This window comes from Legionella taurinensis, assembly GCF_900452865.1.
In the GTDB taxonomy this organism is placed as follows: domain Bacteria; phylum Pseudomonadota; class Gammaproteobacteria; order Legionellales; family Legionellaceae; genus Legionella_C; species Legionella_C taurinensis.
In genome coordinates this window covers 2,586,737-2,702,079 of the sequence record NZ_UGOZ01000001.1, presented here as the reverse complement: position 1 = coordinate 2,702,079, position 115,343 = coordinate 2,586,737, and the positions used below count along the sequence as shown (strand labels likewise).

Here is a 115,343-nt window from a genome sequence, read left to right as displayed (position 1 = left end):
GGCATGGCCTTTTGCTCAAACAGCCGAAGCAGGCGCCAGATTCCGGCACGGCTGCCGTATTCAAACAGGGATTCCATGCTCAGGTGGCGAAGGCCCTGGGGACGGGGCGCCATCGGAAATTCGCCGCCATAGGTTTCTGCCTGCGTATCGCCGTTCACCGGGGTTAATTCAGCCCCCTCTTCGTAATTAATGACAAAATTAACGGCTACTCGCGCGCCCTGCGGCCAGGAGTGGATGGGAGAGTGGGCCGCATAACCGACTAAGTTCCTGGTCATCATTAACCCAATTCAAAGGTGGTAATGCCATAAATATGCTCAGTGGGCAGTTTCGGTTCGCCTTTTAAGTACATTCTCGCCGTGGCAAAGCATTTTTGCATGGCGTGGCGATTGACTAATGCCAGGGCGTGCGGGTTATTTTCAGGGACATCAATGTAAACCGTTTCCCCGCGGGCGTGACTGACCAAGCTGTCAAACAGACCAAAGGCAATGTGGGAATTGTCGGCGAACAAGGGACCGATTTTAAATCCCTGCTGACAGGCGCGAAGAACACCATAACCCTTTATCTGCCCATCCATAATCCAGGCCAGGGCTGCGCCTTCAGGTTGCTTAATCCAGTGCTTTAAAAAGTGTTCACGCGGGGCTGGGAAATGCCTTCTATCATAGGCAAACAAGGCCTCATGGTGTTCTGGTCCAAGCGGCACGATGGCCTGGTTGAACTCCTTGAGGATGGATAATCCCTGTCCCTGGTAACGGGCATTCCGATGGGCTATTTGATACCCCAGGCGTTCATATTTGTTGAGCATGCTGAGAACACCGTCAATTCCGGCATTGCGATTGCCGACGTAATCGAGGCGGTGTCGGGTTAATTCCAACCCATAGCCTTGGCCGCGGTATTCCGGGGCCACCATGTAAAAACCGCAGAAGGCAAACTGATCGTCGTACACCACGGCCGATCCCATGGCAATGATTTTGCCATCCAGTTTCCCGACGAAAAAACCCTGGGTGTCGGCTTCAAAAAAACATTCCGCGTCGTGTAAACCCGGGTTCCAGCCTTCATTGGTTGCCCATTGAATGGCCAGGGGCATTTCCTCTCGAGTCATACGGCTAACGGCATAATTCGCTGACATGACGTTTTCCTTGCCTGATGTAGGAATCTGACATTCTGTTTCTTACTTTAACTATAGCAGCAAGGCATTCATCGCAGCTTTACAAAAAAGTAAAATAACGCCTGTAAACTGTAAAGGAGGGGGCGGTTCGCTCTTGAATGTCATGCAGGTCTGCTTTATGGTATCCGTGATGATGGATAAAGGAAGAAAACGTGATTCATTGCATTGAAATTGATTACATGGATGAGGACACCCTCTGTCGGGGGTATCTTGCGGTCAGGGACGGGGAAACTGAACCCAAACCGGTGGTGATGATTGCGCCTGACTGGCGGGGGCGGGGGGCGGCTCCCTGCGAAAAAGCAAGGCAACTGGCAGGCATGGGTTATGTGGGGTTTGCCCTGGACATGTACGGGGAGGCTCGTCTGGGTCTTGATAACGACCAACGGCGGGCCCTAATGACGCCCCTGGTCCAACATCGTGAGCATCTGGCACAGCGTATTCTTGCTGCGTATAGCACCGTGTGCAATTTACCCCAGGCGGACGCCAGCCGCATTGCCGCCATCGGGTATTGCTTTGGAGGACTTTGCGTGCTCGATTTGGCAAGAACGGGTGTCGAGCTTCGCGGGGTAGTCAGTTTTCATGGTTTGCTCTCAGAACCCCCAGGCAGCGAGGCAGCGATATCCGCCAAAGTGCTGGTTCTGCATGGTTACGATGATCCTCTGGTGCCGCCAGAACAGGTCAGGCAATTTGCGGATGAAATGACGCGCAAGCGTGTGGATTGGCAAGTGCACATGTACGGGCTGACGGCGCACTCCTTCAGTAATCCAGACGCGCATGAAAAAGAATCCGGATTGATTTACAACGCGTCGGCTGATCGGCGTTCCTGGCAAACGACCGCCTTATTCCTGGAAGAGATTTTTAAGGATTAAGCGGCTGCCTGATGGCTGCCCCTTTCTCATAGTGCCTTGATCAGGAGGAAGGGGCATTCGGTAACTGCTGTTGACATTCAGCAGGTCAGCGGCCGAGTGGGTACTAAATACGGCTGTTGCTCAAAAGCCGCAGTATAGGAATTGAATGTTTAGAAAAATTAAATAATACCCAATAAATGCAAGGGGTTCGTTTTTCGTAATTCCGTCTGGCGGGAAGCAGGGAGGGCTAATTCATGAAACAGGGTGTTGGTGTACTCATGCCAGGTGTGGATATCGATTTGACTGCTTTGTCCCAAATCGGAGCTGTAAATGATCCGCGGCAGGGTTTGTACGACATCGGCAAAATCTTCCTTATCCTGATAATACAACAAGTAGGTTAACAAGGTCTGCTCTATCCAGAGCCATTGCAGGTCGGATAAGCTGGCAAGCTCCGGTGCCTGCAGATGCGTTAAGGGATTGGCCGGTTGATTGAGCAGCAGCGCCGGTACATCGTGCTGCACACAGGCATCGATTAACGCGTACACTTCGTCTTTTGACGCATGGCCCGTGGATAAAACAATCGGATAATCCTTAGCCATTTTGAGAATGTCAATCACCTCAGGACGCAACTGCAAGGCATCGTTGAAAAGGGTCTCTCCTTGCAGGGTCTCCGCATGAAGCCGAGGTTTACTTAACTGCCTTGCCAAGCGAGAACGGTAATGTCGCCCGGTAATGGTAGGAAAATGGACAATCATCTTTCCGGGGAAAGTCGGCTGATACTGAGCCAATGCCTGCAACACCGCCCGGTAATGAATGCCGCCGCTGATGTGATTGAGGATGAGGGATGGAAAAACAGGCAAGCCTTGCTTTTGCGCAAGCGTGGCTTCCACGCTGGTGGCGCCCAGATGGCTGGTTAAAACGACGGCGCCCCGCAAGGATTGGTAAATGCGGCCGGCGGTCAAGGCATCCACTTTCCGTTCGTACAGATCGGGATTGGCATGGTAATGAATATCAATGAAATCCAGTTCAGCAGGAAGCATTGGCTTATCCTTTGTCCGTGGGATTTAACCAGGGCTGATCATAACGATAGTCCGCCCTGGCCTGGTCAAGACGCTGCCCTTTTTTGACCGCATCGATGATTTTATTTTCAGTTTCACAGATGGCCTGCGCTTTGGTCAGAACCTCGCCCAATAACTCAGCCGGAATCGCTAACACGCCGTTGTCATCACCAAATAGAATATCGCCGGGATGGATGGTGACGCCGTTGATGCTGACAGGGCATTGCTCACCGGACTTCTGCACGCGGTTTTTGCCTGAACGCATGAAACGCTCGACAGAGAATAGCGGGTAATCGCTTTGAAGGATTTTGGCCACATCCCGCACAGCCCCGTTGACAACGGTACCGGCTATTCCTTTGACCAATGCTGCCTGGGTGAGAATGTCGCCCCAGACGGTGCAATCAATCCGCCCCTGATTATCGATGACAATGACCGCATTGGCCGGTACGTTATCAATGTAATTCGCGGCTTGTTTGAATCCCTGTCCAACGCGTTGATAGGGACTGTATTGAACGGTATAAGCCGGGCCAGCCAGTTTGATGCCGCTGGCTAAGGGTTTAATGTGCAGCAGCGCCCCGTCTACACCGCAGGCATCCAGGGCATCCGCAATTTCAGCGGTGCTGTACTGCTTGAGCTGTTGAAGTTGCAAGTCCAGCGTCAACTGGTTTGCGTCAACCCCCTGTTTTAAAAAAAGCGGTGTTGGCAAGTCAGGGTGGATGACCTGTTCAATAATCACCTGCGCCATTTCTTCTGTGGTGCTTTTGCCGCCTAAATCATAGGTCAGGTAACGCCCATCCTTAATGACTGCGGCGATGGCTCGGGTGATGCGTTCAGCTTCACTGCTGTAACCAAAATGCGTTAACAATAAACCAATGGTCAGAAACATGGCGCTGGGATTGGCTCGATGGCTTGCGATGCGCGGGCCGCTGCCGTGCACGGGTTCAAAATAACAGCCTTTATGACCGATGTTGGCGCTGGGGGCAAAACCAAGGCCGCCCATGACCGCGGCGCCTACGTCAGAAAGAATATCGCCAAACATGTTTTCAGCGACAATGACGCCAAATTCTTCAGGCCGTCTGACCAGCCAGAGCGCTGTGGCGTCAATGTTGGTGATGTCGGCATTGATGGCGGGATAGCGTGCGGCGATGGCTTCAAAAATATCCCGCGCAAACGCGCTGCTTTGGCGAAGAACATTCGGCTTGTCGGCAAAGGTTACGCGGGTGAATTGATTCTCTTTTGCATATTGAAAGGCAAATTCAAACAGGCGCTGCAATCCCTGCCGGCTTTGCAGGCGGAGACTGACGCTCAAATCCTGGGGAGATGTATGCTGCCAGTGTTTTTGCTGGCGTATCAGTTGACTGATGGGTTCTGGCGGGGGGTGAAAATCAAAGCCTGCATAAAGGCCTTCGGTATTTTCCCGAATGATGCAGAAACGGAATGGCCGCTCACTGTCAACCAAATTAAAACAGGGCCGTACATTGGCGAATAAATCCAGTTTTTGCCTTAATTGAATCAAAGGAGAGACGTATTCAAGGTGATTCTTTTGCAGTTTAGGGGACAGTTCGCGTAAGGCTTCACGTACCGGTTTGCTGGTGATGGCGCCAATCAAGGTGGCGTCGCAATGACGAATCAATTGCCAGGTTTTCTCTGGAAGGGGGTTGCCCTGCTCCTGCCAGCAGGCCCAGCCGATGTCGCCGCGGTGGATAGCCACCGGTAAATTCAATGCCTTAAAGATCGGCAGGGCCGCTTCGGTGACCTCGTCTCCTATGCCATCGCCAGGCAATACGGCAATTTTAATGACATCATTCAGCGTCATAATCCAGTTTCTCCAGGATTATTTTTTTGCAAAAAGGAAGATTATCCTGCAACACTCGCATGCTTGCACCCGGAACAATAATCAATTGCCCGTGTGGGGGAGCCAACACATTCCGGCGATTAACCAGATGCGATTGGCCGCCAATAAAATGCAGGTAATTTGCCTTGCTCGTTGTTATTAGTTTAGTTGAATCTGTCGTCAGTACTTTGGTTAAACCCGTCATCAGGCGATGTTCTGCTTGCGCTGCGTCCCTAATGTCCCACTCGGTCACTGGCAACGAATTGGGAAAATAAACGTCACGGTACAAGTTTTCAAGAGCCGCAATAAGTTGGTGCTGACGGCACAAATCAATAACCCGGGAGAGCTTTTCAGTCAGGGGGGTATCGGCAAACGTGGGGGTGGAGAAGAGTATCAGCTGTTTTTTGACCAGCAGAGGGAGGCATTGCTGCAGAATAACCCCGCCAAATGAAAAGCCGATAAAACCCGCGTAGTGCGGCAGGAGGCCAAGGAGTTTTTCCTGCCAATGGTGATAATAGACGTCATTGGGCAGCGTGATGTCCATTTCGGCCAAAGGATCATGCCAGTCAAGCTGGTAATGGGGCGCCAAAAAGGAGAGCGACTCCGCCATGCCGGTGATATCGGCGGATTGCGGCATGACGGGTGCCAGAATGAAAAGGCGTTTTTGAGCCATGGGTCCACCCCGGTTAAATGCGTTGTCGCGCAGTATATAAGATAAGCTTACTTAACGGAATGTTGCTTGACCTGTGCGGTTGAAAGATCGGAGATTCCGCGAATAAATTCATCCATTTCAATGGCTTCCTGACCAATGTGTAAGGCCTGACGGGTATAATTGGCTGCAGTGAGCAGATCATCGAGGTTGTATTTTTTAATGTGGTTGGCATGAAGATAAGCGGCAAAAAATTCGGTTTTGAGATTGCCTATGCCTTTCCCCATACCGGCAAGCGAAGCATCCACGTATTCAACGCCGGCGTCTATGGCGGCTAAGGTATTGGCCTGCGCCAGGCCGAGATTATCATGGGCATGATAGCCAAAAGCGACAGGGTAACGCGGGATGTACCGTTCATAAATCCGGCTGACCCGGGAAGGCATCAGACTGCCGTTGGAGTCTGCGAAATAAATCATGTCGGGGTGGTGGGTTGCTGCTTCAGCCACGACCTCATCCAGGTCGCTCTCCAGGTATTGCGAGGTATGAATGAAATTAACCGAGACGCGAAGTCCGATTTCCCTGACCAGATCCAGGGTTTCACAGGCCGCTTTGATGCCGCCGCGGATAACGCAGATCCGAATCAATTTAACGCCCAGGGCTTTCATTTCAATGAAATCATCGCGGCCGACATTCTCGGGGTGAACCATGACTGCCATGTCGGCATGTTGAATGCAGTTGCGGCATAACTGAAGGTAAGCTTTTGGGCATAATCCGGCGTCGCCAATGTCGGGAATAGGATGCAGCGAGCCATTGCGATAACCTACCTCGATGTATTCAATGCCCGAATGATCCAGAGGGGTCAGTATGGCTTTTAAATCATCCGAAGAAAAATGAAAATTGGTTCTGTGTCCCCCGTCTCGTAACGAGACGTCTAAAATTTTTAATTGGTTCATCATGATATGCCATCCCGCTCTCCGCTAGGTTAAACCAGTTGCCGGTAAAGAAAATACAAAATGGGGAGTAATATTAAACTTCTTACATAAAACGCTGTTCGATTATGTTTATATAGCACATTCAGGTAAGAAAAGGGGTGGCGGTAGATCAATGAGCGGGTAATGATTTTGGTGACCTGACGGGCTTTGCCCTTTTGCGGTGTCTCATGAATACGAACACTGGGCGCCGGATTGGCTTCAATAATGACGCCGCCGGACTCTTCAATCGGGATGGTTAAATCCACGCATTCAATGTCAAGCCCCACGACAGCCAGGTTTAAGGTGGCCGCCGCTTTTTTTAATAAACGGCGGTTTTCCCGGCACACGCGGGTTTTAATGGTTTCATACGTGCCGCCGCGGGTGGCATTGCAGGTGTAACATAAATCCACACGCTCGTTCCGTTGTGGGATGTCATTGATTGTAAGCCCCAGTTCCTTGAGCCTGATCAGGCATTCACCGTCAATCTGGATAGGCTTCAAGGTGTCGCTTACGCGCGCGCGATCGGCATTGGCAAGTTCAACCAACTCCCTGATGGTGTGTTCGCCGTCACCGATAACATGGGCAGCATAGCGGCGTACCACCCCCAGTATGCGTTGCCTGAACATCAACACACGGTAGGAATTTAAATTACCATGAAATTCTTCAATGCTTAAAAATTCATAGGCGGGAAAAATATCGTCCATGAAGGCTTTTAGTTGTTCAATGTTCTGGATATTGCACACCACGTCCCGTCCAAGACGGCCTTCTTTCGAGGGTTTAACCACCAGAGGGAATTTCAAATCGGCAATGACCTGTTCAAGAAAGCCATTATAAAAATCGTCGACATGGATGGCCGTGGCTTTAGGAACCGGGATGCCGGCCCGTTCAAGAATTTTATTGGCACAATACTTATTGCTGGCAATGTTGGCGCTGCAGCTGCTGTTAAACGGGGTTTCTCCGCCGCGAAAATAATAGGTCCTTTTGCCTAACTGAACGGCGACGCCTTCGATGTCTTCGACCAGTTCGGCAGGAAGCAGCAATTCTTTGGCGGATTGATAATAAGCCAGCGTGTTTTTATTGTAATTTAAATCGACTGATGCGTGCAAAACAGAAGCTCCCTGAGTATAAGCTTAAGCGGCCTGAGTCAGAAATAATAACACAGGCAAGCCGGTGTTGTTTTGTTGGCGGGCAATGACGCGTTGGCTATCAATGAGTTTAAGCGCCAGCTCCCGGCAAAGGCTTTCAATGTAATCCGCATGATGACAGAAACGGGCGCTTTCCTGCAATTGCCAGGGAATGGCGTCGCTGATTTCGATGCTGAAAATAAAATAACCCTCAGGCATTAAATGCTCGCGCACCGCGGAAAAAAGGGGGTGCAGATCGCCGAAATAGGGAAGGACATCCGCCGCGGTAATTAAGTCATAGCGTTGGCTGGTGCCGCTTAGAAAAACGTGGATGTCTGCGTCAATCAGTTCATCATAAATCCCTTTTTCTCGGGCAATGACGACCATTTTGGCAGCGATGTCCACGCCGGTCAGACGGCGGGTGAGAGGTCGCAGGATTTCGCCGGTGAGGCCGGTACCGCAGCCTAAATCCAGCGCGTTAGCGAAATGGTCAAGATCATATTCCCTGCACAGGGATTCGATGTGCAGGGGAAGGGTGTATTTTAATTGCTCGCGCATGTGTTTGTCATAATACAGCGCGTAGTTATTAAAAAGATTGGCTGCATAAGAAGTACAGGTGCCGGCGGTGGCTGTGTTCCCCTGCAGGGCGTTGAGCATGTGCCGGCTGGCTGCATCCTCTGGATTGGCGGCCAATGCGCGATGAAGAAGTTCAATGGCTTTGGGCTTGTCCTCGAGGCGGATAAACACCGCCGCTAAGTTATTGAGTGCGGCAAAGTGCTGAGGCTCAAGTGACAGCAGGTGTTCGAACTGATGAATGGCTTCATTCAAGTGCCCCAGCGCCATCTGCGCCACACCGGAATTGTACAGGTATTCAATGTGATCGGGCATTTGCTTCAGCAGAACGTCATAATGCATCAACGCGTTTTCAAACCGGTCATGGTGCATGAACGTCGCGGCTAGATTATTGCGCGCATCCAGGTGATTGTTGTCCAGCGTCAGGGCTTTGGTAAAAAAATCAACCGCCAATTGACCGCGGTCCCGTTTTAAGGCAATGACCCCCAGGTTGGTTAATGCCTGCACATGAGTGTTGTCGTGCATGATCACATGCTGAAACGCCTTTTCTGCCTCATCCAGCTGATTGGCTTCAAGGCTCAAGACGCCGAGGTAAAAGTACGCTTCAAGATGGTCAGGGTTTAAAGCGAGTACGTTATTGAATTGAATACGTGCAGCGTTCAATTGATTATTTCTGAGAAGAAGCAGGCCGAGATTATAGTGTGCCGCAGTGAAATCCGGTTGGGCATGAATCGCGCGGCGGTAGTATTCCAACGCGTTCCTGTAATCATTGTTCATGGCAAATACCGCAGCCAGGTTGCTGTAAGCCTGAGCATAGTCCGGCTTCAGCGCGATAGCCTGCTTATAATGATGAATGGCTAAGTCCAGTTGATGGTTTTTACGGTAGGCGTTCGCCAGATTGTTGTGCAGGCCCGGATCATCGGCGTCCAGAGCCAATGCCCGCTGCAGGTAGTGAATGGCGGTGTTGTGGTCGCCAAGCTGGATGCAGACGAAAGCCAGGCGGCATAGACTGGGTTCATGGTTTGGATTCTGCGTCAGGATTTGCTCGTAAAGCGTCATGGCCTGCGGCAGTTTTTCCTGGTCCTGCAGCCGTTGCGCTTCGGCAAACAATTCGTCAATGCGGGTCATGGGGTTTTGACCATGAAAACGTGCAGGATGCCATCCAGATCAAAGGGGGTGTCCCTGGCGACAAAACCATACTGCTCATAGAAGGTCTGCAGATAATGCTGGGCGGTAATGGCGATGTCCTGGTGAGGGTAATGTTCCTGCAGGTGATTTAATATCAAGGTCATCATATGCCTGGCAAGGCCCTGACCACGGTATGCGGGCGCCACAATCACACGGCCAAAACTCATGGTGTTTTTATCGTAGGGGAGCAGACGGGCATACGCGGCCAAGGTCTTATTATCCCGCAGTTGCACATGCAGGGCGGATTGATCCTGGTAATCTGCATCCAGGTAAACACACTGCTGCTCAATAATGAAGACCTGATTACGCAGGGCGAGAATGTCGTAAATGTCCTCAGTGGCTAATGCCTTAAAGGGTTGGATGCTGGTTGTAATCATGACGGATTAAGTTGTTGTTGCAGCCGTTGCAGCGCCTCGGCGCGATGACTGATGGTGTTTTTAATTCTAGCAGGCAATTGCGCCATTGTGCATTGCCTTTCCGGCAGATAAAACACAGGATCATAACCAAATCCTTGGTCACCGCTTAAGGTGCGGCTGATTTGTCCTTTCAGTTGACCGCAGGCAATGAGGGGCATGGGATCGTTGGCATGGCGCACCATCACGATGGCACAGTAAAAAAAAGCCTGCCGTTTAGCCTCAGGAACGTCTTTTAGCTGGTGCAGCAGCAGGTCAATGTTGTCTTTGTCCGTTGCCGACGGTCCGGCGAAGCGTGAGGAATAAATACCGGGCCGGCCATCGAGAGCCGGGACGACCAGGCCTGAATCATCTGCCAGGGCTGGTTTTCCGCTTTCGCGGCTGGCATGCCGGGCTTTGATCAGGGCATTTTCAACAAAACTTTGTCCGGTTTCCTCCGCATCGCTGATGGCTAATGAGGATTGGGGAATACAGACCGTGGGGGCAAGAATGGCTGATAATTCCGCAATTTTGCCTTGGTTGCTGGTGGCTAAGATGATTTCTTTCATGACGCAGGGCCCTAAATGAGCGTGCAGGACGGCCAGCAGCGGTTTAAGCGTTCGCTCTCTTCCTTAAAGGCGAAAGATAACTGACTCAACCCTTCTGTTTTATCCACTAACTCGCTTAATTTTTCCCCGCGGAGTTCCATTTTTTGGAATGCTTCGAGCAAGACGGCGTGGGTTTCATCCAGTTCTTTCTGGACTTTTTTAATTTTGGGATCGTGCGCTTTGTCGATGAATTGATCGGGATCTTGGGCGACATCCTGAAGGGCGCATTTATGGAAGAGCAAATTAATGGTCAGGGTGCGTTGTTGTTCCAGAGTGATTTCACTGTCGCAGGCGATGGCCCAATAATTCTCGCCCAGCTTAAATCCGTAGATTTTCATCTCGCCCAAGGTGTGGGAGTAATATTTCCCGGGCTCTAAGGCTTCGCCTATTTCCTCAAGCTTCGCCACCTGTTTTTTGATCTGGGTTGCCATCAGGGAAAGCATGATTCGGTTCGTTGGAATGTGAAGCGTGGCTTTTTCACCTTCAAAACGAGTGATGATTGCATAGCATTTCATTTCTGGGCTCTCCCTGAGTTTTTTTCTAAATTATCATAAAAGCAAATAAATTGACAAAATGTTTATCTTAAAAACCAATGTTCAGAGGAGCGGAGGGAAGGTTTCAAGCAGGTCGAGGATCATTTCCTGTTGCTGCTGGGTTTTTGATTTGACGGCAAACAAGGTCCAGCGGCCGGTTTTAAATTCCTGAACTTTTCCCTGCGAAAAGGAGACCAGCAGACCAAGGCCAGTGTAATAGGCAATGGCGTTGCCAATGTCCGTTATTATTTTTCCGAGGCCTCGACAGGTTCGTATAATGGCTGGGTGGGAATCGAGTATGTCTTTGGCGGCGTCTTGATAACTAATTAAGGCGCATTGATCGTTGCCAAGGAACTGATAGGTGAGGCTCACTAATTGAAATGCCATTTTCTGGATAACCGCTGCTTTTTTAAAGGTTTCTGCGGCCCTGTCCAGCGGCTCGCTGGCACTCAGTATGGCGTTGAAATCCTTGTAATCGATAAGCATTTTTTCATACTGAATAATGGCCTGTTCAATCACCTGTTTTTGCGCAGGCTTCAGCACTTCAAGGAGCAGTTTGGCGCCATAAAGCGACAGTTTTTTTATCTCGTCCATTAACCGGTGGCAATAAATGGTTTTTTGCAGATTCATCAGGTTTTTGTATTGCGTTAATGATCCGTGCCGCAGGATGGGCAGCTTCCCCATAATGAACGCTTCATCAAGGTGATTAGAAAAAGAGGAGTGGCAATCGAGGGTTAATGGCTTTAAGCGTTTGTTACCGACAAGGCTGGCATAGCGGGCAATGAGGGCATGGAGTACCTGGGGATTACGGCTGTGGCGAACGGCAAAATCAAATAAATAATCGTCATTGCCCTGAGCCCGGGTTTCAAGTTCCTGCTGACTGAGTTGATTAATCAGCACAATGGTTTCCCGGGGTTTATCCTGAGGGAGGAGGTGTTTGATTTGTTCCGGTAAAGTCATGCCGATTTGCTGCTTTAGGGTGATGAATGCCGAATCAAGCGACTACAGGATAACCAAGGTCTGAACGTCCTGCTCAACAGCCTGTTATTGCCGCTTTTTCATGCAAAATAAGGACAATGGGAGGACCATTATACCTTGATTTTTTTCGACTTAAAGTAAAGTTTTATTGCTGAAGCGATTGCTGTTCATAACCCATTCCGGAGTGGTTTTCCTCCTCGGAAAAATCCTCAGCAAGCGCTTGTGCCAGGTCAAGGCTCTCTTCCGCGTCCTGCCCGGCACCCAGTTCGTCTTCCTGCAGGGATTGGCCGATGGCCTCTGGTTTAACCTCCAACTGGCTTACCAGTTGACAGGGTGCGCCATTCATGGCCAGTTCTTCCAGTTTATCCAGGCTGGGATCGGATTGCGGTGATGGGGAGGGATCAGAGGTATTGCCTTTCAGCGTGACCAGACCCAGAACAAGGGAACCGATGGCCAGCAGGGCGGCAACACCGACGAGAGCCCAACCGACCGGGCCTGCTAACGCAGCGGTTGCCAGGGCGCTGCCCAAACCGCCGGCGATGCCAAGTCCGGTCAAGGCGCCGCCGATCAAACCGGCCGCGGTGAATCCGACTAAGGGCCAGGCGATGGACGCAGCGGGTTTTTCAGGGGCAGGCTGAGTGGATGTCAGCGATTGCCCGCCTGGCATCGCCTTTCTTAAGGCATGGCAAAGGAGTGCTTTATCCATGGAATTATCCACATGATCAAACATCACCAGGGCTCTGGACCATTTTTTCTCTGCAATGTACAAGGTCAGCAGTTGCCGTCTTATTTCGACATGGTCGTGTTGGGCGCGAAGGTACTCAAGCCAGCGGATTTTCTCGTCATTGGCAGAAAGCGAAGCCTCAGCGAGTAAGATGTCCTTGGCTGGAACCTCTAAGTATTTGACCTTGGCTGGCAGTTGGGCTTGGTATTCTTTATTGTTATGAAAAAACAAACCTCGGATGTTAAATTCAGCCTCCACCCAGGTTTTACTGGAGACTAAAATGGCTTCAATGTCGTCTTTGAAGGGTTCAAGCGTCCTCTCGGCCGCCCTACAGAAAGCACGGGCCTCTTCTTCCCTGATTAAATCGCGGATGGCTAAGGCCGCTTCTCCCCAATCGCTTGGGGATTCTGCATTCACCTGATTCAGCCTTATCGAAATTCTTGACCGCAATGTGTCGGGAAAATGGTCAAGCCGTTTGTTGACATAAAAGCAATAGGCTTTGGCGTTTAAGGCGTCATTCAGTGAACTGACCTCGGTAAAAAGCGCCATGTCCAGAATAGCCGCATTCAACGGCATGCCCTTTTGCTCTTCCGGCGGCAGGGCCTGGATATAATCCCTGAGCTCGACAGCGGCCTCAAGCCAGGTTTTTCCTTGATCATGCCGGTAGGCTTTATGCAATGTTGCAATAATCTGCTGGCGATGCGCTTTGGATAAAGACGTAGCCTCCGGGTTGGACAGTAACTGGTGGATGAACAGGCAGTAGGATTCAGCAGTAAAATAAGGTTGGTCTCCTTCACTCACCGATTGACGTATTTTATTGCGAAAAAGCGACGTCATGTAAGGATTTTTGCCAACAAACGCCGTGGCCTGGCCCTGGTATTGCTGCCAGACGTTCAAGGGTAATGTGACGGTTTGTTCTTCCCCCCAGGTCATGATCTTCAGTTGCACTTCCTGGGTTGTTTTGTCGTATTGAATCTGATTAATGACAAAAAAATGGCCATCAAGTTTTTGTGCCAGAGCCCCGGGCTTGCCTGCTTCTTCAGCGCTGGTTTGCCCAAGAATAATCTGGGCCAGGGTGCCGGTCCCCAGAAAAGCCACGCTGCAACCATCAGCCATCAACAATTGCAATTGCGCAAACGAGTCCTCTGTGGATAAAGACAGGGTATGAACATTGGTGTAGCCTGAGGCTTTCATCCAGCGCTTCAATTCATTGGGCATGCTGACGCCGAAAATCTGCTTGATGAATTCAGGGCCTTCGCTGCGGTAAGTGTGTAAAATATTTTGTGAGGAGCGAATGCCGTTTAAAATGATGTGGTCAGCATCCTGGATACCGTCATGGCCGGTTTCTTCCGCCTTTTCAAAAATAGCGGTTTCCGTAATTTGAACCTTGAAGTCGCCGTGCTGTTTAAACAGGGTGCTGAAATCAAATTCACCGCGGGTGACCAATTGATCCACCATTTTGACATACACCAGCGGGTTCATTAAGGCGATGTTATGGACAAAGCTGTTGACGCCGCAGACCTGGTCATTGCTCTGATTAATGTAGCGGGGTGATAAAACCCGCAGCATCAACTGCACGGCGAGTTTATGGCGATCGAAATGAGCAAACTTAAGGCCCTCCTGTTCCCGAGCCAGAAAGTTATCCCCTTCATAGGATTTCTTTTCGCGGTGAATCCGCCTCAGCAAGGCGAAAGAAAAACCCTGAGTCGCTTTATCCTTGTCCTCAAAAAAAACATCATCGACCAGTTTGTCTCCCACCAGGTAGGCAATGGCTTCAAGTTTCTTGGCGATAACGAACAGTTGCGGATTCCGGGGGTGGTTCCATTGGGCGCTGGTTCGTTCAAGTTCTTTTTTATATTCGGTTAAAATTTTAACCGCCAACTGCTTAACCAATTCGGTCGCTGATTTCTGGCTGCCTTCTTCACGGATGGCGGAAATAAAGTTTAAAACCTGTAAATATTCCTCAAAATTTTGCGGTTTTCGGCCTTTGGGGGCATCCTCAGTGACCAAAACACGCTCATTTTTACCGCCTTTAAGAAATTGCTCTAAAATAAGGGTCATTTGGATTTATTAAAAAAACACATGGTTTAATTATAGAGCAATATATTGACTCAGAGATCCGCGGTTTCAGGGAAAAGTCGAGGTAAAATCTGTTGTCCTAAAATAGAGGCAAATTGATAACCGCTGGTTGGGTAATTGGCATCAAGCCAGACTAATTCATCGATTTCCTGTCCGGGTGAGGGGATGCCCTGAATGCTAACCCGATAAACACGCATTATCAGTAAGGCGTCTTCATAAATGGCTTTGGCTTGAAAATGACCAAACAGAGTGGCAGCGAGCAGTTCCACCTGTAATTCTTCCTGCAACTCGCGTCGCAAAGCCTGCTCATCAGTCTCTCCCGTCTCGATTTTCCCCCCCGGGACTATCAATTCCATGGGTGGTTTGCCGCGCTTATGAACAGCAAGGACGCGGTGATTGGCGTCGAGAATCAAGGCGCCGGCTTTTATTATCGTGGGTTGTAACACCTTAGTCATGGCAGACCTCCCGGGTGGCTGCGGCGAGTTGTTTTAACAGCGCCAGCGCAGGATTACTGATGGCTCTTGGGGTGCTAAAGACGGTATGGCATTGGTCACAGGCATGCTCCTGATGCGGTATGACGGCCAAAAGCGCCTGATCGAAATGCGGATGATTGCACCGAGGGCAATGATAACTTTTCAAATAGCCTTGTAAAGGGGGCAGGGCCTGCTGAATCTGCAGAACCCGGACCATCTCAATGTCCAGCAACTGACCCATCACCCACACGGTGCCATAAGTGTTGTCGACAATGCGCTTACCCCGTTTGTCGTAGGCATGCACATGGATGGCGCTTTCTTCCTGCCGTTTCGCTGTCCAGAGAATGGAGGGATTAGAACCCCAAATCTGGAAGCCGCCAGGATAACTATCGGCATCAAGAATGATTTGACGCGAGGGAATGACTACCGGCCGTTTGACCTGACCATCACCCAGGTAATGCTTAAATCGCAGAATGGGATTGACGGCGCAGCGTTGTTCGCTCTGGGTAAGCTCGCCACAGTAACGGCAGTAGTGATCGAAGGATGGAATCACCGCCGACATTCCCGTGTCCAGTAATTCCCGGCCGCAGTGGTTGCAATCGAGACTAAGCATTGGGAAATTAAATATTGAACTTAAGGTAAAATGGACCGCGCTTTCTTCCGTCAAGAGTAACCGCTTATCTTCCCAGCAGACCTCCACTTCGGCAAAGGATTGGTCGATTTGTTTTTTGCCGGGATCGGTGCGGCGGGCATGCAGGTGAACACCGCGGTCGAAGCCCTGATTGTAACTGTCAAAGACAGCCGGTAAGGCTCCCCAGGCGGCCACGCCTCCGGGATACTCATCAAGATTGATTGACAACGTGGGGGTTGAAGCGGCTTTGAACATAGAGATACCTTAAGAAATCCATTTAAAGTACCCCTCGCCCTAAGGAAGGATTGTCGTTACAACTCGGGAAGGATCGAGAATAGTTGTAATCACCAGCCTCTACGGGAAGCATGATGCTAGCGAAAACCAGGCGTTCTTGTCAATTTCTATGACAAAAAGATATGGCCGCAGGGACGTGGTTTCCCTGCAGCTTCAATCGAGTCAATGCTTATCGGTTGCGTTTGTTGTTGAAATGGTCAATGATTCTGTCAACATCGGGAACCATTCTCTCGAAGCCCTCTCTGACCTGAGTGCCGAAATTGGGTTGACGGTTACCGCCAGAGACTTGATTTAAGTCCTCTTTGGACAATGTTTTAGTTTTTTTCTTGGGCGTTTTGTGCTGTTTCATGACTTACCTCGTTTGCTAATACCTGGGTAAAGTATAGACCGTGTGGTGATATATTGTTCTGTCAGGGTGTGGGTTTTACAATGAGGGCCATGATAGGCCATTTCGCTATTCAGCAAAAATCAATGGTTACCAAAGCATCGCGAAAGTCCCAGAGTCGATTCAGGATCTTCTGCTAATTTTTTAATGCGCTCGTATTCGGATTGCAATTGTTCTTTTGAATACGCACCACGATAATCCACTCCTTTTGCTGTGGCCGTTTTGGGGCACATGATTTCCTCAATGATTCGTTTCAGCGTGGCTTGTTGCATCCAAAACACAGGGTATGGCGTAAAGAAAAGCTTGATGTAATGAGAGAACGAATGGATGGATGGCAGGGACGTCACGAATTTTAATGTGCCCCTGGAGCTGCTCGCTAAATAAAAATGCGGGGCGGGAATCTTAATCCCACAGCTTTGTTCAACCCATTGCTCAAATAAAAACTGAGAAGTCATTTCCAAACCCAGTTCCGATGCCTCAATTGCCTTGATCTGGCTTTTAAACCATAGATCTTTATTGTCATCCCGGTTTGCCATGATATCCCAGATGGCATAGAGAGGTTGAACGCTCAAATCAAAAATTACTTTGCGATGATCGGGGTGGTGCGGAATCGTGTTTTTAAATTGCAGGTAATGATGGGCCAGTGCGTGAACTTCCGAAGGCAGATAAGGATGAAGCCAGGATTCTATATTCAAAAAATAGGGGTCTATTTTGTTGTCAATGAAAAAATTGGCCATGTCGTCATTTAAAAAGCGGCGGTAACCTGCAAAAATTTTATCCTGGTATTCCTGCGATCGATTGGGTGCTTCAATCTTGGGGAAAATGATTCCCAGCAGGATGAAATACTTTCCGCCCAGGTTAAAAAACATCGTCATAAGCGCGTGCAGTTTTTCGATGCAGTAATTAAAGTAGTCGGCTAAATTGTCAATGTCGCCTGTGGTTGAAGACGATTGTGACTGTTCAAGAATATAACTGCTTCGTGTCGAGCCAGCTGTAAACATCCCGGTCAGGCCTTCAGGAAAGTGATGGTGTACTTTTTTTTGAAAATCCGTGTCATCCATAGGCAAATGTCCTTAATAATTGCGCTGCAGTATAAAGTCGGCAATGCCTCTGACTTTATCAGTCTGAACAGGCATGTGATCCAGGCAGGACAAGGCTTTGCAATAAAAGGCTTTTTCTGCTTTTTTAGCCTTGTTAATGCCTGTCAGCACCGGATAGATGGGCTTGTTCCGTTTCAAATCATTGCCCTGGCATTTTCCAAGAATCGCTGTACTGGACTCAATGCCGATGATGTCATCATGAATCTGAAAGGCGATTCCGATTAACAAACCAAACTGCTGCAGTAAATGAAGAAGATCCGAATCATCGGTGCTGGCTAAGGCGCCAAAAACGACAGCAGCGCTGATAAGGCAGCCTGTTTTCATGCGGTAAATGGTTTCAAGATCGTCAACGGTCACGTGAGTATCGACTGCCTGCAGGTCGAGTACTTCACCGCCCACCATGCCGCTTGAGCCGATGGCCTGAGTTAGAATATCGATCATTTTTAACCCGTTCTCAGGTTTTAACTGTTTGTAGTTAAATGCCAGATTAGCGAGAATGTTAAATGCCAGTGTGTGCAGGGCATCCCCAGCCAAAATGGCGACCGCCTCACCGTACACTTTGTGGCAGGTTGGTTTGCCGCGGCGCAAATCATCATTGTCCAGCGCGGGCAGATCATCATGGATGAGTGAAAAAGCGTGGATTATTTCAATGACGGCGGCCAATCCATCCAATAAGGCCTCTTCTCCGTGAAACAGTTCGCCGATGGAGTATACAAACGCCGCACGAATGCGCTTTCCCCCATTTAACACAGAATAGGCCATGGCTTCGTGCAACGCGGGCGGGTAGGATTGGATGCAGGGTAAGTAGCTTTGAATGGCGAGATTGGCTCTTTCCTGGCATTCCGTGATGTAGTTTTTGATCTCCAAGATCGTTGCTCCAGGATTAGATTATAAGAGTTATAGACAATAGCAAAAAATAAAGCAAATCGATTGAAAAATAACTATTTAGTGCGCGGACTTCCCCTCTCTCGTTCTGTTGGCTACCATTAAATAAAGACGCCTCTGGCGTTATTCCATTCATAAGGAACGTTAAATGCACCATTCGCTTCCCTTGATTACTACCGTGGCTCTGGGGTTTGCCCTGGCACTCATCATGGGATTTATTGCGGTGCGGTTTAAAATCTCGGCGATTGTGGGTTATTTGTTAGCCGGCATCATCATCGGACCCTTTACTCCGGGGTTATTCGCCGATGTGAAAATTGCTCAGGAGCTTGCTGAAATCGGCATCATGCTGCTGATGTTCGGTGTGGGTCTGCATTTTTCCCTGGAGGATTTAAAACGGGTCCGCAGCATAGCCATTCCCGGGGCGGTTGTGCAGATGATTGCGGCCACGCTGCTTGGCGGAGGGCTCGCTGTCTGGTGGGGCTGGGATTATAGCAGCGCTCTGATTTTCGGCCTGTCCCTTTCGGTGGCCAGCACCGTGGTTTTGCTGCGCGCCCTCGAAGAACGAGGTGCCCTTGATTCGATTAATGGTCACATTGCCGTGGGCTGGCTCTTGGTTGAAGATTTGGCCATGGTAGTTGTGTTGGTGCTTCTGCCCTCCCTCTCTCACGGTTTGGGGGATGATGCGGCGGTGCAACAGCAGCCTTTATGGGTTGTTCTGAGTCTGACGCTGCTTAAAGTGTTAAGTTTTATTATCCTGATGTTTGTGGTAGGACGGCGGCTGTTGCCCAAACTGCTCTGGCATGTGGCCCGGACTGGTTCACGGGAACTGTTTACCCTATGCGTCATTACCGCGGCAATCAGCATTGCCTACGGCGCGGCACAATTATTTGGCGTCTCCTTTGCACTCGGGGCCTTTTTCGCCGGCATGATTCTCCGGGAATCGTCCTACAGCCATCGAGCGGCCGAAGAATCACTGCCCTTGCGGGATGCTTTTGCCGTGTTGTTTTTTGTTTCTGTGGGTATGCTGTTTAATCCAATGGTGTTGTTTGAACAGCCGTTGCAGGTCTTGTCGGTGGTGGGGATCATTATTATCGGTAAATCCATCGCTGCGTTTTTTTTAGTTCTTGCCTTTCGTTATCCTCTGCACTCGGCCTTGATTGTTTCAGCGAGTCTCGCGCAAATTGGGGAGTTTTCCTTTATTCTGGCTGAATTGGGGATACGGTTTGGCATGCTTCCGGAAGAAGGACGGCATTTCATTCTCGCGGGTGCTTTAATCTCGATTGCGTTGAATCCGTTAATTTTCAGGCTGATTAATCCCGTCCACCACTGGGTTAAATCGCATCCCAAAATGCTTGCGCTGTTTGAGCGGGAAAATGATCCGCTGGCGGAACTGCCGCAGACGACCCAGGAAGCGTTCCTGGCCGGTCAAGTGGTGCTGGTCGGCTACGGACGTGTTGGCAAACGAATTGCCAATTTGTTGACCGAACATAACATTCCTTTTGTGGTCGTGGATGAAAACCGCGAGATCATCGCTCAACTTCGCGAAACGGGTATCGCGGCGGTTTACGGTGATGCCTCGGAGCCTTCGGTGCTTATCCAGGGCCATATTGCCCGAGCCAGCATGTTGATGATTGTGGTGTCCGATACCGTGCATGTGAGAAAAATGATTGCCTGCGCGCGCGCACTCAATCCGGATATCGAAATTGTGGTTCGCAGCCATGATGAAGAGGAAGCCTTGCTGCTACAGAATGAAGTGCTCGGAAAGGTGTTTTTTGCCGAAGGCGAGATTGCCGGCAGCATGGGACAGTATGCTTTAAATCGTTATGGGAAAGGGCCGCAGCAGCATACTTGATTTTAACCCTGGGGTATTGAATCATGCCAAAAATAAATGCAGTGATTTTTGATCGGGACGGTGTTTTAACCTACTTCCTGTTTAAGAAGGGCATCGACGCGGTGGCCAGGTACGTGCCTGGATTTACCCTGGAAGAAGGGATGAGGGTATGGGGGGCGCTCGGAAAATCACACGGGTTTCCCAAAAATCCAGAAGAAGAAATTCTTTTTTTTGACCAATTCTGGCAGGCTTTGGCACAGCATTATACGCTCGACCCGGAACGACAAACCGCGCTGCAACAACTCAATTACATGGAATTCATTGAGGTCTTTCCTGATACGCTGCCCGCCCTGGCGCTTTGTAAACAAAAAAACATGAAGGTCGGCGTCTTATCGAATTTTCCTTTGGCAAGCTTACAGGAGTCGCTGCAACGGTTTAAGCTGGATGCCTACATTGATGAGGCAATCAGTGCGTCCGTCATCGGTACCAGAAAACCTGAGCCTGAGGCTTATCTGGCTTTGTGCAGAAAATTATCCGTTGATCCCGGCGAATGTGTATTTTTTGATGATGAACAACCTTGTGTAAGCGGTGCAAGCGCCGTGGGGATGACTGCCTACCAGGTCGATCGTGAGCAGGAAAAACATGATCTGGATAACCGGATCATTGCCAATCTTGAGGCCCTTGAATTGATCATTAAATAGGATGGCCAGGATTCTTGGATTAAAAAAAGCGCATTTGCACTGCGGCAAGTCCTTTCAGGTTAATTTAACCGGGCTCGATAGGTTCAGGAGTCGTTCATTTGCTTTCTTTTCGTAAGTTTACTATAACCCTATTGTTTCTCTTCCTGTTAGCGAATACCGTCGAGGCCTGTACTGACAGTGCCCGACTTGGATTGACGATGAAGGGATTTTAATTCCGGGCATGCCGCGCGTGATCCTGCCCTTGAAAATCAAAAACGTCAACAAGCAGAACTTGCCCGCCTAAACGGGAAAATTCAAGGTAATTATTCATTTTGCCCATATAAATTAAATTGTTTACATATTGGTTAATTTATCCCATAATGCGCAAATTTTGACATCCTTGAGTTTTTATGAATAAACAAATGCTGCTTTTTGCTTTAATTTCAACAGGTTCCAATCTGGGGGCGGCAACCTATGTCCCTCTGCATCAAGCCTCGCTAAACCGTTTGAATCAATTAGCAGTGAGTAGTCCGTTTACTGCAACAACAGCGCATCAAGCCAGGGACAGTCAGTTGCGGCCTGTCAGTCAGACTAAACAGCATACAATGGCTATCACACGTTATCAGCAATTTTATAAAGGCATTCCTGTTATTGGCGCTCAGGTGACAATCAGTAAGACTGCTGGCCGGATACCGGAGCAGGTTAACGGGCACTTATTCGATAACATCGATCTCGACATCACGCCCTCATTGAGTTCCAGTCAGGCTATAAAACTGGCTGAAAAAGCCTATTTTGACGAGAAAACGCCGGTAAAAACCCACGAGCCGCGGAGTGAATTGCAAATTCGGGCGGATAAAAATCATGTGCTTAAACTGGTCTATCAGGTGTCGTTCAAAAGCCTGTCGCGACCTCAGGCAGGATGGCCTTTTTTTGTTATTGATGCGCAAACGGGAGAGATCATCAATCAATGGAATAACCTAAAGACCTATACAGACACTGGCCCTGGCGGCAATGAACTGACCCATGAATACTGGTATGGACAAGAGAGCTTACCCGCTTTGAATGTCACTCAAGAGGGTGAGAATTGCATTATGGAGGATGAAACGGCCAGATTGGTTGATCTTAAATCGGCATATGATTTGGAAGGCACTCTGCGCACACCCGTCACTTACCGTTGCAACGCGAATGAAGAAGATCCTGTCAATGGGTCCTATTCAATAGGAAACGATGCTTATTCTTTTGCCCATGTTATTTCGGATTTTTATCAGGATTGGTATGGAGTTCCTGTGTTGCAGGATGAAAAGGGGAAGGCACAGAAACTGATTATGCGAGTTCATTTCGGCAAAGGGTATAATAATGCGTTCTGGGATGGAGAAACCATGTCTTTTGGTGATGGCGATACCCTGTTTTACCCTTTAGTTTCTTTGGAAGTTGCCAGCCATGAAATATCCCATGGCTTTACCCAGCAGCATTCCGATCTGGAATACCATGATGAGTCGGGCGCGTTGAATGAAGCCTTCTCCGACATGGCCGGTCAAGCCGCGCGTGCCTATCTTCTTGAAAAAAATGCACCCTTTTATAACAAAATTAATCTGACCCCGGATGAAATCACCTGGGCAATTGGTGAAACCCTCATCAAACAGCCTGCTCCCGTTTCTGCCTTGCGCAATATGGATATGCCTTCTCAGGATGGTGAGTCCGCCGATTGTCTGGATAAAGCGATAGCTAGAAAGATGCATGCCGTTTGTACCATCAGTTATCCGGAATTATTGGCTTACATCGATTCACAAAATTTGCCCGAAATGGACCGACAAATGTACATTGTTCATACCGCCAGCGGTGTGTTTAACAGAGCCTTTTACCTGATGGCGAACAAAATCGGCATCAAGACCGCCTTTCGCGTCATGCTCGTCGCCAACAGCAAATACTGGACACCTACCACCGATTTTAACGAGGGTTCTTGCGGTGTGTTGTACGCTGCCCGGGATTTGAATGTCAATGCGGATGTGATTCAAGCCTCGTTCAGGAAGGTCGGTATTGATACCCAATTTTGCCGCCCTGCTAATTAATACGAAATGAGAGAATAGTATGAAAAAACAAATGATTGCATTGAGTTTAAGTTGCACCTTAATCACGGCAAACGCGGCGTCGATACCCTTTCTGCCAAAGACTATCAGCAAGCCGGCAAAGACCCATGTTCAAGGCACCAAAAGCAACATAGAAGAATATGCTGACTTTTCGGGTGAATGGGTGGGAACCTGTGAATCTACACCCGATGAGGAACTTGCATTAAGTATTACTCAGAGTCCTGATGCCTCTTCAATCCTGTTTGATAACCGGGCGCTTGAACTGGAAACGTTATTAACTAATTTTGCGTCTAAAAATTTCGAATTTGAAGGAACGATGATGCATTTTCGTTGGAATGAGACAGGTCAGCAGCTTCTGGGTACTGTCATTGAGTATTATAAAAAAGGTCACATGTCCATGGGTAACCAAATGATCAATGTCAGTAAGGTCAAAGTTTTTCTGGAAAATGAACAATTGATTAACCTTGTGGAGAGTACTCGGTTTGAAGATGGCAATATCATCGGCAACCTGACCGATCGCTGTGTCTACAAACGTCAACCCTCTTAATCACTCGATCCATTCAGGCTGGTCGGGCTTAAGCCCGACTCAGGTTATCCGGTTGATCGTGAGCAGGAGAACCATGATCTGGATAAAGGATCAATTGAGTTGACGCGGATTAAAAAATGCGTTGGGCAAAACCAGTTCTTCAAGGGGGTATATAAATTGCCCATACTCTTGGGTGAGGCCCAATAATTTATCTTTATTCGCCTCGTAATAGACTTTAAGCCGCAGCAAATCATCCTGGCTTATGTCACGATAATGCACCCCCTGGGGTGGATTAACATAAAGATAATCATATAAAATTCGTCTCAGAACGGTTGGCGTCATTAATAAAGGGGAAACGGCCGTGGCGTAAATCCGTTCAGAACTTAAATTACCCATTAGGGGAGGGATTCCTGTTCTACCGTAGAATCGGCCATTGCAAATGAGAATATTTAATTCACCCAAGGCTTTATCATCATAATACAGTTCGACCATGTCTTCCCAGGTTGGGGGGCGGTGATGAATTTGGCTAAAATCATAGGCTAATTTAAACAGATAATTATAGCTATTCTGGTAATTCAGGTCGTAGTAAAGGACATGGCGTTTATTTTTCAGGGTGGATTTTGAGAACTGTTTCATCTCCTGCGCTTTCGTTTCAGGCAGAAAGCTTAAATCACCGGGAAAATACACTTTAAATTCCATTTGCTGATAGAGCGCTAACAGGGCTTCATGACGATGCAAATTGACGATGCCATTGAGCAATGATTTATGGGCGGGTTTATCTCTGAACGGTTGTACTTTGGAATAAGCGGGAGCAAAAATACGGTACACCCCCAAATGAGCCATCGATTTAAACAAGTCGGCCATGTTGATTAAAATTAAATCCAGTAACTCGGCATGATTCAATTCCGCTTCGGGTGGCTTTTCAAATTGCTGGGTAAGGTACCACCGTCGGGTACCATTTAAAAGCACCGACAAATTCAATTGCCGAGGATAGACAAGCTCAAAAACCTCGGATTCGGACATTTCCAGAAATTCGTCTCGAGTGGGTTTTGTTATCATACATGCCACGGTTCAAAATGATATTTAGTTCAAGGTATAGCATAAAATTCCGAGCTTGGTAGAAGCTCGGAATAGTTTTACATTTCAATAATGACCTTGAGTGCGCCAGTCTTCGCTGCCTGTCCAAATACGTCGTAAGCCTTCATGACGTCTGAAAATTTAAATCGGTGGCTGATGAGTCGGGAGGGATCAATTTTCTGAGATTGAACTGCTTTTAACAGCATGGGCGTGGAAACCGTATCCACCAGGCGGGTGGTGATGGTGATATTATGCGACCACAGCGTTTCGAGATGCAAATCGGCCTTGACACCATGCACGCCGATATTCGCAATAATTCCGCCAGGGGCGACCAGCGCTTCGCAAAGCTCAAAGGTTTGAGGAATGCCCACCGCTTCAATCGCCGTGTCAACGCCGATCCCTTCCGTCAGTTCCATCACTTTTTCAATGATGTTATCGCTTTGACTGTTAAGGGTGTGGGTGGCGCCTAATTGTTTAGCCACGTCAAGACGATGCTCATCCATGTCGATTAAAATGATTTCGGCTGGGGAATAAAGTTTGGCGGTCAACAGTGTGGCAAGGCCAATGGGGCCAGCACCGACGATAGCGACTGTCTGTCCTGGCTGTATTTTGCCGTTGAGTACGCCGCACTCGAAGCCCGTTGGAAAAATATCGCTCAGCATCACAAGCGCTTCTTCTGCCAAATTGGCAGGGATTTTATAAAGACTGGTGTCTGCATGGGGTATGCGCACATATTCCGCCTGGGTGCCATCGATGGTATGACCCAGTACCCAGCCGCCGGTCAGGCAATGCGAATACATGCCTTTTCGACAATTACGGCATGTGCCACAGGAGGAAATGCAGGAGATAAGCACCGCATCCCCCTTGCACAAATGGGTCACCGCAGCGCCGATTTCGTCAACTATGCCCACGCCTTCATGACCAATAATGCGACCGGGCGTGCAGGTTGGTACATCGCCTTTCAGGATGTGGAGATCAGTACCACAAATGGTGGTTTTGGTGATTTTAACGATGGCATCGCCCGGATGGGTGATAGTCGGCTTTGGCCTCTCAACCACTTTTTTTTTCCCTGGGCCCTGGTAAACGAGTGCTTTCATTGCAGTCCTTGGTATTATTGTTTTGAAGAGTATAGTGATAAAAGCGGGATTAAACCAAAGCTCACGTCATTTTATCCTGTCAATCTGTCATCTGGGCTATCCATCGCTGATAATTATCCTGTAGAGCGTGCGCTAAGCTCGACTCACGTTATCGGGTGAAATAGTTAAGGCCAATGGCGTTACGAACCTCTTCCATGGTCTGTTGAGCCACTTGTCTTGCCGCGGCTGTACCTGTGATCAGCATGTCCATCACCTCGTTTTTATTAAAGCGGCTTCGTCTTTCGCGAATGGGCTCGAGCAGGGTTTGCAGGGTGGTGTTTAACAGGGTCTTAATCGTGGAGTCGCCTAACCCGCCTTTTTGATAATGGGCTTTAAGAGCGGCCACTTCCTCTGTATCCGGGTGAAACGCGTCGAGGTAGGCAAAAACCACATTGCCTTCCACCTGACCAGGATCACTGATTTTTAAATGATTCGGATCAGTAAACATTAAAAAAACCTTGCGCTTGATTTCCTCTGGCGAGTCGGAAAGAAAAATGGTGTTGCCTAAGGATTTGCTGGCTTTGGCCTGGCCGTCTATGCCGACTAAGCGTGAGGTTTTGCTTAAAACAGCGGTGGTTTCCTTGAGGCAATCCGTTTGGTAAATGCGATTGAATTTTCTGATAATTTCATTGGTTTGCTCAATCATGGGAACCTGATCATCGCCCACAGGCACGGCTTCAGCCTTGAAGGCGGCAATGTCTGCTGCCTGGCTGACGGGATAACAGAAAAAGCCGGCGGGTATGGATGAATCAAAGCCTTTTTGCTGAATTTCAGTTTTAACCGTGGGGTTTCTTTCCAGACGGCCCAGTGTGACCAGATTTAAAAAATACTGAGTGAGTTCGGCCAGCTCAGGGATTTGCGATTGAATGAAAAGGGTGCTCTTTTGCGGTTCAATACCCACTGCCAGGTAATCTAAAGCCACTTCATGAAGGTTTTCGATAATTTTGGCCGGGTTTTCGAAATTATCCGTCAAGGCCTGCACATCGGCTATCATAACGAACTGCTCATACGATTCCTGCAATTTAACCCGGTTGGCTAGCGAGCCGATGTAATGCCCAAGATGCAAGGGGCCGGTGGGGCGATCGCCGGTGAGGATGACTTTTTTCATGGAAGCTCAACGTTATAGAAAAACAGGCAGAGACTATAGCAAAAAACGACCAGCTGACTAAATTCTTTTTTTACCAAGGCCTAAACGGCGTGTGAGGAGAGATATCCAATCTCCCCTCATCAAATGAACCTCAGGAAGGATTGTAGTGGCGTGAGTTGCTGTTGTCCGGTGCATTTTTCCCCAGCTCATCGCCCAATTTTTGTTTTAAAGTCTGATTGTGGGTTAACCCGGCCTGGGTCAGTTGCTGGGGATGCGTTTTATGATGGAAATCATCCCGGGCGTTTGTATCCTCGTCTTCTTCTGTCGCTACGGTTCTGGTCCATATGTCCTGTTCCTCGGTGGTGTTTTCTTTTGCCATCGTGCTCGCAGGCTGACTATGCGAAGGCCCAGTGCCATAAACCGGGGTTTCATTGACAGGGCGGCCATTCACCAGATTAGCGACTGCAAGGGCAGCCATGTCCACCACATAAGTCGTATCGGCATGGGCAACAAGGTCAGGCTTTTTTTTAATTTGCATATTGCAATCCCGCACAATGTGGGGCTCTCCAGAATAGAGCACTTTTGTCACCGGGATAGTGGTTGTTGCAAAGCCCTTTAACAACTCATCAACCAGGGGCGAAACCACCGTTGTATTTGAATACCCAAGATTCACATCACCCGTGAATAAGACATCTTGAATACCGTCCTTACGATTGACAAAGGTATTGATGGCTGTGGTGAAGGGTAACGTGTCCATGTTGGCGCTTTGCAGTTTGGTCCATTCGCCATTCGGCTTAATGAACTGTAATGGCATCAGTTCACGCCGGCTATGGGAAGCGGAAATAACCAGAGTATTCCCCACCATCCCATAAGCCACTCCTAATGTTCCTTTCGGATCGGATTTGATAGTATTAGGCATTTTTAAGTTCCTTTTAAAAATGAAAAAAGAGTGTCGTAAACACAGACCGGCACGCGGATAAACAGAAAACCATCGAGCGATGGTTTAGCGCAGGCTGAATCGCTGCATTCAAAGTATATTTTATTTTTGAGTATTGGTCAAAAACTAATCAATCAAGGCCGTTTTTCCGGCAGACTCCTGCTTGCGTTTTGCTAATAATTCATCCATGAAGGAGTCCACTTTGGTGAAATGATCCTGCCATGCTGGCACACGGAAAGAAGCCAGCCGTTCAAGTTGGGCCTGACGTCGGGCGCTGTGTTCCGGCGTGTAGTCTTCTATGGCCTGCATCCATCCCAGGCCATCCAGTGGATCGAGGTAATCGGGTATATTGCCCGCGATGTCGCGAAAAACCGGCAAATCGCTCGCAATCACCGGTACCCCGAAACTGAAGGCTTCAACCAGCGGTAACCCGTAGCCTTCGGCAAAGGTTGGGAATAGCAAAGCCCTGGCGTAATGGAGATAATTGGCCAGTTCGGCATCGCTGGCCTGCGCCTCCAGAATAACGTCCTTTAAGGGCCCCTTCTTATCCAGCAACGCCAGGGTGGAGGGGCATGGGGCACTGCGTTTGCCGATAATGACAAGTTTGGGGGTATGGCGGCCATGCCGTTCAAGCAATCGCTGGAAGACACGCAGCAGTAATAAATGATTTTTACGCGGTCCGATGGTACTTAAGATGATGAAATAAGGGCTGGTAACGAGAGGCTCACCCGGTGACAGGGCATTCGCAAGACCCGGGGCTAAGGGAGCACTGACTACTGGTGGGCACAAAGCGCCTTCTTTCTGGACGTGACGGTGCAACTGGTGATATGTGGCATCGGAAATGGTCACTATCCCCTGCGCATGCTCCAGCATGCGAGACAGATGGTTTTTAAATTGCAGGGTACTTGCCGGTGTGCAGAATTCCGGGTTAAGCAGAGGGATTAAATCATGAAGCACCGCAAGCATGTTGAAATGATTCCGGGTGATGGTGGCCAGATAGCGCGGGTATTTAAACCCTTTGTAATCGAGTTTAATAACAAAATAATGGCATTTTGGATCAAGCCCTGAAGGGGAAAGCGCCCCGCGCACGAGGAGGCGAATTAATTTTAAAAACGATCCCAATTCCCAGGCCAGCAACAACCGGGCTACTTTTTCTGAATGGTGTCTGGATAAAATAATACTCCTGCCGCGAACTCTGAAGAGGATGTGCATGTCATCGAAGTAATGCTTTAAATAAGCCAGGGCAACGCGGGGCACGCCATGAGGCAATCGCCTTTTGCGCAAGAGATTGGATAAACTGGTAATATCAAGGATGATTCGTTTCACACCGCACCTTCCCCATCAGGAGGTGGGGAATCTAGCCGAAATTTCATTAAGGGTCAATGGCGTAAGGGGAGGTATTGGTTTACCCAGCGAACAATATCCTGCGCTCCCATCACCCCGGCACTCCGGGCAATTTCCTGGCCATGATTGAAAAGCATCAGGGTAGGAATGCTTTGGATTGAGTAGCGCGCAGCCAGAGCGGGTTGGGTCTCAGTATTGATTTTTACCAAACGCACGTTCGGTTCAAGGAGACCCGCGGCTGACTCGAAGTAGGGGGCCATCATTTTGCAGGGGCCGCACCATTGCGCCCAGAAATCAACCAACAGGGGAATATCGCTGCGTTTGAGATGACGCTCGAAGGCCATTTGATCCAGAGACGCCGGTTTTGCATCGAAAATCGGTTTATCGCATTTCCCACATTTGGGGTGTGCCGTCAGACGGTTTGTGGGTAAACGATTGATGGTCTGACAGTGGGGGCAGACAAGGTGCATGGAGTCAGTCATGGTTTTCTCAGCAGAACGTGTTCTGACTAACTTACTTGAAGTGCTGGCGGTATACAAGGCATGAACCGGCGGAGCGGCCCTTTGAGATTGGATGGCTATTTAGTCAAGTCAATGGAAAGGGCGACATGGTGCTGCCCCTGAAAATAAGACGTGTTGAGGGCCTATCGGTGGATGGGTATTAAAAATTGACAACACAATTGGTTTTAACTTACCATTACCCGTTATTAATTTTATTACCTGAATCCGGTTTAACGCAGTCATGAAAATTACATCTTAAGTAAGCCCTCGCCAGGGCAAAAAAACAAACAAAGTCGTTTCGGCTTTGGTTTTTTTTTAATTGTCCTAATCGACACACTTAAGAGTAAATCATGAACCATAACTCTGCTTCATCTCCAAACCCTGTCATACCCCGTCAGTTGGCCTCATTCATAGGGCACTTCTTAAAACCGTATCGCCCGATCGTGGCTTTGTTTGTCCTGCTTGCTTTATTGGCTGGATTCTGGGGGCCATTCAACAGCCTGTTGGTCAAGTCATTTATCAACACGCTGGCTGCCACGAACACCATTGATCGCCCTACGTTGTATTGGGTAGCGGCTTTGCTGGTGGTGAATTTCATTGTTTTTGATAATGTCACCTGGCGAACCATCGGGTTTTTAAATTACAAGTATCAGGCGCGTATTAAAAACGAACTCATCAGCCAGACCTATGCCTATGTGCTTGGCGCCAGCACCCAGTTTTTTCAGGATAATCTGTCGGGACGTATTGCCGATCAGATCACCACCCTTGCGGATAATATTGAAATCATTCTCCATCGGGTGTCGGTGGATTTTCTTCGCGGCGCCTCCCTGCTGGTTATTTCCTTTATTACTGCTTACGCAGTGAATGTCCTGTTTTTTTATATTTTGTTACTGTGGTTCATCGCCTTTGCCGTCGTCAGTATCAGTCTCTCCGCCCGGTTGGTTCATTTATCGGATGATCAGGCCAGTGCGGAATCACAGCTTTCCGGTCAATTGGTGGATGGGTTGGCTAACCAATTCAACATCCGTCTTTTTTCACAAACGCCCTACGAAATAAAACGCATGGACGCGTTTTTTACCCGGGTCCTGCAGGCATTCCAGAGAAAAGAATTGTTTATTGTCCTGCTTTGTTGTACGCAAGGGGGAATGATTGCTGTGATGATGGGGCTGGCAGCCGTTACTTTAATTCATTTGTATGGCCAGGGTTTGGTCAGTATTGGTGATTTTGCTTTGATTCTCGGCATTTCCATGGAGTTAGGGCACATGATGTGGTACACCATGTACCAGGTGGATGAGTTTAATCAGGCTTTGGGTAAAGCCAGGCAAAGCCTGAATGCGTTAGCCATTCCTCATGACATCAGGGATACAAACCCGGCATCACCTTTGATTGTCACGCAAGGGCGAATTGAATTCGCCAACGTTAAATTTCATTATCGCGGCGGGTATTCTCTTTTTCAAAATAAGTCAGTAACCATTGAAGCAGGCCAAAAAGTGGGTTTGGTCGGGTATTCCGGGAGTGGCAAATCGACTTTTGTGAACCTGATTTTGAGACTCTACGACATCGTCGATGGCCGTATTTTAATCGATGGTCAGGACATTGCTCAGGTCAGCCAAGACAGTTTGCGCCAGGCCATTGCCATGATCCCGCAGGATCCCAGCCTTTTTCATCGCAGCTTAATGGATAACATCCGTTATGGACGCCTGGAAGCTCACAGGGATGACGTGATTTCCGCCTCTAAAAAAGCCCACGCACACGAATTCATTCAGCTGTTACCAGAGCGCTATGACGCCCTGGTTGGAGAGCGTGGCGTTAAGCTTTCCGGTGGACAGCGGCAGCGCATTGCCATTGCCCGGGCGATTTTAAAAAATGCGCCCATTTTAATCCTGGATGAAGCCACCTCGCAGTTGGACTCCATTACCGAATCCACGATTCAGCAGAGCCTTTGGGAGTTAATGCAGGGAAAAACCACCCTGGTGATTGCGCACCGCTTATCCACGCTGCTGCACATGGATCGTATTTTAGTCTTTGATAAGGGGCATGTAGTCGAAGACGGCACGCATGCCGAATTACTGCGTCGCGGCGGCCTGTATAAAACCCTGTGGGATGCGCAGGTGGGCGGCTTTCTGCCGGAACAAAACGAAGAAAAGGGGAATCAATAATGCCAGTACAATCCGATTATCAAGTCGTTAAAGTCGTTCCTTATGATGCGAATTGGCCTCAGCAATTTTTACTTGAAGCTGAGCAGATTAAAAAGGCTTTGGGTGAAAATTGCCTTGAGGTGCATCATATCGGCTCCACCTCGGTGCCTGGTTTAGCCGCCAAACCCGTGATTGATATGATTCCCGTCGTGGCGGATATTCGCGAGGTCGATGGTGCGAATGCGAGGATGCAGGCGCTGGGTTATGAGGCCAATGGCGAATACGGCATTCCTTTTCGCCGTTATTTCCACAAAGGGGGCAGTCAACGCACGCACCATATCCATGCCTTTGAATCAGGGCATGTGGACATTGAACACCATTTAAAATTCAGGGATTGGCTGAGGTCCCATGCTGAAGACAGAGACGCTTATGCCCGATTAAAACAAGACCTGGCGCGCCAGTACCCCGATGACATCATGGCGTATTGTCTGGGTAAAGAGCGCTTTATTGCCGCCATTGATGAAAAAGCCGGTTTTAATGGGTTAAGAATGGTCAAAGCCCTGACGCCGCGAGAATGGCAGGCTGTGCGTCATTTCAGGCAATTTTATTTTTTCGGCAAAGCCGGTCTTGTTGATCCCTATACCTGGACTTTTGACCATCCAGGGCATGTGCATTTTGTGCTGCTTGAAGGAAGTGACATCATTGGCTATGCCCATTTGCAGTTATGGCCAGAAGCGCGTGCGGCCCTGCGGATTATTGTTATCGATGAGGCAAAACGAAATCGCCAGTGTGGAAGTCAATTATTGGCTTTATGCGAAAAATGGCTTAAACATCAGGGGTATCAGAGTCTACATCTCGAATCGTCACCGCAGGCGCACAGGTTTTATCTAAAACACGGCTATACCGATAGGCCGTTTGATGATCCTGAGGGTTATGAAGGAGATCCCAGAGACATTGCCCTGGCGAAATCGTTGGTTTGAGTTTAATCCGTGCTGCACCAATGGATTAAACGTTTTGATTTTCAGTCGGGAGATGTTGGCTGCGTTTCATGCAGGGGCAGCCTGTTGTCATGGATTAATTTTAAAGCAGCATCCACCACATCGGCATCGTATTGCAGCCCCCTGCCGCGTTGAATTTCCGCTGCCGCGGCTTCAATACCTAAAGCCGGTCTGTAGGGCCGGTGAGAGGACATGGCTTCAAGGACATCGGCAACGGAAATCACTCGCGTTTCCGGCAGGATGTCATCCCCCTTTAGACCGCGGGGATAACCGCTGCCATCCAATCGCTCGTGATGTTGTAAAATAACCTCAGCCACGGGGGCATCGAGGTGAACATCCTTCAGGATGTCATATCCTGATTTAGAATGGCTTTTTATTAACTCCATCTCAATGAGGGTTAATTTGCTGGGCTTCACCAGAATTTCAGCCGGTATGGCAATCTTGCCGATATCATGGACTAATCCCATTAATTCCAGGGAAGAGCAACGCGCTGGCGGCCAACCCAATTCCTGGCCAATGGCTTTGGCAATTAATCCCACGCGATACTCGTGACCGGCGGTGTAGGGGTCGCGGAATTCAACCATATTGGATACCGCCCTGAATGTCCCTTTGATGGCCCTCTCTAACTGAGCGACATAGTCCTCTATTTTCTTACGCGCGAGTTGGATTTCTGAAATATCCTGAACCAGTGATAGATATTGAAAATTACCCAGCCAGGAGATAGTAGTCACATCAACCCGGAGTGTGACGGTAACGCCATCTTGTCTCAGGTAAGGCAAGGTATAGGTGAGATTGGTCTGTCCCTGATCAAGTAATGCCCAATGTTTGAGAATTAACGCTCTTGCGGGTTGATCTTTAACCAAATCCGGGAGGCCGGTGTTTAACAGCGACTCTTTACTTTGGCCTACTATTTCACAAAATCGGGGGTTGACATAAAGAAACTTTTCTTTATTCCGCACATACACACCAATGCCTGCTTTTTCAATAAAGGCTTGAAAGTTCTTTTCACTGGCGCGTGACATGGAGATTTGTTGGATATAGAGTACCCGTTCCACGGTGTTTGCGATTATGGTTGCGACAGAATCAAGCAATGCCGCTTCTTCGGGTAAAAACAGGGCGTCGGGTGAAGGAGAGGGGAGGTGGTGATAACCCACTTCGATACGCACGCTGGATTTTGAGTCGATTTGAAATGCTTTAATGAGGGGTTCTGAGACGAACACCTTGTCCTGATTGGAGCTGAATCTACCCCAGATTGACTCGATGTTGGCAACCATCAGTTCCGGAAACTGAAAGGCTAAAGGCAACTGCCGTGCGGTTTCGGCAAAAAATTCCTCAATATTAAGCGCCTGACGCCCGCTGTACTCTGAGATGCGGTAGAGGCATTGGAGTTCTTTAATACGCTCCCCAAGCGCCTGCGTTAGGTGACTTTGTTTCAGTTCCAGCTGTTTACGCGGCGTAATGTCTCGTATCACCTGTACCCAGGCATCCGGAAAAAACTCGGAATGAATGGGCGATAAACTGCATTCCACCCAAAAGCCCTCACTCGTCTCAATTGCCGTAGCAAAGGGGTTTTGAGTATGGGGTAATTGTGAGCAGACCGGGCAGTGGGCTTGTGGTATTCCTTTGTGATGAAACAGGGCATGGGATGCCTTGCCGACTAATGTTTCAGCGGGCATTGCTTTCATTAAACCGGCCGCGTGATTCGCCTGACAAATATTGCCATCCGGCTGAACAATCAAGGTGGCATCGGGAATATGATCATAGGTATTGGCCGCCTGGGCCAGCAAGCTGAACGGGTTGGTTAGTGTTTGAATGACTAAAGCGACATAGATAAACCAATAGGTAAAAATCCTTGAGGTATGACCGATGCTGTTTTCGATACCAAACAAACTTGTGTATTGAGAAAGCGCGATCTCGGTGATGATCATCGTCACGATACTCATGGACAGATAAAACAGAGTGGTTTTTGTCAACAAATTCCTGTTTTTCCAAAGTAACCGCCAGCCGACACACAACACCAGAATAATGACCCATTCACTGTAAGTTTTAAACGGTGTTACCCCATAGCCATCAATGAAAGTCTGAGGAAAATACCCTGAAAAAACAGCACTAAAAACCAAGGATATCAAAATAAAAAGGGTTAAATTAAAGATCCAGACACGAATGAGGTGACGAAAAAAATAAGTAGCAGCTACAAATGACAAGGCCTGTATAAAACGAGCCGAAATCCAAAGTTGTGTGCTCTCATTTCCCCCTGTAGAGGGTATAAGCGACATGCCCTGATAAACTAAAAGGTGCGCTATATCAAGACAGGCGCACCAACCGCCTGTCAGTGAAATAACCACCACAAATTGATTTTTGGTAAAGCGCGTCGAGGTGACTGCTACCGTCATTGCAATAAGACTGATGATAATCGCAATGAGTTCGGCTAAGGTATGGAATGCAAGGAAGCCTGCATAATGCCCAACAATAATGCATGCCAGTGATAAAAAGGCAGGAGGTAAAAAGGCTTTTAATGCAAGAGCCCACCCTGCGGTATTACCAAAGTAGGCTACCTTGCCTAAATCATCCATGAGTTCTCCATCATTCAGGGTAATAATCAGGCTAACCTAACGCTTACCGTGCCAGTGACAGGCAGGCCCTTTTGTTTTTATCATGCCTTTATTAAATCATAGTGTCTGAATGGGATTACGCAAATCACGGATGCGCGTCAACCCTGGCGTTAACTAACGACGGGCTCGGGTGAATAACAGGCTTCCAATACCTCTTGACGTGGTTCTCCCGCTGGCGCAAAGTGACTATTTAATCATCCTCTTCATCACAACGCCGCTTCTTGTGAACGGGGTAGGGAAGAAACGGAAGATGAAAACAGACTCGCAAAAACAGGGACTCCGGCGTGAATTAGGCCTCTTCGGTGCAACCATGATGGGTTTAGGCTCCATTATAGGCACTGGTATTTTTGTCAGTGTGGGGGTTGCGGCAGGGAGAGCGGGGCCGTCTGTCATCCTGGCTATCGTCCTGGCTGCACTTGTTGCGGTCTGTAATGCGTTTTCCAGCGCGCAGTTGGCAGCGAGTCATCCGGTGAGTGGGGGGACGTATGAATACGGCTACCGCTATCTGCATCCCTGCCTTGGTTTTACAGCAGGATGGATGTTTTTATGCGCAAAGACTGCTTCAGCGGCCACTGCGGCACTGGGCTTTGCGGGTTATTTAATGCACTTGCTTCATGTGGATTCTATTCCGCTTATTCCTATCGCCGCAATAACATCTATTTTACTCACTATTCTGGTCTTAGGCGGCCTTAAACAAACCCATTGGACAAACAGCCTGATTGTTTCAGTTACATTCATCGTGCTTCTACTCTTCGTCATCGTTGGATTATCAACCCTGTCTGACATTGGCCTTAATAATCTGCAGCCCTTTTTTCCTTCAGAAAAGGGATTGAGTGAATTCTTTTATGCCACGGCATTGATGTTCGTAGCGTATACGGGTTACGGCCGTGTGGCGACACTGGGCGAGGAGGTTAAGAATCCGAAAACGATCATCCCACGCGCCATTATCGCCACGCTCGTGGTCAGTGCCCTACTTTACACTGCGGTCAGTTTGGTCGCTGTGGGAACGGTGGGAGCAGACCATCTTGCCCAATGGACTCATGGCAGTGCAACACCGCTCGAACGGGTTGCGCGTACAATGGAAATACCCGGACTTGGAACGCTCATTGCCCTTGGCGCATGCACCTCCATGTTGGGTGTTTTACTCAATCTCATTCTTGGCCTCTCGCGTGTCGCTTTGGCCATGGGGAGACAAGGGGATTTGCCGGTTGTTTTTGCCCGCCTATCTGCTGCAGGTGTTCCAAGGGCCTCGGTGATAGGGGTGGGCATGCTGGTAACTGGCCTTGTTTTCGTGGGTAGCGTTGAAACAACATGGGCATTCAGCGCCTTGACCGTATTAATTTATTATTCCATTACTAATCTTGCCGCTTTACGCTTACCGAAAGAAGAGCGACTGTATCATCCTGTCTTTGCCGTAGGCGGATTACTGGCCTGTTTATTTTTGGCATTCTGGATTCCTCTAAGCCTTTGGATGATGGGCCTGGGTCTCCTCATCGGCGGACTGGTGTGGCATTTTATCAATCGTTTGGTCAGGCAATCGGGATGAAATGAGCCCTGTTATATGTTTTCCTCAATTTGAAAAATGTCATGCCCTTCATTAAAAAAATTCAATGCATAATGAAGCTGTCCTTTCGTTTCCGCATGTATTTTAAAAAGTGCCTGAGATTTCTCCACATTGGAATTCAATCTCGCCAGAAGCTCAATCCCTGCTGACTTTGCATTAGGGGCTCCCGCTAATTTAGCGATGGTTGCAATATGTCGGTTATCGATGTTTCGAATTAAACCAGAGTACTTTGATTCCACGGTGTAAACAAAGGGTGCGGTTGGAATTTCTTTCATACCACCCTGTGCTTCGCAGATGGCTTTAAATTTTTTCAGTGCCTCGCCACTCTCAAGAATGCTTTGAGCGATGGAAAATCCATTGGAGGCCTTCCTTTTAGGACAAAAATCAATCAATTGCCCTGCTAAAACAAGGGCATGTTCGCGAAGATCAGCTGGCGCCTGTTTGTCATTTTGAAGCACCGATAAGATGTCACGTGCTTCAAGCGCGGGGCCTATGCCGCGTCCGACAGGTTGTGAGCCATCCGTAAATAGGACTTTTATTTTTATATCAAATTGCTCCGCAATAAAATGCAATAAGGTCTTAAGCTGTTCTGCCTGCTCCAAGGTTCTGATTTTAGCCGTGGTGCCAATAGGGACATCAATCACAATATGAGTTGAACCCGCAGCAATTTTTTTTGAGACAATCGACGCAACCATTTGACCCATGCTATCCAGGTTTATCGTGCGTGCAAGCCGGATGAGTAAATCATCGGCTGGACTTAAGCCTATGGCGCCACCCCAGGTAATGCAGCCTTGTTCCTTTTCAATGATTTTTTTCATTGCCTGGATATCGTGAGTGACGTTGGTAAAGACTTCCATGGTATCGGCAGTGCCTGCCGGGGATGTGATGGCGCGAGAGGAGGTTTTAGGAATTAAGAGGCCATAGGCTGCAACAATAGCGACTACTATAGGGGTGGTTCTATTTCCCGATAACCCGCCAACACAATGTTTATCCACAATCAACGGAGCTGACCAGTGTATTCGCTGACCGGTATCAACCATTGCCTGGGTTAAATGAAGAATTTCTTGCCGGGTTAATCGGTTTCCGCCGCTTGCAGCAATAAACATCGCAATGTGAATATCGGACAAGTGTCCTGAAACAACATCCTTGATAATCGAACCGATTTGCAACTTGCTTAATTCATTCCCATAAATTTTAGATCGAATAAAATTGATTGACTCGAGTGTTTTCGGGTGGGCGACCGTGATTTCATCGCCCTGTTTAGCTGACAGCAGTTTCCAGGCATAGTTCGACAGGCTTGCTTCATTAGGCTTCAGAAGATCGGTTTCAATGATATTAAGGGTAGCGATAATGGAACACTTATTGAGCGTTACCATGACTCTGGCTTGAGCATTAAATCCTTCTGATTTACAGATAAGGCAGTCGGCACGCATATAAACAATGGGTTCTTTATGTGTGTTGATCCCTAAATATTTCAGTGAAAGCTTATGCTTGTTGGTCAAGTCTACCCTCAAATCACACTCCGAGCATCCCTATAAGTTAGAATGATTTTTGCCCACATGCAACTCGCTATTTAAAATCGGATTGGCATGATTCGAAGACTAATGCTATAAAAAACAGAGGACTATGGATGAGTGTCCTGGCGGTTAGTCCTAAATTAAAGTGCTGCGAAAAGGATGTTGGACTGATGGATTCCTTTAAAGAATGGTTTGATTCATTCGTTCTGTTTTTGTGTGCCGTGTTTTTTACCGATTGATCATTTTCAAATACAGCCCCCTTCTATCCACTTACTGGAGTTCAAGGGTATAAAAGGGAGTAAATTGGATGAAGATATTATTTATTAATACAGGCCCATGGGGAACAGGCAGTTTTACTTTAAGTCAATGCCTGTCGAGAGAGCTTATCAGTTTAGGGCATAACGTAAAAATTTTTTTCCCTGATTCAAACATTGATTCGTCAGATAAAGAGGACTATTACAGTCATCCAGAACTGTATTCCATTTGGAACTTCCCAATTAAAGCAGGTTCATCGACCCTGCACACGTTTCCTCTGATGATAGGGGATCCTCATCCAAGAAATCCGGATGCAATAACGTTTAAAGCATTATCCAGCAGGCAGCTTGCTGCCTATCAGCATGAATTGCATCGTCAGCTGTCCTCGCTGATAAATTCATTTAAACCCGATATTATTGAGTGCCATCACATTTGGTATCCAAGTTGGGTAATTCACAAACTGGGGCTGAATTACATTGTCACCGCGCATCACAGCGATCAATTAGGTTTCCGCTATGATCCAAAAGTTCAAAAAAAAGCAATTGAAGCAGCGAATGGCGCTAAAAAAATAATCGCTATTTCAGAGTCTGTTAAACAAGAGGTCCTGGAGCTCTATAACGTCCCTGAAGACAAGGTGGTGGTTCTTGCAAATGGGTATGATGCAACGGTTTTTAAACCCAAAAAAGTCAATCGAGAAGAGGTTCTTCAAAAATTAGGCATTCGCATTCCTGGCCATGCCCCGATTGTCAGCTTTGCGGGTAAACTATCCCTGACCAAAGGCGTTGATCTTTTATTGCAGGCCAATAAATTACTCGATGCCAGTTTGGGTATTCACATGATTGTGATGGGGGCAGGTGAGATAGACACCATTCTTAAAACCCTGAGTCCAGCATCGTATAGTTTAAAAAACGTGCATTTTGTTGGCCATCAGCCTCCTGAACGGGTGGCTGATATTCATCATATTGCTTATCTGGGTGTGATGCCTTCTCGCAGTGAGGGTTTTGGCATTTCCTGTCTGGAGGCCATGGGCTGTGGTTTACCTATGATTGTCACTCGCAGCGGAGGCCCTGAGTATTTTGCAGTAGGGAAAATTATAACCAGTGAATCGGCCCAACAATTAGCAGATGGAATGATGGAACTATTAAAAATCCCCGACAGGGAGTATCAAAACCTGCGCACAAAAGCGCTGAAGGCCGCTCAGGGTTATTCATCTTTGTCTATCGCACAACGGCACCTGGCGTTATATGATGAATTATTGCTTTGATTTGAAATTTTACTTGCCGTGTGGATGGCTCGATCAACCGATTCATTTAAGACCATTAACCATTTCATTATTAGAGACTCGATGAAAATTCAATTTTTAGGTGCAGTACAAACAGTCACAGGATCGAAATACCTTATTCAAACCAATCAAATCAATCTATTGGTTGATTGCGGCCTTTTCCAGGGGTATAAGGAGTTGAGGTTACGAAATTGGGCCACTCTTCCGATTAACCCTCAAAAAATTGATTATGTGTTATTGACCCATGCTCATATTGACCATAGCGGCTATATTCCTTTGTTAATAAAAAATGGCTTTCGCGGAAAAATATTGTGCACAGCGGCAACAAAGGACTTATGCAGTATTTTATTGCCAGACAGCGGTCATCTTCAGGAAGAAGATGCACGTTATGCCAATCGGAAGGGCTACTCCAAACATCATCCTGCGTTGCCGCTGTACACCCAGCAGGAAGCGGAGGATGCCTTAAATTATTTTCAGGTTATTTCTTTCGAAGAGCGCATTTCAATCGCTGACAACCTACAGGCTACCTTTTATTATGGTGGTCACATTCTAGGCGCATCGTTCATTCGTTTAGAGCAGGGTCATACCTCCATATTATTTTCAGGCGATCTGGGCCGGCAGGTCGATCCGCTGATGTTTGCACCTAAAGAGCCGCTGTCGTCGGATTTCCTTGTGATTGAATCCACTTATGGCAATCGCATCCATGACAAGACGGACCCCTTGATTCAGTTGAAAGAAATTATTAATCGTACTGTAAAACGGGGCGGCTCTATTATTATCCCCTCGTTTGCCGTTGGAAGAACGCAGTCATTACTTTATTATCTTTATGAATTAAAATCTAAAAATGAAATTCCTGATATTCCAGTCTTTGTTGATAGTCCAATGGCAACCCATGCCACTAAAATTTTTTCTCGTTATGCTGAACAAAATCGATTAACCAGAGAGCAAAACAACGCGGTCTGCGCCATGGCTCATTACATTAACTCAGTCGATGAGTCCATTGCTTTAGATCACCAACAATTCCCGTCTGTTGTCATTTCAGCGAGTGGGATGGCGACAGGCGGTCGCATTCTTCATCACATACGCCATTTTGCACCTGACCCTAAAAACACCATTTTATTCAGCGGTTTTCAGGTCGGTGGAACGCGTGGCGACAGGATGATTCGCGGTGAGAGAGAAATAAAGATGTTTGGGCAAATGATTCCAGTACGAGCTGAAGTAGTACAGATGGACAATATCTCTGCTCATGCCGATTCCATCGAAATGCTCAATTGGTTAGCCCGACTAAAAAAAGCGCCTCGTAAACTATTCATCACCCATGGTGAAAAAGAAGCGTCTCAAGCACTAAAATCTCAAATAGAGCAACGATTTAACTGGGTATGTGAGATTCCTTCTTATCTGGACTCTGCAAGCTTATGCGAGGAGACGTAATGAAAATGCATGCCATGGTGATGGAAAACAATAATCAGAAATTGATCGATACCCAAATCGAAAAACCGACTCCGGATGCGGACCAAATTCTAATTAAAATCACCGCCTGTGGTGTATGCAGAACCGATCTTCATGTGGTGGATGGCGAATTGAAGTATCCCAAACGCCCCTTAGTCCCAGGTCATCAAATCGTTGGCGTTATCGAAGCCATGGGCGAGGAGGTTCGCTCGTTTGCTGTGGGTCAGCGCATTGGGGTTCCCTGGTTAGGCGGTAGCTGTGGTGTTTGTGAGTTTTGTTTGACCGGTCAGGAGAATCTCTGCGATGAGGCCAAATTTACAGGATATCAGATTGATGGTGGCTTTGCAGAGTATTGTGTTGCAAACCATCGATTTTGTTTTCCCATACCGGATGGCTATTCGGATGTGCAGGCTGCCCCCTTGTTTTGTGCGGGACTTATTGGTTATCGCGCCTTATTAAAGACCAGGGAGCCCAAACACTTAGGGTTATATGGGTTTGGATCAGCGGCACACATCCTGACCCAGGTGGCCTGTAAACAAGGACGTAAAGTGTATGCTTTCACAAGCCCCGGTGATACCCAGGCCCAGGAATTTGCCTGTCAATTAGGCGCTGCCTGGGCAGGGGATGCGAATCAATCGCCGCCACACCCTCTGGATGCGGCGATTATTTTTGCACCGGTTGGCGCCCTGGTTCCAGTAGCATTGCAACATACGAGGAAAGGTGGCACTGTGGTCTGCGCTGGAATTCACATGAGTGATATTCCCGGTTTTCCGTATGAACTGCTTTGGGGAGAACGTACGCTTTGTTCAGTGGCTAATCTAACTCGAAAAGACGGCGAGGAATTTTTATCATTAGCTCCTACCATACCGGTTAAAACGGAAATTCATACCTATCCTCTTACCCGGGTTAATGAGGCCCTGGATGATCTGCGACAGGGGCGATTCACTGGATCGGCAGTGATCCTCATTGATAAGGCAGCGGTGATTGAATGACGAAAGAACGTTTAACGGGTGTATTATCGAGCGTTTTACACTCTCGCTGGCAAGTCGTCATTGCCGTCCTTTCTCTCTTGGCGATCGGTGTCCATCTTACCCTCAGTTATTTTAATGCCAGGTTCACTCCTGTTCCCTTGTTGTTGTTAATTGTCATTGGTGGAATACCGTTATTTTTGCAAATTTTTTTGAAACTGCTCAAGGGAAATTGGGGGGCTGATTCTCTGGCTGCCATTGCATTGATCACCGGCATTATCCTGCAACAATACTTAGCCGCATCGTTCATTATTTTAATGTTGGCCACGGGTCAGACCTTAGAGCGCTATGCACGGTATAAAGCCTCATCTGTTTTGTGGGCACTCGTGAAACGAATGCCCACCCTTGCTCACCGCAAAATGAAGAAGGGAATTGAGGATATTCCAGTGGTTGGCATAACGATTGATGATGAACTGGTTATTTATCCGCATGAAACCTGTCCTGTTGATGGCCTTGTGATTGAAGGCAATGGCGCCATGGATGAGTCGTACCTTACCGGTGAACCTTATCAAATTTCCAAGGCGCCTGGCGCCACGGTTTTATCGGGCGCCATTAACGGAGAATCCGTGCTCACCATTAAAGCGACTAAGCGGCCAGTGGATTCAAGGTATGCAATTATTGTAAAAGTATTAGAAGAGGCAGAGCAAAAACGTCCCTCCATCCGTCGATTAGGTGACCAGATTGGGGCTGTCTTTGCACCGCTGGCACTCTTGTTCGCAGCCGGCACCTGGTATTTTACAAAGGATGCCATTCGTTTTCTTTCGGTGCTGGTTATTGCAACGCCCTGCCCCTTATTAATTGCGATTCCCATTACGATCATCAGTGCAATTTCGCGGGCGGCAAAGCAGGCCATCATTATTAAAAATCCTGTTGTTCTGGAACAATTACCAACCTGTACAACAGCCATTTTTGACAAGACAGGTACACTGACCTACGGAAAACCAACGTTAACCGCAGTTTATACCACCTCCGATTACACCGACGATCAATTATTGCAATACGTTGGGAGTCTCGAACGTTATTCCAGGCATCCGCTTGCCAGTGCCGTCATCAAAGCAACACAGGAGCGGCATATTGAGTTGATCGAATCGACAAACGTGTCGGAAAAGCCGGGACAGGGTTTGACTGGCATCGTTAATCATCGACGCGTGGACGTCACAAGCCGAAAAAAATTAGTAGAAATGATGCCGGAATGTCAAGCTTTACTGCCTCCTGTTTCCCCGGGTTTGGAGTGCATCATATTGGTAGATAATCACTATGCAGCCACGTTACATTTTCATGACGCACCGCGGCCTGAAAGCAAATCATTTATCAGTCATTTGATGCCGGCGCATCAATTTAAAAAAATTATGCTCGTTTCCGGGGATCGGGAGTCGGAGGTTAATTACCTCGCGGCGTTAGTTCCTTTCACCGAGGTTTATGCCTCGCAAAGTCCTGAACAGAAATTAGCCATTGTGCGTCGTGAAAGAGAAAAAGCGCCTACTGTCTTCATGGGGGATGGTATCAATGATGCACCGGCTTTAACCGCTGCCACCGTGGGCATTGCCTTTGGACAGCATAGTCAAGTCACAGCTGAGGCCGCCGGGGCGGTTATCATGGAAAACACCTTGAGCAAAGTGGATGAACTGCTCCATTTGAGTATCAGCACGAGGACTATCGCTGCCCAGAGTGCTGTGGGGGGGATGCTTTTGAGTCTCGTTGGAATGGGATTTGCAGCAACTGGCTTTATCGGTCCGGTAATGGGTGCCATACTTCAAGAGTGCATTGATATTCTTGCTATTGTCAATGCCTTACGTCTGGCTGTTGGCTTTAAAATTAAAATTGATTTACCAGACAGTTAAACTGTAGCAGTCATTTTCAGAGCGCTATGCTTTGAAAACAAGAAGATCAATAACCGTAAACTCGGTCAGCAAATCGGGCGTAGCATTCTGACCCTGGGAGAGACGCTTTGAAACCCATGTTATTTTCCTTATTTAACGCTTCAGCAATCAGTAAGCGATTAACGGCCGCGCTTCAACTCGAGGTGGGAGATGTCATGTTACATCGTTTCCCGGATAGCGAATGGTACGTGAAAATTAATTCAAGGATTAACAACCGGGAGCTGATTGTGGTCGACAGCCTAAACCAGCCTGATGAAAAAATAGTGTCGTTATTGTTTTTTGCCAAAACGGCTAAGGAATTAGGGGCAAAACAAATCGGATTGGTTGCGCCATACCTTCCCTATTTACGTCAAGACAAGCGTTTTCAGGAGGGTGAGGGAGTAACCTCGCGCTATTTTGCTGAATGGTTATCCCAATCATTTGACTGGATCATGACCATCGATCCCCATTTGCATCGCTACTCATCCCTGGATGAACTCTATGATATCCCAGCCTTTACGCTACACGCCGCAGCGCCCATAGCCGCATGGATAAAAAAGCATGTGACTAAGCCAATTATCATTGGGCCAGACATGGAAAGCCAACAATGGGTTGCTGACATCGCAGAAAAGGGGCATTTCCCTTACCTGATTTTGGAAAAAAGCAGGCGTGGTGACAATGACGTGGCTATTACAGGGCCAACTATCCCGGGGCTTGAATCCTTTCATCCCATAGTAGTGGACGACATTATCTCTACGGCAGCAACCATGATAGAGGCCGTGAAGTATTTACAGGACGCAGGCGTGAAGTCAGTGACATGCATAGGGGTGCATGCCCTTTTTGCAGAAAATGCGTATTCTATGTTAGCAGGAATGAAGAATACTCACGTGGTCACCTGCAATACAATTAGCCATGCAACAAATGCGATTGATGTCAGTGATTTGATTGTGGATGCCTTGGTAAAAAACAAATTAGTCAAGGCATTGAAAAATAAACGGGGGGACGGGCAATGACACAGGATCATCACCAGGAACATGCCGCTGAGGGCAAAGCGCACACGTGTTGTCAGCAGGAACAAAGAACAAACAAGGCGCATGACGCTGTCACTCAAACAGGAGGAGCAGCCATCTACACTTGCCCCATGCATCCGGAAATCCGCCAGTCCAGTCCTGGTATTTGCCCTATTTGTGGTATGGCATTAGAGGCGGAAACGGTCACTGTCAACGAGGTCAATCCCGAGTACCTGGACATGACGCGTCGATTTTGGATTGCAGCCCTTCTTACGTTGCCTGTTGTGCTGTTGGCAATGGTTGGCCATGGGGTGACGTCGCTCATCCCTGCCGCAGCGTCCAACTGGATTCAATTGCTGCTGGCTACACCCGTGGTGGTGTGGGGAGGATGGCCTTTTTTTGAACGGGGTTGGGCGTCGTTGCAAACTCGGCAACTGAACATGTTTACTCTCATCAGCATGGGCATTGGGGTGGCCTGGGTTTACAGCGTGGCGGCCACCTTTTGGCCTCAAGTATTCCCCCCTGCGTTTCGAGGCCATGGAGGGGTAGTCGCGGTCTATTTTGAGGCAGCCGCAGTCATTACAACACTTGTCCTGTTGGGGCAGGTTCTGGAATTAAAAGCACGCGAGCGCACGGGGAGCGCCATCCGCGCCTTATTGAAACTGGCGCCTGAAAGTGCACACCGGTTGGACGATAATGGCGGTGAAGATGAAGTGACGCTCTATCAGGTAAAAATCGGCGACAGGCTTCGTGTTCGTCCGGGTGAAAAAATACCCGTGGACGGGGAGGTGCTTAAAGGACGAAGCGTTGTGGATGAATCCATGGTCACCGGCGAACCCATCCCCGTTGTTAAGGAGGCTGGAGCAAAAGTCATTGGTGCGACAATCAATCAGACCGGCAGTTTTGTCATGGAAGCACGGCACGTGGGCAGCGATACCATGCTGGCGCGCATCGTGCAGATGGTGAGTGATGCGCAACGAAGCCGTGCGCCCATTCAACGATTGGCCGATACGGTCTCAGGATGGTTTGTTCCGGTCGTGATTCTGAGTGCGGCGCTGTCCTTTATTCTGTGGGCTCTGATTGGTCCACCACCCGCTCTTGGCTATGGTTTAATTGCCGCTGTATCCGTACTCATCATTGCCTGTCCCTGTGCTCTGGGCCTGGCAACGCCAATGTCCATTATGGTGGGGGTTGGCAAAGGGGCGCAGAGCGGCATATTGATTAAAAATGCCGAAAGCCTGGAACGCATGGAAAAGGTCAATACGCTGGTGCTTGATAAAACAGGGACGCTGACCGAAGGACGCCCGGAACTAACGCGCATTGTGACCGACGGCGGGTTTGAAGAGGCGGAGGCATTGGCATTGGCAGCCGCTCTTGAACACCAAAGTGAACATCCACTGGCCAATGCCATTGTGCAGGCCGCCAAAGACAAGCGGTTGTCCCTTGCAACGGTGGAAGGCTTTGAGGCCCCTACTGGCAAAGGCGTTACCGGTCAGGTGGATAATCACCGTGTGGCCATAGGGAATGTGAAATTAATGCAGGAACATGGGAGTGATAATGCTTTTTTGTTTGAAAAAGCGGATGAATTGCGTGCGCAGGGCGCTTCGGTGATGTTCATGGCGGTGGATAATCGCACGGTGGCGCTTCTGGTGGTGGAAGACCCCATTAAATCGAGTACTCCTGAGGCTATCCGCGACCTTCAACAAAGCGGCATCGACATTGTCATGCTCACCGGGGACAGCAAAAAAACGGCCGAGGCGGTCGCCGCTAAGCTGGGCATAAAAAAAGTGGTGGCGGAAATTATGCCTGACGAGAAGAGTCGCATCGTGGGTGAGTTGAAAGCCCGAGGCCTCGTGGTTGCCATGGCAGGGGATGGGGTAAATGATGCTCCAGCGCTTGCAAAAGCCGATATCGGTATCGCCATGGGAACCGGTACGGACGTGGCCATCGAGAGTGCGGGCATTACCTTATTACGAGGTGATTTGCGGGGTATTGCGAAGGCGCGTCGTTTATCAGAAGGGACGATGCGTAATATCCGGCAAAATTTGTTCTTTGCTTTTATTTATAACCTGTTGGGTGTGCCGCTGGCCGCCGGTATCCTCTATCCTTTCACTGGCCTGCTTTTAAGTCCAATGATTGCCGCAGCCGCCATGGCCCTCTCCTCTGTCTCGGTGATTGGTAATGCGCTGCGATTGCGACGAATTAAATTATAAATCGGCGGGTTATGGTGAATACTATTCAACCATTTTAATCAGTAGTAGCCTGGAAGAAGACGCCGCCCGAATCCCGGGTTATCTTATTCCAGACTACATGGTTATTGGCTAACTTCGTTGCACGGTGTAAGAACCGGTTGCCGGTTTGGGGTAATGCGAGCTGGCCCAGACAAAATCCAAATCAAATTCCAATGCCGCATTCGGCTCAAGTTCACATAAACCGATTTCAGCGTGAGATTCAGCATTGAGATCAACCAGGCAGTTTGAAATGGCATTGTCTTTACTAATGAGACCAATCACCCCCTGGTTAATTTGAACATGAATCAGGAGATTGCTTTTTGTACCATTAACTAAGGTCAGGCTTCCTTTTTCCAATGTGATTTCCCAGGCACTGGGGGATGGATTCAGAGTGTCCTCAATTCGCATTATTTGAGCAGAGGCCAAATGACAAGCCAAAAACAAAGCTACGAATAGAGCCGCCTTTAATTTCATATACCCTCCCTGGCATAATGGTGTGGAATTAAATCATGACCTGATTAATTTACTGAATTGGGTCAATAAAGTAAATCAAGCCACGGCTAAATGGCTTTCTTCAAGTTTTCACAGTAAGGGATAAATGATGTCTTTTGATAAAATAATCTGTGTAGGAAAAAATTATCTTGCCCATGCCAAAGAGCTGGGGGATGAAGTACCAGAAAAGCCGGTCATTTTCTTAAAGCCGCCGAGTGTGCTTAGGCAAGTCTCTGGGTGGGGAGAGCAAATCCAGGTTGATTTCCCCCATGAGGACACGGAGGTGCAACCAGAATGCGAAATTGCGCTTCGTCTCGCTCATGATGGCTATAAAATGACAATTGAAGAAGCGAGAAACGCTATTGCGGATGTCACTCTTGGTCTTGAAATGACTCTACGTGGCCGTCAAACGCTGCTTAAGAAACAAGGGCATCCATGGACTACATCAAAAGTGTTTAAGGATGCGGCTATTATTGGTCCCTGGATTCCCTATCAACACTTTAATGACTACATGAGTGCAGAATTCCAATTACGCCTGGATGGAACCCTCCGGCAATGCGCAAAAGGGGCAGACATGATGATGCATCCAGACGATTTATTAGTTTATATCAGCCAATTTTTTCCCTTGAAAGCAGGTGATGTCATTTATACGGGCACCCCTGCAGGAGTGACCTCCATATCAGAACGCACCACCGCTGAATTACGCTGGAAGAATTATTCCTACACCGTAAAATGGAGGTAGCAAGTCGCTTGGGAGGAGGGCTTCGCCCGTATCCCGGGTTTTCATTCATTTCTAAGCCCCTGGACACAAAACGCAGGCTCAAGTGTTACAAATAACGCCATTGAGCATGCAACGACCATGCCAATGCGTCATGGCTGTCAATATGACCACTTTTCATATCAAAAAGTCACTCAATGCGATTCATGTAAACGGTTGACATGTTGAGCAATGAATCGATGCCTATCAACCATTTAATTGAGGAATTGCCTTTCGTCTCCTATATTTAAACTAATCGTGTAAACGACAATTAATTGCTAGCGACGTACTGTTCTTACTGATAACGATAATCAACGGGGTTATGTGGATGGCAAATATTGTCATAATATCCTTAGTTCAACAAAGTGATACTCTCATCTGGAGAGACGCCGTTGCAAACCTGAAGAAAAGTACCAGTAAGCTCCCAGTGCAATTGTTCTCCGGTTCGGATTGCTCAAGGCAAGCCACATGCCCGAGCCCCTGTGGTAATCCATACTGCAAATGCCCCGATATTGAATCATCCATAGACCAGGATTCGTTTGTCATCATTCATCTGGTAAATGACGGGATTATGGGGGAATGGCTCATCGAATTAATAAAGCAAAAAAATCCTAAAGGCGTATTTTGTTTTGCCTGCATACCCGAATTAATGCAATTGACCAGGATAGGGAATTACAGTATGAAGAATTCCTCCGGGGGAATGCCTGGTCCATTGAAGAAGGTTCTTAAATTTTTTTCGGGCGGCCGCGAGGAAGATGTAATTTATGTGTACAGTAAACTCAGTAAAATCACAGCCAGACTGCTGCCATTTATCCCTAAAAAATACAAGGATGTGACCCATTGGATCAACATTGTTTTATATTGGGGACAGCCGGATGTCTATAATCGCGAGCAATTATTACGCTTTATCGGCCGAGAAATATTTGATTTGGACGTGACGTACAAACCGGTCAAAATTATTCCATCTATAGGCTGTTTTGATCCATTCACCGGCGAATTGTTCGTTTCACCGGAGGAGTATTTAAGCGCTAAGCGAAACGATAACGCCTCGTCTACAGCAAAGCCCACGATTGCTTTATTGGTTTTTCGTCAATATGCCATAGAGCGCCAGCCTTTTATTAAGGACGTGGCGGAGAGCTTGTTGGCAAAAAATTTGTTAGTGATACCCATTTTTGCTTCCGGAGTTGAAACGCAGGTTGCGGTCAGAAAATGGTTATTGCAAAAGAAAATTGATTGCATCGTCAACACCATGGGATTTTCGTTGGTCGGGGGACCTGCCATTGCGGGTACCCCGGGTCTCTATAAAACCCAATCGGGAGAATTATTAACCGCGCTGAATATCCCTTATCTGGTTGTTCCGCCCCTAGTGGCCCAAAACTGTGATTGTCTGGAATGTGCTTTTGAGAAAAAGAAAGCCTGCTGTGGTGTCGGTGTTGATTCTTTTCAAAAAATACTGATGTATGACATACCCGAAATGGATGGCGCGATAGTGCCCTTAATCTCCGGGGCAATGCGGCAAAACCTGATTCAGGGTATACCCAACAGGATTCATCAAATCGCCAATCAGGTGTCAGGTTGGGTTAATTTAAGAAAGAAAGAGAAGCAGCAAGTTAAAATCGCCCTGGTGATCTATAATTTTCCCCCCGGACAGGGAAAAGTAGGGACCGCGGCCTTGCTAAACATCCCGCTCTCGCTTCTTTCAATGGTTAAACGCTTGCGTGAAGAAGGTTACAGCATAGACGACTTCCCCCAGGAGGAAGAGGCTTGCAAGGCGATGATCAGTCGATTTGAAGGGCGTAATGCACCCAAACAGGCTTCTGTCCAGGAGTATCGTCAATTATTAGATAGTGCAACTCAGGCCCGGATTGACGCGAAATGGGGGAATCCTCCCGGTAATATTGATCCGGTTGACCGACAGACCATTCGTTTAAATATTCAAGAGTTCGGTAACCTGTGTGTGGGCGTCCAGCCTGTTCTTGGGGTGCCAGGGGATCCCATGCAATTCTGTTTCGATAAAGAGTTCACCCCTCATCACCAGTATGTTTTATTTTATCGTTGGATTAAGGAATGTTGGGGGGCTGATGTATTAATTCATGTGGGTATGCACGGTACGGTAGAATGGATGCCCGGGTTACAACTGGGCCTTAGCTCTTCCTGTTGGCCTGATATCCTTCTCGGGGATTTGCCCAATATCTACTTGTATCCCCTCAATAATCCATCCGAGGCCATTATTGCCAAGCGCCGTGCAAACTCTGTGATTGTAAGCCATATGTTACCCCCTTACGTCAGGGTGGGGGATTATTCGCGTATCAACGAGATGAGGACGGCACTGGCTGATCATGATCTGCCGCTGGAGGACGTTTTTTTTGATTTGGAGAAGTTGCCCGATGAAACAGACGCTGACTTCAGGAAACGGGCTGGTGCTTACATTGACGACATAGAAGAGCATCTCATCAGTATAGGCCTGCATGTTTTTGGTAAAAACTATGGTCTTGAAGAAATAAAAATGTATTGTTATTCAATTCTTAACGTCAATGGCGGCGAAAAGCCTGGTTTGTCGGAACTAATCCGGCGTGAGCTGGGGTGTGACAAAGGGAAAGCCTGGCAATTATCCTGTCAGCTGATTGATGCCACCATCATCAATCAATCCAATGTTAAAAAAGCCTGGCAAAAAATAATTGGCAGCGCGACCGCTTGTCCTTTGGATGAGTTAACTCCCATTGTCGAAGAAGGACTTCGCATCGCGTATCATTGCGCGAATAATAATCATGAGGCGGATGTATTAGTTAATGTGCTGGCTGGCGGTTATGTGGCGCCGGCGCCAGGTAGAGATCCTTTGCGTAGCGGTTCAATCGCTTTGCCCAGCGGCCGTAATATTTATGGGACGGATCCCTGGCGTTTACCCGACCCTATCGCTCTTCCGCGTGGTAAGGAGTTAAGCGAACAACTGATTCAACGCTTCCTGCAAAAGCACGATCAACACTACCCCGAAACCATTGCCATCACCTTATGGGCGTTAGATACGATTAAAACAGAAGGGGAATCGCTGGCGACGATTTTAAGTTTAACGGGAGCTGAGCCACTTTATGATGGCCAGGGTAAAATTTATCGATACCAGCCTATTCCTTTGGAAAAATTGGGGCGTCCTCGTATTGATGTCTGTGTGGATATGAGTGCCATATTCAGGGACTCCTTTTCTCATTTAGTTAATCTATTAGATACATTATTCATTGATTTATCGCATCTCGAAGAGCCTGTCAGCGAAAATTATATCCGTAAGCACTATCTGGAGGCTTTGAATGCAGGTATTTCCGAAGAAGATGCTTCTTCCCGTATTTTCTCAAGACCCCCAGGGCGTTATGGGAATGGTATTGATCAATTAATTCAGGAGTCTGCCTGGGAAGACGAAGACGAACTCGAAAAAGCACTGATTCAAACCAGTTCGTTCAGTTATGGCGGAGTGAAACAAGGGAAGCCTTGTCCGCAAATCTTCAAAAAAATGCTGGCCACCGTAGACAATACGTTTCAACTCATGGATAGCACCGAATACGGTTTAACCGACATTCCCTTTTACTTTTCGAGCAGCGGTGCTTTGCGTATGGTGGCTGAACGGATTTCAGAGAAAAAAATTGATTTGATCTATGCAGAAACCTATGCCGGTAAAACCAAAATCAATGAGGCCAAGGAGTTGGTTGCCAGAGAAGTGCGTGCCAAATTACTCAACCCCCAGTGGCATAACGCCCTGATGAACAATGGCTATGCGGGAGCGGCTGAGTTGGGTAATCAATTTACCAATGTGTTAGGCATGGCTGCCATTGAAAAAAATATCGACAAATGGGTTTTTGATGAAATGGCAGAAAATTTTATTCTCAATCAGGAAAAAAGGGAGTGGCTGGAAAAAGCGAATATCAAAGCCCTGGGAAATATGATTACTCGTTTACTGGAGGCCAATAATCGCGGCGCCTGGGATGCCGATGAAGACATGCTCAATGCATTGGAAAGTTTCTATGATGAAATCGAAGACAAAATTGAAGGTATTAATAATGGAAACAATACAGAGTCCAAATAGAGTCTATCCCTTTGCCGGTATTGTGGGACAACACGGATTAAAAACCGCTTTGATTTTGAATGTGATTGATCCCAGCATCGGAGGGGTGCTCATTATGGGGCATCGCGGAACGGGAAAAAGCACCATTGTCCGCTCTCTGCATGCCTTGTTACCCGCTCAAAAAGCAGTAAAAACGTGTACCTATGGCTGTGATCCTGAGAACATTTCGGTGCATTGTCCCGAGTGCCAGACCCTGCTTGGAGAAAAAATGAAACCGGCTTTTATTAAGCGGGGCGTGCCCATTGTCGATTTACCTCTTGGTGCGACAGAAGACCGTGTCGTGGGCTCTCTGAATATAGAGACGGCACTCACGCAGGGGAAGCAGACGTTTTCGCCAGGGCTTATTGCAAAAGCCAATCGCGGTATTCTTTACATCGACGAGGTGAATCTGTTGGAGGATCACCTGGTGGATTTGCTGTTGGATGTGGCAGCCAGTGGCGTCAATGTCGTTGAGAGAGAGGGAATTTCCATTCGTCATCCCGCTAAATTTATCCTGATAGGAAGCGGCAACCCGGAGGAAGGGGATTTAAGGCCGCAATTACTGGACCGTTTTGGTCTAAGCGCGCATATCGAAACCTTAACCAGTGTGGAAGACAGAATGAATGTGGTCCAGAAACGGCGTCTGTTTGACCAGGATCCAGCGGCGTTTAATCTCGCTTTGGAGAAAGAACAACAAAAACTGAAAAACAGGATTAAAAAGGCACAAAAAAAGTTGCCTCACATTGTTCTCCCCGAGGCGGTGATTTATAAAATCGCGGAAATTTGTTCAAAATTGAATGTGGATGGGCATCGTGGCGAACTCACTTTATGCAGGGCCTGTGCGGCCTTGGCTGCCTTTGAACAAAAACAAGAAGTCAGTCTCAACCATCTGGCAGTATTAGCCCCGTTGGCACTCAGTCATCGATTGAGAAAAGATCCGCTGGAAACCATCGATGATGTGACCAAAATTGATAATGTAGTTCACGAAACCCTTGGATTGCCTCATGAAAAGCATTAACTCCTTACCCATACCCGCCATGGTTGGATTAAAGCTGGCAAAAAAGGCGCTATTTCTTTTAGCGATTAATCCGCGTTTGAAAGGCCTGATGCTGTCGGCGAAAGCGGGTAGTGGAAAATCGTTACTCAGCAGTGCGGCTGCGAATTTATTTGCTGGCAAAAACCTGGTAAACCTGCCGGTGCATATTGATGAAGCGAATCTCCTTGGCGGGGTTAACCTTGAGGAAACCATAAGATGCGGTCATAAAGTTGTTACTGACGGCTTACTCAGCAAGGTGAATCATGGCATTTTAATTTGCGAAAGCATCAATCTCTTATCCCCCAACATCAGCAATATTGTACTGAATGCCCTGGATGCAGGTTATTTACGCATTGAAACCACAGGCATCAGTAAATCGATACAAACCCATTTTCTGTTGATTGGTGCATACAATCCTGACGAGGGCGTCCCCCGAAAACATTTGATGGAACGCGTGGGACTGCATGTCCATCTGCCAGGGAATGACAGCAGCGAGTTGAGGAAAAAAATAATCACTCATAATCTTCTGACCGATGAAGCCCTTGAGGCAGAATGGCAGGATGAAGAAGAAATTTTAATGGGCGTTATTCAAAGCGCGCGTGAATTGTTGCCTAAAATCGAGCTGACCACCGAGCAGATTAGGAAAGTTGTTGAAGTGGCTGCTTACTGTAAAGTGGAGGGCAGTCGCGCGGATATCTTTGCTGTGGAAGCGGCCCGAGCGGCTGCTGCCTTGGCTCTTCGAGATGAAGTTCTCGATGACGACATCCAGTTGGCTTTAAAATGCGTTATTTTCCCCCGAGCCCAAATCAGTGAACAGGAACTGGCAACCCTTCTTCAGGACGAAAATAAAGTGCAGCAATCCTCTAACAGTCAGGACAGTACGGAGGTGCCGTCAACAGAAGAGCCAGGACAGAACACGACGCTTGAAAATTATGATTCTGATTGGAAGACGCGAGAACCCTCGTCATTGGAGGGCAACCAGAATAATCAGGATTTAGACCATTTGGATAGTCTCTCTGCCGAGATTGAGAAAATGGCGGACACGGTTTTTGAATCAGAGGAAGTCATTCTACCCTCTGATATTATCAATTTATCTCCTTTTCGCTCCAGGGAGTCGTCAAGCAAAACAGGATCTCAGGGTAAAACGCTGGCAAGTCATGGCCATCATATTCGCAGTAGGCCGGGTGATCCCAACAAGGGGCCGATTGATATTATTGCAACATTACGCGCAGCGGCGCCCTGGCAAAAGGCCAGAAAAAAAGAAAACAGAACCTTAGTCATTGAAAAAGAAGATATTCATGTCAAGCAATACTCTGCCAAAGCCGGTACTTTATTTATTTTTGTTGTTGATGCAAGCGGTAGTATGGGCATCAATCGCATGAGGCAAGCCAAAGGAACGGTTATCAGCCTGTTGGAGCATGCTTATATTCACCGTGATCAGGTGGCTTTAATCTCGTGCCGAGGTCAAGCGGGTCAAATTATTCTGCAGCCAACGGCCAGTGTTGAGTTGGCTAAGAAGCATCTTGATATTTTACCAACGGGTGATGCCACACCCTTGGCCTCTTCTTTGATGCAGGTATTTGATGTGATCCAATATGCCAAACACATTGGGATACACCAATACATTCTGGTTTTAATGACGGATGGGAACTCCAATGTCGGCATTCATGCCAGCCAGAAAGAGGATATCCTGAACGAGTTACAAATTCTCTGTGGCGCCATGGTCAAGGCGGGAGTGCAATCGATCGTTATCAATACAAGAAAAATTGTTTTAAAGCAAAACGCCGCCAAAAAAATCGGCGAATGGCTTCATGCAAACTATTTTGATTTAGGCAGTAAATTGGATACAAAGCTGGCTGAAAAAATTAAAGGGTCTTTTCAGTAAGCGATAGATGCAAAACTGGAGCTTAGTTGGAGGATACGCCATGACCTTATCTTCTCGGTTATTTGAGCAGGCGCAGGCTCTTTTTCCTGGCGGAGTCAATTCACCGGTCAGAGCGTTTAAGTCCGTTGGTGGAACACCGGTCTTTTTTAAAGAAGGGCGGGGTGCTTATTTAATCGATGTCGACGGCAAAGAATACATTGATTATGTAGGGTCATGGGGGCCTATGATTTTAGGGCATTGCAACCCAGCGGTTGTGGAGGCAGCCCGAGAAGCGGTGGGGCATTTTTTAAGTTTTGGCGCACCTTCTGTGCAAGAAATGGAGTTAGGGAAACGAATCATTGAATTAATGCCCTCCATGGAGAAAATCCGTTTCATGAATTCCGGCACCGAGGCGACGATGACTGCCCTACGCCTGGCTCGCGGATATACCGGTCGAAATAAAATTATAAAATTCAAAGGCTGTTATCATGGCCATAGTGACTGTTTACTGGCAAAAGCCGGTTCAGGTGTATTGACTTTAGGTATTCCCTCAACTCCGGGTGTTCCTGCGAGTGTCACGGAGCATACTCTGGTCGCTGATTATAATCAGCTGGATGACGTGGCATTGCTGTTTAAAAATAATGGCCATGATATTGCCGCGATCATTGTAGAGCCTGTCTGTGGCAACATGGGGTTTGTATTGCCTCAGGAAGGATTTTTACAAGGCCTCAGAGCCTTGTGTGACCAATACGGCGCTTTGCTGCTCTTTGATGAAGTGATGACCGGATTTCGGGTGGCTTTGGGCGGTGCGCAATCACTTTTCAACGTTAAACCGGATTTAACAACCCTTGGAAAAGTCATCGGCGGTGGGATGCCTGTTGGTGCCTTGGGTGGTCGAGCAGAAATCATGGACTGCTTGGCCCCTGTGGGCGGGGTTTATCAGGCAGGAACCTTGTCTGGCAATCCGTTGGTGATGACAATTGGCTTAGCCACGATTAATCAACTGGCTACCCCGGGATTTTTTGCCCGCCTCTCTAAAACGACCAATGCTCTGGTGCAGGGATTGAATGAGCTGGGAGATCGTTTGGGGATCCCGCTGCATGGGCTCTCGAGAGGCGGGATGTTTGGTTTCTTTTTTAATCCTAAAAAGGAAATTGCTCATTTTTCCGATGTTGCCGAAGGCAACGAAGCCCTGTTTAATTTTTTCTTTCATGGCATGTTGGATAAAGGAATATACCTTGCGCCGTCCATGTTTGAGGCGGGATTTGTTTCCATTTGCCATGGTCAGGATGAAATTGACAAAACCCTGTCTGCCGCCGAAGAAACGCTGCAGGATTCCATCAAAAAAAATTTAATGCCCCCCAGCAGGTCTGTAGCCGAAGCGCCAAAAGAAAAGACACATCAGGAGGCATTAATTCAAACAGCGGATTATTTCAATCAAACCGGATTTGAGCGGTGGAAATTAATTTACAGCAACAGCGATAAGGCGAATTTTATTCAAAAAATTATCAGGAAGGGTCATAATCGGATCATTGAGAGCCTGATTAAGTACCTGACTGAGACGAATAATATCAGGGGTAAACGTTTTTGTGACGCGGGGTGTGGCGTGGGTATGGTTGCTATTGAACTGAGTAAACAAGAGCCCTCCGCTATTTTTGCATCGGATATTTCACAGGCCATGGTTAATGAGGCAAAAAGTCGCTATCAACAGCAGGGTAATTTAAAAACCGAGGCCCATTTTACCGTTTCCAATTTAGAAGACTTGCAAGGAAAATTTGATAATGTCATTTGTCTCGATGTTATTTTTCATTATCCGCAGGCAGCCGCCGAGCAAATGGTCGATAAACTATTTCAGTTAAGCAATCACATGGTGATTATTAGTTTTGCTCCCTACAGCATTTTTTTTGCTGGCTGGAAAAAATTAGGAGAGTTTTTTCCAGGGGCAAAAAAAGCGACCCGTGCCCATCTATTGAAAATGAAGCCATTTATTAATCTGGCAAAAAAATATCACTTTAAACCGGTTTTCATTAAAAAAACCAAAGCGGTTTTTTACTATTCAACATTGGTTATTTTTGAAAAAAAACCCTAGCCGATGGTTCAAAAGGCCATTGTCTTATGCTGCGGCGCGGTAAAGAGGCTGGACGCTGCTGTGATTACCTTATCGTCCTTCTCCCTGGCCCCGCTGGTTTATGGTTAGACGGATTAAAGGTGGTCCTTTGATGGGGAATCCTTGATTTCAACCGTATCGGATGGGGTCTCGGATGCATCTTTGCGCGAAAATTTTCCATGGATGCTGATATCAAGTAAGTGCCCATAATAGTCCATCTCTTTAAAGTTATCTAATCCCTGGGCAACACGAGACGCTTTGAGATATTTTTCTAACCAATCACTGAATTCATTAGTTCCTTCTAAAGCCGCCGTCACACACCCGTAGGCCGTGGCTACAACGGCACAATTACGTGAGCTTTTGTCTTTTGACGGTGCATGATAATTAGCAACCGCATCGGCTAAAGACAATTTCCCCGCCAGGTGTAGTACTTTCTCAGTTGATTTGATCAGTTCTTTATCATTTTTTTGTTGATAAACAACGTCCTTCAATTGATCAATGGCCTTGTCGAGTTCACAAATATAAAGATAAGGGGATTTCATCCTGGATTTATTGTATTTTTGGGCAATTTTATTAAATAATTGATACATGACATAACCTTGAGTAATCGATTTCCCACATGCCTTAATGAGCATGAAATGGCTTTTGTGTTTTTTATTATAGCATGTGAGTGATTTTATTGGTCTGGATGCATCCGCAAGGACGTAGCTTGGGAGTAGGGCTTGGTCCTCCGACCAGTGACGTTGGCTTTAAAAAATGAATTGTTATGAGTAGTCACATTTATCGTAATCCAAATAAATACAGTAAAAACAATAGCCTGCAATATGATTTTGCAATGAAATTGCTCAGAAAAATTTCATTAGTCAAAGAGTCCCATGTATTGGATATTGGATGCGGTGATGGAGTAATTACCAATCAAATGGCTGAGATGGTTCATGAAGGCGATGTGACTGGCACCGACATCTCTGAACAAATGATTGAGTTTGCTTCTAAAAAATACATGGATCAAGATAACTTGCGTTTTTTAACCATGGATGGCAGTAGAAATATTTTTAGAGAACAATTCGATGTTATTACTTCTTTATTATTAGTACTATCAAGGGAGATAGTGCTACTGATGTAAATTTGCTAAAAACAAATAATGCAAAAACAAAGAGTATAAGAATTAAACTTGTGACTTTGTGTATTTGATTCACATGCTCAATCATTAAATATTTTCCTCCCTCTAGTCTCAATCAAGAAAAGAAAATGGTATTGCCCAGAGATTATCTCCAAATGACAAACATTTATCTCCATTATAGAGAACGATCCCGCTTACCCAATTTTTATCCGCTAAACTGGCCAGTTTTCTCAATCCACGGAAATCTTGATTAAGAATAGTTTGACTTGCTTTAACTTCAATACCAATAATCTTGCGAGCATGATTTTCAAGAATAAAATCCACTTCCACTTGGTCTTTGTCACGATAGTAATAAATATTCCATGGCTCATTTGCTAGAGTGCACATTTTCAGTAATTCGCTATATACCCAAGTTTCTAGTAAAGCTCCAAAAGAAGATTTATCTTTTTCAATGCTTTCGATGGTAACTCTGTTCAGGCATGCCAAAAGACCACTATCAATAAAATGAATTTTTGGTGTTTTAACTATCCTGCTTAAGGTATTGTCATGCCAAGGTCTTAATTGATGTACTAAAAATAATGTTTCCAGTAAACCGACATACTTTTGTGCTGTTTTGGTATCTAAATTTAATTGCCCACCAATTTGAGTAAAATTGGTTAATTTTCCTGATTGTTGAGCTAGTACCTCCAGTAATCGAGGCATTTCCACTAATTTTTCTATTGATGAGATATCTTTTACATCTCGTTCTACTATTGCTTTGATATAAGATTTAGCCCAAGCATTGCGTCTTTCAAAAGTTGGTCTCGTTAACATTTCGGGATATCCACCTGTCAGAGCTTGTGAAATAACGTCTGATTGCTCTGAACGTGTTGTTTGATTTGGCCAGGATTGATCTAAGGCATATTTTATAAAGTGATTTTCTCTACGTTGAATTTCAGCCAGAGAAAGTGGAAATAAGGTTAATATTTCCATTCGACCAGCCAAGCTATCTCCAATTTGAGGTAATGCTAGTAAATTGGCTGATCCAGTTAACAAAAAGCGACCGGGCTGTCTATTTTCGTCAATTGAGCGTTTTATCGCACGGAGTAATTCTGGAGCGCGTTGAATTTCATCTATGATTGCTGTATCGATTCGACTAACAAAGCCTACAGGATCTTGTTTTACTGCATTAAGGATATTGTCATCATCCAAGGTATAGTAGGGTAGGGAGGGTGAGTATTCTTTGACTAAAGTGGTTTTTCCTGATTGCCGAGGCCCGTTAATTAAAACAACGGGTGTATCCTTCATGGCAATTTCCATTCGACTTTTAAGTTGTCTTGTAAAATTATCTGTTTTCGTATTCAAGAAGGTGTCCTAAGGTTCGTCTAATATGGATTATAAGTTCGTCCATTATGGATTATACGTCCGTCCAAAATGGATTGTATCTCCGTCTATTATGGAATATAGCTTCGTCCAAAATGGAATGCAAATGATTTTATTCAATTTATTCAATACTTATTGGTAGATATATAAAGATATCCGGGACTAATGGGACACGTGGGGCATCCATGTGATTACTGGGCTAAACTCATCCCTAGCTTATTTGGAACTTTGGTGATCCTCTCCCCAAAACAGAGCCGCCAGAAATTAGAAAAAACTGACATCCGAGATTTTCTGCCTAAACTGATTTGGGGTCAAATTGTTCAGGGAGGAATGGGGCCGAAAATCGTTGTAATCTTGACGCCATTCCTCAATTTTTCTTTTAGCATCTTCCAGAGAAAGAAACCAGTGGCTGTTCAGGCATTCATCCCTAAAACTGCCATTAAATGACTCAATAAACGCGTTATCTGTTGGTTTTCCGGGCCTTGAGAAATCCAGAGTTACATTATTCTGATAAGCCCATTTGTCTAATATCTTTGAAATAAACTCAGGGCCATTATCAATCCGGATGCTTTTTGGTAGCCTGTTATCAAGAACCCTGAGCTGCTCAAGAACGTTCACAACTTCCTCACCCCGAATAGTCGGCCCTACATGAATAGCTATGCATTCCCGACTAAAATTATCGACTATAGTTAAAGCCCGTATTCTCCTGCCATTAAACAGATTGTCAGAAACAAAGTCCATGCTCCAGCATTCGTTTAAAGTGGACGCCATTAATCGTTCTTCTCTGTGCGCACCAGCAACATGACGGCGCGGACGCTTTCTGCGAAGATTAAGACCTTCCTCACAATAAATGCGGTGAACTTTTTTGTGATTGATAACCCATCCTTCCCGCCTTAATAAAACATGAATGCGTTGATAACCATAACGTACCCGTGTGTGGGCTATCTCACGTATACGGTGTCTTACTGCTGTATCTTCGCCACGACATGAACGGTACTGATACACACTACGGCTTAACATTAGAACTTCACAGCTTCTGCGGATGCTTATCCGGTAACTGTCCTGAAGAGCCAATGCCATCGCCCGCTTTTTCCGTGGCTTTAAAGCTTTTTTGACAGAACATCCTGCAACATCTGCTTATCAAGACTTAGGTCAGCAACCAACTGCTTAAGACGCTTGTTTTCATCTTCCAGCTGACGAAGTTTCCTGAGTTCCGATGCACCAAGCCCACCATATTTTTTCTTCCATATGTAAAATGTCGCCTCGCTTATTCCCAGCTTTCGGCATACCTCTGAAACACTCGTTCCCAGTTCCTCCTGTTCAACCCAAACAGAATTTGTTCTTCTGTAAATTTGCTTCTTTTCATGATGGCTTATACCTTTTTTTCTTGTTGATATTTTGCCAGATTTCTCCAGTTTAGGGTGGAGCCATTTTCAGGGAGGAGATCAAACAAAAATGAAAAAATCACGTTATACAGAAACACAAATTGTAAAAATTCTAAGAGAAGTCGAAGCAGGTCGGCTGGTAAAAGAAATTTGTCGAGAGTCTGGTATTTCAGATGCAACCTATTACAACTGGAAAGCAAAATATGGTGGTATGGAGGTGACCTATCCCCCAAAAATAAGCCCATGACAAAGATGAGAAATCCATTAAAATTGTGACAATGGAGAACTCAAAATGAAAAGACGTTACAGCGAAGAGCAGATAATCAAAGCAATCAAAGAGCATGAGGCTGGCGCTAAGGTTGGTGATATCTGTCGTAGTATGGGGATAACAAGCGGTTGCTTCTATAATTGGCGTAGCAAGTATGCGGGCTTAGAGGTCAACGAAGCGAAGCGCTTACGCGAGCTGGAATCAGAGAACCAGAAGCTGAAAAAACTTCTTGCAGAAAAGCTACTGGAGAATGAAGCGCTAAAGGACGTTGTTTCAAAAAAGTGGTAAAGCCCACCAGTAAGAAACGTGTTGCAAAGCATTTGGTAACTCACTTTAAGCTCAGTGAGCGAGTTGCCTGCAAACTGGTTGGGCTAAGTCGCACGGCGTACCGCTACCTAAAGAAAAAACGCTCGGATGATGGGTTGAAAGCACGTATGAAAGAGTTGGCCGTTCAATATCCTCGTTATGGCTATTTGTTGCTGCATAGCTTGTTACGAAGAGAAGGTTTAGTTCAGAACAAGAAGCGCACCTATCGGATTTACCTTGAGGAAGGTCTGCAGATTCGTACTAAAACACGAAAAAAACTCCAACGTCCTCGCTTGATTATGGATGTGCCAACTCAGAAGAACAAGCGTTGGTCGATGGACTTTGTCTCGGACCAATTGGCGAGTGGTCGTCGTTTTCGTGTATTGAACGTCATTGACAATTTTAACCGCGAACTGTTGGGGCAACTTGTTGCACTCTCTATTTCTGGACAACAAGTTACACGCTTTTTAGAACAACTTGGTGAAGAGCGCGGTTACCCTGAACAGATTGTCTGTGACAATGGCACCGAATTTACCTCTAAGGCTATGTTTTTCTGGTCTAAATCAACCAATGTACGGTTGAACTTTATCCAGCCTGGCAAACCAACACAAAACGGTTTCGTTGAAAGCCTTAATGGGAAATTCCGTAACGAATGCCTCAACCAAAATTGGTTTAGAACATTGGAAGAGGCGCGTTTTGAAATTGGTAAATGGCGGCATCATTACAACCATGTGAGGCCACATAGTGCATTAAATTATTTTCCACCAGTGGACTTTGCTCAACAGGTGGCTTAATGTTGGTTTTCTCATCGAGAAACTGGTACTAATTGAGGGGATAGGTCAATTCTAAACGGAAATGTGAATTTATGTTCCTGGCACCATATTCTTCGACTACAAATTTAAACATGAGACCTATGTCTTCTAATTGTTCTGCGATAAGAGTGATAATTTCTAAATTAGGATAAAAATCTTCATAAGCGATTGTTATCTCTGCTGACGTATCAATTTTTGACCTGAGTTCAAGCGCAAGTTTTTTATTGTATAAATAATCATGATTACTGCGATTTTTTCTATCAAAAAGATGATGGTATCCACAATTTAACTCAGGTACGCCATGCAATTTTTCTATAATGTATTCTCTATTGATACCATAGGTAAGTATTTTTGTTAGTTCTGGCGTTGTATTTTTATTTTCAGATAGTATGCATGAAATATCGACATTATATTCTTGTATTATCGCTTTTTGTTGTACGTAACTTGAGTACTTATCATAAGGAAAAGAAGTGTCACTAGTAACATCAACTTCACCTTGGTTAAATGCCTCTAAAGCAAAAGGATCGGACTCATTTACTTTATATGAGAAAGTAATTTTATCTATGATGTCGGATTTTAAATCATGCTTGAAATATTCATTTCTTTTTAATTCTACTTCATAATCGGCGACCTTGTTAATTATATATGCGCCACAAAATATTTCATGATTAATAGTGCTTAAAGGGGAAAACACTGGCAATGATAGATACATAGGGAAAAAATAATTTGGACTGTTCAATCGAAAACGAATGATATTATTTTCGAACTCCATTCCTGATAAGTTATTTGATTTCTGTTTTATTACTTCACTATATCCAATGATATCCGCTAACAAACTTCGAAAACGGTTGCTATTATCTGAAAGAACAAAGTTGATTGTGACCTATCCCCCAAAAATAAGCCCATGACAAAGATGAGAAATCCATTAAAATTGTGACAATGGAGAACTCAAAATGAAAAGACGTTACAGCGAAGAGCAGATAATCAAAGCAATCAAAGAGCATGAGGCTGGCGCTAAGGTTGGTGATATCTGTCGTAGTATGGGGATAACAAGCGGTTGCTTCTATAATTGGCGTAGCAAGTATGCGGGCTTAGAGGTCAACGAAGCGAAGCGCTTACGCGAGCTGGAATCAGAGAACCAGAAGCTGAAAAAACTTCTTGCAGAAAAGCTACTGGAGAATGAAGCGCTAAAGGACGTTGTTTCAAAAAAGTGGTAAAGCCCACCAGTAAGAAACGTGTTGCAAAGCATTTGGTAACTCACTTTAAGCTCAGTGAGCGAGTTGCCTGCAAACTGGTTGGGCTAAGTCGCACGGCGTACCGCTACCTAAAGAAAAAACGCTCGGATGATGGGTTGAAAGCACGTATGAAAGAGTTGGCCGTTCAATATCCTCGTTATGGCTATTTGTTGCTGCATAGCTTGTTACGAAGAGAAGGTTTAGTTCAGAACAAGAAGCGCACCTATCGGATTTACCTTGAGGAAGGTCTGCAGATTCGTACTAAAACACGAAAAAAACTCCAACGTCCTCGCTTGATTATGGATGTGCCAACTCAGAAGAACAAGCGTTGGTCGATGGACTTTGTCTCGGACCAATTGGCGAGTGGTCGTCGTTTTCGTGTATTGAACGTCATTGACAATTTTAACCGCGAACTGTTGGGGCAACTTGTTGCACTCTCTATTTCTGGACAACAAGTTACACGCTTTTTAGAACAACTTGGTGAAGAGCGCGGTTACCCTGAACAGATTGTCTGTGACAATGGCACCGAATTTACCTCTAAGGCTATGTTTTTCTGGTCTAAATCAACCAATGTACGGTTGAACTTTATCCAGCCTGGCAAACCAACACAAAACGGTTTCGTTGAAAGCCTTAATGGGAAATTCCGTAACGAATGCCTCAACCAAAATTGGTTTAGAACATTGGAAGAGGCGCGTTTTGAAATTGGTAAATGGCGGCATCATTACAACCATGTGAGGCCACATAGTGCATTAAATTATTTTCCACCAGTGGACTTTGCTCAACAGGTGGCTTAATGTTGGTTTTCTCATCGAGAAACTGGTACTAATTGAGGGGATAGGTCAATTGCCATACAATAGTCAATGGCTTTGACTTTTTCTCCAGTGCTCCAGTAAATATCATCACGTAAAACAAATTCATAAACAGAGTAATTATCCGTTGCTTCCCAGCTTTTTACAGCCAGGGGTAGAATAGTGTTTTCAGTTGGGTGCATTCTGACCAATGGCATAGAGCATAAACTATAGACTAGATAGCTAGAATAATCTTTAAGTTGATGGATGCTCCTCGATATAGGAGGAGCATCTAAAAAAACGTTAGCTGAATTTTTGATAGCGTTTAGCATCTGTGCATTAAGCCTTCAACTACATCATCTACTTCAAATTCAAATACGTCGAACTCAGCAATTTCAGCTTCGTTTACTTCTACATTTTCAATATTATCATTCATGATTATGTTTCCTTATGTTAAATTTAATTAATCTATAAACCTGGGTATTTAAGTGCATTAAAACTTACAGGTTTATTACTTCTTTATTTAGCCTCACATATATTCCTGCCAGACCAAACACATTTTGCAGACGCCAGCACTTACAAACATTTTCCATGTTAGCTGTTTGCTGGCCGACTACTTTTTCTCCTCAAGAGAAAACTCATCAAATGAACCACCTATTCTCTGATTCTCTGTTCTATAAAGTCAGAGCCTTGCTCAAGGCCATTTATTGCCTGAGAATGTTCATTAAAAATAATATTCAAACCGGCTTTTAAGACTGCTCATATTCAATTGTTACCCATTTCAATTTCATCTCGTACAACAATTGTTACGGCTAACCCTACCCAAATAGTTAGGCCAACTTCAGAATTCGCTATATGTGGTGAAATCTACTGCCTTAATTTTTTATTGTCAACGTTCGTCACCATAAAAAATTATTTTCAGTAAATAATGGGAGCCAATAGATTAATATTGAAACATAAAAATCATTTAAAGGCCTGTCATCAATTATCTTAAGACATTTATTCACCATATATGATAGATTCTTTATCCTGAAATTAAACATTAAATGGGTTATCTAATGATTTATAGAGGAATTATTAACGTTGACTTTGAATACGATCAAAATCATATGTTTGTTTTATATACGGGGACATGTATAATGTTTTTTTTCATCATTAATGGCAAATTATAATTAATAGACATGAACATTGGTAAAAATCTTAATACATTAATGAAAAATTACGGTGTCAATGCACTTGATATTGAACGACTAACTGGCGTTCCTTCCAGTACTACATATAGAATATTGAAAAATAAGGCTGGAAACCCTACGATCGAAGTGCTAAAAAAATTAGCAAATTTTTTTCAGATAACAGTCAGCCAGTTAATTGGTGAAGAAACTTTTGGTTGTAAACAAATACCCTTCATTGCAAATGAAAAACTTTCGCGTTTTATTGAAGAAGGACACGTATTAAACATCACCGATAGCTCTATTCCTGTTGATATACCACTCAGTAGTAAATGCTTTGCAACCCATGCCCATGATTGCCTCATGGAGCCATATATCATCAAAGACTCAATAGTCATTGTAGATCCGGATAAAGAGCTTAAGACTAAGGATTTCGCTCTTCTCTTAAAAAGAAATCAAGCAGAATCTAAAATTAGACAAATCATAAAAAATGATGATGATATTTATCTTAAAGTCTTAAATAATGAATTTCCTATTCCTTTGGAAAAGTATTTTCCTGAGGATTATTCATTTATTGGTTGCATCGTTCACTACCGAACGAACCTAATGAACTTCAGTCTGCCACAGCAATCTATAGAAGATTTTTCCAACAAATCTAAAATTACTTTAGTTACATGAATAAATTTAAAAACTTATCATCTTTTTTCTCTGAACTGGATAAACAATATTACCTTATTGTTTTGGGTATGCTTTATGCAACCATTTTCTTTTCTTCATTTGTTCTTGGCTATAGGGTTGTCAATTTTTACGGCCATATTTTTTGTGCATCGGTATTTATCTTCCCGCTACTTTTCCCCATTAACGATTCTATTGCGGAAATTTTTGGTGTAAAAGTGACATATTTAATGATTGCTGCAACAATCGTTTGTGAATTTTTATTCAGCTTCATAACATATTCTATTGCTCTGCTCCCTGCTCCGGCAAACTGGCCAAATCAGGATATATACTCTACACTAACTTCCGGTTTTACTCATATTGCGGTTGCTGATTCCTGTTCCCTTGCAATTAGCTTCTTTATTAACAGTTATTGTATTAATAAATGGGGTATTAAATTATCTGGAAAAGGCTTTTTTATACGAAGTCTTGGTGCAACAGCTATTGGAGAGCTAATTTTTACCATATCAACAAATCTAATTGCTTTTAACTCATTTCATGTTGCAAGTTACATAGACACCTTAGATATAATAACCTCTGATTATATTTTTAAAATGGTTTATTCTCTTGTTTTTTGCATACCTAATGCCCTTTTAGTAAATAAATTAAAAAGAACATTTAAAATAAATCATTTTCAGGAAGGAAGATCTTCAGTCAATATAACTGATCTTAACTCATTGCGCTTGAGATATCGTACTTGAGTATCTTAGCTTTACTCTGGTTCTCAGCAAAATCGTTCTCGAACGAACCTACAATATGACCAATACAAACCGCATCAGTTGCACTAAATCTACGCATTAATGATAAATCAGCATATACTTCTTGCGCCAGCTTAATATAAAGCTGATTTTTTTTGATTTCCTTATACACCAATAAAGGAGCATTTAACTGATCTGAATACTGGTGACGAACCAAAGCCAATTCAGCACGATACTTATCTTCTATTAAACGTTTTTGGTTTTTAAGTAATGTATCAATAACTAAGTCGAAGTCATCTTTAGAGAATGATGTAAGCAGAGAATTTTCCTTTATAAGATCTAAAGGGTCTCTTCTGATTACACCAGAACTTTTTCCTTGAATACTAATTAAAAGGTAGCTAATTCCTGTAGCGCTATCAATTTTTACAGAGTCAATTTTTAAATTTTGCTTTGTGATTTCATGGATCTTGCCTATTATTTTCATAAATAGTTTTCGCATTAGTTATCCTAACCAAAAGTTGCAAAAAATTGGCTCAATTGTATCATAAGCCTCTCTTGCTGAAAATTTATTTATAGTGACCATATGCTAACTCATGCTTACCGAAATGCGACAAAATACAGTAAAAGCAATTCATTACAATATGCTTTTGCTCAATCTCTATTATCTAAAATTAAAATTACAGATGACTCAAGAGTGCTTGATATTGGGTGCGGTGATGGAAAAATTACTAATCAAATCGCACAACAAACAAAAGAGTGTGTCATTGGGACAGACTTGTCAAAAATTATGACTGATCATGCATCCGAAACGTATAAGTCACAACAGAATCTAAAATTTGTCCAAATGGATGCAAGCCATAATATTTTTAGAAATCAATTTGATTTAATCACATCCTTTAATTGTCTGCACTGGGTAAAAGACCAACAAGCAGCACTTAGAGGAATTTCCAACGCAGCGGCGCCAAATGCAAGAGTTGCCCTTTTACTTTCTCACCGAAAATCCTTATACCATGAAGTCCTAGGTGATATTACAAGTTTCCCCAAATGGGCTCCTTTTTTTGAAGGTCATACATCACCGAGATCCTTTTTTAAAGTAGATGAATACAAAAAGATTCTTGCCGACACCGACTTGCAAGTAGAGGATATTATAGAAGAAGAAATGTCATATCTTTTTGACAGCAAGACGGAGATAGCCCAATTTTTCCATGCCGCAGGCTCTCAAATAAATCAAGTGCCCAAAGATTATCAAGAGTCATTTCTTGAAGATTTTTCCAATGAATTTGTGAGTCGCTCTCAATTAACAGAAGATGGAAAAGTCCCTATGGCTTTTTGGTGCCTTCAAGTACTAGCTTTCAAACCAGCCTTAAACCCTAGACTGTAAAGTGCCGAGCCATTTTGAACTTTGATTTAGTTAGGAGCTTTGACGTGGTCAACCAAATTTGTACACTCCAGTTAAGCCACTTTTTTCAATAGCCCCCAATAGTGGTTTTCAAATTGATTTGGGCTTTGATAATCCAAAGACGAATGTAATCTTTGATTGTTATAAAAGATAGTAATGTAATCGAGGATATCCTGCTTTGCCTCCTTCCGGGTTTGATAATTACGCCAATGTACTCGCTCGTCTTTCAAGCGACCGAAAAAACTTTCAGCAACGCTATTGTCCCAGCAGTCACCTTTTTTGCTCATGCTGCCCACTAGACCATATTGATTGAGAAGGTCACGATATTGTTTACTGGCATATTGTGAGCCTCTGTCGGAATGCACAATAAGGCCTGAACTTGGATTTCTCTGCCAAATGGCCATTGTTAATGCATCACAAACCGTATCAGTCTTCATTCTCGAACTCATGTTCCAACCCACTACTTTCCGAGAAAACAAATCAATCACCACGGTCAGGTATAACCAGCCCTCATGGGTTGAGATATAAGTAATATCGGACACATAGGCACGATTGGGCTCATTGACCTGAAACCTCCTGTTTAACACATTATCAAAAACAGGTTGCTTGTGATTGCTGTTTGTTGTCACTTTGTATTTCTTTTTATATCGAACAAAAATACCAGCCTCACGCATCAAACTACGGGTTTTTCTTCGACCAACCGGATAACCAAGAGCATTCAGTGCTTTCCTTATCCTGCGATTTCCATACGAGAACTTGCTGGATTCCGAGATTTTTTTAACCCACTCCAATAGCTCTTGATGTTCTGGTTCATTGTTCGGGTTTGTTTGTTTCCGCTTTTGATAACTATAGTATCCAGAAGGAGTAACGCCCATGAGGTGGCACATCATGCCAACCGGCCAGGTCTTCTTGTGTTGGGCGATAAACGAATATTTTATTTCGCTTCTTTCGCAAAGAAGACCGTGGCTTTTTTTAGTATTTCTTTCTCCATTGTCAGCCTTCTGACTTCTTCTCGTAACTGGCGAATCTCAAGTTGCTCTTCCGTCAATTTACCATTTCCACGAAAAGCATTTTCATTATTCTCTGCTGCCTCTCGAATCCAGCGACTCAAAATATTCGGCTCTTTCTCATTTAAGGGGGCACTTTAATCTAAGTTAGAGTAATCTAACTCCTTGATTTGACGATCAAAAGGAGATTAAAGTGCCGAAGTATGATCTTATCCTAAATTTACCCGGATTTTCTATAAGGAAAGTGAAAGGTTATCAACCATTGTGGTTAGAACTTTCTTATAATCGACTTCCTCGTTGTGGTCATTGCAAAAGTAAGGTAGTTCGTAAAAAAGCTTCTTATATGAGAAAAGTTCATCATGAACTTATAGGGCATCGAAGAAGTATCTTAAGTTTTAAGGCTTATAAATTGTATTGCCACACCTGTAAGCGTTATGGCAATCAACAGTTCCCTGGAATTAATAAGCATCAACGTTCAACATGGCGGCTCCAAGCCGCTGTCTTTCATGAGCATACGCGGGGTGTTTCGCAAAAAGATTTGGCTGAGCAATTCAAAAAAGGTAAGGCCACAATTGAGCGTTGGTATCAAAAACAATACCAAGAGCAACATAAAGAGCTAAGCAATGCATTATGTCCTACAGTCCTTGGGATAGACGAACATTTCTTTAGTCGTAAGCAAGGATTTGCAACAACCTTGTGTGATTTAAAAAAAAGAAAAATATTCGATATTGTAAAAGGCAGGAGCGAGAGTACGCTCAAAAGCTATCTGTCTTCTCTCCCGGGAAAAGAAAGAGTTAAAGTCATTTGTATGGACCTAAGTAGCACCTATCGTTCCATAGTTAAAAAATACTTTCCCAATGCCAAAATAGTCGCAGACCGATTCCATGTCATACGACTATTACAGCATCAATGCATGCTAACCTATCGGGAACTATCAACAAAAATAAAAAGTAATCGCGGCCTATTAGCTCTACTTCGCAAGAAACCCGACAAATTAACCATTCAGCAACTCATTACCAGAGACGCTTTCTTTAAAGAGAATCCCGCTATTGAATCCATCTATCATTTTCAACAAAGTCTTTATGAAATATTAATGAAGAAAACATTAGATAAGCCTCGCTGTCGTCAGCTCATCCCTCAATTCCTGGACATGCTCAACTCACTAAAAAACAGCGCTTTCAAATCATTATGCGCTCTTGGTAAAACCTTAGATTCTTGGAAAGAAGAGATCGTGAGAATGTGGCGATTCAGCAAGTCTAACGGCATTACCGAAGGCTTCCATAGAAAAATGAAATTGATTCAAAGACGAGCCTATGGCTTTAAAAATTTTGAAAATTATAGAACCAGAGTTAGAGTACTATGCTGTTGATTGAGTGCCCCCGTAATTGGGAAAGACCCAAATATTCGAATTAATTCCCAAGCTCCTGGCAGCGTCTAAACATGCGTATCCTTGTTCAGTTACTAAGCTAACCGCATCCAGTTTAAATTCCTTTGTATATTTTCTTCTTGTAGACATTGTGACCTCCAATTAAGCAAATTATCTCTTAACTGGTATGTCCAAATCAATTGAACCACATCACTTTGCCATCCCTGTCTCTATCAGTATTGGTTTAAATATTCATGTTATTAAGTTTAGTTGATAAAAATAAGAAGCCCCAATCTGGGGCAATAGATAGATTTATGAATTCTTTTGCGATGAAACCTATTTACAAAATAGCAAGAGAACCACACAAGAGGCAGCAAACAATGTGGCTGAAGATACCAATGCAAATCGACTAAATTTCTGTGTCTTTTGTGTGAAGGAGTGGGCCTCAATCAATGAATCCGAGATCAGTTTCTTCATAACTTGAACTGATTCTTTAAAGCATACCTTTGGCAGACGATTGAGAGCTGCAGGAGTAAGTTTTGAAGACAGGCAAGATTTACTTGGGCATCGTTCGGGTAGGATTACAACCCACTATTCTTCAGCTGAGTTGCAAAGTTTATATCAAGCTGCGAATAAGGTTTGTGAGAATCGTAAAAGCGGAGTGATATTAACGTTATTACGAAACCCAAAGAGTAGACCTGCAAGTCAAAATACTCTAAGGGAAAATCACGTAAGTTTGTAAGTGAGTGATCTAGATCACGCAAATGTCACGCAAGGACTTTTGTGTTAAAACAGGTAATCAACGTAACTTATTGATTTTAAAGGTCTAAATTGGTGGGCCCACTAGGACTTGAACCTAGGACCAACGGATTATGAGTCCGCTGCTCTAACCAACTGAGCTATGGGCCCGCGGGGGAGTGGAAATTGTAAACGCTTCGTGGAAAATACGCTAGAACAATTTCACTTTAACGCGGTTGCCCCCGCGCTTTGGGCGGGGGCGGAAGGCTTAGGCGTCGTCGCCCTCTAAGAAGCTGCGGAGTTTTTCCGAGCGGGAGGGGTGGCGGAGCTTGCGTAGGGCTTTGGCTTCGATTTGGCGGATACGCTCGCGGGTGACGTCGAATTGTTTGCCGACTTCTTCCAGGGTGTGGTCGGTGTTCATTTCGATACCGAAACGCATGCGCAGAACCTTGGCTTCACGCGGGGTTAAGGTTTCTAAAATTTCCAGCGTGGCTTCGCGTAACCCGTCGGCGGTGGCTTTTTCGAGCGGGGAGACAATGTTGTTGTCTTCGATGAAATCGCCTAAATGTGAATCTTCATCGTCGCCCACCGGCGTTTCCATGGAGATGGGTTCTTTGGCAATTTTTAGAACCTTTCTCACCTTGTCTTCGCTCAAGTCCATTTTGACCGCCAATTCCTCAGGCGTGGCTTCGCGGCCGGTTTCCTGCAAAATCTGACGGGAAATGCGGTTTAACTTGTTGATGGTCTCAATCATGTGCACCGGAATACGGATGGTGCGTGCCTGGTCGGCAATCGAGCGGGTAATGGCCTGACGAATCCACCAGGTGGCATACGTCGAGAACTTGTAACCGCGGCGGTATTCAAACTTATCCACGGCTTTCATCAAACCGATGTTCCCTTCCTGAATTAAATCCAGGAATTGCAAACCGCGGTTGGTGTACTTCTTGGCAATGGAAATCACCAGACGCAGGTTGGCTTCGACCATTTCCTTCTTGGCACGGCGGGCTTTGGCTTCGCCAATGGACATCTTTTTGTTAATGTCTTTGATTTCACTGATGCTAAGACCGTATTCTTCTTCAAACGAGGCCAGTTTGGCTTGCAGGCGTTTAATTTCTTCCGCATTTTCTTCGATACGGGTCATATCGAGTTTTTTGCCTTGTTTGCTGATTAAATCATCCAGCCAGTTCATGTCGGTTTCCTGACCGGGGAAGGTATCAATAAACAGTTTGCGGGGAATGCGTGCTTTCTCGATGCAAAGGCGCATGATCGTGCGCTCAAATTCACGGATGTGGTTGCGCAATTGACGGAAATGGCGTGTTAACTTGTCGACCTGACGCGAAGTCAATTTCAACTTCAGGAAGGACTCGGACATCGCTTCCAGTCGCTCCAGGGTTTTGGCATTGGTGCGGCCCTTGGAACGCAGGCTGTCCATGGCGGTGTCATAGCAGGCGCGTAAATCATCAAAATAGATTTTCGCCTGTTCCGGATTGGGGCCGTCATCGCCGTCGCCAAGACCGCCTTCGCCGTCCTCGCTCTCTTCATCCAGCTCCACCTCAACAGCTTCTTCAAGCATGGCATCCTGTTGGGATTCATCCAGCATGGAGCCAATGCTTGAGGCCGGCGCTTCTTCTTCCAGATCGGCGAAACCGCTAATGATTTCGCTCAAGCGCATTTCTTCAACCTGGACACGATCATAATCTTCAAGAACCAGTTGCACGGTTTCCGGGTAATGGGCCAGGGATTTAAGAACCTGATAAATCCCTTCTTCGATGCGCTTGGCAATGCGGATTTCGCCCTCGCGGGTTAACAGTTCGACCGTGCCCATTTCGCGCATGTACATGCGTACAGGGTCGGTTGTACGGCCCGTTTCCTGGTCGACAGAGGCAAGAACTGCAGCGGCTTCTTCCACGTCTTCCGGTGCTTCTTCGGTATTACCCAGCAGCGCAAGCTCGTCCTCACTGGGGGGCAGTTCAAAGACCTTAATATTCATCCCTTCCAGCATGCTGATGATGACATCAAAGTGTTCGGTATCGACAATGTTCGGTAATAAGTCGTTAATCTGGGCGTAGGTCAGGTAATTCTGCTCCTTACCCAAGCTGATCACTCTGGTAATTTGCGAGCGCTGTTGTTCTTGATCGTTCATAGGTCTACTTATATGCTTGATTTAAGATCTGCAAAAAAGGTTTAGATTATAAACCCGCCATCATAATTAGGCTAGTCAATCATGTGTTATTTTTTATCACGCACTGGCTGATGGCGTTCTTTTAACATGGTTTGCAACACTAGCTTTTCAGAAACAGTTAAGCCCTCTTTTCGTGATTTTGCAATGTATTGGGCAATTTTATTTTCGAAATTTTGCTTATGTAAAAATTGTAGTATATCAATAAATTCCCGTGAAAGGGCTTCCTGCGGCACCTGATGATCCCATCCCGCCAGCCGGTTTAACGAATCAAAAAAATCAGTTCCCCGCCAAAGCTCAATCAATGAGGCGGTATTCATCGATGGCGACGCGGCGACCTGGTTCAGCAACTGCTGCAGAATGCCCTGTCCTTCCCCATCCAGTACCACAGATGGCATGTGGGCTTTGGCCTGTTGGTAAATCTCGGGATTTTGCACCAGCAGGGCAATGGCCAGGCGAATAGGGGAGCGGGTGATGGTTTTTTGACTGAGCGGCGCCTGCTCCTTCTTGTCCTCAAGCATGTGCATTAAGCGATGATTTTCAATGTGGGTCAAACGGGCCAACTCATCAATGAGGATTTGCTTGTAAGGCCCATCTGTCATGGTTTGCAGGTAGGGTTTTACTTTCTGAATCAACTGGCTTTTGCCTGCGCTGCGCCGCAAATCAATGCCCTTTATTAAGGTATCAAAGAAAAACTGGCTTAAAGGCAAGGCCTGCTCAAGCCGTGCTTTAAAGTGGTCGCGGCCTTCCTCGCGAACCAGGCTGTCCGGATCATGGCCCTCCGGGAGAAAGATAAAGCTGGCGTCAAGGCCAGAATTGAGCTGCGACAGCGTATTTTCCAGGGCTCGCCAGGCGGCCTGACGGCCGGCTTCATCGCCGTCAAAGCAGAAAACAAGCTGGCGCGCATGCTTGCTCAACAATTGAATATGGTAGGTGCTGGTGGCGGTACCAAGGGCCGCAACGGCATTGTCAATGCCATGCTGGGCCAGAACAATCACATCCATATACCCTTCGACAATGAGAATGGTGTCAGGGGGAGGATTATTTTGCAAAACCTGATGCAAACCATACAATTCACGGTTTTTTTGAAAAATAATGGTTTCGGGCGAATTCAAGTATTTTGGCTTTTGTGCGGCCTCAATCGCCCGGCCGCCAAAGCCGATGATGCGGCCGTTTCGATCGTGGATGGGAAACATGATGCGCTGGCGGTAACGATCATAGGTACTGCCGTCGTCTTTCTGGATTAACATCCCGGTTGTGATCAAATCGCTGCGCTGGGCTTTGAATTGCTGTTCAAGCGCATGCCAGCCGGCCTGTGCAAACCCAAGCTGGTATTTTTTGGCAATTTCACCCGTTAGCCCCCGTTGGCGCAGGTAATTGATCGCTTCCGGGGTGTTTTTCAGATGATGCTGATAATGCTGACTGACTTTGGCCAACAATTGGTAAAGACTCAGCGATTGCTTTGTTTTTTCGCCGTGACTATCACGCGGAACCTGCATGCCGACCCGTGCTGCCAGGGTTTCGACCGCTTCAATGAAGTTCTGGTTTAAGTAGTTCATGACGAAACTGATGGAATTACCGCTGGCTCCGCAACCAAAGCAATGATAAAACTGCTTTTTGGCGACGACATTGAAGGAGGGGGTTTTTTCGTTATGAAACGGGCAACAGGCAAGGTAGCTATTGCCTCGTTTTTTCAGAGGCACATAGCCGTCAATAAGCTCGACAAGATCAGTGCGGCTTAGCAGTTCATCAATGAATGGCTGTGGGATTAAGCCAGTCATGTCAAAGGGTTAGCTTAATTTGGTCTTGATTAAGGCGCTGACTTTACTCATATCGGCACGGCCCTGCAATTGGGGCTTCAAATGTGCCATTACCTTACCCATGTCACTCATCTTTTCAGCGTTCACTTCGGCAATGGCCTGTGAAATCAGCTGATTGACTTCGTCTTCAGAGAGGGGTTCCGGTAAATACTGATTGATGAGATCAAGTTCGAACTGCTCTTGGGCGACCAAATCATGACGTCCGGCGGTGTTGAACTGGGCGATGGATTCTTTGCGCTGCTTGGCCATTTTATCAAGAATAACCAGCATGCGTTCATCATCTACAGCAATGCGTTCGTCAACTTCCACTTGCTTGACAGCAGCAGTAATCAGGCGAAGCGCATCCAGTTTCATTTTATCCCTGGCACGCATCGCGTCTTTTAAATCATTACTTATGCGGTCTTTAATGCTCATCATTACTTACGTCTGTGCTTGAGACTACGACGAGAACTGGTATCACGAGAAATTTTTTTCAGGTGACGTTTGACAGCAGCCGCTTGTTTGCGTTTACGCTCAGCCGTGGGCTTTTCGTAAAATTCACGACGGCGTAATTCGGTTAAAATTCCTGCTTTTTCACAGGAGCGCTTGAAACGACGCAGTGCGTATTCAGGATTTTCGCCTTCTTTCACACGAACGGTAGGCATTAATTAGTCCTCTGGTATAATTAAAAACAATAGGTTGGCAATTCTAGTGCCAGTTGTGGTGTTCGTCAAGTTTATTGAACTTATTTTGTCAAAGTTTGGGTATAATAGCTGTTTTTTGGCGGGCAGTAAGGCTTTTGGCTATACTGCCGGCCTTATTGGTTGATTGGTCGAGGTGTCAATGCTAGTTCTGGGAATAGAATCATCCTGTGATGAAACAGGCGTAGCCCTGTATGATGGCAAGCGGGGACTGATAGCCCAGGCCCTGCACTCGCAGATTGCGCTTCACCAGCAATACGGCGGGGTGGTGCCGGAACTGGCTTCCCGCGATCATGTGACTCATTTAATACCCTTGACGGAAAGCGTGCTGCGTCAGGCGCAGGTCGAGGCGGCAGCCATTGATGTTGTGGCCTACACGGCCGGCCCCGGTTTAATTGGCGCCCTGTTAACCGGTGCCTGTTTTGCCAAGAGCTTAGCCTTCAGTTTAAATCGTCCGGCCTTAGCCATCCATCATCTCGAAGCCCATCTTTTAGCGGCAATGCTTGATAGCCCTGACTTGCAGTTTCCTTTTTTAGCCCTGCTGGTTTCAGGCGGCCATACCCAGTTGATTGAGGCGCGGGCATTGGGAGACTATTGCCTCTTGGGCGATACGTTGGATGATGCCGTCGGCGAAGCCTTTGACAAAACCGCTAAACTCATGGGCCTGCCTTATCCCGGCGGGGCGCAATTGGCCGGTCTGGCCGATCAGGCCTCGGGCGCCGAACAAACGCTTTTCGCACCGTTTCCCCGGCCCATGACGGACAGGCCCGGGCTTGATTTCAGTTTCAGCGGCCTTAAAACCCATGCCCTGACCTGCTGGCAGAACAGCGTCAAAGACGATGCTGCCCGGCGCGGGATTGCCTATGCCTTTCAACAGGCGGTGATTGACACGCTGGGCATCAAGTGCCGGCGAGCCGTGGAAAAAACGGCGGCCCGTCGTCTGGTGGTGGCGGGTGGTGTCGGGGCAAACCGGGCGCTGCGCTCTGCCCTTGGGGGGTTGATGCAGGGGGTGCAAGGGGCTGTTTATTTTCCGCGGCCTGACTATTGTACCGATAACGGGGCGATGGTGGCTTTTGCCGGTTACCTGCACGCAAAGAACAATCAGTACGACAGCAGCCAGGCGATTGAAGTCAAAGCACGCTGGCCGCTGACAAGCGAGTCAATTTAGGATTTTTTGCTGTCTTTGTCTGGGCTGTTGCGGCGCGGTTTAGGATTTTTGGTTTCAGTCGTGGCCGTCTTAGCCGTCGTTGCCGCCTTGGCCGGTTGTTTCGCCTTGCTGACACGGGTCGGTTTTTTCGGGCTGGTGGCGCGTTTCTCTGCCGCTTCCTGATGGAGGTCCGACGCCGGCTTCTCCTGCTCAGCGATAAGTTCCGCTGCAGTGATTTCCCCCTCAATGTCGTCCTCTGTAATCACGCGGCCCGGGGGCGGCGATAAAATTTCTTCAGTGACGGTCGGGTGCTCCTTGTCTTTAAAACGTATTTTGGGTTCTTCACCGTCAATGAGGCGGGTGATGTTATCGCGATGCTGGTAAAGAACAAAAATAGTAATAAAGAAAAGCGGCGGGATGATTTCAATGTTGCCCATGGTCATGGCGGCATACAAGGGGGCTAAGATGATGGAAACGATGGACGCTAACGAGGAGTAGCGGGTGTAATGGGCGATGGCCAGCCAGGTTACAATCACCAATGACCCAAGAATGAGGTTTAAGCTCAGCAGGGCGCCTAAGGCAGTCGCTACGCCCTTGCCGCCGCGAAACTGGAAAAAAACAGGGTACATGTGGCCCATGACGGCAGCAAAGGCGGCAAATCCCATGGTCACCGGGCCTGCGTCCAGCAGACGGGCGAGCAGCACGGGGAGTACGCCTTTTAACATGTCGCCAATTAACACGATGATGGCGTATTTTTTACCTGATAATCGCAACACATTGGTGGCGCCCGGATTTTTGGAGCCTTCCATGCGTGGATCAGGCAGCGAAAACAGGCGGCTGACAATCACTGCCGAGCAGAGTGAGCCGCACAAATAGGCAACAATAACGACAAACAGGAATAAAAAGAAACTGAGCATGTAACCTCCTGGCTGAGGAAAGACTCATTATCAGCGAAAGCCAGGCAATTGTGAAGGGTTGAAAAAACAGCGGCTTAGTCTTCGGGAAGAAACAAGGCCTGCAGATTATTGGTATAACGCCGTCCCCGTTCAGTCACCTGCCAATCGTTCTTCTGCAGGTCGATTAATCCCTTCTCCGCGGCTTGCTTTAACCTGGCAGTCAGGCCGTCGTCAGACAGACCGGTTCTCTCCGAAAATAACGTTCGCGGTATCTTTTGCTCAAGGCGGGTGGCATTGAGCATGAATTCAAACAGCAACGAGGCCTCATCGATCCGTTCGCCGGCGGCCAAAAAGGCATGGTCTGGATTCAGGTAGTCTTTGGGCTGACGGTATTTTCGGGTGCGAAGCACCTGATAATCCACCGCGGTGAGCTTGCCATGCGCGCCGGCGCCGATGCCAAAATAGTCGCCGAAAAGCCAGTAATTCAAATTATGGCGCGATGCTTTCCCGGGTTGGCTGAATGCGGAAATTTCATAACGTTGAAATCCGTGTTCAGCCAGTATGGCAAAACCCTGGTCTTCCAGATCGGCCGTGGTTTCATCGCTGGGAAGGGGTGGCTGTTGTTTGTAAAAGACGGTGTTGGGTTCCAGGGTCAGTTGATACCAGGAAATGTGCTGCGGCTGATGGCTTATGGCCATGCGTAAATCGTCGAGCCCTTCCTGAAGGGTTTGCTCAGGCAGGCTGTGCATGATATCCAGATTCATGTTGTCAAAACCCGCCGCCCTTGCGCTATCAATGGCACGGTGAGCCTGAGCGTCATCGTGAATACGCCCTAATCGCTTGAGGTGGGTGGGATTGAAACTTTGGATGCCGAGCGACAGCCGGTTAATCCCAGCCTGTCGATACGCCTTGAAACGCTGTTGTTCCACCGTGCCCGGGTTGGCTTCCAGGGTAATTTCAATGTCCGGGCTGAAGTCGAGTAATTGGTTGATTTCCGTGAGCAGGCGATCGTAGGCCTGGCCAGACAACAGGCTTGGGGTACCGCCGCCGATGAAAATGCTTTGCAGCGGGGTCCGCCGATGGCTTGCGACGTCGGCCTTTAAGTCGTTGATCAAGGCACGAACGTACTCGTCTTCGGGCAGGCTGTCCGGGCTTTTATGCGAATTAAAATCACAATACGGGCATTTTCGGATACACCAGGGAACATGAATGTACAGCGACGTGGGTAACATGAAACGAAATCAGGCTGGCTTGTTGGAATGGGCAATAGTATCATGATTACGGTTTTGTCACAAAACGTCATGCTCATTGCCAACGGGCCTTAAGGTAGAGGAAATGCGGGAAAAACCGGTTTGTAAGAAAAAAACGGTCATTGCGAAATCCAATCTGTTCACGGTTGAGCAATTGCATTTGCATTTTTCCAATGGCGCCCAACGCGTCTATGAGCGTATCCGCAGCCATGGACATGGGGCGGTGCTGGTGGTTGCATTGACGGCCAGTGAGTCTATACTTCTCGTTCGTGAATACGCCGCCGGTATCGATGGCTACGAACTGGCTTTTCCCAAGGGATTGATTGAGCAGGGCGAATCAGTAACCGATGCTGCAAACCGCGAACTGCAGGAAGAGGCAGGCTTTGCAGCCAGGCAAGTGGACTGGATCCGATCAATGACGCTGGCACCCGGCTATTTCGGCGCCCGCATTGATTTGGTTTTAGCCAGGGGCTTGTATCCTTCCCAATTGAAAGGGGACGAGCCGGAACCGCTGGATGTCATCGAGTGGCCGCTCAGCGCCAGCGATGACCTGTTATTGAGGCCCGATTTTTCTGAAGCACGGAGCATTGCCGCGCTTTTATTGGTTAAAAAATGGTTAAAAGAGGAAAAAAATAATGAATAAAGTTACCGTTGCTGTCACAGGCGCTGCCGGCCAGATTGGTTATGCCTTACTGTTTCGCATTGCTTCCGGACAAATGTTTGGCCCCAATACCAAAGTCAAACTGCAATTACTGGAGTTGGAGCAGGCCTTGCCTGCGTTGGAAGGGGTCGCCATGGAACTGGACGACTGTGCGTTCCCTCTGTTGGACGGCATTGTCTGCACGTCGGATCTGAATAAAGCCATGAGCGGAGTGAACTGGGCGCTGTTAGTTGGTTCCGTACCGCGCAAACAAGGCATGGAGCGCTCTGATTTATTAAAAATTAACGGCGGTATTTTTACTCAGCAGGGCCTGGCTATTAATAACAATGCGGCTGATGATGTCCGTGTGTTTGTTGTGGGCAATCCCTGTAACACCAATTGCCTGATTGCCAAAAACAGCGCCAAAGACATTCCAGCTGACAGGTTCTTTGCCATGACCACCCTGGATGAGTTGCGTGCTCGCACTCAATTGGCTAAAAAGGCAGGCGTGGACATTACCGCCGTCACTGAAATGACCATCTGGGGCAATCATTCCTCCACCCAGTACCCTGATTTTTACAATGCCAAAATCAATGGCAAGTCGGCTGCCAGCGTCATCAATGATGAAGCCTGGTTAAAAGAAACCTTTGTGAGCACGGTTCAGCAGCGCGGGGCCGCCATTTTAAAGGCACGCGGGTTGTCTTCTGCCGCCTCGGCCGCCAATGCCGTCATTCATGGGGTGAACAACCTGTTGAATGACACACCGGCCAACGAATCATTCTCCATGTGCTTAAGCTCCAATGGCGAATACGGTGTCGATAAAGGCTTGATTTTCTCCTACCCCTGCCGCCGCACCAACGGCCGCCTGGAAGTCATCGAAGGCTTGCCGATGAATGAATTCAGCCAGGGTAAATTCAATGCCACGCTGGATGAGTTGCGTCAGGAACGCGATGCAGTCATCGAGTTGGGATTACTGGATTAACGGCTGTTCATTCCGGGGCTGGGCTAACCAGCCCCGCCCTTATTCTACCTTGATGCCGAAAGGCACGTACAATTCGCGCCCGTTAATTTTTACCTGGGCGAACAATTTGATAAATCCCGCTTTCTCCGCTTCAAGATGAAACTCAAGCTCAGGCCCGCCGCGATCGCTGGGGTTGGTTGGTTCTTTGCCCATGGGGTGAATATGAATCACGGTCTTGAAATCATCATCAAAGCCCACCAGATGGGCAAACGCGCCCATCACCGGCTCAAGCGACGTCACGGGTTTGCCCTGGTTATCGGTGACCACCACTTTTCCCATGGCGGCCTGACCGGCATGCACTTGCGGCGGATCAAACGACAGGGCGAAGTGGAACCCTCCCACAGTCGATTCTGCAACGGGTTTTCGGTTAATGACGGCCGGTTTCTCGCTGTTTCTCATAAGTGGGGCGAGCAGGTAGGCATGCTGATCGCCTTGTTTTAAGGTAATGTCCGCCCAGACATTGTAATTGCCCCGGGTGTTTTGAGGTTGCCAACGGAACTGATAAACGCCAGGCTCCTTCGTCGGGCGGCTGTGCACATGACTGTAATCGTCAAGGTCTTGGTCAATGATGAGTAAATGGATTCGGCGTGTGTGGACCGTCTTTAAGTCGCTTAATAACACGGGTTTTCCCGTTTTTTCGTTGACGAGTTTAAAAAAGACCTTTTGATGATTCCCTTCTGTGTCCTTTTTTAAAAGGGAGAATTGGATTTTGTCAGGCGGAGCATCTGGAGTGGCCAATGCGGCAAAGGGACTCAACAGGATCAAAAAAAGCATGAAAAAACGAATCAGGCGGTTCATAGGCATCCCTGGGTTAAACGTGCCTGAATTTTAGCGAGGATCAGTGGATGAAATCAATCAGGGTAAACGGGAGGTTTAATTGGAGAGCGCGTGGATTTTAGCCGCACTTAACACTTCTCCTGCTTTCTGCGGCAGGAATGCTTCTGATTTGACAATGGATTGCAGCGTGTCGGCATCCACGGCCTCACTGAAGTAAAACCCCTGGCCGTACTTGCAACCCATGGTTTTAAGGATGGTATAGTGCTGCAGCGTTTCAATGCCTTCCGCGACCACGTTGAGGTTCAAGGCGCCGGCAAGCTTAATCATGGCATCGACGATACTGCGTTTTTTACTGTCTTCATTGAGGCTCAAAATGAACGATTTATCGATTTTCACTTCATTGATGGGCAGTTCCGTCAGGTAAATGAAGGACGAGTATCCGGTACCGAAATCATCAATGGATATTTTAATACCCAGGGATGCCAGGCGGTTAATGACTTCGATGGCACGGGTTCTGTCGGTTAAATAAAAACTTTCAATCAACTCCACTTTCAGGAGGTTGGCGGGAAATTCATAAATACTGAGCAGGCTCTCCAGTGTGTAAGGCAGTTCGATGTCGATGACGTCAATGGCGGACAGATTAATCGATAACTCGATGTCCACGCCATTTTTACGCCATTTGCTGGCGCTGTCGATGGCTTGCTTTAAGACATAGTGGCTTAAGGATTTAATCAGGCCGGTGCGCTCTGCCACCGGAATGAACTTTTCGGCGTTCATCATCCCAAACGTGGGGTGTAGCCAACGCAGCAGGGCTTCACAGCCCTTAATTTTGCCGGTTGCGAGTTCAACCTTGGGTTGAAAATAGATTAATAATTGTTCGCTTTCGATGGCTTTTTTCAACTCGCTCATCAAAATCAGCTTGTTGGGGCATTCCCGCTCCATGAACGATTCATAGACCACAAATTCCTTGTTGTTTTGCTTGGCGTGATAAATGGCAATATTGGCCCGTTGCATCAGGGTGTCTTCGTCCTTGCCATGATCAGGATAAAACGTCACGCCGACCGTGGCGGTGACATCGATGGCCACACTGTCTAAAACAAAATTAATCGCCAGGGCTTTCTGCAGTTTTTTAACAACGGCATAAATGTGTTTTTCGGTTTCCAGGTGAGGGTGGAGTATGGCAAATTCATCTCCGCCCAGACGCGCTAAGGTCATCGGTTCATCCGTGGTGCATTTGAGGCGTTGAGAAAATTGTTTAAGCAGCCTGTCGGCATTGTAACTGCCGAAGCCGGCATTCAATTCTTTAAAATTATTGATGTTAATTAAGATGACTGCCAGCTTGCCTTCGCGGCCGCGCATGGCGCTTAAGGCCTGATTCAGTCTGTCGACAAAAAGCACTCGATTTGGCAAATCGGTCAGGGAGTCGTGGCTTGATTCGTGCTGTGCCCTTAAGGCGAGTTCAGAGGTCTGCATGCGCAGTTCGTTGGTTTGATCCACCACCATGGCACCGGCGGTATAGGACATCACCGAACTGAGGGATTGTCCCCAGAACATAAACACCAGCGGGGTTAAGTCAAGGATAATTAAGGCAATGTTGCTTTTTTGTGCGAGGATAATGCCTTCGAGGGAAATCCCCCCCGTCATCTGATAGGAAACGGCGAGAGTGGCGGATAAAATGGCAATAACAGAAATGCAAAGCCCCAGAATGGCGTACCCGCTTACTTTGCTTTTCAATAGACGAGCATTGTTTTCGAGGCTGAACTTAATGTTATCCATTGATTTGCTCTTGATGCACTTATGTTAATTTGTAGTTGATGAATGACTAAACCGCAATGAAATTGTAAAAATATTTTACATCATTCGAGCAGGGATCGTGATGAACAAAAACCGCAGATTACTCATCCCTGAGCAGGGGTTCGTTAAGCTGAAAAGGTGGGGCTGGTGTTGCCGTTTTCTTCGAAATTCACCTCGAGGTAAATGGGGTTATCCGGAAAAATCTGCCCACTCAGGCTTTGCTCTTCGAACGTTGGCAGGGGCAGCAATTGACCTTTTCGCAGAGCCGATTCAATTCGTTTAAGTTCCAGGGTGTCTGCGGTGCGTGTTTGGCGGCATTCGTTGAGGTAGTTCAGGAGGTGGATTTGTTGCTTCTTGGTCAGTGTGTATTTGGCAAACGTGGCTTCCGCTTCCTCCACAAACAGGGTGATCACATTGGAATAATGCTGAATGCAGTTGAATAAACGATTGGAGGTATTATTCAGGAGACCCTGCAGCAGGTGAGTTTTGATCTGAATGTACGCCGTGACAATGTTATCGTTCCAAAACGTGTTAAATTTCGAAATTAATTCATCAAATTCATTATTTGTCATACAAAGTGCCCCTTATAAAGCAGCAAAGTATAACAATAGTAAAAAATAAAGCAATTAAGCAATAATTCGAGCAAATTGCGCTCTCCTCGTAGTCAACGAAGAGAGCGAAGGGCATCAGCTGAGTTCAAGTTTCTTTTCGGCTTCATAGCCTTTAAGTGCCGTCGCAATGGACAGTTTGACGTCTCGGTAATTGGCGTTAATCCAATCGGCTGTTGTCGTTTCATTAATGACATCAATAAGCCTCTCTAACTCTTCGATGCACTCGATGATTTTGTCCTGAGGTGCTTCCTTGAATTTTTTGATATCGAATTGCTCCAATAAAAGTTCACCTAAAGCACTGTTTGTTGATTTTTCACCATGAGGACCATAAATTTTAATCAATTCGATCATCAACATACCAGATAAGGCTCTTTTTAAGAAAGGAACAACAAATTGAGCATAATCCGCATTCTCATAGCGGAGATCGAGCGACTCATAAGAAAGTTTATTGGCCTCTACCCAGCTGGCCAAATTTTCGATAAAGACTGCATCCTGCTCTCTTTCCGGGTTTTTGGTAGACGCCCGAAACAGGCTAAAGTAGCGTTCTTCGTCTTTTCGTTTGCGGTTTTCTTTGTAATTTTCAGCCAGGTTATTGAGTTGCTTCAGTAAGTCTTTCAGGTGTTTTGGTAATGTAAAGCCCATCTTAATCTCCATTTAATTAGGGTTTTGTCCTCTCCATTAATAACAAAAAAAAAAGGAGGACGCAGCAACTTTTTTGCTACCGCGTCAGGATTGGGTTAGTTTATTGAAACGAGAATTAATGCCTGAAATGGCGGATGCCAGTGAAAATCATTGTCAGATTGGCCGCGTTGGCGGCGTCGATCACCTGTTGATCACGCAGCGAACCGCCGGGCTGGATGATGGCGGTAACACCGGCTTTGGCGGCAATCTCGATGTTGTCGGCAAAAGGAATGAAGGCATCTGACGCCATCACCGCTCCCTGAAGAGAAAAACCCGCTTGTTCGGCTTGCCAGGCGGCGATGCGCGTACTCATCACCCGACTGGTTTGACCGGCGCCGATGCCGACGGTGGCCTGCTCTTTGGCAAAAACAATGGCATTGGATTTCACGTATTTCACTGCCTGCCAGGCAAACAGTAAATCCTTCCACTCGTCTGGCGTCGGTTGTCGCTGGGTCACTGCCTTCAATTCGTCCGGGCGGATAAAGCGGTGATCACTGTCTTGCACAAGCAGGCCTCCACTTAAGGTACGCAGGCTGAATTCAGGTTGAGGATGATCGTTGAATTGGCCGGTCGCGAGCACCCTGACATTGGGTTTGGTCAGCAGAACGGCCTTTGCCTGTTCACTGAATGCCGGCGCAATGAGAACCTCGGCGAATTGATTGTCAATAATGCGCTGAGCTGTTTCTTCATCCACCGGGTAATTAAAGGCCAGAATACCGCCAAAACTTGACGTCGGATCGGTTTCAAACGCGCGCTGATAGGCCTGGATCAACGTGTCTCTGGCTGCGATGCCACAGGGGTTGCCGTGCTTGACAATCACGCAGGCGGGGGTGTTTCTATCCAGGGCTTTAACGCAATCCAAAGCCGCATCCGCATCGAGCAGATTGTTGTAAGACAGGGGTTTTCCCTGCAGGAGCCTCGCTTTCGCCAGGGAATCGCTGGCGGCTTGCTTGTTGGCATAAAAAGCGGCTTGCTGATGGGGGTTTTCACCGTAGCGCAACTCATAACATTGCTGAAACTGGGTACTGAAAACCGTAGGGAAGGGCGCTGTTTTTTTATTATCATCCAGGCTGTTTAAATAATTGCTGATGGCTGCGTCATAGGCGGCAGTGTGGGCAAAGGCTTTTTTAGCCAGGGTCAGGCGCCAATCGGCAGGCATTTTGTTAAGGCTTAGATACTGTTCAAGCGCGTCATAGTCTTCAGGCGACACGATAACCGCGACATGCTCATGATTTTTGGCCGCTGCACGAATCATGGTTGGGCCGCCAATGTCGATAGTGGCGATGGCATCATCCAAGGTGCAATACGATTGACTGACGGTTTGTTCAAAGGGATACAGATTAACGATCACCAGATCAATGGGAGTAATGCCCTGTGCCTCCAGAATGGCGTGATCCTGTTCGCCCCGCGCCAGTAAGGCGGCGTGAATGGCGGGGTGCAGGGTTTTGACACGGCCGTCCATGATTTCAGGAAAACCGGTGCGTTCGCTGACTTCGGTGACAGTAATGCCTGCTGCCCTTAAGGAGGCGGCGGTATTACCAGTCGCGATGATTTCGATGCCATGCTGGATTAAACGCTGCCCCAGTTCAACGAGGCCGCGTTTGTCGGACACGCTTAACAACGCCCGACGGGGAGTAAAAGGCAATTCAGTCACGGCATCCTCCAGAAAATCAACGGCGTTTAAAAATCAATAAAGACCATCCATCCAGCGTATGACTGCCCTCGTGGACAAAGTCATCGTCATAGTGTTGTAGCATTTGCGGTGTCTGGTCTAAAAGAAGACCTGAAACGACCAATTGCCCTCCCGGCGTGAGTAGCGCTTTAAAACGGTCTTTCAAGGTCAGCAACGGCGCAAGCAGAATATTGGCAATGAGCAGATCCGCCCCGGGTTTTAAAGAATCGGGAAAACCGATAAACAGGGGCATGGAGGCCATTTGATTGGTGTCGGCATTATTTCGGGTCGCGAGGAGTGCCTGTTCATCAATGTCAACGGCCTGAACGGACGCGGCGCCCAGTTTGAGGGCCGCCAGGGCTAAAATGCCGGAGCCGCAGCCGTAATCAATCACGGATTTCCGGGTTAAATTGGCTGCATCGAGCCAGCTTAAACAAAGCGAGGTGGTGGGATGGGTGCCGGTGCCAAAGGCAAGGCCGGGATCCAGAATCAGATTAACGGCATCCGGTTGCGGCGGCTCAATCCACGATGGGCAAATCCACAGACGCTCGCCAAATCGCTGCGGCTTGAAATCATCCATCCACACCCGTTCCCAATCCTTTTCAGGCAGGGTGTCAAGACTAAAGCGCAGGTGCGGGTAGTTGGGGGAGAGGGTTTTAATTGCCTGGGCAGCAGCCTCTTCCTCCGTGTACAAAGCCTGAATAACGATGTCCGGCCAGAGCGGTGTGGTGCCCGGTTCGGGTTCAAGAACCGGGCTGTCGTGCCTGTCAGTCAAGGTAACGGACACAGCGCCCAAGCCCTCCAGCGCATCGCTTAGAGCTTCGGCTTCGTCAGGCCGACAGATTTCAATGTGCAATTGATACCACACAGCCTTATTCCTTCAGCATTTTTTCAAGATAATGGATATTGGTGCCGCCTTCAATAAAGGCCCTGTCGCGCATGATACGCTGGTGCAGCTCAATGTTGGTCTTGATGCCTTCAATGATGATTTCATCCAGGGCATTGCGCATTCTGGCAAAGGCCACTTCCCGCGTCTCACCGTAGCTGATTAATTTACCAATCATGGAGTCGTAATTGGGCGGTACGGTGTAACTGCTGTAAAGATGCGAGTCAAAGCGAATGCCGGGACCTCCGGGTTGATGCAGCAGGCGGATGGTGCCGGGACTGGGCATGAAGTTTTTAGGATCTTCCGCATTGATACGGCATTCCACGGCATGGCCGCGCAACTGAATGTCTTCCTGCTTCAGCGTAAAAGGCAGATCGCTGGCAATTTTGATCTGTTCTTTAATCAAATCAATGCCCGTGATCATTTCCGTTACCGGATGCTCAACCTGAATACGGGTGTTCATTTCGATGAAATAGAAACAGCCGTCCTGGTATAAAAATTCAAAGGTGCCCGCACCGCGGTATTCCAGATCACGGCAGGCCTTAACCACGCATTCGCCGATTTCACGGCGTAATTCCGGCGTAATGCCAGGCGCCGGCGCTTCTTCCACGACTTTTTGGTGGCGTCGTTGCATGGAGCAGTCGCGTTCACCCAGATAAATGGCGTTGCCTTTGCCGTCCCCCAGTACCTGAAATTCAACATGGCGTGGGTTTTCGAGGAATTTTTCCATGTAAACCACGGGGTTATTGAAGGCAGCCTTCGCCTCACTGCGGGTTAAGGCAATGGCGTTCAACAGGTTGGATTCGCTGTGAACCACACGCATGCCACGACCGCCGCCGCCTCCGGCCGCTTTAATGATAACCGGATAGCCAATTTTACGGCCCAACTCCAGATTATAGTCATCATTATCCCCCAACGGCCCATCGGAACCGGGAACGCAGGGAACGCCGGCTTTTTTCATGGCAGCAATGGCGGATACTTTATCGCCCATTAAGCGGATGGTATCGCCGCGTGGGCCGATGAAACGAAAGCCGCTTTGCTCAACAATGTCGGCAAAATCGGCATTTTCAGAAAGAAAACCATAGCCGGGATGAATGGCAACGGCATCGGTGATTTCCGCTGCGGAAATAATGGCTGGAATATTCAGATAGCTTTTCTGCGAACTGGCAGGACCGATGCAAACGGTCTCGTCGGCCAGACGCACGTGCAGTAAATCCTTGTCGACATCGGAATGCACGGCGACGGTCTGAATCCCCAATTCCTTACAGGCCCGCAGAATACGAAGCGCAATTTCACCGCGGTTGGCGATTACAATTTTACTGAGCATGACTCACCCCTTATTCAATGACAAACAGGGGTTGATCGTACTCAATCGGATCGCCGTTGCCGGCGAGAATCGCTGCAATGGTACCGGCCTTGTCCGCTTCAATTTCATTAAACATTTTCATGGCTTCAATAATGCACAGGGTATCACCGGCCTTGACTTTTTGGCCCACTTTGACAAAAGGCTGGGCATCGGGTGAAGGGGAGGTGTACAGGGTACCCACCATGGGCGAACGAACCTTGTGGCCATTCACCGTGGCGGATTCCGATTCGGCTGCTGCCTGCGCCTGGGGCGCTGCCGGCGCGGCAGGCGCCTGCACAGGCGCTGGCTGCGGTGCGTAGCGCACAGGCTGAGCGGCTTCGACCACATGGCTGTGGCGGCTTAAGCGAACGGATTCTTCGCCTTCTTTAATCTCGATTTCTGAAATACCGGTTTCGTCGAGTAATTCAATTAATTTCTTGATTTTACGGATATCCATGGATAACTCTCTAACTAATTTTAATTAAGACCATTCTTCAATGATTGCTTCAAGCGCCAGGTTATAACCCTTGGTCCCCAGCCCGCTGATGACACCCCGGGCAATGTCTGACAGATAGGAATGGTGTCTGAACGATTCCCGTGCGTAGATATTGCTGATGTGCACTTCAATGAATGGGATGGGTACGGAACTCAAGGCATCGCGAATGGCAATGCTTGTGTGGGTAAAGGCTGCCGCATTGACAATCAGGTAATCAATTCCATCTTCGGCGGCTTTGTGAATGAGGTCGATAAACTGACCTTCCGCATTGGTTTGCCTGCAGGTTAAATGAATATTAGCTGCCTGCGCCTGGTTTTCCAATGACTCATCCAGTTCGGACAAGGTAGCCACTCCATAGATGGAGGGCTCGCGTGAACCGAGACGATTCAAATTGGGTCCGTGCAGCACCAGAATTTTTTTCATAGACACCCGGATGGATAAAAAGATCAGGGATTCTGCCTGATCTTTGCAATAATGTCTATATTTAAGATGATATCGGCACGATGTCGGCATGTTCTCTTCCAGTTTTTTAGTCCATGAACAGAGAACCCGTTGAATTTCCCAGGCAAACTTCTGTCCCGGTTTTCTCTATGCTATGGTTGATAAAGTGATGTGATTAACGAGGGACTGTTGTATGGCCACCACCCATATTACCGATGTGACGCTGCGTGACGCGCATCAGTGTTTAATTGCCACGCGCCTGCGTACCGACGACATGCTGCCTGTGTGCAGGAAAATGGATGAGGTCGGCTTTTGGGCGATGGAAGTCTGGGGCGGCGCGACGTTTGATGCCTGTTTGCGTTTTTTAAAAGAAGATCCCTGGCAGCGACTGCGCCTGCTGCGCAACGCGTTGCCCAATACCCGTCTGTCCATGCTGCTGCGAGGCCAGAATCTGTTGGGCTATCGCCATTATGCCGATGACGTGGTGGACGCATTCATTGGCCTTGCAGCCAATAATGGTGTGGACGTTTTCCGCGTTTTCGATGCCTTGAATGATGTCCGCAACCTGCGTGTGCCCATCGCCAGCGTCAAAAGGCATAAAAGGCATGCGCAGGGAGCCATTTGTTATACCACGAGTCCGGTGCATACGCTGGCCAATTTTGTGGACATGGGCAAGGCGCTGGCCGATTTGGGTTGTGATAGCCTGGCCATCAAGGACATGGCTGGGTTATTAACCCCGAGCGCGACCGTCGAATTATTCACGGCCCTGGCTGAGGCGACCGGGCTGCCGGTGCACCTTCACACCCACGCCACCTCCGGATTAGCCGCGATCTGCCATTATCAGGCCGTTTTAGCCGGTTGTCAGCACATTGATACGGCGATTTCTTCATTTTCAGGAGGGGCCTCGCATCCTGCCGCAGAACCCCTGGTGGCCGCTTTGGCAGAAACAGAATTTGATACCGGACTTGATTTGAATTTATTATTGGAAATTGGCGACTATTTCCACGACGTTCGTAAAAAATACCAGCAATTTGAAAGTGAGGCGCGCGACATTGATCCCCGGGTCCAGCTTTATCAGGTACCGGGTGGAATGATTTCCAACCTTTACAGCCAGTTGAAAGAACAACAGGCATTGGGCAAGGTGGCCGAAGTCCATCAGGAAATCCCCCGGGTACGAAAAGATCTGGGTTACCCGCCGCTGGTGACGCCGACCTCCCAGATCGTCGGCACCCAGGCGGTCATGAATGTGTTGACCGGCGAACGGTACAAGACCATTACCAATGAGGTGAAGTTGTATTGCCAGGGCAAATACGGGGCTGCCCCCGGTAAAATTAATCCCCGCGTATTGAAAAAGGCCATTGGCCAGACAGAAATCATTGATGTGCGCCCGGCGGATTTAATACCGAATGAATTGGCCCGATTGCGCAGCGAAATTGGCGGGTTGGCCCTGTGCGAAGAAGATGTTTTATCCTTTGCCATGTTTCCGGAAATTGGCCGCCAATTCCTTAAGGAGCGGCAGGACAATGCATTGACGCCGGAACCCCTGATCAGTCCTGATGCCTCTCAAAACAATGAATTGTCTGAATTCGACATCATTCTTCATGGCGAAAACTACCATGTGAAAGTGGCCGGTTACGGTACCCCTGCACGCGGGCAGCAATCCTGCTTTCTCTGGGTCGACGGCGTACCGGAAGAAGTGATTATTCAACACGACGACAGGGAACCAAACGAGCCGACGGCCATTAAAAAAACAACCGGACCCGGCGACATCAAAGTGGCGATGCCAGGCACTATTGTCAGTATTCAGGTGGCTGTAGGCGACAGGGTAAAAGCCGGTCAAGCCCTGTTTGTGCTGGAAGCCATGAAAATGGAAACCGAAATTCAGGCGCCGTTTGCCGGCACGGTGGCGGCGGTGTGGTGTGCCAAAGGCGACAAGGTCACGCCGGCGGATACCTTAATGGAGCTCCAACAACACCCTTAAAGGGCGTGTTTTCTTCCGGCTTTAAGAGCCCGTTCGCGTACCCCTTGCCAGGCCGGCGTGTCCGGTGGAAGTTCCATGGCAAGAAGGGGTTCCTGCGCTTCATCGGCTTGACGAAGCTGGAAATACAGTTCATAAGCCAGGATAGCCGGATCGGCAGGCAACTGATAGCCGGTTTGCTCTGCAAAGCGGGTGTTTTTCTGAAATGAAAGGACATACACCTGACCGCTAAGCTCTTTCAGAAACGTTTCCAGGGCGTTCGAATCCTCAAAGCAGTACAAGGGTTTTTGCGGTTGATAATGGTGTTCAAGCCGTCCCGGAGCACGCAGTGTGCTGTGTTCTTTCAATTCCTGTCCGGGCAGCAGGGCCGCCAGCATGGCTTCATCCACCATGCCGTGACGTAAAATCTGGTAACCTTGGGGATCGGTGGCCGCCACGATGGTGGATTCAATCCCTACCTCGCAGCGGCCGCCGTCTAAAATCAGTAATGGCGCATGGGGAAAACTTTGCTGCACATGCTGTGCGGTTGTGGGACTTATTTTGCCGAATGGGTTGGCGGAGGGGGCGACTAAGGGTTCACCGAGCCGGGTTAATACCTCCTGGATAACCGGGTGTCTGGGGCAGCGGATGGCGAGCGTGGTCTGGCCGCCATTGACCAGCGGGTGAACATTGTCCGGATGACTGGGCAGCACCAGCGTCAAGGGACCGGGCCAGAAATGGTCAATCAGTTTTTTGGCATAGTCAGGCAGAGAGGTGACCCAGGTAGACAAATCCCAATGCTCCGCCACATGCATGATCAGCGGATGATTGAGCGGGCGGTTTTTCAAGGCAAATAGGCGGCGTATGGCCTGTTCATTTTCAGCACTGCCTGCCAACCCGTAAACGGTTTCGGTTGGAACCGCCACAATGTCGCCCTGACGAAGGCGTGTAACAGCTGACTCAATATCGTGTGTAATCGTACTCATATCTCAATTCAATTGGCCAAGGCCCAGTTTCCTCTCTGGTGGCGGCATGGTAGCACAACCCGGGCCGTGACTACAAAAAAACATGAAAAAAGTGTTTACTGTTAGCATAAAAAAGTGCCGAGTTGTGGTCTGGTCGAGCGATCAGATGGGAGTAAGTAGGAAATACCTGATTAAAAATTGAAGATTTTAAAAATAAAAAATTTATGTTAGCTTGACCGATACCAATTAAGGTTTAATGTCGAATTTTTAGTAATAGTCGAATTCAAAAAAACAGGCTGCTCGAAAAGCGAATATTAAATTTTAAAAGGACCATGCCGGACAACAGGGGATGTTCGTTGTTCGGCGGGATGATCAACATGGGCGCATGCTGCAACACGATTGCCTCATATTTATTAATCTTAAAGGAGTTATGATTAATGCATAAATTATACTTAACACCGCTTGCGGCTGCGCTCGTTATGAGTGCCTCAGTCCAGGCTTCCCAAGCTGTCAATCTTAATCAAACCTCACTGAAAAGCTTGCAACAACAATTTCACCTGGCTCTGCCTGGTGCAAAACAAGCTTCAGCGGTTTCTAAGGATTCCCTGCAATTCTTAAAAGAACACACTGATAGAAATCATGTTTCTCACATCCGAATGCAACAGCACTACGCCGGGTTCATGGTGCATGGCGGTTATGCCATCCTGCACAGCGGCAAAACGGCCAAAGGCTTGCTGGCCAGCCAGGCGGATGTCAACATGAATGGTGTGGTTTACACTAACCTGCAAAGCGAATTGGGCCAACCGGCGGCTGATTTCGTCAGTGGCGGCCAGGCGGCGCTGCACCATTTTGCTGAAGCCTACCAGGGCAAAGACGTCAGCGAACAGCAAGTCATTCCCATGGTGTATGTTGACGATCAACACAACGCGCACTGGGCTTACAAGGTCAGTGTTTTCGTTCGTCATGACGACAAAATCCCCGAGCGTCCCACAGCCATCGTGGATGCGAAAACATTCAAACCGTTTGTCCAGTGGAACGATGTCAAGACCATCCGTACCGCGGCCAAGGGAAGGGGTTTTGGCGGTAACCATAAAATCGGCGAGTACGAATTTGGCGCAGGCAGCTACCCTTACCTGGAGCTGACCCGTGATGCGGATGTTGAAATGTGTTACATGGAAAACACCGATGTCAAAGTCGTCGACATGGACCATCAGTATTACTCCAATAACAAGCCCATGCGTTTCAGCTGTACTGGCGATGGTGCTCAGGATACGTTCTGGACCGGTTACAAGGCCGATGGTTACGATCGCGACAATGGCGCTTACTCTCCCACCAACGATGCGCTGTACGCCGGTTATGTCATCAAACACATGTACCACGATTGGTATGGTGTTGAAGCCTTGGTGAAAAAGGACGGTACCCCCATGCAGCTCGTCATGCGAGTCCACTATGGCTCTGGCTACGAAAACGCTTACTGGGATGGCAAGCAAATGACCTTCGGTGACGGCGAGTCCATGATGTATCCTTTGGTCTCCCTGGGCGTTGGCGGTCATGAAATCAGCCACGGTTTCACCGAGCAACATTCTGATCTGGAATACTACGGTCAATCCGGTGGCATGAACGAAGCCTTCTCCGACATGGCGGCTCAGGCAGCAGAATACTATTCTACCGGCCACAACAGCTGGCAGATTGGTCCTGAAATCATGAAAGAAGACAGCGGTTGGGATGCTCTTCGTTACATGGACAAGCCAAGCCGTGACGGAATGTCCATCGACACAGCGGATGAATACCGCAGTGGTCTGGACGTGCATTACTCCAGTGGCGTATACAACCACCTGTATTACCTGCTGGCCAACATGCCAGGCTGGGATGCACGCAAAGCCTTTGATGTCATGGTGAAAGCCAACATGGACTACTGGACACCGTATGTCAATTTTGAAGAAGGCGGTTGCGGTGTATTGAATGCAGCCATCGATCTTGGTTATTCCGTTGATGATGTCAAAAAATCATTGGCTGATGTCGTTATCCATACCGACTCCTGCCTGCTGAACACCCATCCCAAGGGTTAAGCAGTTGTGAAGAACTCAACCAGATACTGTCCGACAGTATCTGGTTTTTCCATGTGCAAATGATGCCCTCCACCCATACGGATGACTTCCAGGGTATTTACTGCTTTAACCCGTCCCTCAATGTCCTTTTCGTCAAAATTAAATCCCTGTTCAGCCAGAATAAGACAACTCCTGGCCGTTATTTTTTTAAGACAGGAAAGAATCTGCCCTTCGGTCAGGCGCAGAGGCGTGGGTGCAATCAGGCGCCGATCATGCCGCCAGTAATAAGAATCGCCCTGTTTGCGCACACCGCGTTCACACAGAATGGCCGCATGTTCTAAGGACAAATAGCCGCGTTTTGCCCGGGCATGTGCGGCAGCTTCCAGTGAAGGATAGGGCCGTTCCTCTTTGTTTTTATCGTTTAAATGACGGGCATAATGGGTCAATTGTTCACAACAACGGGCCTCTGGACTGGAAAAAGGGCCAATGGCTTCGATCAGGGCCATGGCACGGATCCGCTCTGGAATTACCCCGGCCACAAGGCTTGCAAGGCATGCACCCATGGAGTGCCCGAGTAAATGCACGGTATCGAGATGAAGGGCGTTGATTAGATTGACTAAAGTAAAAATGCCATCAAAAAAATGATAATGGCACCCGGGGGGTAAATGCGACGACAAGCCGTGTCCAGGTAAATCAACGGCGATTAATCGAAAATCGCGGGCCAGGATTGGGGCCAGCAGATTAAAACTGCCGGCATTATCCAACCAGCCGTGCAGTGCCAGAATGGCTGGACTGTCGGGGCTTCCCCACTGTTTATAGGCGAGGGTGAAGCCCGGGATCTTGATTTTGCCAAGGGTTGCTTTCATATCCGTCGGGGTAGCAGGGTCAAACCCCTAGTTCATCATGGTTATTCGTGTAACCGCAAGATTTATATTAAAATTAAACAGACAACAGGCTAAGGCAAACCATGAAGAGTGAGTGTTATTCGGGCATACAAGGCGTTTTTTTGGTGATATGCTCTAAGTAGACGCTCTGGAGGTGTATTTCGATGCAGGAGACAAAATCGACTCTGTCCATTATAACCTACAACATCCATAAAGGATTTGGTGTGGGCCGCCTGCGCTTTTTGTTACCCGAAATGCGGGATGCTTTAGCGGAGCTTAATCCGGATTTTGTTTTTCTTCAGGAAGTTCAGGGCCTGCATCGACGCCGTGAAAAGCGCATTAATGAATGGCCAGAGGCACCCCAGTTTGAATACATGGCCGAGAAAATCTGGCCTCACTACCTCTATGCCAAAAATGCGGTGTATCAGTCCGGTCATCATGGCAATGCCATCATCAGTAAATACCCCTTTACCGCTTTTGAAAACATCAATCTGTCCACGATGAACCGCGCCTCGCGCAGCATCCTGCATGGGCAAATCCAGCTGGAGGGCGCACCGATGAAGACGGTGCATTTGCTCTGTGTGCATCTTGGCTTGTTTAAAGCCGAACGGGCGTCACAATGCGAAGCCTTGATGCAACGGATTGCTGATGTCATTCCAGAAAATGAACCCTTACTGATGGCGGGTGATTTCAATGACTGGCGCCGGCATTTATCCAAACCGCTCGCCGAGGAATTAGGTATCCATGAAGCCTTTTATCGTACTGAAGGGCGGCATGCCCGTTCATTCCCGGCGATTAAGCCGGCCTTGTGTATCGACAGAATTTATTTTCGCGGTATGGAAGTGAGGGAAGTGCAGTGTTTACAGGGAAAACCCTGGCGCATGCTCTCGGATCATGTGCCCTTGTTTGCCCGGTTTGAGATTATTTAAAGCGAAGTCGTCAGGAAGTCGGGCCAAACGGCCCGACAGGTTCCTTTATTCCATGTCAGGGCGGTATTCACCGAAACAGGCGGCGCTGTTTAAGCGGGCGCGTTTCAGCAGGGCTGCCTGGGCCGCTTCGACATTTTCTGCCTTGCCACCCCAGATTTTAAGGCAATCTTCCTGCAGCGCACGGCCATATGAGAAACTCAGCGTCCAGGGTTGGTAGCCGGTGCTGTTAATGGCATTTAAGTTAACCGTGGCCTGTTGTGGTGTCTGGCCGCCAGAAAGGAAATTGATGGTGGGGACAGCCGCGGGAACGTTGCTGCGGAACACATTAATGGTGTAATCCGCCACTTCTTCCGGCGAACTGAAGGGAACTGCTTCTTTTCCAGAGGTGACCATGCTGGGCTTTAATACGATTTGCTCCAGATCCACCTGATGAATGAACAGGGAGTGGAACAGTTCATGCAGCACCATTTCATAGGCTTCCGCACAGTGGTCAATGTCGTGGTTGCCATCCATCAACAATTCCGGTTCAACAATTGGCACAATGCCTACAGACTGGCAAACGGCCGCATAACGGGCCAAAACTTCCGCGCCGGCTTTAATGGCTGTCAGGCTGGGTGTGTATTCCGTGATGGAGTACACATTGCGCCATTTGGCAAATTTTGCACCCAGCTCTTTGTAATAGACCAGGCGGTCTTTCAGGCCGTCTAAACCCTGGGTGATTTTTTCATTGTCGGTATTGGCTAAATCAACCAGGCCTTTATCCACTTTAATGCCGGGCATAATGCCGTTGTTGGCAAACAGTTGGGCGATGGGGGTGCCATGCTGGTCTTTATGCTGGAAGGTTTCCTCAAAAAGGATAACGCCATTGATGTACTGCTCAAGGCCTGCGGTATTGGCCAGTAACAGGCGGTAATCACGGCGGTTGTCTTCGGTGTTTTCAACGCCGATGCTTTCAAAGCGTTTGCCTATGGTGCCATTGCTTTCGTCAGCGGCTAAGATACCTTTTCCATCCTGAAGAAGGTGGTCCATGATGGCGGATAATTCATCGTAAAACATTGTAGCCTCTCTCCTCGTCATTAAAACGGTTTTATTTTATTGTCATTGCTGCTTTTATGCGAGCAGCGTGAATTACTTTGATTGTGATTTTAACGGGAAATGTATTTCTCACGAATAATTTGTTGCATGGCGAACCCTCGTTCCTTGAGGTCATTGAAGGCATCATCGATCATGCCGGGATTTCCGCACAGGTACACCAGGTCTTCCTCGGGGTTGAGATTTAACTCAGGGAAAGCGCGCTGCACATACCCTTTATGTTCATGAGGCAGGAGGTTTTCCTGGCTTTCCCGGCTTAAATGAGCCCTGAATGTCACCTGGGGAAATTCCTGAGCCAGCATGAGGAACTCATCGGTATACAACAGATCCTCCCGACGCTGCACCCCCTGCAGGATGACAATTTTTAATTCAGGCTGTTTACGCAGGCGGTCTTTTAACGCATCAATCATGGCCCGGTAAGGGGTAATCCCGGTACTGGTGGCTGCCAAAATGAGGCGTCTGGGGGTATCCTCTTTCAGGATAAGGCGGCCAAAGGGGCCATTAATATTAATCGTATCACCGGGGGCTAAGTTAAAGAGAAGCTGGGTGCCTGGACCGCCCTCGACATAACCGGCGGCAAATTCGATACGGTTGTTTTGCGTGGGAACATTGGCGATACTGTAGCTTCGCTTCAGCATTTTTCCTTCATGCTCAAAGTGTATGGTTATAAATTGTCCAGCTAGATAATCAAATGCGGGGGACAGATTGGCGCGGAAAATAAAATGCTTTACATTGGGAGAAATCATAAACGCTTCTTCCAATGTAACCGGAAAGGTATTAACTTGCATGGTGTTCAATAGTTCAATAAGAAAGACACTAATATAGGGGAAAAATTACGCATTGCAAGTGTCCCTTAATTATTTAGGTATATAATTAACCTATGGATCAGAATGATTTAATCGTAATGATCGGCAATGTCAGCCGTTCACTTTTTCCAGTCCAGCATTTAATATCCGGGTTGGCGTACCTTATCGGCATCACTTTTTTTTTCGTGGCCATTGCCAAACTTCGCCGCATCGGCGATGCGCGCGCCAGTGGCGGCAGCCATGAAAAGATGTTTATTCCCCTGGCTTATTTTTTAGGCGGCGCGGCATTGTTGTTTTTGCCCTCCGCGGTTCAGACCTTATCCAATACCACCTTTGGCATGGGCGGCAGCTTCAGTTATGCCAAATACAATCCTTATGACATCACCAGCTCCATGACGGTTGTCATCCAGACGGCCGGGCTCATCTGGTTCGTTCGCGGCTGTACTCTGTTAGTCAGTGCCAGCGAACCCGGTGTACAGCATGGGCCCAAGGGGCTGGCTTTCCTGTTTGCCGGCATTCTGGCGATGAATTTCCAGATGACGCTGGCCACAGCCAACACATTGCTTGAAAAAATGATTAACGTCACCTTGAGCTTTAAAGCATCGCAGGGCTATTAGCGGTCGGTTTCTTCTTCATTACAGATTTTAAGATTATTTTCGCGGGCAAATTCCAAAATGGCATGATAGATCTGGGGACTGGTGTCTTTGAGTTTCGGATCAAGAAGCACGCATTTATAGCCGTCGGTATTGACACTGGGTTGCAGCAGCGGGGAATACTGGATGCGGCTGTTTTTGAAGCTGGCCATCGCACCGCTCATGCGTTCCGCCCAGTCGCTGGGTCTGAAAGGCTTCCCCTGGTCGGTTATTCCTTCGATAACGATTTTTTTATCGGTGGATTTGTCAGTCATGTCTCAGGCAATTAAAGAACAGTATGCCTAGTATAGCATCATCAATAACAAACAACGAAGCCATAGCTCTGAGGCCTCGTGTTATGCTAGCATGGTAGGGTTTTTATTTGGTGAGAGTTCGCGTTGTGAAGCAGAAAGAAAGTCATTCTGGCATTTATTTGTTGCCTAATTTGTTTACTACCGCAAGTCTATTTGCCGCCTTTTATTCCATTGTTGCGTCCTTAAAGGCACACTATGAGCCCGCTGTCATTGCTATCTTTATTGGGATGCTGGCCGATGGCCTTGACGGCCGCATTGCCCGACTGACCAATACTCAAAGCGAATTTGGCGCGCAATACGACAGTTTGTCGGACATGGTTACGTTTGGCGTAGCCCCTTCGCTGCTTCTGTACAGTTTCAGTCTGCATACCCTCGGCAAAATAGGCTGGCTGGTGGCGTTTCTTTACACCGCCGCCGTGGCCTTGCGCTTAGCCCGTTTTAATACCCAGGTTGGAGTTGCTGACAAGCGTTATTTCCAGGGGTTAGCCTGCCCGCCAGCCGCAGCCATCGTCTCGTCGTTGACGTGGTTTTGCTACCAGAATCAGTTACACAATCTGTTCATTGCCATTGTCACCGCATTGATTGCTGTGTCCACCGCGGTGCTGATGGTCAGTAACATTCGTTATTACAGTTTTAAAGAGGTGGATTTTAAAGGCAAGGTTCCTTTTCTTTACCTTTTATTAATGATCATTTTATTTGTCGCTATTGCGGCCAATCCGTCAGTGGTCTTATTTACCGGGTTTGTCCTGTATGCCTTGTCAGGACCGCTGAAAACCGTGGTCACCCTTTACCGCATTCGCCAGCGCGGGGATTAGGATTATTCAGGCTCGCCAAAACGGTTATTAATCAATTCCACCAGAGCCTGTTCCATGTGCTCTTCGTCGGGGCCTTCCATTTGAAGGGTAAGCTCCGTGCCTTTACTGGCGGCAAGCATCATGACACCCATAATGCTTTTGCCGTTGATGGTTTGAGAACCTTTGGTTACGTCAATGTGACTCTGAAATTTCGATGCAGTAGACACGAATTTTGCAGAGGCTCTGGCGTGAAGGCCCAACTTATTGATGATAGTCACGGTTGTTTTAATCATAGCGCCATCAATGTAACATGCACGCGGGTTTGTCTCAACGTCCCGGCGCATAATCTTTAAAATTAACTTCCAGCCTGCAATTGTTTCAGTACCTGGACCAGTTCATCCGATGAGGATGCGCTGCGGCATTGGTCACGAAATGCCTCGGAACTGACCTGTTTTACGATCGCCGAAAGCACTTTTAAATGCTTCTCCGGGTGATGTTCAGGCCCGAGCAGGCCAATCACCAGATCCACGGGCTGTTTGTCTTCGGCCCCGAAATCCACTGGCCGTTGCAGGCGGATAAAGCAGGCGGCAGGGGCATCGATGGCGGAGAATCGAACATGGGGAATCAAAAGACCATGGCCCAGGGTGGTGCTGCCCAGACTCTCCCGATGCCAGTAAGCTTCAAATAAGTCATTGGCATTCAATTGAGGGAAGTCGTCACTGAATAACTGGCTGATTTTAGCCAGTACCGCTGTTTTACTGTGTGAACAGCCATCGATCAAGATGCGGTGTTCATTAAGCAATTGAAAAAGCTGCATAAATGCTGATTGTGGGTAAAAGTTGCACTATTTTACCCCTTTTGGGTCATGGTTGACAATGCAACCGTTGAATTATACCGGTTAAATAATGGGGAAGCAGGAAGAAAATGAGGATAAAAACAAGCCATGCCCCTGGCATGGCTTGCAGGCAGGTTTACTCGCGGTGATCGCGAATTCTTTCCTTGTGATCGATTAATTGCCTGTCGAGTTTATCGACCAATTCATCGATGGCAGTATACATGTCTTCGGATTCTGCGCGGGCATGCAGCTTGCCCTTGGCAATCAGAACGGAGGCCTCTGCAATTTGACGGAGTTTTTCTACATCAAAAATCACATTAATGGCGGTGATTTTATCGAAATGACGCTCCAATTTATCAAATTTATCCTGCGTAAAAGCCCTCAAGGCAGGCGTCACTTCAACATGGTGGCCTGTGAAGTTGATTTGCATAACATTCTCCTTCAATTGATTAACACTTAACTACGGATGGTCTTGCGCTCGTTTGAGGGAGCAATACCCATAGCCTCCCGGTATTTTGCCACAGTACGGCGTGCCACGTGAATGCCCTGCTCGCCTATTAGTTGGGCAATCTTACTGTCACTCAACGGTTTTTTACGGTTTTCTGCGGCAATGAGTTTTTTAATGACTGCGCGGATGGCAGTGGATGAGCATTCACCCCCATTGGCCGTGGCCACATGGCTTGAAAAGAAATATTTTAATTCAAAAACCCCGCGGGGCGTGTGCATGAATTTTTGGGTGGTTACCCTTGAAATGGTTGATTCGTGCATGTCCAGAGCCTGGGCCACATCATTCAATATAAGTGGCTTCATCGCTTCATCGCCGAGCTCAAGAAAATCCTGCTGGTATTTGACAATGCAACTGGCCACTTTCAACAGCGTTTCCTGACGACTTTGTACGCTTTTTAAGAACCAGCGGGCTTCCTGGAGATTGTTTTTCAAAAACTGGTTGTCGGCGCTGTTGTCGGCACGCTGAATTAACGCAGCATAATGATTGTTGATGCTTAAGCGGGGCAGTGTGTTGTTATTTAAAAAGGCCTGCCAGACGCCGTCGATTTTTTTGACGGTGATATCGGGAATAATGTATTCGGTGGTGGCCTGATTAATGAGACTGCCGGGTTTGGGATTTAAGCTTTGGATGATCTGCAGAACCTTGTCCAGGGTTGTTTCGTTCACCTGGTAATTCTTCATCAATTGCCGATAATTATGCTGGCCCAATAATTCAATGTCATTGCGAAGGATGCGTTTGGCCAAGGCCAATTCTTCGTCTTCTTCCAGTTGTTGAAGCTGAACCAGCAGCGTTTCAGCCAGGCTATTGGCAGCGCAGCCGACGGGGTCGAATTGTTGAATACGGTGTTTGACTGCAATAATTTCTTCAATTTCGATGGGGCAATGCTCACTGTTGAGGCTGGCATGCAGTTCGTCAACCGGTACAGTGAGAAAACCATCATCATCGACAGCGTCGATAATGGCTGTGGCAATAACCCTGTCCACATCGCTCATGGGGGTTAAGTCAAGCTGCCAGCGCAGGTGATCCTGCAGGTTGGTTGTGGTGCAGTACAAATTGTCATAATTAAAATCAGGCTCGTCGAAGCTCGCTCGTTTATTGGTGTTTGAATAAAGCTGCGACCATTGGAAATCCATGAATTCATCCTGGGGCTTGTTTTGTTCAGGACTCGGTTCTTCTTTTTCCTCATGGGGTGTGGCTTCAAGCATGGGGTTGGATTCTACGATTTGCTGGATTTCCTGTTGCAAGTCAATCGTAGACAGTTGAAGCAAACGGATGGCCTGCTGAAGCTGGGGCGTAAGGGTTAATTGTTGCGAAATACTGAGCTGCAACGATGGTTTCATGCAAATCCTCTTTGTAACATCGCTTTTAGTATAAGTTTAACTGATTCAGAAGGATTATCCAGTAGGGGAACAGAGTAAATTGCGGTGGGTTTGGCGCAAGGCATTGATTAATGGCTCCTTTTTAATGGGGTTGGTCTTTAGTTGGGCAAATATTGTTATTTTTTTTACTATGAATTTTATTATAATTTTTTTAAATTAATAAATAAAATTTTTAATAAAAAATAATGAAGTTTTTTCTTTGACTTTTTTAAGTTATTTTCTTAAAAATAGATGGTGATATTTATATGTTTTGGTAATTTAATTCTAACTATAAAAAAGGAGATTATTATGGCTGGAACAAGTGAGGGCGGAAAAAAAGCAGCTGAAACAAGAGGTCACGAAAGCTTGAGTGAAGCGGGTCGTAAGGGAGGTCAAGCCGCTGATCATAAAAAAGCAGCAGAAACAAGAGGCCACGATAGCCTGAGTGAGGCCGGGAGAAAGGGAGGTAAAAACTCCCATAGAAAGGACGAAAAATAGATTAAAAAGGCGGGGTTTTTAGGAGAAACTCCGCCTTCTTAAATGCGCAAAAATTGGTGCTGTTTCTCTTCGGTATGGATACAAGGAGGTTACCATGTCAACCCATTAAAAAACAAGGTCAATGGATTATGCCCATGAGTCCGGATGCGATAAGGCCTGAAATTGAAGATCCGCCGGCCTTGGAAGAATGCCCCGATCATAGACCGAAGGATAAAAAACCAAAAAAACCGCAACAACCCCATCCCGGTACGTTCGCTGACGGGGAGCCCTGGCATTACCCCGAAACAGAGCCCTCCAGGCTCCGTATTCAAGAGCCGGATTTATAATTCATTTACCGACGAGAGCATGCACCTCGGCTGCATTCCTGTTATCCTTTTTAATTTGTCAGTTCAGGATAGTACTCATGTTAAAACAGGAATTGGACACCCCTTGCCTGGTTATCGAAAAAAGCACACTGCTTCATAATCTTGAGGAAATGCAGCATCATGCGCTACGGCACAGTATCCAGGTACGTCCTCATGTTAAAACGCATAAATGTTCGCGCCTGGCCAAATTGCAGCTCGAGTATGGCGCCATTGGCTTGAGTGTGGCGAAAGTGTCGGAGGCAGAGGTTCTCGTTAATCAGGGACTTAAGACTATTTTAATTACCTCACCTGTCGTTACTGCGGCTAAAATAGCCCGTCTGGCGGCTTGCCTGAAAAAAACCCCGGATATTCTGGTTGTGGTCGATAATGAGCAGAATCTGGCTGATTTAAATGCAGCAGGCCAAGGAATTAACACCCCAATCAATGTGCTGGTTGATGTTGATTCAGGGCTTGGCAGAACCGGTGTAAGGCCGGATTACGCCGTTAATTTTGCATTGAAACTCAGCAAATACCCCTGGCTCAATCTGGTGGGCATTCAATGTTATGCAGGGCATTTGCAGCACATTTCATCCTACGAGGAGCGTAAAACCAAATCCCTGCAGGTGATGCAAAAGGCCAGCGATATTCGAAAGGCGTTCAGAAGCCAGGATTTACCCTGCCACATTTTAACGGGTTCAGGCACAGGAACCTACGATATCGATGTGGAGGTCACAGAAATTACCGAAATTCAGCCGGGTTCTTATGCGGTTATGGATGTTGAATACAGCGTGATTGAGTCGCAGGGTAATGCGTCTACCCCTGTTTTTCAACCGGCAATGACCTTGTTGACGACCGTGATCAGTTCCAACCGCATGGAGCACGTGACGGTCGACGCGGGGACCAAAGCCATTTATGCGAATGCTCACCACAAGCCTAAAATAATAAGCCATGAAGGATTGGAATACGATTGGGGAGGGTTTGGCGATGAACACGGGAAAATTACCGCAGTTGGCAACACGCCCTTGCCTGCCAATGGCGACGTGCTTGAACTGGTAATACCGCATTGCGATCCAACCATCAATCTATTTGATCAATTTTACCTTATCGACAATGGCCGCGTTGTGGACGTGTGGGACATTGATTTAAGGGGTAAGTCGCAGTAGCGTTTCGGGCGGGGTATGCCGCCCGGCTTAAGGTTTAAGTCATTGAACCTGAAGGGGCATCGGGTAATCCATAGCTTCAGCGACAGACAGTGAATCGGATGCGGGCTGGGAAGGCATGAATTCCGTCTTCAGGGTTTCGAAACAGGCGTTTATTTCCTGCAATTGCGAATTCTTACAAAACCGCGTATTGAGGCTCAGGCTCTCAATCGCACAGGACGCCAGCAGGCTGCTGAGAAAGAAAACGCCCATTCCCAACGCCAATGCTCCAAAGGGCCCCAAGGCCAGTCCCGAAAATCCCAGCAGAATGGCAATACCGTAACTTATGCCCATGAGGGAGACGGTAGCTGACACGGTGTCTGCCGCACTGTTGATTTGAGCAAAAAAAGTGTAGCTCTTGCGGGTACTATCCATGCACTGCTTCAATCGCTCCAGGTGCTGGGATAAGACCGAAAGGGTGGTTAGACATGGGTTAAGCAAGACCTCTTCCGCTGCGGCGAGAATCCTGGTTAAATGAGGTTCAGCTTCGCTGCCTTCATAAACGTAATGCAACTCGGCTACGGCGGCAAGGAGAATCCAGCCTGCCTGAACAGCACGCAGTTTTTTCATGCGCTCATGGTCGTTGATATGATTGCTTGCCAAGAGTTGATGGTATTGGGTCTGAAGCGTGGATTTTAAAGCCTGTGCACTGTGAAGGTATGCCTCCATTGCAAATCTCCTGTTCCTTAATCCCTGGATTTACAGCGCAAAAAAAAGGCCTCACAGAGGCCAGTAACTTATTTGACTTTGGTTTCTTTATAGAGGGCGTACTTACGCAATACGGGGTCGTATTTTCGTAACTCCAATTTTTCAGGATGGTTACGAGGATTTTTGGTTGTGGTGTAGTAATGACTGCTTTCAGTCGATTTTAATTTAATTTTGATGGTCACAGCGGCCATGATTTAATCCTCTTACACTTTCTCGCCTTGGGCGCGTAATTTGTCCAGAACGGCACGGATACCCAATTTGTCAATAATACGGATACCTTTGGTGCTTACCTTTAATGTTACGAAGCGGTTTTCGCCTTCAACCCAGAAGCGGTGTTCCTGAATGTTGGGCAGAAAGCGTCTTTTGGTTTTATTGTTAGCATGCGACACATTGTTGCCCGTGGTCGGCCGCTTGCCAGTGACCTGACATACTCTAGACATGTTGTTACTCCAAAATTTCGGTGCAGCAGAATTAACAGGGGTAAGCCCACTAATTCCTGGCATTCATTTAAAATTACCGGGGTGCGAAATACAAGTGCGCTTTTATACCAAAAAATGAAGCTTCTTGCAAGATTTCTATTAATTTCAGCCAAAATTAAACGGACATTTTACGGAGAGATCGCAAATTGGCAAGTTACAGGTATAATCGCCGCCATTGTCAATGATGCGGCTATATAAATGAAAAGAACCATCAAAAGTTTCGTTCTTCGGGCAGGACGCACCAGCAACCGTCAACAACAGGGGCTTGAACACTATCTGCCTGCCTACGAATTACCTCTTGACGGCGACATGTGGGATTGGCAGACCCTGTTCAACCGCGAAGCTGAGACGGTGGTTGAAATTGGTTTTGGCATGGGGGCTTCTCTGCTGACCATGGCGCTTCGCCACCCCGAAATTAATTTTGTAGGCATTGAGGTGCATCGCGCCGGTCTCGGCAGCCTTGCCGCGGATTTGCATGAGCAGGGGTTAACCAATGTCCGCCTTGTGGCTCTGGATGCCGTCGAAATCGTTAAAACACGGATTGCAGAGGCCTCGCTGGCTGGAATCCAACTCTTTTTTCCTGATCCCTGGCCCAAAAAAAGGCATCACAAACGCCGTCTCATTCAGCCGGCGTTCGTCAGTCTGTTAGCCGGCAAGCTGAAAAAGGGCGGTTTTTTGCATTGCGCCACCGACTGGCAGGATTATGCTGACCACATGCTGGAGGTTCTTGATAACGAACCAACACTGATAAATCAACAGGCCGGGGGAGGCTTTTCGCCGCGGCCTGAGACACGCCCGCTAACCAAGTTCGAACAGCGCGGACAACGCCTCGGCCATGGGGTCTGGGACTTAATTTATCTAAAAAAATAAGGAGAATACCGTGAACAAGGGACTGTTAAAATCCGGCCTGCTTGGCCTGTTGCTGGTGTCAGGTTTGAATACGCTTCATGCCGTCACCCCGCTGCCTTTACTGGCAAAACTAACCAATACCCCCGCTGTGTCGGGCTACGAAAAACCCATCCGCGAACTGCTGAAGGCGCAATGGGGCACGGCCTTGCCCCAGCTCGAAATCGACGGCATGGGCAATCTCATTGGCCATACGACCAGCCCATCGGCCCCCCGCCTGTTGTTAATGGCGCACATGGATGAAACCGGCTTCATGGTCGAGTCGATCACTGACGATGGTTTTGTAAAAATAGTCCCGGTAGGCGGCATTGCCACTGCCGTTATTTATGCCCAGCGCTGGCATATAGCAGGCGACAAACACCCCATTACCGGCTATTCCGGTATGGATTCTCCGCATCTTCTCGGTGACAAAAAAATGCTGGGTTCGCCGGACATGTCCTTCCTGTTTCTGGATGTGGGGGCTGAAAATAAAGAGGATGCGGTGAAACGCCTGGGTATTCGTCCCGGCCTGGCGGTCACTCCGGTCAGTGAATTCACAGCGCTGAGCGACACCCGTTTTCTGGCCAAGGCCCTGGATGATCGCATCGGCCTTGCAGCCATCAGTGAAGTGCTTCAAACCGTCAAAAACAGCAGGCCAGCATACCAATTGTTTGCCGCCGCTACCGTGCAGGAAGAGGTGGGCATGCGCGGTGCGTCAACCGTCTATCAGGCGACCAAACCGGATGTCGTGATTAACGTGGAGGTGGGTATTGCGGATGATTACCCTTCATTAATCGCCGAAAGAAAAAACACCATTTTTCTTGGCAAAGGCCCCTCTGTTTTTGTCTATGACCGCTCCATGATTCCCAACCAGGCGCTGGTCAACTGGGTGAGGGACATTGCTGCAAAAAACCATATTCCAGTGCAATTGGAAGTGGAAATGGGTTATGGAGAGGACGGTTCAAAATTACAGATGTCCGGAAAAGGGGTTCCGGCGATTAATATTGGTATTCCTGTCCGCTATGCTCATCAGCATGCCGGCGTGTTTGATAAACGCGATTACCACCAGGCTGTGCGTCTTTTAACCTTGCTGGTTGAAAATTTTAATCAGGATATTGCCAAGCAAATTAAAAATGGTTAACACTATGGCAGGAAGTTAGACTTTCTGCCCGCGGAGTTGCTATTGACGGTCAAGGTTAGTAGCAACGTCATGTTACAAGATTCTAAAGGGATTTAATCGTCCATCGGTGGATGAGCCCCCTCCCTTTGGACTTTTATAAGGATGTGGTATGGATTTTTCAGCTTTGGACAATGCGCTGGCACAGGGTTTCGGCGCATTCACTCAATACATTGAAGAGCAACTGAGTGAAGACAAGACGCTTTTACAGAAGACATTCTGGCATCATGGAAAAATGGTTGATTTTCTGAGTTATGTCATCCAGCAGCATGATTCTGAAACCAATAATTTAACGGAGCACGTGCAATTACTTCTGCAACGCGGGGCTAACACCCTGTTGAATCAGCCGGTTCACCTGGTTCTTAAAGAAAAGAAACTGGATTTACTGCCATTCCTGCTCGACGCTCAGGGCAAACTGCAAAAAAACCTTAAAGCGCCGCAAATCGAAAAAGAGATTGAGATATGGGTTGACAATGAGGAGCAGTCTGATTCGCATTTTATTAATGGTCGGGACAGAGACGGGCGAACCATTCTGTCAAGGGCCATTGAAACCGGCTCGATTGAGTGCGTTCGCCAGGTTCTGAAGTACAAACCCTTAATCGATCAGGCGGATAACATTCAGCTGGATGAAGCCACGGCGCGCGAAATGCAACCACTTCATCTCGCGGCTTTTCGGGATTTTGGTGAGGGCGTTAAGGAATTGCTTGGTGCGGGTGCCAGCGTGGACAATCCTTTTGGCAGCCGAAAAAGACCGACCCTTTCCATTGCTGCCCGGGAAGTCAACGTCAGTGCTCTGGAAGCGGTTCTTGAGGTAGCCAATAAGCCCGCGCAACTGAATTATGAAGACACGATGAGACTCAGGCCTATCGATTTATTATGCGATTCCCTGGCAAAAAATGAAAAAACACACGAAGCGATTCGTGGCATTGCCATGTTATTGTGCCGCGGGGCCGACATGCCGCGTACGGAGGCTTACTGCCAGCTGCTGCATACACACCGACGCCAATTACTGAATGACATTTTGGATTATGCCGGAAAAAATCCGGAACTGAAGCCGTCGATTCTGCGAACCATTCATAACAAGAATCATGCGCTGCATCGGGTTATTTACGATACCCATTCCCTGGGACGTTCGGTTAAAAATTTAACTGGCGGCTATGATGATTTGGCAGGGCAGGTCGAAAGCCTGGCTCAGGATATTCCTGAAAAAGGGGAACTTCAATTGCGGCCCGACGAGAAGCGGTTTGCTGAATTCGTCCAGCTCTATTTGAAAAACATTAAAGACGCTACTTTTTTTAATCGCTGGAGCGGCATGTTGACCAAAATTTCCCAGGGTGAAGTGACGTCCTGGCAGCAATTGTGCGATTACGCGTACGCTAATCCCAATAGCCGTACCGCCCTTATCATTAAACAGATGGACAGTGAGGTCAACACGGTTCATTTACACCATGATTCTCTGGTGGTTTAACCCGAAAGTCCGTGCATGCCATGCCGCGGAGGAATCGCGGCATGGCGCAATCGCTGTAATCAAAACCACGCCTTCAGAAACAGCGGGCCATCCCCGGATGATTCATCCCCATGCAGCAACTTAATCTTTTCATTCCCATTTCATTGCTTGCCTTCATAGTCTATAAACCCTAGAATTCTATTTTTATGCAAGGTGGAGAGTAACCAATGGGGTGGAATGAGCCGGAAAAAGGCAAGGATCCATGGGGTGGAAAAGACCAACCCCCTGACCTGGATGAAGCATTGAAGCGTTTTCAGGAACGCCTTAAAAAAGCATTGTTTGGCGGCTCTGGCCAGGAAGGAGGCGGGGCGGCGCCCAAACAGGGCAATGGCGGTCTTCTGGCCGGCATGGTCGCGCTGATTCTGTTTATTCTCTGGGCTTTGTCAGGAATCTTTATTGTCGATCCCGCAGAACAGGCCGTTATTCTTCGCTTCGGTAAATACGTCGAAACCGTGGGGCCGGGGCCGCACTGGATACCGCGCATTATCTCCACAAAAATCGTCCACAACGTGGAAAGGATCTCGCACTATTCCTATTCCGCCCAGATGCTGACGAAGGATGAAAACCTGGTGTCTGTCTCATTGGTCGTGCAATACCGCATTGGCGATCTGGAAGATTACCTGTTTAATGTGGCTGACCCTCAGGAAAGCCTGCAGCAAACCACATCAAGCGCTCTGCGTCAGGTGGTGGGTAAGACGACCTTGAATCAGATCATTACGGAAGGACGCGAAGCCTGGGGTACGGATGTGCAGGACGTGCTGGTTAAAACCCTGAAGAAATACAACACGGGTATCGTGATCGTCAACGTATCGCCTCAACCTGCCCGTGCGCCGGAAAGCGTACAGGATGCGTTTGATGATGCCATTAAGGCCAGGGAAGATGAGAAACGCTTCCAGGGACAGGCCTTAGCCTATCAGGCACGCGTGGTCCCCATTGCGGAAGGAAATGCCAAGCGCATTCTTGCGGAGGCAAAGGCCGATGCAGAACAGGCGGTGTTGCGGGCCAAGGGCGAAGTCGCTGAATTTTTAGCGCTGCTGCCACAATATACCCAGGCACCGACTGTGACATCGGAGCGCATGTACCTCGAAACCATGCAGCGTGTCTTAAGTCGCAGCACCAAAGTGATTGTGGATAGCAAAGCCGGCAATCTGTTGTACCTGCCGTTGGATAAACTGGGCACCAGTATGGTGCCTCAGCCCATCCCCGCAAAAGGCAAATCCATGGCTGCCAATGCAGGCGATAATGAGGAAGACAGCCTGGTTGCCGGCCGTCAAACCAAACGCCAGCTTTATCGCCAGGGGAGAAACGAATAATGAATGCAATGAAAACGACGTTAGGAATTTTAGGCTTTTTTGTACTCATCCTGTTTCTCGCCAGTGTATTTACCATTACTCAGGGTGAGAACGGCCTGCTGCTGCGGTTGGGGCGGTTGGTTGAGGAAGGGAAAAGTGGTCAGGTCAAAGTATTAGGACCGGGCTTGCATGTGAAAACACCCTTTATTGAAAGCGTGCGTATTTTTGATACGCGTTTGCAGACGCTCGACATTAAATCGTCCCGGATTGTGACAAAGGAAAAGAAAGACGTGATCGTCGATTATTTTGTCAAATGGCGTATCGATAATCTGGCGCGTTATTACAAGGCCACCGGCGGCAATGAATTCAAGGCGGAAACCCTGCTTGAGCAACAGCTCAATACCTTTATCCGTGCAGAATTTGGTAAGCGCTTTATTGCCGATGTTGTTTCGGGCAGCCGGGATGATGTCATGGAGGTATTGCGCACCAAAGCCCAGCAACAGGCTTCCCAGTTAGGGGTCGTTGTGGTTGACGTGCGGATTAAAGGCATTGAACTGCCACCCACCACCAGCAATTCAGTGTATCAGTCCATGCGGGCCGACATGCAGAAAATAGCCAATCGTCACCGTGCGGATGGTAATGCGGCAGCCGAGGCCATTAAAGCCAATGCGGATGCGCAGGTCACCGTATTGCTGGCTACAGCCCAAAGCGAGGGCCAGGAAATCCGGGCCAAGGGTCAGGCAGAGGCCGCCGGCATCTACGCAAAAGCGTTTCAGCAAAACAGCGACTTTTTTACCTATTACCGCAGTTTGAAAGCCTATGAGAACAGTTTCAATACCAAACGCGATCTGCTTGTTCTTGATCAAAGCAGTTCCTTTTTTACTTACTTTAAGCATCCTATGTTAAAAGGTAATGGAGAAATTAAGAAAAACTGATATAATGTTAAATTTTGCTGAAATCGGGTTAAGCATGCTTAACCCTTTTTTATTGGAGTCGGTGGTTGTGATCGTCAGTTTTCTCTCCGCATTGGCCTTGATGTTTGTACTGGAAGGTATAATGCCGTTCGGCTCACCGGGGCGATGGAAGCAGTTATTATGCAAGATTGTCGAGAAAGAGGATGTCGTGTTGCGTATTGCCGGGTTTATCAGCATGTTGGTGGGAGTCACGCTTCTCACTGTTGTTCATCAATTTGCAGAGTAAGAGTCTATTATGGGTAAGAATGTTGTAGTAGTAGGAACGCAATGGGGTGATGAAGGAAAAGGGAAGATCGTTGACCTGTTGACTCATGATGTGAATGTTGTCGTCCGCTACCAGGGCGGCCACAATGCGGGTCATACCCTAAAAATTAAAGGTGAAAAAACGGTCTTGCGTCTAATTCCCTCAGGCATGCTGCGTCCCCATGTGCAATGTTACATTGGTAATGGCGTTGTGTTGGCCCCCGATGCGTTGCTGACTGAGATTAAAGAGTTGGAAGGCAAAGGCATTGATGTCAGATCGCGTCTGCACATCAGTCAGGCCTGCCCTCTGATCCTGCCTTGTCATATTGCTCTGGATAAAGCGCGTGAAACGCACAAAGGGAGTACAGCCATCGGCACGACAGGCCGCGGCATTGGTCCAGCTTATGAAGACAAGATAGCCCGCCGTGCCATTAAAGTCAGTGATTTGTTTCATCCGCAACGGTTTGAAGCCAAACTGAAGGAATTGCTGCAATACCATAATTTTGTGTTGAAAAATTATTATAACCAGCCGGAAGTAGCGCTGCAGCCGTTGCTGGATGAGGCGGCGCGTTGGGCTCAGGAATTAAAAGACATGGTCTGTGATGTCACCACCCGCCTGCATGAACACCGTGAGCAGGGTGACTCTATTTTATTTGAAGGTGCGCAAGGGGTTTATCTGGATATTGACCACGGTACCTATCCTTTCGTGACCTCGTCCAATACCTGCGTGGGCAGCGTGGTCAACGGCGCTGGTTTTGGTCCCCGCTACCTGGATTATGTTCTGGGAATCACCAAAGCCTACACCACCCGTGTCGGGGGTGGACCTTTCCCGACGGAACTGCATGACGAGGTGGGCAAACAGTTGGCCTCGCGCGGCAATGAATTTGGTGCGGTCACCGGCCGTCCTCGCCGCTGCGGCTGGTTCGATGCGGTTTTGCTGCGCCGTTCCATCGAACTGAACAGCATCTCCGGGTTATGTTTAACCAAGCTGGATGTGCTTGACGGCCTTGATGTCTTAAAAATTGCGGTGGCTTATCGTGATCGTGAGGGCAAACTGCTGACCCGACCTCCGCAGTCCGCGGATGATTTTGAGGGTTTAGAGCCCGTCTACGAAGAATTTCCAGGCTGGCAGGAATCGACTGCGGATGCCACGTCCATTGAGCAATTGCCTGCGAATGCCATTGCTTACATGAGACGCATTGAATCATTACTGGGTATCCCGATTGCCATGTTATCCACCGGGCCAGAGCGTGATTCCACGATTGTTTTTGAAGATCCTTTTTCGGCCTGACAGGCTAAGGATTGGGCTTCCTTTGGGTTGCCCAATCCCCCTTACTGATCATACCGCTTTTCGAATGCCGCCAGTTGCAATTCCAGTTGACGCTGCAATTGTGCCTTCTTGCTGCCTTGAATGAATGTCAGGCATGACGCGCTGTTTAAATCCTTGCATTGCGGCACGCTGACACCGGGCTGACTCTGATTCCATAAACTTTCTCCCGGTAGGAAACTGAAGGTCAGGGCATTGCGGTTAATCTGCTTAAGGGTTGAGTAATCCAGTTGATGGTGTAATACGGCTTCGACGTACTGCGCGGTTAAATCCGTGCGTAAAATGCCTTCATCGTCAGTGGAGAGGACGACAGGCACCTGGTGTTTTAAGTAGTAATTAAGCGGGTGTTGTTTACCTTCAATCGCAAGAATGGCTTTATTACTGATCAAATTAATTTCCACGGCGATGTTTTTTTCCTTTAAGAGGCGCATGATCTCGTCAGGATTCTCTTCATGGGCTATGTCGACGCCATGGCCGATACGCCTGGCATTGCCGACTAATATGGCGTCGCGAATGTGAAAACGGGTATCGGCCGGAACGACGTCTTGCGGCGCCAATTCACCGGCATGGAGGGCAATGGGTACTTCGGGGTAGCTCTTATGCAGAAATTCAAAAATTTTCATCTGCCCACGGTAATCCCTTAACGACAAATAACCGTCTTCCGGCTGCACCAGATTAACAGCAACCAGCGATTTGGAACGCGAGGCGGCTTCAAACCCATGCAGCGCCTGGGCAAATACTTTATCCAGGGTTTGTTCTCTTAACACATAATACTGAAACTGGACTGTCAATCCGCAAACCGGTTGATCAGGCTGTTGCCTGCACTGAAGAAAGGATTGAGCTTCGTTAAGCAGATGATCGGATTTGTTGACTGTTTTATTGATGGTGTCTATAAATCCCGG

105 protein-coding genes, 1 tRNA gene and 5 pseudogenes (2 of these 111 running past the window's edge) are annotated in these 115,343 nt (G+C 47.4%); 47 read left to right on the top strand and 64 right to left on the bottom strand.

What is annotated here, in order from left to right; all coding sequences use genetic code 11:
* Together DYE45_RS12320 and DYE45_RS12315 are read right to left on the bottom strand one after the other, a co-directional pair.
* Positions 1 to 275, bottom strand: partial view of a polysaccharide deacetylase family protein gene (locus tag DYE45_RS12320; RefSeq protein WP_108294237.1) — the 5' end (the start) only. 640 nt of this gene lie to the left of the window's left edge; only the first 275 of its 915 coding nucleotides appear in the window; it begins with the start codon at positions 273 to 275; its stop codon lies off the left edge, out of view.
* 2 nt (positions 276 to 277) lie between these two features.
* On the bottom strand, positions 278 to 1,126 hold the full coding sequence (locus DYE45_RS12315) for a GNAT family N-acetyltransferase (protein ID WP_108294235.1): 849 nt from the start codon (positions 1,124 to 1,126) through the stop codon (positions 278 to 280).
* A gap of 218 nt (positions 1,127 to 1,344) precedes the next feature.
* Here DYE45_RS12315 and DYE45_RS12310 point away from each other — a divergent pair, with 218 nt between their 5' ends.
* Positions 1,345 to 2,034, top strand: coding sequence for a dienelactone hydrolase family protein (locus DYE45_RS12310; RefSeq protein WP_115301081.1), 690 nt, complete (start codon positions 1,345 to 1,347; stop codon positions 2,032 to 2,034).
* A 158-nt stretch (positions 2,035 to 2,192) separates the two neighbouring features.
* On the opposite strand, the gene DYE45_RS12305 is transcribed toward DYE45_RS12310, so the two are convergent.
* From DYE45_RS12305 to DYE45_RS12230, 16 genes are all read right to left on the bottom strand, one after another.
* Positions 2,193 to 3,053 (bottom strand): DUF6282 family protein, encoded by an 861-nt coding sequence (locus tag DYE45_RS12305; RefSeq protein WP_108294233.1) that lies wholly within the window; start codon positions 3,051 to 3,053, stop codon positions 2,193 to 2,195.
* Between the two features lie 4 nt (positions 3,054 to 3,057).
* Positions 3,058 to 4,887, bottom strand: coding sequence for an isocitrate/isopropylmalate family dehydrogenase (locus tag DYE45_RS12300; RefSeq protein WP_108294231.1), 1,830 nt, complete (start codon positions 4,885 to 4,887; stop codon positions 3,058 to 3,060).
* Positions 4,874 to 5,578, bottom strand: coding sequence for a hypothetical protein (locus DYE45_RS12295; RefSeq protein ID WP_108294229.1), 705 nt, complete (start codon positions 5,576 to 5,578; stop codon positions 4,874 to 4,876). Before DYE45_RS12295 ends, DYE45_RS12300 begins: the two co-directional genes overlap by 14 nt.
* A 47-nt stretch (positions 5,579 to 5,625) precedes the next feature.
* The gene (locus DYE45_RS12290; RefSeq protein WP_108294227.1) at positions 5,626 to 6,507 is read right to left on the bottom strand and encodes a hydroxymethylglutaryl-CoA lyase-like TIM-barrel protein; all 882 of its coding nucleotides are present in this window, start codon (positions 6,505 to 6,507) and stop codon (positions 5,626 to 5,628) included.
* Between the two features lie 29 nt (positions 6,508 to 6,536).
* Positions 6,537 to 7,631: a UDP-N-acetylmuramyl peptide synthase gene (locus DYE45_RS12285; RefSeq protein ID WP_242602726.1), complete on the bottom strand. Its 1,095-nt coding sequence runs from the start codon at positions 7,629 to 7,631 to the stop codon at positions 6,537 to 6,539.
* A gap of 24 nt (positions 7,632 to 7,655) precedes the next feature.
* The gene (locus tag DYE45_RS12280; protein ID WP_108294225.1) at positions 7,656 to 9,350 is read right to left on the bottom strand and encodes a tetratricopeptide repeat protein; all 1,695 of its coding nucleotides are present in this window, start codon (positions 9,348 to 9,350) and stop codon (positions 7,656 to 7,658) included.
* On the bottom strand, positions 9,347 to 9,787 hold the full coding sequence (locus DYE45_RS12275; protein ID WP_108294223.1) for a GNAT family N-acetyltransferase: 441 nt from the start codon (positions 9,785 to 9,787) through the stop codon (positions 9,347 to 9,349). The genes DYE45_RS12280 and DYE45_RS12275 overlap by 4 nt, the downstream gene beginning before the upstream one ends.
* Positions 9,784 to 10,371: an RdgB/HAM1 family non-canonical purine NTP pyrophosphatase gene (gene rdgB, locus DYE45_RS12270; RefSeq protein WP_108294221.1), complete on the bottom strand. Its 588-nt coding sequence runs from the start codon at positions 10,369 to 10,371 to the stop codon at positions 9,784 to 9,786. Before rdgB ends, DYE45_RS12275 begins: the two co-directional genes overlap by 4 nt.
* A gap of 11 nt (positions 10,372 to 10,382) precedes the next feature.
* Positions 10,383 to 10,925 carry a synaptobrevin family protein gene (locus DYE45_RS12265; protein WP_108294219.1) on the bottom strand — a complete coding sequence of 181 codons (543 nt, stop codon included), beginning with the start codon at positions 10,923 to 10,925 and terminating at the stop codon, positions 10,383 to 10,385.
* Positions 10,926 to 11,006: 81 nt separating this feature from the next.
* A complete protein-coding gene (locus DYE45_RS12260; RefSeq protein WP_108294217.1) occupies positions 11,007 to 11,903 on the bottom strand; it encodes a hypothetical protein in 897 nt (298 codons plus the stop codon).
* Between the two features lie 163 nt (positions 11,904 to 12,066).
* A complete protein-coding gene (locus tag DYE45_RS12255; protein WP_115300965.1) occupies positions 12,067 to 14,706 on the bottom strand; it encodes a phage holin family protein in 2,640 nt (879 codons plus the stop codon).
* Positions 14,707 to 14,756: 50 nt separating this feature from the next.
* The gene (locus DYE45_RS12250) at positions 14,757 to 15,179 is read right to left on the bottom strand and encodes an NUDIX hydrolase (protein WP_108294213.1); all 423 of its coding nucleotides are present in this window, start codon (positions 15,177 to 15,179) and stop codon (positions 14,757 to 14,759) included.
* Positions 15,172 to 16,083, bottom strand: coding sequence for a hypothetical protein (locus tag DYE45_RS12245; RefSeq protein ID WP_108294211.1), 912 nt, complete (start codon positions 16,081 to 16,083; stop codon positions 15,172 to 15,174). The genes DYE45_RS12250 and DYE45_RS12245 overlap by 8 nt, the downstream gene beginning before the upstream one ends.
* A 208-nt stretch (positions 16,084 to 16,291) precedes the next feature.
* Positions 16,292 to 16,471, bottom strand: a complete 180-nt coding sequence (locus tag DYE45_RS12240; RefSeq protein ID WP_108294209.1) for a bacteriocin — start codon at positions 16,469 to 16,471, stop codon at positions 16,292 to 16,294.
* 119 nt (positions 16,472 to 16,590) lie between these two features.
* Positions 16,591 to 17,568 carry a hypothetical protein gene (locus DYE45_RS12235; protein WP_108294207.1) on the bottom strand — a complete coding sequence of 326 codons (978 nt, stop codon included), beginning with the start codon at positions 17,566 to 17,568 and terminating at the stop codon, positions 16,591 to 16,593.
* A gap of 12 nt (positions 17,569 to 17,580) precedes the next feature.
* Positions 17,581 to 18,474, bottom strand: coding sequence for a polyprenyl synthetase family protein (locus tag DYE45_RS12230; protein WP_108294205.1), 894 nt, complete (start codon positions 18,472 to 18,474; stop codon positions 17,581 to 17,583).
* A 166-nt stretch (positions 18,475 to 18,640) separates the two neighbouring features.
* Between DYE45_RS12230 and DYE45_RS12225 the strand changes: the two genes are divergently transcribed.
* From DYE45_RS12225 to DYE45_RS12210, 4 genes are all read left to right on the top strand, one after another.
* On the top strand, positions 18,641 to 20,344 hold the full coding sequence (locus DYE45_RS12225; RefSeq protein WP_108294203.1) for a cation:proton antiporter domain-containing protein: 1,704 nt from the start codon (positions 18,641 to 18,643) through the stop codon (positions 20,342 to 20,344).
* 23 nt (positions 20,345 to 20,367) lie between these two features.
* Positions 20,368 to 21,024, top strand: a complete 657-nt coding sequence (locus DYE45_RS12220) for an HAD family hydrolase (protein WP_108294201.1) — start codon at positions 20,368 to 20,370, stop codon at positions 21,022 to 21,024.
* Positions 21,025 to 21,413: 389 nt separating this feature from the next.
* Positions 21,414 to 23,072: a M4 family metallopeptidase gene (locus DYE45_RS12215; protein ID WP_108294199.1), complete on the top strand. Its 1,659-nt coding sequence runs from the start codon at positions 21,414 to 21,416 to the stop codon at positions 23,070 to 23,072.
* A gap of 19 nt (positions 23,073 to 23,091) precedes the next feature.
* Entirely contained in the window at positions 23,092 to 23,637 is a 546-nt protein-coding gene (locus DYE45_RS12210; RefSeq protein WP_108294197.1) for a hypothetical protein, read from the top strand.
* A gap of 90 nt (positions 23,638 to 23,727) precedes the next feature.
* Here the strand turns inward: DYE45_RS12210 and DYE45_RS12205 are convergent, their stop codons facing one another.
* The 6 genes from DYE45_RS12205 to trxC all read right to left on the bottom strand — a co-directional run bounded on the left by DYE45_RS12205 (position 23,728) and on the right by trxC (position 29,679).
* On the bottom strand, positions 23,728 to 24,639 hold the full coding sequence (locus DYE45_RS12205) for a hypothetical protein (protein WP_108294195.1): 912 nt from the start codon (positions 24,637 to 24,639) through the stop codon (positions 23,728 to 23,730).
* Between the two features lie 113 nt (positions 24,640 to 24,752).
* The gene (locus DYE45_RS12200; RefSeq protein ID WP_115300964.1) at positions 24,753 to 25,790 is read right to left on the bottom strand and encodes a zinc-dependent alcohol dehydrogenase family protein; all 1,038 of its coding nucleotides are present in this window, start codon (positions 25,788 to 25,790) and stop codon (positions 24,753 to 24,755) included.
* A gap of 148 nt (positions 25,791 to 25,938) precedes the next feature.
* Positions 25,939 to 26,937: a tryptophan--tRNA ligase gene (gene trpS / locus DYE45_RS12195; protein WP_108294191.1), complete on the bottom strand. Its 999-nt coding sequence runs from the start codon at positions 26,935 to 26,937 to the stop codon at positions 25,939 to 25,941.
* A gap of 130 nt (positions 26,938 to 27,067) precedes the next feature.
* Complete coding sequence (locus tag DYE45_RS12190; protein ID WP_115300963.1) at positions 27,068 to 27,835, bottom strand: hypothetical protein; 768 nt, start codon at positions 27,833 to 27,835, stop codon at positions 27,068 to 27,070.
* Positions 27,836 to 27,979: 144 nt separating this feature from the next.
* Positions 27,980 to 29,179: a glycosyltransferase family 4 protein gene (locus DYE45_RS12185; protein ID WP_108294187.1), complete on the bottom strand. Its 1,200-nt coding sequence runs from the start codon at positions 29,177 to 29,179 to the stop codon at positions 27,980 to 27,982.
* A gap of 53 nt (positions 29,180 to 29,232) precedes the next feature.
* Entirely contained in the window at positions 29,233 to 29,679 is a 447-nt protein-coding gene (gene trxC, locus DYE45_RS12180; RefSeq protein ID WP_115300962.1) for a thioredoxin TrxC, read from the bottom strand.
* 368 nt (positions 29,680 to 30,047) lie between these two features.
* On the opposite strand from trxC, the gene DYE45_RS12175 reads away from it, so the two are divergent.
* Together DYE45_RS12175 and DYE45_RS12170 are read left to right on the top strand one after the other, a co-directional pair.
* Positions 30,048 to 31,856 carry an ABC transporter ATP-binding protein gene (locus DYE45_RS12175; RefSeq protein WP_108294183.1) on the top strand — a complete coding sequence of 603 codons (1,809 nt, stop codon included), beginning with the start codon at positions 30,048 to 30,050 and terminating at the stop codon, positions 31,854 to 31,856.
* The gene (locus DYE45_RS12170; RefSeq protein WP_108294181.1) at positions 31,856 to 32,815 is read left to right on the top strand and encodes a bifunctional GrpB family protein/GNAT family N-acetyltransferase; all 960 of its coding nucleotides are present in this window, start codon (positions 31,856 to 31,858) and stop codon (positions 32,813 to 32,815) included. Before DYE45_RS12175 ends, DYE45_RS12170 begins: the two co-directional genes overlap by 1 nt.
* A gap of 41 nt (positions 32,816 to 32,856) precedes the next feature.
* Here DYE45_RS12170 and DYE45_RS12165 read toward each other — a convergent pair whose 3' ends face one another.
* On the bottom strand, positions 32,857 to 35,406 hold the full coding sequence (locus tag DYE45_RS12165; protein WP_108294179.1) for an MASE3 domain-containing protein: 2,550 nt from the start codon (positions 35,404 to 35,406) through the stop codon (positions 32,857 to 32,859).
* 289 nt (positions 35,407 to 35,695) lie between these two features.
* Here DYE45_RS12165 and DYE45_RS12160 point away from each other — a divergent pair, with 289 nt between their 5' ends.
* Positions 35,696 to 36,991, top strand: a complete 1,296-nt coding sequence (locus tag DYE45_RS12160) for an APC family permease (RefSeq protein WP_108294177.1) — start codon at positions 35,696 to 35,698, stop codon at positions 36,989 to 36,991.
* An 11-nt stretch (positions 36,992 to 37,002) separates the two neighbouring features.
* Here DYE45_RS12160 and DYE45_RS12155 read toward each other — a convergent pair whose 3' ends face one another.
* Positions 37,003 to 38,511 carry a thymidine phosphorylase family protein gene (locus DYE45_RS12155; protein ID WP_115300961.1) on the bottom strand — a complete coding sequence of 503 codons (1,509 nt, stop codon included), beginning with the start codon at positions 38,509 to 38,511 and terminating at the stop codon, positions 37,003 to 37,005.
* A gap of 322 nt (positions 38,512 to 38,833) precedes the next feature.
* Between DYE45_RS12155 and DYE45_RS12150 the strand changes: the two genes are divergently transcribed.
* The 7 genes from DYE45_RS12150 to DYE45_RS14725 all read left to right on the top strand — a co-directional run bounded on the left by DYE45_RS12150 (position 38,834) and on the right by DYE45_RS14725 (position 47,734).
* Entirely contained in the window at positions 38,834 to 40,045 is a 1,212-nt protein-coding gene (locus tag DYE45_RS12150) for a glycosyltransferase family 4 protein (RefSeq protein ID WP_115300960.1), read from the top strand.
* Between the two features lie 81 nt (positions 40,046 to 40,126).
* Positions 40,127 to 41,494 (top strand): MBL fold metallo-hydrolase RNA specificity domain-containing protein, encoded by a 1,368-nt coding sequence (locus DYE45_RS12145; protein WP_108294171.1) that lies wholly within the window; start codon positions 40,127 to 40,129, stop codon positions 41,492 to 41,494.
* A gap of 5 nt (positions 41,495 to 41,499) precedes the next feature.
* Positions 41,500 to 42,504 carry a zinc-dependent alcohol dehydrogenase family protein gene (locus tag DYE45_RS12140; protein WP_115301080.1) on the top strand — a complete coding sequence of 335 codons (1,005 nt, stop codon included), beginning with the start codon at positions 41,500 to 41,502 and terminating at the stop codon, positions 42,502 to 42,504.
* Positions 42,501 to 44,381 carry a heavy metal translocating P-type ATPase gene (locus tag DYE45_RS12135; protein ID WP_108294169.1) on the top strand — a complete coding sequence of 627 codons (1,881 nt, stop codon included), beginning with the start codon at positions 42,501 to 42,503 and terminating at the stop codon, positions 44,379 to 44,381. The genes DYE45_RS12140 and DYE45_RS12135 overlap by 4 nt, the downstream gene beginning before the upstream one ends.
* Positions 44,382 to 44,488: 107 nt before the next feature.
* Positions 44,489 to 45,412: a ribose-phosphate pyrophosphokinase gene (locus tag DYE45_RS12130; protein ID WP_108294167.1), complete on the top strand. Its 924-nt coding sequence runs from the start codon at positions 44,489 to 44,491 to the stop codon at positions 45,410 to 45,412.
* A complete protein-coding gene (gene copA / locus DYE45_RS12125; protein WP_108294165.1) occupies positions 45,409 to 47,622 on the top strand; it encodes a copper-transporting P-type ATPase in 2,214 nt (737 codons plus the stop codon). The genes DYE45_RS12130 and copA overlap by 4 nt, the downstream gene beginning before the upstream one ends.
* On the top strand, positions 47,591 to 47,734 hold the full coding sequence (locus DYE45_RS14725) for a hypothetical protein (RefSeq protein WP_160160733.1): 144 nt from the start codon (positions 47,591 to 47,593) through the stop codon (positions 47,732 to 47,734). The genes copA and DYE45_RS14725 overlap by 32 nt, the downstream gene beginning before the upstream one ends.
* On the opposite strand, the gene DYE45_RS12120 is transcribed toward DYE45_RS14725, so the two are convergent.
* Positions 47,731 to 48,114 (bottom strand): hypothetical protein, encoded by a 384-nt coding sequence (locus DYE45_RS12120; RefSeq protein ID WP_108294163.1) that lies wholly within the window; start codon positions 48,112 to 48,114, stop codon positions 47,731 to 47,733. The two genes, DYE45_RS14725 and DYE45_RS12120, sit on opposite strands and share 4 nt — an antisense overlap.
* 124 nt (positions 48,115 to 48,238) lie before the next feature.
* Between DYE45_RS12120 and DYE45_RS12115 the strand changes: the two genes are divergently transcribed.
* The 6 genes and pseudogenes from DYE45_RS12115 to bchM all read left to right on the top strand — a co-directional run bounded on the left by DYE45_RS12115 (position 48,239) and on the right by bchM (position 57,965).
* Entirely contained in the window at positions 48,239 to 48,874 is a 636-nt protein-coding gene (locus DYE45_RS12115; protein ID WP_108294161.1) for a fumarylacetoacetate hydrolase family protein, read from the top strand.
* 337 nt (positions 48,875 to 49,211) lie between these two features.
* Positions 49,212 to 52,958, top strand: coding sequence for a magnesium chelatase subunit H (gene bchH, locus DYE45_RS12110; RefSeq protein ID WP_115300959.1), 3,747 nt, complete (start codon positions 49,212 to 49,214; stop codon positions 52,956 to 52,958).
* Complete coding sequence (bchI, locus tag DYE45_RS12105; protein ID WP_207393870.1) at positions 52,933 to 53,994, top strand: magnesium chelatase ATPase subunit I; 1,062 nt, start codon at positions 52,933 to 52,935, stop codon at positions 53,992 to 53,994. Before bchH ends, bchI begins: the two co-directional genes overlap by 26 nt.
* Complete coding sequence (bchD, locus tag DYE45_RS12100) at positions 53,981 to 55,897, top strand: magnesium chelatase ATPase subunit D (RefSeq protein ID WP_115300957.1); 1,917 nt, start codon at positions 53,981 to 53,983, stop codon at positions 55,895 to 55,897. The genes bchI and bchD overlap by 14 nt, the downstream gene beginning before the upstream one ends.
* A 40-nt stretch (positions 55,898 to 55,937) precedes the next feature.
* Positions 55,938 to 57,206, top strand: a pseudogene (hemL, locus tag DYE45_RS14930) (glutamate-1-semialdehyde 2,1-aminomutase); the annotation flags it as partial.
* Positions 57,207 to 57,230: 24 nt separating this feature from the next.
* Positions 57,231 to 57,965 carry a magnesium protoporphyrin IX methyltransferase gene (gene bchM, locus DYE45_RS14925; protein WP_242602728.1) on the top strand — a complete coding sequence of 245 codons (735 nt, stop codon included), beginning with the start codon at positions 57,231 to 57,233 and terminating at the stop codon, positions 57,963 to 57,965.
* Positions 57,966 to 58,078: 113 nt separating this feature from the next.
* Here bchM and DYE45_RS12090 read toward each other — a convergent pair whose 3' ends face one another.
* The gene (locus tag DYE45_RS12090; protein WP_133138212.1) at positions 58,079 to 58,618 is read right to left on the bottom strand and encodes a hypothetical protein; all 540 of its coding nucleotides are present in this window, start codon (positions 58,616 to 58,618) and stop codon (positions 58,079 to 58,081) included.
* 131 nt (positions 58,619 to 58,749) lie between these two features.
* Between DYE45_RS12090 and DYE45_RS12085 the strand changes: the two genes are divergently transcribed.
* Positions 58,750 to 59,106, top strand: a complete 357-nt coding sequence (locus tag DYE45_RS12085; protein ID WP_108294149.1) for a class I SAM-dependent methyltransferase — start codon at positions 58,750 to 58,752, stop codon at positions 59,104 to 59,106.
* Positions 59,107 to 59,214: 108 nt separating this feature from the next.
* Here the strand turns inward: DYE45_RS12085 and DYE45_RS12080 are convergent, their stop codons facing one another.
* Both DYE45_RS12080 and DYE45_RS12075 read right to left on the bottom strand, forming a co-directional pair.
* Positions 59,215 to 60,447: an ATP-binding protein gene (locus tag DYE45_RS12080; protein WP_174703689.1), complete on the bottom strand. Its 1,233-nt coding sequence runs from the start codon at positions 60,445 to 60,447 to the stop codon at positions 59,215 to 59,217.
* 282 nt (positions 60,448 to 60,729) lie between these two features.
* Positions 60,730 to 61,831 (bottom strand): annotated as a pseudogene (locus tag DYE45_RS12075) (IS3 family transposase).
* Positions 61,832 to 61,920: 89 nt separating this feature from the next.
* Between DYE45_RS12075 and DYE45_RS12070 the strand changes: the two are divergent.
* Positions 61,921 to 62,073, top strand: a pseudogene (locus DYE45_RS12070) (transposase); the annotation flags it as partial.
* Positions 62,074 to 62,142: 69 nt separating this feature from the next.
* Positions 62,143 to 63,218, top strand: a protein-coding gene (locus DYE45_RS12065) for an IS3 family transposase (protein WP_115300371.1) whose coding sequence is annotated in 2 segments (ribosomal slippage) — positions 62,143 to 62,392 and positions 62,392 to 63,218 — 1,077 coding nt in all. Because the reading frame shifts where the segments join, the coding sequence is not laid out codon by codon here.
* 28 nt (positions 63,219 to 63,246) lie between these two features.
* Here DYE45_RS12065 and DYE45_RS12060 read toward each other — a convergent pair.
* A complete protein-coding gene (locus DYE45_RS12060) occupies positions 63,247 to 64,071 on the bottom strand; it encodes an ABC transporter substrate-binding protein (RefSeq protein WP_133138236.1) in 825 nt (274 codons plus the stop codon).
* 118 nt (positions 64,072 to 64,189) lie between these two features.
* On the opposite strand from DYE45_RS12060, the gene DYE45_RS12055 reads away from it, so the two are divergent.
* The 3 genes from DYE45_RS12055 to DYE45_RS12040 all read left to right on the top strand — a co-directional run bounded on the left by DYE45_RS12055 (position 64,190) and on the right by DYE45_RS12040 (position 67,843).
* Positions 64,190 to 65,265 (top strand): IS3 family transposase gene (locus tag DYE45_RS12055; protein WP_115300371.1). Its coding sequence is split into 2 segments (ribosomal slippage): positions 64,190 to 64,439 and positions 64,439 to 65,265, totalling 1,077 coding nucleotides; the frame shifts between segments, so codons are not numbered across the junction.
* A gap of 1,175 nt (positions 65,266 to 66,440) precedes the next feature.
* Positions 66,441 to 67,106, top strand: a complete 666-nt coding sequence (locus DYE45_RS12045; protein ID WP_115300952.1) for a helix-turn-helix domain-containing protein — start codon at positions 66,441 to 66,443, stop codon at positions 67,104 to 67,106.
* Positions 67,103 to 67,843 (top strand): VUT family protein, encoded by a 741-nt coding sequence (locus tag DYE45_RS12040; RefSeq protein ID WP_115300951.1) that lies wholly within the window; start codon positions 67,103 to 67,105, stop codon positions 67,841 to 67,843. Before DYE45_RS12045 ends, DYE45_RS12040 begins: the two co-directional genes overlap by 4 nt.
* Here DYE45_RS12040 and DYE45_RS12035 read toward each other — a convergent pair.
* On the bottom strand, positions 67,812 to 68,339 hold the full coding sequence (locus DYE45_RS12035; RefSeq protein WP_115300950.1) for a hypothetical protein: 528 nt from the start codon (positions 68,337 to 68,339) through the stop codon (positions 67,812 to 67,814). The genes DYE45_RS12040 and DYE45_RS12035 overlap by 32 nt on opposite strands.
* An 84-nt stretch (positions 68,340 to 68,423) precedes the next feature.
* On the opposite strand from DYE45_RS12035, the gene DYE45_RS12030 reads away from it, so the two are divergent.
* Complete coding sequence (locus DYE45_RS12030; protein WP_115300949.1) at positions 68,424 to 69,221, top strand: class I SAM-dependent methyltransferase; 798 nt, start codon at positions 68,424 to 68,426, stop codon at positions 69,219 to 69,221.
* Positions 69,222 to 69,292: 71 nt separating this feature from the next.
* On the opposite strand, the pseudogene DYE45_RS12025 reads toward DYE45_RS12030, so the two are convergent.
* Positions 69,293 to 70,356 (bottom strand): annotated as a pseudogene (locus DYE45_RS12025) (IS3 family transposase); the annotation flags it as partial.
* An 83-nt stretch (positions 70,357 to 70,439) separates the two neighbouring features.
* Between DYE45_RS12025 and DYE45_RS12020 the strand changes: the two are divergent.
* The gene (locus DYE45_RS12020; protein ID WP_115300265.1) at positions 70,440 to 71,615 is read left to right on the top strand and encodes an ISL3 family transposase; all 1,176 of its coding nucleotides are present in this window, start codon (positions 70,440 to 70,442) and stop codon (positions 71,613 to 71,615) included.
* Positions 71,616 to 71,645: 30 nt separating this feature from the next.
* Here the strand turns inward: DYE45_RS12020 and DYE45_RS12015 are convergent.
* The 7 genes and pseudogenes from DYE45_RS12015 to rpsU all read right to left on the bottom strand — a co-directional run.
* A pseudogene (locus tag DYE45_RS12015) lies at positions 71,646 to 71,762 on the bottom strand (transposase); the annotation flags it as partial.
* Positions 71,763 to 71,948: 186 nt separating this feature from the next.
* Positions 71,949 to 72,089 carry a hypothetical protein gene (locus DYE45_RS15040; protein ID WP_502243665.1) on the bottom strand — a complete coding sequence of 47 codons (141 nt, stop codon included), beginning with the start codon at positions 72,087 to 72,089 and terminating at the stop codon, positions 71,949 to 71,951.
* A gap of 355 nt (positions 72,090 to 72,444) precedes the next feature.
* Positions 72,445 to 72,521, bottom strand: a tRNA-Ile gene (locus DYE45_RS12000).
* Between the two features lie 97 nt (positions 72,522 to 72,618).
* Complete coding sequence (rpoD, locus tag DYE45_RS11995) at positions 72,619 to 74,493, bottom strand: RNA polymerase sigma factor RpoD (RefSeq protein WP_165481656.1); 1,875 nt, start codon at positions 74,491 to 74,493, stop codon at positions 72,619 to 72,621.
* Between the two features lie 86 nt (positions 74,494 to 74,579).
* On the bottom strand, positions 74,580 to 76,310 hold the full coding sequence (gene dnaG, locus DYE45_RS11990) for a DNA primase (protein WP_115300947.1): 1,731 nt from the start codon (positions 76,308 to 76,310) through the stop codon (positions 74,580 to 74,582).
* Between the two features lie 9 nt (positions 76,311 to 76,319).
* A complete protein-coding gene (locus DYE45_RS11985) occupies positions 76,320 to 76,763 on the bottom strand; it encodes a GatB/YqeY domain-containing protein (RefSeq protein ID WP_108293101.1) in 444 nt (147 codons plus the stop codon).
* A 2-nt stretch (positions 76,764 to 76,765) separates the two neighbouring features.
* Positions 76,766 to 76,993: a 30S ribosomal protein S21 gene (gene rpsU / locus DYE45_RS11980; protein WP_058496738.1), complete on the bottom strand. Its 228-nt coding sequence runs from the start codon at positions 76,991 to 76,993 to the stop codon at positions 76,766 to 76,768.
* Between the two features lie 178 nt (positions 76,994 to 77,171).
* On the opposite strand from rpsU, the gene tsaD reads away from it, so the two are divergent.
* The gene (tsaD, locus tag DYE45_RS11975) at positions 77,172 to 78,197 is read left to right on the top strand and encodes a tRNA (adenosine(37)-N6)-threonylcarbamoyltransferase complex transferase subunit TsaD (protein ID WP_115300946.1); all 1,026 of its coding nucleotides are present in this window, start codon (positions 77,172 to 77,174) and stop codon (positions 78,195 to 78,197) included.
* On the opposite strand, the gene plsY is transcribed toward tsaD, so the two are convergent.
* Both plsY and hemW read right to left on the bottom strand, forming a co-directional pair.
* On the bottom strand, positions 78,194 to 79,093 hold the full coding sequence (plsY, locus tag DYE45_RS11970) for a glycerol-3-phosphate 1-O-acyltransferase PlsY (protein ID WP_115300945.1): 900 nt from the start codon (positions 79,091 to 79,093) through the stop codon (positions 78,194 to 78,196). The genes tsaD and plsY overlap by 4 nt on opposite strands.
* Before the next feature lie 74 nt (positions 79,094 to 79,167).
* Positions 79,168 to 80,304 (bottom strand): radical SAM family heme chaperone HemW, encoded by a 1,137-nt coding sequence (hemW, locus tag DYE45_RS11965; protein WP_108292945.1) that lies wholly within the window; start codon positions 80,302 to 80,304, stop codon positions 79,168 to 79,170.
* Between the two features lie 103 nt (positions 80,305 to 80,407).
* Here hemW and nudE point away from each other — a divergent pair, with 103 nt between their 5' ends.
* Both nudE and DYE45_RS11955 read left to right on the top strand, forming a co-directional pair.
* Positions 80,408 to 80,965 carry an ADP compounds hydrolase NudE gene (nudE, locus tag DYE45_RS11960; RefSeq protein WP_108292947.1) on the top strand — a complete coding sequence of 186 codons (558 nt, stop codon included), beginning with the start codon at positions 80,408 to 80,410 and terminating at the stop codon, positions 80,963 to 80,965.
* Positions 80,955 to 81,944 (top strand): malate dehydrogenase, encoded by a 990-nt coding sequence (locus DYE45_RS11955; RefSeq protein WP_165481665.1) that lies wholly within the window; start codon positions 80,955 to 80,957, stop codon positions 81,942 to 81,944. Before nudE ends, DYE45_RS11955 begins: the two co-directional genes overlap by 11 nt.
* Positions 81,945 to 81,983: 39 nt before the next feature.
* On the opposite strand, the gene DYE45_RS11950 is transcribed toward DYE45_RS11955, so the two are convergent.
* The 9 genes from DYE45_RS11950 to aroQ all read right to left on the bottom strand — a co-directional run bounded on the left by DYE45_RS11950 (position 81,984) and on the right by aroQ (position 90,668).
* On the bottom strand, positions 81,984 to 82,781 hold the full coding sequence (locus DYE45_RS11950) for a DUF8832 domain-containing protein (protein ID WP_115300943.1): 798 nt from the start codon (positions 82,779 to 82,781) through the stop codon (positions 81,984 to 81,986).
* Positions 82,782 to 82,856: 75 nt separating this feature from the next.
* Positions 82,857 to 84,536, bottom strand: a complete 1,680-nt coding sequence (locus tag DYE45_RS11945; protein WP_115300942.1) for a putative bifunctional diguanylate cyclase/phosphodiesterase — start codon at positions 84,534 to 84,536, stop codon at positions 82,857 to 82,859.
* A gap of 143 nt (positions 84,537 to 84,679) precedes the next feature.
* A complete protein-coding gene (locus DYE45_RS11940) occupies positions 84,680 to 85,126 on the bottom strand; it encodes a hypothetical protein (RefSeq protein ID WP_108292955.1) in 447 nt (148 codons plus the stop codon).
* Between the two features lie 114 nt (positions 85,127 to 85,240).
* Positions 85,241 to 85,807 (bottom strand): hypothetical protein, encoded by a 567-nt coding sequence (locus DYE45_RS11935; protein WP_108292957.1) that lies wholly within the window; start codon positions 85,805 to 85,807, stop codon positions 85,241 to 85,243.
* Between the two features lie 115 nt (positions 85,808 to 85,922).
* Positions 85,923 to 87,500, bottom strand: a complete 1,578-nt coding sequence (gene purH, locus DYE45_RS11930; RefSeq protein ID WP_165481657.1) for a bifunctional phosphoribosylaminoimidazolecarboxamide formyltransferase/IMP cyclohydrolase — start codon at positions 87,498 to 87,500, stop codon at positions 85,923 to 85,925.
* A 16-nt stretch (positions 87,501 to 87,516) separates the two neighbouring features.
* Positions 87,517 to 88,386, bottom strand: coding sequence for a 50S ribosomal protein L11 methyltransferase (prmA, locus tag DYE45_RS11925; RefSeq protein ID WP_108292961.1), 870 nt, complete (start codon positions 88,384 to 88,386; stop codon positions 87,517 to 87,519).
* Between the two features lie 4 nt (positions 88,387 to 88,390).
* Positions 88,391 to 89,731: an acetyl-CoA carboxylase biotin carboxylase subunit gene (gene accC, locus DYE45_RS11920; RefSeq protein ID WP_108292963.1), complete on the bottom strand. Its 1,341-nt coding sequence runs from the start codon at positions 89,729 to 89,731 to the stop codon at positions 88,391 to 88,393.
* Positions 89,732 to 89,741: 10 nt separating this feature from the next.
* A complete protein-coding gene (gene accB, locus DYE45_RS11915) occupies positions 89,742 to 90,206 on the bottom strand; it encodes an acetyl-CoA carboxylase biotin carboxyl carrier protein (RefSeq protein ID WP_108292965.1) in 465 nt (154 codons plus the stop codon).
* Between the two features lie 24 nt (positions 90,207 to 90,230).
* On the bottom strand, positions 90,231 to 90,668 hold the full coding sequence (aroQ, locus tag DYE45_RS11910; protein WP_058530945.1) for a type II 3-dehydroquinate dehydratase: 438 nt from the start codon (positions 90,666 to 90,668) through the stop codon (positions 90,231 to 90,233).
* A 211-nt stretch (positions 90,669 to 90,879) separates the two neighbouring features.
* Here aroQ and oadA point away from each other — a divergent pair, with 211 nt between their 5' ends.
* The gene (gene oadA, locus DYE45_RS11905) at positions 90,880 to 92,667 is read left to right on the top strand and encodes a sodium-extruding oxaloacetate decarboxylase subunit alpha (protein ID WP_115300941.1); all 1,788 of its coding nucleotides are present in this window, start codon (positions 90,880 to 90,882) and stop codon (positions 92,665 to 92,667) included.
* On the opposite strand, the gene DYE45_RS11900 is transcribed toward oadA, so the two are convergent.
* Positions 92,664 to 93,629, bottom strand: coding sequence for an L-threonylcarbamoyladenylate synthase (locus DYE45_RS11900; protein ID WP_115300940.1), 966 nt, complete (start codon positions 93,627 to 93,629; stop codon positions 92,664 to 92,666). The genes oadA and DYE45_RS11900 overlap by 4 nt on opposite strands.
* Before the next feature lie 416 nt (positions 93,630 to 94,045).
* On the opposite strand from DYE45_RS11900, the gene proA reads away from it, so the two are divergent.
* Positions 94,046 to 95,677 carry a zinc metalloprotease ProA gene (proA, locus tag DYE45_RS11895; protein WP_108292971.1) on the top strand — a complete coding sequence of 544 codons (1,632 nt, stop codon included), beginning with the start codon at positions 94,046 to 94,048 and terminating at the stop codon, positions 95,675 to 95,677.
* Here proA and DYE45_RS11890 read toward each other — a convergent pair.
* Positions 95,674 to 96,522 carry an alpha/beta fold hydrolase gene (locus DYE45_RS11890; protein ID WP_108292973.1) on the bottom strand — a complete coding sequence of 283 codons (849 nt, stop codon included), beginning with the start codon at positions 96,520 to 96,522 and terminating at the stop codon, positions 95,674 to 95,676. The two genes, proA and DYE45_RS11890, sit on opposite strands and share 4 nt — an antisense overlap.
* 182 nt (positions 96,523 to 96,704) lie before the next feature.
* On the opposite strand from DYE45_RS11890, the gene DYE45_RS11885 reads away from it, so the two are divergent.
* On the top strand, positions 96,705 to 97,469 hold the full coding sequence (locus DYE45_RS11885; protein ID WP_108292975.1) for an endonuclease/exonuclease/phosphatase family protein: 765 nt from the start codon (positions 96,705 to 96,707) through the stop codon (positions 97,467 to 97,469).
* 45 nt (positions 97,470 to 97,514) lie between these two features.
* Here the strand turns inward: DYE45_RS11885 and DYE45_RS11880 are convergent, their stop codons facing one another.
* Together DYE45_RS11880 and DYE45_RS11875 are read right to left on the bottom strand one after the other, a co-directional pair.
* Positions 97,515 to 98,525: a class I fructose-bisphosphate aldolase gene (locus DYE45_RS11880; RefSeq protein ID WP_108292977.1), complete on the bottom strand. Its 1,011-nt coding sequence runs from the start codon at positions 98,523 to 98,525 to the stop codon at positions 97,515 to 97,517.
* An 89-nt stretch (positions 98,526 to 98,614) separates the two neighbouring features.
* Positions 98,615 to 99,349: a ferredoxin--NADP reductase gene (locus tag DYE45_RS11875; protein ID WP_108292979.1), complete on the bottom strand. Its 735-nt coding sequence runs from the start codon at positions 99,347 to 99,349 to the stop codon at positions 98,615 to 98,617.
* A 92-nt stretch (positions 99,350 to 99,441) separates the two neighbouring features.
* Between DYE45_RS11875 and DYE45_RS11870 the strand changes: the two genes are divergently transcribed.
* Complete coding sequence (locus tag DYE45_RS11870; RefSeq protein ID WP_108292981.1) at positions 99,442 to 99,984, top strand: type IV secretion protein IcmC; 543 nt, start codon at positions 99,442 to 99,444, stop codon at positions 99,982 to 99,984.
* On the opposite strand, the gene DYE45_RS11865 is transcribed toward DYE45_RS11870, so the two are convergent.
* A complete protein-coding gene (locus DYE45_RS11865; protein ID WP_108292983.1) occupies positions 99,981 to 100,274 on the bottom strand; it encodes a DUF3579 domain-containing protein in 294 nt (97 codons plus the stop codon). The genes DYE45_RS11870 and DYE45_RS11865 overlap by 4 nt on opposite strands.
* A gap of 125 nt (positions 100,275 to 100,399) precedes the next feature.
* Between DYE45_RS11865 and pssA the strand changes: the two genes are divergently transcribed.
* The gene (pssA, locus tag DYE45_RS11860) at positions 100,400 to 101,128 is read left to right on the top strand and encodes a CDP-diacylglycerol--serine O-phosphatidyltransferase (RefSeq protein WP_165481658.1); all 729 of its coding nucleotides are present in this window, start codon (positions 100,400 to 100,402) and stop codon (positions 101,126 to 101,128) included.
* Positions 101,129 to 101,130: 2 nt separating this feature from the next.
* Here the strand turns inward: pssA and DYE45_RS11855 are convergent, their stop codons facing one another.
* From DYE45_RS11855 to DYE45_RS11840, 4 genes are all read right to left on the bottom strand, one after another.
* Positions 101,131 to 101,400 (bottom strand): HPr family phosphocarrier protein, encoded by a 270-nt coding sequence (locus DYE45_RS11855; protein WP_058531542.1) that lies wholly within the window; start codon positions 101,398 to 101,400, stop codon positions 101,131 to 101,133.
* Positions 101,401 to 101,462: 62 nt separating this feature from the next.
* Positions 101,463 to 101,924 (bottom strand): PTS sugar transporter subunit IIA, encoded by a 462-nt coding sequence (locus tag DYE45_RS11850; protein ID WP_108292985.1) that lies wholly within the window; start codon positions 101,922 to 101,924, stop codon positions 101,463 to 101,465.
* A 154-nt stretch (positions 101,925 to 102,078) separates the two neighbouring features.
* Positions 102,079 to 102,372 carry a ribosome hibernation-promoting factor, HPF/YfiA family gene (gene hpf / locus DYE45_RS11845; protein ID WP_058530957.1) on the bottom strand — a complete coding sequence of 98 codons (294 nt, stop codon included), beginning with the start codon at positions 102,370 to 102,372 and terminating at the stop codon, positions 102,079 to 102,081.
* A 26-nt stretch (positions 102,373 to 102,398) separates the two neighbouring features.
* Complete coding sequence (locus tag DYE45_RS11840) at positions 102,399 to 103,790, bottom strand: RNA polymerase factor sigma-54 (RefSeq protein WP_108292987.1); 1,392 nt, start codon at positions 103,788 to 103,790, stop codon at positions 102,399 to 102,401.
* Positions 103,791 to 104,117: 327 nt separating this feature from the next.
* On the opposite strand from DYE45_RS11840, the gene DYE45_RS11835 reads away from it, so the two are divergent.
* The 3 genes from DYE45_RS11835 to DYE45_RS11825 all read left to right on the top strand — a co-directional run bounded on the left by DYE45_RS11835 (position 104,118) and on the right by DYE45_RS11825 (position 105,813).
* Positions 104,118 to 104,306, top strand: a complete 189-nt coding sequence (locus tag DYE45_RS11835) for a KGG domain-containing protein (protein ID WP_108292989.1) — start codon at positions 104,118 to 104,120, stop codon at positions 104,304 to 104,306.
* A 74-nt stretch (positions 104,307 to 104,380) separates the two neighbouring features.
* Entirely contained in the window at positions 104,381 to 104,632 is a 252-nt protein-coding gene (locus tag DYE45_RS11830; protein ID WP_133138136.1) for a hypothetical protein, read from the top strand.
* A 77-nt stretch (positions 104,633 to 104,709) separates the two neighbouring features.
* The gene (locus DYE45_RS11825) at positions 104,710 to 105,813 is read left to right on the top strand and encodes a DSD1 family PLP-dependent enzyme (RefSeq protein ID WP_115300938.1); all 1,104 of its coding nucleotides are present in this window, start codon (positions 104,710 to 104,712) and stop codon (positions 105,811 to 105,813) included.
* Positions 105,814 to 105,852: 39 nt separating this feature from the next.
* Here DYE45_RS11825 and DYE45_RS11820 read toward each other — a convergent pair whose 3' ends face one another.
* The 3 genes from DYE45_RS11820 to rpmB all read right to left on the bottom strand — a co-directional run bounded on the left by DYE45_RS11820 (position 105,853) and on the right by rpmB (position 106,997).
* A complete protein-coding gene (locus DYE45_RS11820; protein ID WP_115300937.1) occupies positions 105,853 to 106,518 on the bottom strand; it encodes a hypothetical protein in 666 nt (221 codons plus the stop codon).
* 68 nt (positions 106,519 to 106,586) lie between these two features.
* Positions 106,587 to 106,748: a 50S ribosomal protein L33 gene (gene rpmG / locus DYE45_RS11815; RefSeq protein ID WP_058530963.1), complete on the bottom strand. Its 162-nt coding sequence runs from the start codon at positions 106,746 to 106,748 to the stop codon at positions 106,587 to 106,589.
* A gap of 12 nt (positions 106,749 to 106,760) precedes the next feature.
* Entirely contained in the window at positions 106,761 to 106,997 is a 237-nt protein-coding gene (rpmB, locus tag DYE45_RS11810) for a 50S ribosomal protein L28 (protein WP_108292997.1), read from the bottom strand.
* A gap of 237 nt (positions 106,998 to 107,234) precedes the next feature.
* Between rpmB and trmB the strand changes: the two genes are divergently transcribed.
* From trmB to DYE45_RS11775, 7 genes are all read left to right on the top strand, one after another.
* Positions 107,235 to 107,906 (top strand): tRNA (guanosine(46)-N7)-methyltransferase TrmB, encoded by a 672-nt coding sequence (trmB, locus tag DYE45_RS11805; protein ID WP_108292999.1) that lies wholly within the window; start codon positions 107,235 to 107,237, stop codon positions 107,904 to 107,906.
* Positions 107,907 to 107,916: 10 nt separating this feature from the next.
* On the top strand, positions 107,917 to 109,062 hold the full coding sequence (locus DYE45_RS11800; protein WP_242602615.1) for a M42 family metallopeptidase: 1,146 nt from the start codon (positions 107,917 to 107,919) through the stop codon (positions 109,060 to 109,062).
* Between the two features lie 148 nt (positions 109,063 to 109,210).
* Positions 109,211 to 110,566 carry an ankyrin repeat domain-containing protein gene (locus tag DYE45_RS11795; RefSeq protein WP_108293001.1) on the top strand — a complete coding sequence of 452 codons (1,356 nt, stop codon included), beginning with the start codon at positions 109,211 to 109,213 and terminating at the stop codon, positions 110,564 to 110,566.
* A gap of 206 nt (positions 110,567 to 110,772) precedes the next feature.
* Positions 110,773 to 111,918: an FtsH protease activity modulator HflK gene (gene hflK, locus DYE45_RS11790; protein WP_115300936.1), complete on the top strand. Its 1,146-nt coding sequence runs from the start codon at positions 110,773 to 110,775 to the stop codon at positions 111,916 to 111,918.
* Positions 111,918 to 112,832, top strand: a complete 915-nt coding sequence (hflC, locus tag DYE45_RS11785; protein WP_108293005.1) for a protease modulator HflC — start codon at positions 111,918 to 111,920, stop codon at positions 112,830 to 112,832. The genes hflK and hflC overlap by 1 nt, the downstream gene beginning before the upstream one ends.
* Positions 112,833 to 112,836: 4 nt before the next feature.
* Positions 112,837 to 113,097, top strand: coding sequence for a DUF2065 domain-containing protein (locus DYE45_RS11780; RefSeq protein WP_248296023.1), 261 nt, complete (start codon positions 112,837 to 112,839; stop codon positions 113,095 to 113,097).
* Between the two features lie 9 nt (positions 113,098 to 113,106).
* Positions 113,107 to 114,405: an adenylosuccinate synthase gene (locus tag DYE45_RS11775; protein WP_108293007.1), complete on the top strand. Its 1,299-nt coding sequence runs from the start codon at positions 113,107 to 113,109 to the stop codon at positions 114,403 to 114,405.
* A gap of 41 nt (positions 114,406 to 114,446) precedes the next feature.
* On the opposite strand, the gene DYE45_RS11770 is transcribed toward DYE45_RS11775, so the two are convergent.
* Positions 114,447 to 115,343 carry the 3' portion of an adenosine deaminase family protein gene (locus DYE45_RS11770; protein ID WP_108293009.1) on the bottom strand. It continues 579 nt past the right edge of the window, so only the last 897 of its 1,476 coding nucleotides appear in the window; the start codon falls outside the window, past its right edge — the gene reads right to left on this strand; its stop codon occupies positions 114,447 to 114,449.

Bases quoted from the DNA above. Each gene is read 5' to 3' on its own strand.
- DYE45_RS12315 (WP_108294235.1), bottom strand. From the start codon at position 1,126: ATGTCAGCGAATTATGCCGTTAGCCGTATGACTCGAGAGGAAATGCCC.
- DYE45_RS12310 (WP_115301081.1), top strand. From the start codon at position 1,345: ATGGATGAGGACACCCTCTGTCGGGGGTATCTTGCGGTCAGGGACGGG.
- DYE45_RS12305 (WP_108294233.1), bottom strand. From the start codon at position 3,053: ATGCTTCCTGCTGAACTGGATTTCATTGATATTCATTACCATGCCAAT.
- DYE45_RS12300 (WP_108294231.1), bottom strand. From the start codon at position 4,887: ATGACGCTGAATGATGTCATTAAAATTGCCGTATTGCCTGGCGATGGC.
- DYE45_RS12295 (WP_108294229.1), bottom strand. From the start codon at position 5,578: ATGGCTCAAAAACGCCTTTTCATTCTGGCACCCGTCATGCCGCAATCC.
- DYE45_RS12290 (WP_108294227.1), bottom strand. From the start codon at position 6,507: ATGAACCAATTAAAAATTTTAGACGTCTCGTTACGAGACGGGGGACAC.
- DYE45_RS12280 (WP_108294225.1), bottom strand. From the start codon at position 9,350: ATGACCCGCATTGACGAATTGTTTGCCGAAGCGCAACGGCTGCAGGAC.
- DYE45_RS12275 (WP_108294223.1), bottom strand. From the start codon at position 9,787: ATGATTACAACCAGCATCCAACCCTTTAAGGCATTAGCCACTGAGGAC.
- rdgB (WP_108294221.1), bottom strand. From the start codon at position 10,371: ATGAAAGAAATCATCTTAGCCACCAGCAACCAAGGCAAAATTGCGGAA.
- DYE45_RS12265 (WP_108294219.1), bottom strand. From the start codon at position 10,925: ATGAAATGCTATGCAATCATCACTCGTTTTGAAGGTGAAAAAGCCACG.
- DYE45_RS12260 (WP_108294217.1), bottom strand. From the start codon at position 11,903: ATGACTTTACCGGAACAAATCAAACACCTCCTCCCTCAGGATAAACCC.
- DYE45_RS12255 (WP_115300965.1), bottom strand. From the start codon at position 14,706: ATGACCCTTATTTTAGAGCAATTTCTTAAAGGCGGTAAAAATGAGCGT.
- DYE45_RS12250 (WP_108294213.1), bottom strand. From the start codon at position 15,179: ATGACTAAGGTGTTACAACCCACGATAATAAAAGCCGGCGCCTTGATT.
- DYE45_RS12245 (WP_108294211.1), bottom strand. From the start codon at position 16,083: ATGTTCAAAGCCGCTTCAACCCCCACGTTGTCAATCAATCTTGATGAG.
- DYE45_RS12240 (WP_108294209.1), bottom strand. From the start codon at position 16,471: ATGAAACAGCACAAAACGCCCAAGAAAAAAACTAAAACATTGTCCAAA.
- DYE45_RS12235 (WP_108294207.1), bottom strand. From the start codon at position 17,568: ATGGATGACACGGATTTTCAAAAAAAAGTACACCATCACTTTCCTGAA.
- DYE45_RS12225 (WP_108294203.1), top strand. From the start codon at position 18,641: ATGCACCATTCGCTTCCCTTGATTACTACCGTGGCTCTGGGGTTTGCC.
- DYE45_RS12220 (WP_108294201.1), top strand. From the start codon at position 20,368: ATGCCAAAAATAAATGCAGTGATTTTTGATCGGGACGGTGTTTTAACC.
- DYE45_RS12215 (WP_108294199.1), top strand. From the start codon at position 21,414: ATGAATAAACAAATGCTGCTTTTTGCTTTAATTTCAACAGGTTCCAAT.
- DYE45_RS12210 (WP_108294197.1), top strand. From the start codon at position 23,092: ATGAAAAAACAAATGATTGCATTGAGTTTAAGTTGCACCTTAATCACG.
- DYE45_RS12205 (WP_108294195.1), bottom strand. From the start codon at position 24,639: ATGTCCGAATCCGAGGTTTTTGAGCTTGTCTATCCTCGGCAATTGAAT.
- DYE45_RS12200 (WP_115300964.1), bottom strand. From the start codon at position 25,790: ATGAAAGCACTCGTTTACCAGGGCCCAGGGAAAAAAAAAGTGGTTGAG.
- trpS (WP_108294191.1), bottom strand. From the start codon at position 26,937: ATGAAAAAAGTCATCCTCACCGGCGATCGCCCCACCGGCCCCTTGCAT.
- DYE45_RS12190 (WP_115300963.1), bottom strand. From the start codon at position 27,835: ATGCCTAATACTATCAAATCCGATCCGAAAGGAACATTAGGAGTGGCT.
- trxC (WP_115300962.1), bottom strand. From the start codon at position 29,679: ATGACTGACTCCATGCACCTTGTCTGCCCCCACTGTCAGACCATCAAT.
- DYE45_RS12175 (WP_108294183.1), top strand. From the start codon at position 30,048: ATGAACCATAACTCTGCTTCATCTCCAAACCCTGTCATACCCCGTCAG.
- DYE45_RS12170 (WP_108294181.1), top strand. From the start codon at position 31,856: ATGCCAGTACAATCCGATTATCAAGTCGTTAAAGTCGTTCCTTATGAT.
- DYE45_RS12165 (WP_108294179.1), bottom strand. From the start codon at position 35,406: ATGGATGATTTAGGCAAGGTAGCCTACTTTGGTAATACCGCAGGGTGG.
- DYE45_RS12160 (WP_108294177.1), top strand. From the start codon at position 35,696: ATGAAAACAGACTCGCAAAAACAGGGACTCCGGCGTGAATTAGGCCTC.
- DYE45_RS12150 (WP_115300960.1), top strand. From the start codon at position 38,834: ATGAAGATATTATTTATTAATACAGGCCCATGGGGAACAGGCAGTTTT.
- DYE45_RS12145 (WP_108294171.1), top strand. From the start codon at position 40,127: ATGAAAATTCAATTTTTAGGTGCAGTACAAACAGTCACAGGATCGAAA.
- DYE45_RS12140 (WP_115301080.1), top strand. From the start codon at position 41,500: ATGCATGCCATGGTGATGGAAAACAATAATCAGAAATTGATCGATACC.
- DYE45_RS12135 (WP_108294169.1), top strand. From the start codon at position 42,501: ATGACGAAAGAACGTTTAACGGGTGTATTATCGAGCGTTTTACACTCT.
- copA (WP_108294165.1), top strand. From the start codon at position 45,409: ATGACACAGGATCATCACCAGGAACATGCCGCTGAGGGCAAAGCGCAC.
- DYE45_RS14725 (WP_160160733.1), top strand. From the start codon at position 47,591: ATGCGCTGCGATTGCGACGAATTAAATTATAAATCGGCGGGTTATGGT.
- DYE45_RS12120 (WP_108294163.1), bottom strand. From the start codon at position 48,114: ATGAAATTAAAGGCGGCTCTATTCGTAGCTTTGTTTTTGGCTTGTCAT.
- DYE45_RS12115 (WP_108294161.1), top strand. From the start codon at position 48,239: ATGATGTCTTTTGATAAAATAATCTGTGTAGGAAAAAATTATCTTGCC.
- bchH (WP_115300959.1), top strand. From the start codon at position 49,212: ATGTGGATGGCAAATATTGTCATAATATCCTTAGTTCAACAAAGTGAT.
- bchI (WP_207393870.1), top strand. From the start codon at position 52,933: ATGGAAACAATACAGAGTCCAAATAGAGTCTATCCCTTTGCCGGTATT.
- bchD (WP_115300957.1), top strand. From the start codon at position 53,981: ATGAAAAGCATTAACTCCTTACCCATACCCGCCATGGTTGGATTAAAG.
- bchM (WP_242602728.1), top strand. From the start codon at position 57,231: ATGCCCCCCAGCAGGTCTGTAGCCGAAGCGCCAAAAGAAAAGACACAT.
- DYE45_RS12090 (WP_133138212.1), bottom strand. From the start codon at position 58,618: ATGCTCATTAAGGCATGTGGGAAATCGATTACTCAAGGTTATGTCATG.
- DYE45_RS12085 (WP_108294149.1), top strand. From the start codon at position 58,750: ATGAGTAGTCACATTTATCGTAATCCAAATAAATACAGTAAAAACAAT.
- DYE45_RS12045 (WP_115300952.1), top strand. From the start codon at position 66,441: ATGAACATTGGTAAAAATCTTAATACATTAATGAAAAATTACGGTGTC.
- DYE45_RS12040 (WP_115300951.1), top strand. From the start codon at position 67,103: ATGAATAAATTTAAAAACTTATCATCTTTTTTCTCTGAACTGGATAAA.
- DYE45_RS12035 (WP_115300950.1), bottom strand. From the start codon at position 68,339: ATGCGAAAACTATTTATGAAAATAATAGGCAAGATCCATGAAATCACA.
- DYE45_RS12030 (WP_115300949.1), top strand. From the start codon at position 68,424: ATGCTAACTCATGCTTACCGAAATGCGACAAAATACAGTAAAAGCAAT.
- DYE45_RS15040 (WP_502243665.1), bottom strand. From the start codon at position 72,089: ATGAAGAAACTGATCTCGGATTCATTGATTGAGGCCCACTCCTTCACA.
- rpoD (WP_165481656.1), bottom strand. From the start codon at position 74,493: ATGAACGATCAAGAACAACAGCGCTCGCAAATTACCAGAGTGATCAGC.
- dnaG (WP_115300947.1), bottom strand. From the start codon at position 76,310: ATGACTGGCTTAATCCCACAGCCATTCATTGATGAACTGCTAAGCCGC.
- DYE45_RS11985 (WP_108293101.1), bottom strand. From the start codon at position 76,763: ATGAGCATTAAAGACCGCATAAGTAATGATTTAAAAGACGCGATGCGT.
- rpsU (WP_058496738.1), bottom strand. From the start codon at position 76,993: ATGCCTACCGTTCGTGTGAAAGAAGGCGAAAATCCTGAATACGCACTG.
- tsaD (WP_115300946.1), top strand. From the start codon at position 77,172: ATGCTAGTTCTGGGAATAGAATCATCCTGTGATGAAACAGGCGTAGCC.
- plsY (WP_115300945.1), bottom strand. From the start codon at position 79,093: ATGCTCAGTTTCTTTTTATTCCTGTTTGTCGTTATTGTTGCCTATTTG.
- hemW (WP_108292945.1), bottom strand. From the start codon at position 80,304: ATGTTACCCACGTCGCTGTACATTCATGTTCCCTGGTGTATCCGAAAA.
- nudE (WP_108292947.1), top strand. From the start codon at position 80,408: ATGCGGGAAAAACCGGTTTGTAAGAAAAAAACGGTCATTGCGAAATCC.
- DYE45_RS11950 (WP_115300943.1), bottom strand. From the start codon at position 82,781: ATGAACCGCCTGATTCGTTTTTTCATGCTTTTTTTGATCCTGTTGAGT.
- DYE45_RS11945 (WP_115300942.1), bottom strand. From the start codon at position 84,536: ATGGATAACATTAAGTTCAGCCTCGAAAACAATGCTCGTCTATTGAAA.
- DYE45_RS11940 (WP_108292955.1), bottom strand. From the start codon at position 85,126: ATGACAAATAATGAATTTGATGAATTAATTTCGAAATTTAACACGTTT.
- DYE45_RS11935 (WP_108292957.1), bottom strand. From the start codon at position 85,807: ATGGGCTTTACATTACCAAAACACCTGAAAGACTTACTGAAGCAACTC.
- accC (WP_108292963.1), bottom strand. From the start codon at position 89,731: ATGCTCAGTAAAATTGTAATCGCCAACCGCGGTGAAATTGCGCTTCGT.
- accB (WP_108292965.1), bottom strand. From the start codon at position 90,206: ATGGATATCCGTAAAATCAAGAAATTAATTGAATTACTCGACGAAACC.
- aroQ (WP_058530945.1), bottom strand. From the start codon at position 90,668: ATGAAAAAAATTCTGGTGCTGCACGGACCCAATTTGAATCGTCTCGGT.
- oadA (WP_115300941.1), top strand. From the start codon at position 90,880: ATGGCCACCACCCATATTACCGATGTGACGCTGCGTGACGCGCATCAG.
- DYE45_RS11900 (WP_115300940.1), bottom strand. From the start codon at position 93,629: ATGAGTACGATTACACACGATATTGAGTCAGCTGTTACACGCCTTCGT.
- proA (WP_108292971.1), top strand. From the start codon at position 94,046: ATGCATAAATTATACTTAACACCGCTTGCGGCTGCGCTCGTTATGAGT.
- DYE45_RS11890 (WP_108292973.1), bottom strand. From the start codon at position 96,522: ATGAAAGCAACCCTTGGCAAAATCAAGATCCCGGGCTTCACCCTCGCC.
- DYE45_RS11885 (WP_108292975.1), top strand. From the start codon at position 96,705: ATGCAGGAGACAAAATCGACTCTGTCCATTATAACCTACAACATCCAT.
- DYE45_RS11880 (WP_108292977.1), bottom strand. From the start codon at position 98,525: ATGTTTTACGATGAATTATCCGCCATCATGGACCACCTTCTTCAGGAT.
- DYE45_RS11875 (WP_108292979.1), bottom strand. From the start codon at position 99,349: ATGCAAGTTAATACCTTTCCGGTTACATTGGAAGAAGCGTTTATGATT.
- DYE45_RS11870 (WP_108292981.1), top strand. From the start codon at position 99,442: ATGGATCAGAATGATTTAATCGTAATGATCGGCAATGTCAGCCGTTCA.
- DYE45_RS11865 (WP_108292983.1), bottom strand. From the start codon at position 100,274: ATGACTGACAAATCCACCGATAAAAAAATCGTTATCGAAGGAATAACC.
- DYE45_RS11855 (WP_058531542.1), bottom strand. From the start codon at position 101,400: ATGATTAAAACAACCGTGACTATCATCAATAAGTTGGGCCTTCACGCC.
- DYE45_RS11850 (WP_108292985.1), bottom strand. From the start codon at position 101,924: ATGCAGCTTTTTCAATTGCTTAATGAACACCGCATCTTGATCGATGGC.
- hpf (WP_058530957.1), bottom strand. From the start codon at position 102,372: ATGCAAATCAACTTCACAGGCCACCATGTTGAAGTGACGCCTGCCTTG.
- DYE45_RS11840 (WP_108292987.1), bottom strand. From the start codon at position 103,790: ATGAAACCATCGTTGCAGCTCAGTATTTCGCAACAATTAACCCTTACG.
- DYE45_RS11835 (WP_108292989.1), top strand. From the start codon at position 104,118: ATGGCTGGAACAAGTGAGGGCGGAAAAAAAGCAGCTGAAACAAGAGGT.
- DYE45_RS11830 (WP_133138136.1), top strand. From the start codon at position 104,381: ATGGATACAAGGAGGTTACCATGTCAACCCATTAAAAAACAAGGTCAA.
- DYE45_RS11825 (WP_115300938.1), top strand. From the start codon at position 104,710: ATGTTAAAACAGGAATTGGACACCCCTTGCCTGGTTATCGAAAAAAGC.
- DYE45_RS11820 (WP_115300937.1), bottom strand. From the start codon at position 106,518: ATGGAGGCATACCTTCACAGTGCACAGGCTTTAAAATCCACGCTTCAG.
- rpmG (WP_058530963.1), bottom strand. From the start codon at position 106,748: ATGGCCGCTGTGACCATCAAAATTAAATTAAAATCGACTGAAAGCAGT.
- rpmB (WP_108292997.1), bottom strand. From the start codon at position 106,997: ATGTCTAGAGTATGTCAGGTCACTGGCAAGCGGCCGACCACGGGCAAC.
- trmB (WP_108292999.1), top strand. From the start codon at position 107,235: ATGAAAAGAACCATCAAAAGTTTCGTTCTTCGGGCAGGACGCACCAGC.
- DYE45_RS11795 (WP_108293001.1), top strand. From the start codon at position 109,211: ATGGATTTTTCAGCTTTGGACAATGCGCTGGCACAGGGTTTCGGCGCA.
- hflK (WP_115300936.1), top strand. From the start codon at position 110,773: ATGGGGTGGAATGAGCCGGAAAAAGGCAAGGATCCATGGGGTGGAAAA.
- hflC (WP_108293005.1), top strand. From the start codon at position 111,918: ATGAATGCAATGAAAACGACGTTAGGAATTTTAGGCTTTTTTGTACTC.
- DYE45_RS11780 (WP_248296023.1), top strand. From the start codon at position 112,837: ATGTTAAATTTTGCTGAAATCGGGTTAAGCATGCTTAACCCTTTTTTA.
- DYE45_RS11775 (WP_108293007.1), top strand. From the start codon at position 113,107: ATGGGTAAGAATGTTGTAGTAGTAGGAACGCAATGGGGTGATGAAGGA.